82 protein-coding genes are annotated in these 93,243 nt (G+C 70.4%); 49 read left to right on the top strand and 33 right to left on the bottom strand.

Annotated elements, in window-relative coordinates:
• Positions 1-165 precede the first annotated feature (165 nt).
• The 5 genes from AB0G04_RS13620 to AB0G04_RS13600 all read left to right on the top strand — a co-directional run bounded on the left by AB0G04_RS13620 (position 166) and on the right by AB0G04_RS13600 (position 5,262).
• Positions 166-534 carry a helix-turn-helix domain-containing protein gene (locus AB0G04_RS13620; RefSeq protein ID WP_360981706.1) on the top strand — a complete coding sequence of 123 codons (369 nt, stop codon included), beginning with the start codon at positions 166-168 and terminating at the stop codon, positions 532-534.
• A gap of 12 nt (positions 535-546) precedes the next feature.
• Positions 547-897, top strand: a complete 351-nt coding sequence (locus AB0G04_RS13615) for a UBP-type zinc finger domain-containing protein (protein WP_360981704.1) — start codon at positions 547-549, stop codon at positions 895-897.
• Positions 898-984: 87 nt separating this feature from the next.
• Complete coding sequence (locus AB0G04_RS13610) at positions 985-2,544, top strand: methyl-accepting chemotaxis protein (protein ID WP_360981702.1); 1,560 nt, start codon at positions 985-987, stop codon at positions 2,542-2,544.
• Between the two features lie 94 nt (positions 2,545-2,638).
• Complete coding sequence (locus AB0G04_RS13605) at positions 2,639-3,694, top strand: GGDEF domain-containing protein (RefSeq protein WP_360981700.1); 1,056 nt, start codon at positions 2,639-2,641, stop codon at positions 3,692-3,694.
• A 212-nt stretch (positions 3,695-3,906) separates the two neighbouring features.
• Positions 3,907-5,262 carry a cellulase family glycosylhydrolase gene (locus AB0G04_RS13600; protein ID WP_360981698.1) on the top strand — a complete coding sequence of 452 codons (1,356 nt, stop codon included), beginning with the start codon at positions 3,907-3,909 and terminating at the stop codon, positions 5,260-5,262.
• A 233-nt stretch (positions 5,263-5,495) separates the two neighbouring features.
• On the opposite strand, the gene AB0G04_RS13595 is transcribed toward AB0G04_RS13600, so the two are convergent.
• Both AB0G04_RS13595 and AB0G04_RS13590 read right to left on the bottom strand, forming a co-directional pair.
• A complete protein-coding gene (locus tag AB0G04_RS13595; RefSeq protein ID WP_360981696.1) occupies positions 5,496-6,596 on the bottom strand; it encodes a CaiB/BaiF CoA-transferase family protein in 1,101 nt (366 codons plus the stop codon).
• Positions 6,586-7,749, bottom strand: a complete 1,164-nt coding sequence (locus AB0G04_RS13590) for an acyl-CoA dehydrogenase family protein (RefSeq protein ID WP_360981694.1) — start codon at positions 7,747-7,749, stop codon at positions 6,586-6,588. Before AB0G04_RS13590 ends, AB0G04_RS13595 begins: the two co-directional genes overlap by 11 nt.
• Before the next feature lie 140 nt (positions 7,750-7,889).
• Here AB0G04_RS13590 and AB0G04_RS13585 point away from each other — a divergent pair, with 140 nt between their 5' ends.
• Positions 7,890-8,495, top strand: a complete 606-nt coding sequence (locus AB0G04_RS13585; protein WP_360981691.1) for a TetR/AcrR family transcriptional regulator — start codon at positions 7,890-7,892, stop codon at positions 8,493-8,495.
• 205 nt (positions 8,496-8,700) lie between these two features.
• Here the strand turns inward: AB0G04_RS13585 and AB0G04_RS13580 are convergent, their stop codons facing one another.
• Complete coding sequence (locus tag AB0G04_RS13580) at positions 8,701-8,955, bottom strand: hypothetical protein (protein ID WP_360981688.1); 255 nt, start codon at positions 8,953-8,955, stop codon at positions 8,701-8,703.
• A gap of 310 nt (positions 8,956-9,265) precedes the next feature.
• Complete coding sequence (locus AB0G04_RS13575) at positions 9,266-9,613, bottom strand: hypothetical protein (RefSeq protein ID WP_360981685.1); 348 nt, start codon at positions 9,611-9,613, stop codon at positions 9,266-9,268.
• A 1,036-nt stretch (positions 9,614-10,649) separates the two neighbouring features.
• Between AB0G04_RS13575 and AB0G04_RS13570 the strand changes: the two genes are divergently transcribed.
• Both AB0G04_RS13570 and AB0G04_RS13565 read left to right on the top strand, forming a co-directional pair.
• Complete coding sequence (locus AB0G04_RS13570; protein ID WP_360981682.1) at positions 10,650-12,521, top strand: propionyl-CoA synthetase; 1,872 nt, start codon at positions 10,650-10,652, stop codon at positions 12,519-12,521.
• 157 nt (positions 12,522-12,678) lie between these two features.
• Positions 12,679-13,311: a hypothetical protein gene (locus AB0G04_RS13565; RefSeq protein WP_360981678.1), complete on the top strand. Its 633-nt coding sequence runs from the start codon at positions 12,679-12,681 to the stop codon at positions 13,309-13,311.
• Between the two features lie 57 nt (positions 13,312-13,368).
• Here AB0G04_RS13565 and AB0G04_RS13560 read toward each other — a convergent pair whose 3' ends face one another.
• On the bottom strand, positions 13,369-15,258 hold the full coding sequence (locus AB0G04_RS13560) for a sulfatase-like hydrolase/transferase (RefSeq protein ID WP_360981675.1): 1,890 nt from the start codon (positions 15,256-15,258) through the stop codon (positions 13,369-13,371).
• Between the two features lie 128 nt (positions 15,259-15,386).
• Here AB0G04_RS13560 and AB0G04_RS13555 point away from each other — a divergent pair, with 128 nt between their 5' ends.
• From AB0G04_RS13555 to AB0G04_RS13500, 12 genes are all read left to right on the top strand, one after another.
• Entirely contained in the window at positions 15,387-17,033 is a 1,647-nt protein-coding gene (locus AB0G04_RS13555) for an ABC transporter substrate-binding protein (protein WP_360981671.1), read from the top strand.
• Positions 17,030-17,944 (top strand): ABC transporter permease, encoded by a 915-nt coding sequence (locus AB0G04_RS13550; protein WP_360981668.1) that lies wholly within the window; start codon positions 17,030-17,032, stop codon positions 17,942-17,944. The genes AB0G04_RS13555 and AB0G04_RS13550 overlap by 4 nt, the downstream gene beginning before the upstream one ends.
• 3 nt (positions 17,945-17,947) lie before the next feature.
• Entirely contained in the window at positions 17,948-18,796 is an 849-nt protein-coding gene (locus AB0G04_RS13545; protein WP_360981665.1) for an ABC transporter permease, read from the top strand.
• Positions 18,793-20,322, top strand: coding sequence for an ABC transporter ATP-binding protein (locus AB0G04_RS13540; RefSeq protein ID WP_360981662.1), 1,530 nt, complete (start codon positions 18,793-18,795; stop codon positions 20,320-20,322). Before AB0G04_RS13545 ends, AB0G04_RS13540 begins: the two co-directional genes overlap by 4 nt.
• Positions 20,319-21,269, top strand: coding sequence for an LLM class flavin-dependent oxidoreductase (locus AB0G04_RS13535; protein ID WP_360981659.1), 951 nt, complete (start codon positions 20,319-20,321; stop codon positions 21,267-21,269). The genes AB0G04_RS13540 and AB0G04_RS13535 overlap by 4 nt, the downstream gene beginning before the upstream one ends.
• Positions 21,262-22,530, top strand: coding sequence for an LLM class flavin-dependent oxidoreductase (locus AB0G04_RS13530; protein ID WP_360981656.1), 1,269 nt, complete (start codon positions 21,262-21,264; stop codon positions 22,528-22,530). Before AB0G04_RS13535 ends, AB0G04_RS13530 begins: the two co-directional genes overlap by 8 nt.
• Positions 22,527-23,030, top strand: a complete 504-nt coding sequence (locus AB0G04_RS13525) for an LLM class flavin-dependent oxidoreductase (protein ID WP_360981653.1) — start codon at positions 22,527-22,529, stop codon at positions 23,028-23,030. Before AB0G04_RS13530 ends, AB0G04_RS13525 begins: the two co-directional genes overlap by 4 nt.
• 112 nt (positions 23,031-23,142) lie before the next feature.
• Entirely contained in the window at positions 23,143-24,246 is a 1,104-nt protein-coding gene (locus AB0G04_RS13520) for an LLM class flavin-dependent oxidoreductase (RefSeq protein ID WP_360981650.1), read from the top strand.
• A gap of 124 nt (positions 24,247-24,370) precedes the next feature.
• A complete protein-coding gene (locus tag AB0G04_RS13515) occupies positions 24,371-25,570 on the top strand; it encodes an MFS transporter (protein WP_360981647.1) in 1,200 nt (399 codons plus the stop codon).
• 65 nt (positions 25,571-25,635) lie between these two features.
• On the top strand, positions 25,636-26,622 hold the full coding sequence (locus tag AB0G04_RS13510; protein WP_360981644.1) for an SMP-30/gluconolactonase/LRE family protein: 987 nt from the start codon (positions 25,636-25,638) through the stop codon (positions 26,620-26,622).
• A 100-nt stretch (positions 26,623-26,722) separates the two neighbouring features.
• Positions 26,723-26,905: a hypothetical protein gene (locus tag AB0G04_RS13505; protein ID WP_360981642.1), complete on the top strand. Its 183-nt coding sequence runs from the start codon at positions 26,723-26,725 to the stop codon at positions 26,903-26,905.
• A 1,694-nt stretch (positions 26,906-28,599) separates the two neighbouring features.
• Positions 28,600-29,577, top strand: coding sequence for a LysR family transcriptional regulator (locus AB0G04_RS13500; RefSeq protein WP_360981639.1), 978 nt, complete (start codon positions 28,600-28,602; stop codon positions 29,575-29,577).
• On the opposite strand, the gene AB0G04_RS13495 is transcribed toward AB0G04_RS13500, so the two are convergent.
• The 4 genes from AB0G04_RS13495 to AB0G04_RS13480 are packed head-to-tail and all read right to left on the bottom strand — an operon-like array spanning position 29,555 to position 32,906.
• Positions 29,555-30,250 (bottom strand): GNAT family N-acetyltransferase, encoded by a 696-nt coding sequence (locus AB0G04_RS13495; RefSeq protein WP_360981636.1) that lies wholly within the window; start codon positions 30,248-30,250, stop codon positions 29,555-29,557. The genes AB0G04_RS13500 and AB0G04_RS13495 overlap by 23 nt on opposite strands.
• Entirely contained in the window at positions 30,247-31,218 is a 972-nt protein-coding gene (locus AB0G04_RS13490) for an ABC transporter substrate-binding protein (protein WP_360981632.1), read from the bottom strand. The genes AB0G04_RS13495 and AB0G04_RS13490 overlap by 4 nt, the downstream gene beginning before the upstream one ends.
• A 24-nt stretch (positions 31,219-31,242) precedes the next feature.
• Positions 31,243-31,998 (bottom strand): amino acid ABC transporter ATP-binding protein, encoded by a 756-nt coding sequence (locus AB0G04_RS13485; RefSeq protein ID WP_360981629.1) that lies wholly within the window; start codon positions 31,996-31,998, stop codon positions 31,243-31,245.
• Complete coding sequence (locus AB0G04_RS13480) at positions 31,995-32,906, bottom strand: amino acid ABC transporter permease (protein WP_360981626.1); 912 nt, start codon at positions 32,904-32,906, stop codon at positions 31,995-31,997. Before AB0G04_RS13480 ends, AB0G04_RS13485 begins: the two co-directional genes overlap by 4 nt.
• Before the next feature lie 155 nt (positions 32,907-33,061).
• Between AB0G04_RS13480 and AB0G04_RS13475 the strand changes: the two genes are divergently transcribed.
• The 3 genes from AB0G04_RS13475 to AB0G04_RS13465 are packed head-to-tail and all read left to right on the top strand — an operon-like array spanning position 33,062 to position 35,694.
• On the top strand, positions 33,062-33,910 hold the full coding sequence (locus tag AB0G04_RS13475; RefSeq protein WP_360981623.1) for an ABC transporter permease: 849 nt from the start codon (positions 33,062-33,064) through the stop codon (positions 33,908-33,910).
• A gap of 16 nt (positions 33,911-33,926) precedes the next feature.
• On the top strand, positions 33,927-34,949 hold the full coding sequence (locus tag AB0G04_RS13470; RefSeq protein WP_360981620.1) for an ABC transporter substrate-binding protein: 1,023 nt from the start codon (positions 33,927-33,929) through the stop codon (positions 34,947-34,949).
• Entirely contained in the window at positions 34,936-35,694 is a 759-nt protein-coding gene (locus AB0G04_RS13465; protein WP_360981617.1) for an ABC transporter ATP-binding protein, read from the top strand. The genes AB0G04_RS13470 and AB0G04_RS13465 overlap by 14 nt, the downstream gene beginning before the upstream one ends.
• 86 nt (positions 35,695-35,780) lie before the next feature.
• On the opposite strand, the gene AB0G04_RS13460 is transcribed toward AB0G04_RS13465, so the two are convergent.
• The gene (locus AB0G04_RS13460) at positions 35,781-36,794 is read right to left on the bottom strand and encodes a hypothetical protein (RefSeq protein ID WP_360981614.1); all 1,014 of its coding nucleotides are present in this window, start codon (positions 36,792-36,794) and stop codon (positions 35,781-35,783) included.
• Positions 36,795-37,029: 235 nt separating this feature from the next.
• On the opposite strand from AB0G04_RS13460, the gene AB0G04_RS13455 reads away from it, so the two are divergent.
• Positions 37,030-37,833: an SAM-dependent methyltransferase gene (locus tag AB0G04_RS13455; protein WP_360981611.1), complete on the top strand. Its 804-nt coding sequence runs from the start codon at positions 37,030-37,032 to the stop codon at positions 37,831-37,833.
• Between the two features lie 21 nt (positions 37,834-37,854).
• Here the strand turns inward: AB0G04_RS13455 and AB0G04_RS13450 are convergent, their stop codons facing one another.
• The 4 genes from AB0G04_RS13450 to AB0G04_RS13435 form a co-directional block, all read right to left on the bottom strand.
• Positions 37,855-39,798, bottom strand: coding sequence for a bifunctional diguanylate cyclase/phosphodiesterase (locus AB0G04_RS13450; protein WP_360981608.1), 1,944 nt, complete (start codon positions 39,796-39,798; stop codon positions 37,855-37,857).
• 243 nt (positions 39,799-40,041) lie between these two features.
• A complete protein-coding gene (locus AB0G04_RS13445) occupies positions 40,042-41,721 on the bottom strand; it encodes a glycoside hydrolase family 13 protein (protein ID WP_360981605.1) in 1,680 nt (559 codons plus the stop codon).
• Positions 41,722-41,803: 82 nt separating this feature from the next.
• Positions 41,804-42,850 carry a LacI family DNA-binding transcriptional regulator gene (locus AB0G04_RS13440; RefSeq protein WP_360981602.1) on the bottom strand — a complete coding sequence of 349 codons (1,047 nt, stop codon included), beginning with the start codon at positions 42,848-42,850 and terminating at the stop codon, positions 41,804-41,806.
• 23 nt (positions 42,851-42,873) lie between these two features.
• Complete coding sequence (locus AB0G04_RS13435; RefSeq protein WP_360981599.1) at positions 42,874-44,082, bottom strand: sulfite oxidase; 1,209 nt, start codon at positions 44,080-44,082, stop codon at positions 42,874-42,876.
• A 49-nt stretch (positions 44,083-44,131) separates the two neighbouring features.
• Between AB0G04_RS13435 and AB0G04_RS13430 the strand changes: the two genes are divergently transcribed.
• A complete protein-coding gene (locus AB0G04_RS13430) occupies positions 44,132-45,247 on the top strand; it encodes an LLM class flavin-dependent oxidoreductase (RefSeq protein WP_360981596.1) in 1,116 nt (371 codons plus the stop codon).
• Positions 45,248-45,333: 86 nt separating this feature from the next.
• Here the strand turns inward: AB0G04_RS13430 and AB0G04_RS13425 are convergent, their stop codons facing one another.
• On the bottom strand, positions 45,334-47,400 hold the full coding sequence (locus AB0G04_RS13425) for an MMPL family transporter (protein WP_360981593.1): 2,067 nt from the start codon (positions 47,398-47,400) through the stop codon (positions 45,334-45,336).
• A gap of 98 nt (positions 47,401-47,498) precedes the next feature.
• Here AB0G04_RS13425 and AB0G04_RS13420 point away from each other — a divergent pair, with 98 nt between their 5' ends.
• Both AB0G04_RS13420 and AB0G04_RS13415 read left to right on the top strand, forming a co-directional pair.
• On the top strand, positions 47,499-47,978 hold the full coding sequence (locus tag AB0G04_RS13420) for a MarR family transcriptional regulator (protein WP_360981590.1): 480 nt from the start codon (positions 47,499-47,501) through the stop codon (positions 47,976-47,978).
• Between the two features lie 114 nt (positions 47,979-48,092).
• Positions 48,093-48,935, top strand: coding sequence for a UDP-N-acetylglucosamine-peptide N-acetylglucosaminyltransferase (locus AB0G04_RS13415; RefSeq protein WP_360981587.1), 843 nt, complete (start codon positions 48,093-48,095; stop codon positions 48,933-48,935).
• Between the two features lie 43 nt (positions 48,936-48,978).
• Here the strand turns inward: AB0G04_RS13415 and AB0G04_RS13410 are convergent, their stop codons facing one another.
• A complete protein-coding gene (locus tag AB0G04_RS13410; RefSeq protein ID WP_360981719.1) occupies positions 48,979-49,398 on the bottom strand; it encodes a MarR family transcriptional regulator in 420 nt (139 codons plus the stop codon).
• 116 nt (positions 49,399-49,514) lie between these two features.
• Here AB0G04_RS13410 and AB0G04_RS13405 point away from each other — a divergent pair, with 116 nt between their 5' ends.
• Complete coding sequence (locus AB0G04_RS13405) at positions 49,515-51,296, top strand: ABC transporter ATP-binding protein (RefSeq protein ID WP_360981584.1); 1,782 nt, start codon at positions 49,515-49,517, stop codon at positions 51,294-51,296.
• A 78-nt stretch (positions 51,297-51,374) separates the two neighbouring features.
• Here AB0G04_RS13405 and AB0G04_RS13400 read toward each other — a convergent pair whose 3' ends face one another.
• From AB0G04_RS13400 to AB0G04_RS13385, 4 genes are all read right to left on the bottom strand, one after another.
• The gene (locus AB0G04_RS13400; RefSeq protein WP_360981581.1) at positions 51,375-52,604 is read right to left on the bottom strand and encodes a hypothetical protein; all 1,230 of its coding nucleotides are present in this window, start codon (positions 52,602-52,604) and stop codon (positions 51,375-51,377) included.
• Between the two features lie 238 nt (positions 52,605-52,842).
• Positions 52,843-53,472 carry a nitroreductase family protein gene (locus tag AB0G04_RS13395; RefSeq protein WP_360981578.1) on the bottom strand — a complete coding sequence of 210 codons (630 nt, stop codon included), beginning with the start codon at positions 53,470-53,472 and terminating at the stop codon, positions 52,843-52,845.
• Positions 53,469-54,275 (bottom strand): alpha/beta hydrolase, encoded by an 807-nt coding sequence (locus AB0G04_RS13390; RefSeq protein ID WP_360981575.1) that lies wholly within the window; start codon positions 54,273-54,275, stop codon positions 53,469-53,471. The genes AB0G04_RS13395 and AB0G04_RS13390 overlap by 4 nt, the downstream gene beginning before the upstream one ends.
• Positions 54,276-54,279: 4 nt before the next feature.
• Positions 54,280-55,047: a 3-hydroxybutyrate dehydrogenase gene (locus AB0G04_RS13385; protein ID WP_360981572.1), complete on the bottom strand. Its 768-nt coding sequence runs from the start codon at positions 55,045-55,047 to the stop codon at positions 54,280-54,282.
• 122 nt (positions 55,048-55,169) lie between these two features.
• Between AB0G04_RS13385 and AB0G04_RS13380 the strand changes: the two genes are divergently transcribed.
• The 5 genes from AB0G04_RS13380 to AB0G04_RS13360 are packed head-to-tail and all read left to right on the top strand — an operon-like array spanning position 55,170 to position 59,676.
• Positions 55,170-56,327: a substrate-binding domain-containing protein gene (locus AB0G04_RS13380; protein ID WP_360981569.1), complete on the top strand. Its 1,158-nt coding sequence runs from the start codon at positions 55,170-55,172 to the stop codon at positions 56,325-56,327.
• A 5-nt stretch (positions 56,328-56,332) separates the two neighbouring features.
• Positions 56,333-57,079 carry an ABC transporter ATP-binding protein gene (locus AB0G04_RS13375; protein WP_360981566.1) on the top strand — a complete coding sequence of 249 codons (747 nt, stop codon included), beginning with the start codon at positions 56,333-56,335 and terminating at the stop codon, positions 57,077-57,079.
• Positions 57,076-57,780: an ATP-binding cassette domain-containing protein gene (locus AB0G04_RS13370; protein ID WP_360981563.1), complete on the top strand. Its 705-nt coding sequence runs from the start codon at positions 57,076-57,078 to the stop codon at positions 57,778-57,780. Before AB0G04_RS13375 ends, AB0G04_RS13370 begins: the two co-directional genes overlap by 4 nt.
• 1 nt (position 57,781) lies before the next feature.
• Complete coding sequence (locus AB0G04_RS13365) at positions 57,782-58,648, top strand: branched-chain amino acid ABC transporter permease (protein ID WP_360981560.1); 867 nt, start codon at positions 57,782-57,784, stop codon at positions 58,646-58,648.
• On the top strand, positions 58,645-59,676 hold the full coding sequence (locus AB0G04_RS13360) for a branched-chain amino acid ABC transporter permease (protein ID WP_360981557.1): 1,032 nt from the start codon (positions 58,645-58,647) through the stop codon (positions 59,674-59,676). The genes AB0G04_RS13365 and AB0G04_RS13360 overlap by 4 nt, the downstream gene beginning before the upstream one ends.
• Positions 59,677-59,754: 78 nt before the next feature.
• On the opposite strand, the gene AB0G04_RS13355 is transcribed toward AB0G04_RS13360, so the two are convergent.
• Positions 59,755-61,011 carry a citrate synthase gene (locus tag AB0G04_RS13355; RefSeq protein ID WP_360981554.1) on the bottom strand — a complete coding sequence of 419 codons (1,257 nt, stop codon included), beginning with the start codon at positions 61,009-61,011 and terminating at the stop codon, positions 59,755-59,757.
• Positions 61,012-61,078: 67 nt separating this feature from the next.
• On the opposite strand from AB0G04_RS13355, the gene AB0G04_RS13350 reads away from it, so the two are divergent.
• From AB0G04_RS13350 to AB0G04_RS13340, 3 genes are all read left to right on the top strand, one after another.
• Positions 61,079-62,269, top strand: coding sequence for a citrate synthase 2 (locus tag AB0G04_RS13350; RefSeq protein ID WP_360981551.1), 1,191 nt, complete (start codon positions 61,079-61,081; stop codon positions 62,267-62,269).
• Between the two features lie 153 nt (positions 62,270-62,422).
• The gene (locus AB0G04_RS13345; protein WP_360981548.1) at positions 62,423-63,214 is read left to right on the top strand and encodes a PRC and DUF2382 domain-containing protein; all 792 of its coding nucleotides are present in this window, start codon (positions 62,423-62,425) and stop codon (positions 63,212-63,214) included.
• 230 nt (positions 63,215-63,444) lie between these two features.
• Positions 63,445-64,431: a hypothetical protein gene (locus AB0G04_RS13340; RefSeq protein ID WP_360981545.1), complete on the top strand. Its 987-nt coding sequence runs from the start codon at positions 63,445-63,447 to the stop codon at positions 64,429-64,431.
• A gap of 76 nt (positions 64,432-64,507) precedes the next feature.
• On the opposite strand, the gene AB0G04_RS13335 is transcribed toward AB0G04_RS13340, so the two are convergent.
• The 5 genes from AB0G04_RS13335 to AB0G04_RS13315 are packed head-to-tail and all read right to left on the bottom strand — an operon-like array spanning position 64,508 to position 68,804.
• Positions 64,508-65,320 carry an alpha/beta fold hydrolase gene (locus tag AB0G04_RS13335; protein WP_360981542.1) on the bottom strand — a complete coding sequence of 271 codons (813 nt, stop codon included), beginning with the start codon at positions 65,318-65,320 and terminating at the stop codon, positions 64,508-64,510.
• Positions 65,321-65,346: 26 nt separating this feature from the next.
• Positions 65,347-66,222, bottom strand: a complete 876-nt coding sequence (locus AB0G04_RS13330) for an SDR family NAD(P)-dependent oxidoreductase (protein ID WP_360981539.1) — start codon at positions 66,220-66,222, stop codon at positions 65,347-65,349.
• The gene (locus AB0G04_RS13325; RefSeq protein ID WP_360981536.1) at positions 66,219-67,703 is read right to left on the bottom strand and encodes an NAD(P)/FAD-dependent oxidoreductase; all 1,485 of its coding nucleotides are present in this window, start codon (positions 67,701-67,703) and stop codon (positions 66,219-66,221) included. Before AB0G04_RS13325 ends, AB0G04_RS13330 begins: the two co-directional genes overlap by 4 nt.
• Positions 67,696-68,097 carry a DUF4873 domain-containing protein gene (locus tag AB0G04_RS13320; protein WP_360981533.1) on the bottom strand — a complete coding sequence of 134 codons (402 nt, stop codon included), beginning with the start codon at positions 68,095-68,097 and terminating at the stop codon, positions 67,696-67,698. Before AB0G04_RS13320 ends, AB0G04_RS13325 begins: the two co-directional genes overlap by 8 nt.
• Positions 68,094-68,804: a TetR/AcrR family transcriptional regulator gene (locus AB0G04_RS13315; RefSeq protein ID WP_360981530.1), complete on the bottom strand. Its 711-nt coding sequence runs from the start codon at positions 68,802-68,804 to the stop codon at positions 68,094-68,096. The genes AB0G04_RS13320 and AB0G04_RS13315 overlap by 4 nt, the downstream gene beginning before the upstream one ends.
• 82 nt (positions 68,805-68,886) lie before the next feature.
• Here AB0G04_RS13315 and AB0G04_RS13310 point away from each other — a divergent pair, with 82 nt between their 5' ends.
• Both AB0G04_RS13310 and AB0G04_RS13305 read left to right on the top strand, forming a co-directional pair.
• Positions 68,887-69,795, top strand: a complete 909-nt coding sequence (locus AB0G04_RS13310; RefSeq protein ID WP_360981527.1) for a diiron oxygenase — start codon at positions 68,887-68,889, stop codon at positions 69,793-69,795.
• A 107-nt stretch (positions 69,796-69,902) separates the two neighbouring features.
• Positions 69,903-71,129 carry an AI-2E family transporter gene (locus AB0G04_RS13305; RefSeq protein ID WP_360981524.1) on the top strand — a complete coding sequence of 409 codons (1,227 nt, stop codon included), beginning with the start codon at positions 69,903-69,905 and terminating at the stop codon, positions 71,127-71,129.
• Between the two features lie 255 nt (positions 71,130-71,384).
• On the opposite strand, the gene AB0G04_RS13300 is transcribed toward AB0G04_RS13305, so the two are convergent.
• Positions 71,385-71,750: a hypothetical protein gene (locus AB0G04_RS13300; protein WP_360981521.1), complete on the bottom strand. Its 366-nt coding sequence runs from the start codon at positions 71,748-71,750 to the stop codon at positions 71,385-71,387.
• A 336-nt stretch (positions 71,751-72,086) separates the two neighbouring features.
• Between AB0G04_RS13300 and AB0G04_RS13295 the strand changes: the two genes are divergently transcribed.
• The 8 genes from AB0G04_RS13295 (at position 72,087) to AB0G04_RS13260 (ending at position 81,561) form a co-directional block, all read left to right on the top strand.
• Complete coding sequence (locus AB0G04_RS13295; protein ID WP_360981518.1) at positions 72,087-72,359, top strand: hypothetical protein; 273 nt, start codon at positions 72,087-72,089, stop codon at positions 72,357-72,359.
• 163 nt (positions 72,360-72,522) lie between these two features.
• Positions 72,523-73,623 (top strand): uroporphyrinogen-III synthase, encoded by a 1,101-nt coding sequence (locus AB0G04_RS13290; protein WP_360981515.1) that lies wholly within the window; start codon positions 72,523-72,525, stop codon positions 73,621-73,623.
• Between the two features lie 139 nt (positions 73,624-73,762).
• Positions 73,763-74,464 (top strand): CbiX/SirB N-terminal domain-containing protein, encoded by a 702-nt coding sequence (locus AB0G04_RS13285; protein WP_360981512.1) that lies wholly within the window; start codon positions 73,763-73,765, stop codon positions 74,462-74,464.
• 95 nt (positions 74,465-74,559) lie between these two features.
• On the top strand, positions 74,560-76,662 hold the full coding sequence (locus tag AB0G04_RS13280; protein WP_360981509.1) for a molybdopterin oxidoreductase family protein: 2,103 nt from the start codon (positions 74,560-74,562) through the stop codon (positions 76,660-76,662).
• Positions 76,662-79,124 carry a nitrite reductase large subunit NirB gene (gene nirB / locus AB0G04_RS13275; protein WP_360981506.1) on the top strand — a complete coding sequence of 821 codons (2,463 nt, stop codon included), beginning with the start codon at positions 76,662-76,664 and terminating at the stop codon, positions 79,122-79,124. Before AB0G04_RS13280 ends, nirB begins: the two co-directional genes overlap by 1 nt.
• Positions 79,121-79,438, top strand: coding sequence for a Rieske 2Fe-2S domain-containing protein (locus AB0G04_RS13270; RefSeq protein ID WP_360981502.1), 318 nt, complete (start codon positions 79,121-79,123; stop codon positions 79,436-79,438). The genes nirB and AB0G04_RS13270 overlap by 4 nt, the downstream gene beginning before the upstream one ends.
• 2 nt (positions 79,439-79,440) lie before the next feature.
• On the top strand, positions 79,441-80,790 hold the full coding sequence (locus AB0G04_RS13265) for a nitrate/nitrite transporter (RefSeq protein ID WP_360981498.1): 1,350 nt from the start codon (positions 79,441-79,443) through the stop codon (positions 80,788-80,790).
• 222 nt (positions 80,791-81,012) lie between these two features.
• A complete protein-coding gene (locus tag AB0G04_RS13260) occupies positions 81,013-81,561 on the top strand; it encodes a hypothetical protein (protein ID WP_360981495.1) in 549 nt (182 codons plus the stop codon).
• A 221-nt stretch (positions 81,562-81,782) separates the two neighbouring features.
• Here AB0G04_RS13260 and AB0G04_RS13255 read toward each other — a convergent pair whose 3' ends face one another.
• Both AB0G04_RS13255 and AB0G04_RS13250 read right to left on the bottom strand, forming a co-directional pair.
• Positions 81,783-83,642, bottom strand: coding sequence for a hypothetical protein (locus tag AB0G04_RS13255; protein ID WP_360981492.1), 1,860 nt, complete (start codon positions 83,640-83,642; stop codon positions 81,783-81,785).
• The gene (locus AB0G04_RS13250; RefSeq protein ID WP_360981717.1) at positions 83,639-84,406 is read right to left on the bottom strand and encodes an ABC transporter ATP-binding protein; all 768 of its coding nucleotides are present in this window, start codon (positions 84,404-84,406) and stop codon (positions 83,639-83,641) included. The genes AB0G04_RS13255 and AB0G04_RS13250 overlap by 4 nt, the downstream gene beginning before the upstream one ends.
• A gap of 94 nt (positions 84,407-84,500) precedes the next feature.
• Between AB0G04_RS13250 and AB0G04_RS13245 the strand changes: the two genes are divergently transcribed.
• Positions 84,501-86,375: a hypothetical protein gene (locus AB0G04_RS13245; protein WP_360981489.1), complete on the top strand. Its 1,875-nt coding sequence runs from the start codon at positions 84,501-84,503 to the stop codon at positions 86,373-86,375.
• A 152-nt stretch (positions 86,376-86,527) separates the two neighbouring features.
• On the opposite strand, the gene AB0G04_RS13240 is transcribed toward AB0G04_RS13245, so the two are convergent.
• Positions 86,528-86,896 (bottom strand): MerR family transcriptional regulator, encoded by a 369-nt coding sequence (locus AB0G04_RS13240; RefSeq protein WP_360981486.1) that lies wholly within the window; start codon positions 86,894-86,896, stop codon positions 86,528-86,530.
• 62 nt (positions 86,897-86,958) lie between these two features.
• On the opposite strand from AB0G04_RS13240, the gene AB0G04_RS13235 reads away from it, so the two are divergent.
• Positions 86,959-87,645 carry an NAD(P)H-dependent oxidoreductase gene (locus AB0G04_RS13235; RefSeq protein ID WP_360981483.1) on the top strand — a complete coding sequence of 229 codons (687 nt, stop codon included), beginning with the start codon at positions 86,959-86,961 and terminating at the stop codon, positions 87,643-87,645.
• Positions 87,642-89,276 (top strand): DHA2 family efflux MFS transporter permease subunit, encoded by a 1,635-nt coding sequence (locus tag AB0G04_RS13230; protein WP_360981480.1) that lies wholly within the window; start codon positions 87,642-87,644, stop codon positions 89,274-89,276. The genes AB0G04_RS13235 and AB0G04_RS13230 overlap by 4 nt, the downstream gene beginning before the upstream one ends.
• An 88-nt stretch (positions 89,277-89,364) precedes the next feature.
• Here AB0G04_RS13230 and AB0G04_RS13225 read toward each other — a convergent pair whose 3' ends face one another.
• From AB0G04_RS13225 to AB0G04_RS13215, 3 genes are all read right to left on the bottom strand, one after another.
• Positions 89,365-90,285, bottom strand: coding sequence for a carbohydrate ABC transporter permease (locus AB0G04_RS13225; protein ID WP_360981477.1), 921 nt, complete (start codon positions 90,283-90,285; stop codon positions 89,365-89,367).
• Positions 90,285-91,262: a sugar ABC transporter permease gene (locus AB0G04_RS13220; RefSeq protein WP_360981474.1), complete on the bottom strand. Its 978-nt coding sequence runs from the start codon at positions 91,260-91,262 to the stop codon at positions 90,285-90,287. Before AB0G04_RS13220 ends, AB0G04_RS13225 begins: the two co-directional genes overlap by 1 nt.
• A gap of 138 nt (positions 91,263-91,400) precedes the next feature.
• Positions 91,401-92,771: an ABC transporter substrate-binding protein gene (locus tag AB0G04_RS13215; protein WP_360981471.1), complete on the bottom strand. Its 1,371-nt coding sequence runs from the start codon at positions 92,769-92,771 to the stop codon at positions 91,401-91,403.
• Positions 92,772-93,243: the final 472 nt, after the last annotated feature.

Genomic DNA, 93,243 nt, shown 5'->3' with positions numbered 1-93,243 from the left:
TTGGTTTTCTAGGGTCCGTGTTCCCCTCGGGGTGGCGCGTCCGGTTTTTGTGGTACGTGGCTTGCCAGCGGTACGCGACAGCCGATGCTCTTTGGCGGTGACCAGAAGAATGGCACTAACTTTTCGAAAGCGCAAACCTTGGGTAAGTGCTGGTATTCTCGCCGCGTGGACGACGACCTGATCCCCAGCGTGTTCGCGCGGGACTGCGCCTCGCGCGGCGTTCTCGCGAACGTCACCGGGCGGTGGGGCGCACTGGCGCTCGCCGCGCTGCACGAGGGATCGTTCCGCTTCAACGCGCTGCGCCGCCGGGTCGACGGCGTGAGCGAGAAGATGCTGGCCCAGACGTTGCAGGCGCTCGAGCGCGACGGCCTGGTCCGCCGCGAGGTGCAGGCCACCATCCCGCCGCGGGTGGAGTACAGCCTCACCGAGTTCGGCGCCAGGGCCGCGGCCAAACTCGTCGAGCTGATCGAGCTGGTCGAGGGCGAGATCGGCACGGCCCGCGAGGCGCAGGAGGCGTACGACCGGGTGCATTGATAGTTTTCCGGCGTGAGCAGCGACGACCCGATCCAGACCGAAGTACCGCCCTCCGGCCCCGGCTGTGCCGAGTGCCTCGACAGCTCGGGCTGGTGGTTCCACCTGCGCCGGTGCGCCCGGTGCGGGCACGTGGGCTGCTGCGACAGCTCGCCCTCGCAGCACGCCACCGCGCACTGGAAGGCGACCGGACATCCGGTGATCCAGAGCTATGAGCCCGGCGAGGACTGGTTCTGGAACTACGCCACCGAGCAGGGACTCTCCGGCCCGCCGCTTGCGCCGCCCGTCAGCCACCCGGCCGACCAGCCGGCGCCCGGCCCGGCAGGCGCCGTCCCGTCCGACTGGACCCGTCGCCTGAACCGCTGAAACGTCCGACCGTCCCGCGTTCATGGCCTTCCTCAGGTGATGCCCGACACGTCCGATGGTGGGGGCGTCGGATGCTAAGGAGGGCAGATGCGCGGAGTTCAGAACATCGGCACGGCCAAACGGCTGGGGGTCATCGTCGCGACGGGCGCCGTGGCTCTCGGCGCCCTGGCGGCCATCACGTTGACGAGCCAGTCGACATTGAGGACCCAGGCCGAGGAGATGCGCAGCCTCGAGGCCTGCCTCGCCGCGATCAACCACCTCAACAACCGGCAGAGCGAATTGAAGGTGGACGCGTACCGGTCCGCGCTCGGTCATGACGTGAGCGAGGATGTGGCCGACGACGTCGTGTCCTCGACCGAAGCCGCTGACAAGGTCGAGGCCTGCGGCCTGCCGCCCGCGCTGTTCACCGAGTTCCAGGGCTACCGGCCCGACTTCACCGACTTCAACACGTTCATCACCGACTTCGTCACGGCCGGTGTCGCGAACCCGAAGGCCGTGATCAAGCGTACCGACGAGATCTCCGAGCGGAACAACAAGACCGACGACGAGCTCGACGCCCTCAACGAGAAGGTGGAGGCCGCGGTCGCCGCACAGAAGGCCGAGATGGCCGAGGCCGTCGCCAGCACCCGCAACATCGCGATCATCGTGGCCGGCATCGGCCTGGCGCTGACGATCGGCATGGCCGTCCCGATGGTGCGCTCCATCCTCGGCCCGATCCGCAAGCTCGGCCTCGTCATCGACGCCCTCGACCGGGGCGACCTCACCGTGCGCAGTGGGATCACCAGCCGTGACGAGTTCGGGGTGATGGCCGCCGGTCTGGACCGCTCCCTCGACAAGCTGCGCGACTCGATGCGGACCATCGCCGGCGACGCCGACAGCCTCGCCGCCGCCTCGACCGAACTGGCCGCCGTCTCCGGTGAGATCGCCGCCGCCGTCGACAACACCGACCGGCAGAGCAGCTCGGCCTCCGCCGAGGCCGACGAGATCTCGCGCAACGTGCAGACCGTCGCCGCCGGTTCCGAGGAGATGGGCCTCTCCATCCGGGAGATCTCCCGCAACACCAGCGAGGCCGTTCAGATTGCCGCGGTCGCGGTGACCGAGGCCGCCCGCGCCACCGACACCATCCGCCAGCTCGGCGAGTCGTCCGCCGAGATCGGTAACGTCATCAAGCTGATCACCTCGATCGCCGAGCAGACCAACCTGCTGGCCCTCAACGCCACCATCGAGGCTGCCCGGGCCGGGGACGCCGGCAAGGGCTTCGCGGTCGTCGCCAGCGAGGTCAAGGACCTCGCCCAGGAGACCGCCCGCGCCACCGAGGACATCCACACCCGGGTCAACGCCATCCAGCAGGACACCGGCGGCGCGGTCGAGGTCATCAACCGCATCTCCGAGGTCATCGCGCAGATCAACGACTTCCAGACCACCATCGCCTCGGCGGTGGAGGAGCAGACCGCCACCACCGGCGAGATGAGCCGCAGCATCGCCGAGGTCGCCGCCGGTTCCCAGCGGATCGCCACCAACATCAGCGATGTCTCCTCGGCCAGCGCCGCGACCGTCGGCGGTGTCAACCAGACGCTCGAGGCCAGCACCGAGGTCTCGCGCACCGCCGAGGAGCTGCGCACTCTGGTCGGCGCGTTCAAGTTCTGAGCAGGTCACCGCGTGGGGCCGGCCGCCTGAGGGCGACCGGCCCCACGTCGCGCTGTTCTCTCAGACACCGGGAAGGGCTGCCGATGGAGTGCTCATGCGTACGCTGAAGCCACGCTCGGCAGTGCCCGTCGACGACGACGCGCTGCTCAAGCGGCGGCGAACCATCGAGGTCGCGGCGCTGGTGGCGCGTACCTTCGGGATGGTCTCCACCGCCCTGGCCGCGGCCGGTGCCGTTTCCGCGTCGGCCGCGGTGTACACCGCCGACGTGCGGACCGCCTGCTGGGTGGGCGTCGGCGCGATGGCGGTGACGAACATCCTGTCGTACCTCGGCCTGCGTCGCCCCGGTTCGAACTGGTACCAGCGGTTCAGTGCCATGCAGTCGGTACTCGACACGGCGACGATCGTGGCCGTCGTGGTCCTCGTCTCGCGGCAGAGCGACATGGTCACCTGGCCGGTGCTCGCCCCGGCCATCGCGGTCGCGGCGACGCGGCACCAGCTGCTCGGCGCCCTGCTCGTCTTCGCGGCGACCTCCCTCGGCTTCGCCCTGCTGGTGCCCGGTTCGCCCGAGCTGTTCTTCGTGGTCGTCGTCGGCTTCATGATCGCGGTGATCACCGGGACCCAGGCGTCGGCGCTGCAGCGGCAACTCACCGCCCTGAACGAGACCCGGCGGGCGCTGCAGCACCAGGCGAGCCACGACGCGCTGACCGGGCTGCCGAACCGGGGCCGGCTGGCCGCCTACGCCGACGAGTTCGCGGGCCGGCCGCTTGCCGTACTGCTGCTCGATCTCAATGGGTTCAAGCAGGTCAACGACACCTACGGGCACGCCGCCGGCGACCTGCTGCTGCATGAGGTCGGCACCCGGCTGACCGCGGCGCTCGGCCCGGACGGGATGGCCGGGCGGCTCGGCGGCGACGAGTTCCTGGTGCTGCTGCCCGAGGCGGACGCGGCCCGGGCGGCCCGCGCGCTGGCCCGGATCCGGGAGGCGATCCGGCAGCCGATCGGTATCGGTGACGGCCGTACCGTCACGGTCGGGGTCAGCGCCGGGATGTCCCTGCGCCCGGCCGGCGGCAGCGCGAGCCTGGACGCGCTGTCCGGCGAGGCCGACGCCGCGATGTACCGCGACAAGCGCGGCCGGACCGTCGCCGCCTGACCGCCCGCGGGGCCTCCACCGGCCCGGGCGCGGTGGCCATGTACCGGGAGAAGCACCACCGTCCGAGAGTCGCCTGACATCGATCCGTTGCGATGCCTGGTACGGGCGGGTAGCGTGCCGTTCACACGTCGGTGACGATGTGGCAGGGGCTGCCCGGGGCGGGGTGGAACGCGTCGAGAGAACGCTGTCCATTCCCTCCCGAGAGGCAGGTCATGAAGAGAAGACTGGCCACGATCGCCGCCGTCCTCGTCACCCTCACCGCATCCGTGCTGATGTTCGTGCCGCCCGCCCACGCCGCCACCGGCCTGCACGTCAGCGGCCGGAACATCGTCGAGGCCAACGGCTCCACGTTCGTCATGCGGGGCATCAACCACATGCACACCTGGTACGCCGACCGGACCGGCTCGTTCGCCGACATCAAAGCGACCGGCGCCAACACGGTCCGGGTCGTGCTCAGCGGCGGCCGGTGGACGGCCAACACCGCCGCCGACGTCACCAACGTGATCAATCTGTGCAAGGCCAACCGGCTGATCTGCGTACTGGAGAACCACGACACCACGGGGTACGGCGAAGACACTGCCGCGTACACCCTCGACCAGGCCGTCGACTACTGGATCGGGCTCAAGAGCGTGCTCGTGGGCCAGGAGAACCACGTCGTCATCAACATCGGCAACGAGCCGATCGGTAACACCAACCCCGGCCAGTGGACCGCGGCGACCGTCGCCGCGATCCAGAAGATGCGCACCAACGGGTTCGAGCACCTGCTCATGATCGACGCCCCGAACTGGGGACAGGACTCGCAGTACGTGATGCGCGACAACGCGCAGACGGTCCTGGACGCCGACACCCGCGACAACACGGTGCTGTCCATCCACATGTACGCCGTGTTCAACACCGCCACGTCGATCCGCAACTACCTCGACGTGTTCCAGAACAACAACTGGCCGCTGGTCATCGGCGAGTTCGGCTGGCAGTTCGACTCCGGCCAGGTCGACGACCAGACCCTGATCGCCGAGGCGCAGGCCCGTGGCATCGGCTATCTCGGCTGGTCGTGGGCCGGCAACACCGACCCGATCCTGGACATGACGAACAACTTCGACGCCGCGTCGCTGACCACGTGGGGCCGGCGGATCATCGACGGGCCCAACGGCATCAGGGCCACCAGCAGGGAGGCCACCATTTTCGGCGGGGCCGAGCCCAGCTCGCCGGCTCCGAGTTCACCGTCGCCGAGCAGCCCGTCCCCGTCGCCGTCGCCGTCGGTCCCGGCCGGCGCGTGCACCGCCACCTATGCGGTCACCGGTCAGTGGCCGGGCGGTTTCCAGGGCGACGTCAAGGTGACCGCCGGCAGCGCGGCGATCAAGAGCTGGACGGTGACCTGGACGTACGCCGACGGCCAGACCGTATCCAACGCCTGGGGTGCCACCGTGGCCGTCAGCGGCTCCACGGTGACCGCCCGCAACGCCGGCTGGAACGGCAGCCTGTCCGCGGGTGCGAGCACCAGTTTCGGCTTCCTGGGCTCGTGGCACGGCAGCAACACCGCGCCCGTCCCCACCTGCACCGCGGGCTGATTCGCGGGCGGACGTGGGGGTGGCCCCGTAGTTGCTCTGGGAGCGCTCCCATGTCAGGATGTCGGGTGACGCGCCCGCCCCGGCGCGAATCCCCGCTCCTGTCGATGTAGTCACCGACCGGCCCGGCTGCTCTCTTGCGTGGGGCGAGAGAGCAGTCCCGGGTGCCGGCCGGCTCGCGTGCTGTCCCCACGTGGGGTGAGGCAGCGCCGCGAGCCGGCCGGCTTCGTCTCGGGTCAGGTCCAGGAGGTGAGGATCTCCGGGACCGTTGCGCTCCGCAGGGGAGCGGGGATGCCCGGTGGGGTACGCGCGAAACGCGGCGCCGGCGCCGGCTGCGTGACGCCGTCCACCTCGACGAAAGCGTTCCGGGCCCGGTTGTGCGGGTGTGCGGGTGCCTCGGTCAGGGAGAGGACCGGGCTGACACAGGCGTCCAGCGGTGCGAAGATCGCGGCCCACTCGTCGCGGGTCCGCGTCCGGAAGCGTTCGGTGAAGCGGCGGCGCAGTTCCGGCCAGCCCTTGACGTCGAACTGGCCGGGCAGGTCCGCTTCGGCGTCGAGTTCCAGGCCTTTGAGCAGGGCGGCGTAGAACTGCGGCTCGAGGGAGCCGACCGCCAGGTATCCACCGTCGGACGCCTCGTACGTGTCGTAGAACGGGGCCCCGCCGTCGAGCACGTTCCGGCCCCGGCCGCCGGGCCACCTGCCGTCGGCCAGGAAGCCGTGCAGGAACGTCATGAGCAGGGACGACCCGTCCACCATCGCCGCGTCGACGACCTGGCCGCGGCCGGAGCCGGCCCGTTCCAGCAGGGCGGACAGGATGCCGACAGCCAGCAGCATGCCGCCGCCGGCGAAGTCGCCGAGCAGGTTGATCGGGGCGTGCGGGCGTTCGCCGGGGCGGCCCAGCGGCTCGAGGGCGCCGGAGATCGCGATGTAGTCGATGTCGTGGCCGGCCGCGCGGGCCAGCGGACCGTCCTGCCCCCAGCCGGTCATCCGCGCGTACACGAGCCTGAGGTTGATCTTCTCGCACTCGGCCGGGCCGAAGCCCAGGCGCTCGGCGACGCCGGGACGGTAGCCCTCGACCAGGACGTCGGCCTTCGCGATCAGGCCGAGCAGCCCGGCCCTGCCCTCGTCGGACTTGAGGTCGAGGGTGACCAGGCGGCGGCCACGCTGCAGGGGGCCGGCCGGTCCGGTGCCGCCGGGCCGGTCGACGAGGACCACGTCGGCGCCGAGGTCGGCCAGGATCATGCAGCCGAACGGGGCCGGCGCAAGGCCGGCCAGTTCGACGACCCGGACGCCGTGCAACGGGCCCCGCCCTGAGGAGGCGCCCCGGTCAAAGGACACGGGAGATCAGCTCCTTCATGATCTCGTTGGTGCCACCGTAGATCTTCTGGACCCGGGCGTCCGCGTACATCTTCGAGATCGGGTACTCGGTGGTGTACCCGTAGCCGCCGAAGATCTGCAGGCAGCGGTCGACGACCTCGCACTGTCCCTCGGTGAGATGGAGCTTGGCCATCGCGGCGGTCGCCACGTCGAGTTCGCCCCGGGCGTGCCGCTGGATGCAGTCGTCGAGGAAGGTCCGCGACACCCGGGTCCGGGTGGCGACGTCGGCCAGCACCATCCGGGTGTTCTGGTGACCGAGCAGCGGCTTGCCGAAGGCGGTGCGTTCCTTGGCGTACGCGGTCGCCATCTCGACGGCCCGTTGCATGGCGGCGACCGCGCCGACGCCGATGACCAGCCGTTCCTGGGGCAGCTGCTGCATCATCTGGATGAAGCCGGACCCCTCGGTCCCCAGGAGGTTGGCGGCGGGAACCCGGAAGTCGTCGAAGAACAACTCGGCCGTGTCGTTGGAGTGCAGGCCGATCTTCTCGATGTTGCGGCCGCGGCGGAAGCCGGCCGGGTCGCCGGTCAGTTCGCAGACCAGCAGCGAGATGCCGTGCGCGCGTGCGGACGTGTCGGTCTTCACGGCGAGGACCAGCAGGTCCGCAAGGATTCCGTTGGTGATGAACGTCTTCGAACCGTTCACCACATAGTCGTCGCCGTCCCGGATCGCCTTCGTGCGGATGGCCTGTACGTCCGAGCCACCGTCCGGCTCGGTCATCCCGATCGCGCCGACCAGCTCACCACTGACGAGCCCCGGCAGCCAGCGCTGTTTCTGCTCGTCGGTGCCGTAGTCGTTGATGTAGCCGGTGACGATGCCGCTGTGCACGGCGATGCCCAGGCTACCTTCACCGGTCAGGGCCTGTTCGTGCAACAGCACGGCCTCGTGGGTGAAGTCGCCGCCTCCGCCGCCGTACTCCTCCGGCATCGAGAGGCCGAGAAGTCCCAGCTCGCCGGCCCGGCGGTAATGCTCCCGATCCGGGTGGCCCTGCCGCTCCAGCCGTCCGGCGTGCGGCAGCACCTCCTTGGTGAAGAAGGCGCGGGCGAGCTCGGCCAGGTCGTCGTGTTCCGGCTTGCGCCACGGTTCGACGTAACCGTCCATTCCGGGAGTCGGCATCGACCTACCATCGAGCACTATTGGCGATGTGTCAACAAGGGTGATGTGAATTGCCGCGATTCATCTGTCCCGCCGATGGAAACATAGATGAACCGGGCATCTCGGACCGGGATGAATCGACGTGCCGTAAGGTCGGCCGGGTGAGTGTCGAGGCGATGCGCCGGCGCCGGCTGGAACCGGACGCCCGGCGCGAACAGATCCTTTCGGTGGCGATCCGCCTGTTCGGGTCGAAGCCCTACGCCGACGTCTCCACCACCGACGTCGCCCGGGAGGCAGGCGTCGCCCGGGGTCTGGTCAACCACTATTTCGGTACGAAGAAGGACCTCTACCTCGAGGTCGTACGGGTGATGCTCACCGTCCCCGAAACGGCGCTGGAGCTGCTTCCCGGGGGCGAACTTCCCGAACGGGCTGATTCCATCGTCAGCTGGTTCCTGGACGTGGTGTCCCGGCACAGCACCTCGTGGCTCGCGGCGACCGGGGCCGGCGGCATGGCCGGTGATGCCGACGTGGACGACGTGATCGCCGAGGCGGTCGACGTCGCGGCGGACGGCGTCTTGCGGGCGGTAGGTATGGGGCAGGAGCCCACTGCCGCGCTGCGGGGGATGGCGCGGTCGTACGTGGGGCTGGCGATCTATACGGCGCAGGAGTGGCTGCAGCGGGGTGTGCTGACTCGTGACCAGGTGCACCTGCTGCTGGCGACCAACCTGGTGACCATGGTGGAACGGGTGTTCCCGCACGCTCGTTGACGGACCGGACAGTCCAGTACGGGCTGGGGCTGCCGAGGTTGGGATCGCTGAGCACCGGTGCGCGGGCCTGCAGCACCGCCGGATCAAGGTCGTCGCCGTGTTCGAGAAGCACCGCAGGTCGCCGGAGACGTTCGCGGGCACTCGCGCCATGGCGGGCTACTCGTCGGCCAGGAGGCGGGCCAGGCCCTCCTCCTGGGTGAGCCCCTTACGGAGTGCCGTTGATGACTGCGATCTGCCACTCGGCTTTCCCGCTGACGGTGACGACACCCGCCTCGTCCGGATCGTCCGCGATGACGACATGCCTATTCGGCACACCGTCGCACGGCCAAGTGTTCGGCTTCCTGTCGTTCATGCGAACGGAGACTGAGCCACCGCCCACACATTTGAGGTAGATGGTGTATTCAGGGGCGTCGTGGCTGAATCGGGGAAGCTTGGCATCCGCGGAACCGGTCATCGGCATGACGAGGACCTGCCGATTCGCTGGCAAAGGCAGGCCTGGCATACCCGACGCCCCAGCGGACGCGGCCGTCGACGGCGATGGTGCCGCGGTTGATGACGAGGGAGAAGCCAGGGGGAGCGTGGCAGTTTTTGGTTCTGTCTCTGTGCAGCCCGCGGTAGTAAGCATGAGCATCACGCTCGAGGCTGCGATGCTACAAGACCGAATCATGAACTTCTGCACGTAAGTCCTATCGAGGTTTCAACAAATTAGTGTCGTGAGGTGTGCGGCGGGCGGACAGGGCTCTCCCTGTCCGCCCGCAGATTAGGAAGCTCTAGTAGAAGATCTTCCATCTCTTTTCGTACGGCGCCCACGCGGTACCGGACTGGTTCTTCGTCGTGCTGCAATTGGTGCGCATGTAGTAGCTCTTCCATGCGACGTTCTCGCGCCAGATACCGTACTGCACACGCAGGGTTTTATGGGGATCGACGTTGACCTCGACGGTGGAACCGTAGGCGGTCGTCATGCTTTTCGAGACATTGCCGTTGATGGAACCCTTGATCTTCGCGAAGATGCCGGCGGACAGCTCTTCCTCAACGGTTATCGACAAGCCGTACGTGGTTGTGCCGGACTCGTCGGCCCGGACCGTGTACTTGACATCCTTGTTGCTGTTGTTCTCCACGGACGTATTGAACTTGACGTCGTAGGTGTTCTTGAGGCTGTTCGTGACCGTGTACACGTAACCGGAGTCGCAAACCGGACCAGTGCATTGATGTCATCAGCGCTGGCACCAGTCGGTTCGCCGATTCCGGGGGCGCCTACCGGCGGCTGCACGTCCGCCTCGGACGCCCAGATCGGTGACCCGTCGCTGGCCGTTCCAACTGGAGGCTTCGGGTCGGCGAACGCCGCGGTGGCACCGCTCCCCAGAATGACTCCTACCGCTCCGGCAATGACAAACAATCGCCGCTTGTAACTAGTGGACAAGCCTTCCCCCATTTTCAGTTATCGCCCTAATAGTCATGAAGTCCTTGCGGCGCGCAACAATGACTTTGCAATCAGCCAAAGTTCTTGTGGGCTGAGCATAAAGATGCTCAAATTCTGCGGCGCCCAGCGATGATACGCATCGATGCGAAGCAGGGTCTATCCTCAGGTGACATTCACCACTGATAATTTGTGTAAGGTAGCTGATCAGCGCCTGCGCAAGATGAAAGCTCGACCGTTTCAAGCCATTTCGGGGGTGGCGCCGCCTGGAGCGGTGGCAACGGCATGGATGCCCACCTATACGACAACCTGCGCGCCGACGACGCCCGTACCGGCACCGCTGGCCGCGACCCGCCGAGCCGCTCAGGAGGGCGGCGGCAGGCCTCGGGCCGCAGATCGCCGCGTAGCCGTGCCAGCTTCACCGCGTGCCGCCATCTGCATCGCTCGCGGGCTTCGTCGACGATGATCTCCGCGACTACTCGGGGTCGTACCGGCACATAGTCGTGGGGATCGCGCCGGTCCAGCCTCCCGGACCATGAAGCGGGTAACGGCCGGGTCCACTGATGCGGATCTTCAGCAGCAGTAAGTACCTCGCGCAGTTCGGCGCGCTGCTCGGCGGTAAGCGGCACGGCACGACCTACGTACCGCAACCGGCCGCTCGCGGACGCTACGGTCCATCTTGAGCCTAGCCTCCTAGGATTCTGGACAAGTGGTGGTGGGCGGCGCAGCGTCGGGACATGGGTGCCTATCGCGAGGCGTACGAGCGCAGCATCACCGACCCGGCCGGCTTCTGGCGGGACGCGGCCGCGGACATCGAGTGGATCGAACCCCCGGACCGGATCCTCGACGCCACCGAGGCACCGATCTTCCGCTGGTTCCCCGGCGCCACCCTGAACACCTGCCACAACGCCCTCGACCGGCACGTCCTCAGTGGGCGCGGCGACCAGCCGGCCCTGATCCACGACAGCCCGGTGACCTCGGTGGTGCGCACATACACCTACCGGGAACTGCGCGACGAGGTGGCATTGTTCGCCGGGGCACTACGCCGGCTCGGCGTCGACCGCGGCGACCGGGTGATCATCTACATGGCGATGGTGCCGGAGGCCGTCGTCGCGATGCTCGCCTGCGCCCGGCTCGGCGCCGTCCACTCCGTCGTCTTCGGCGGTTTCGGTGCCCACGAACTGGCCGCCCGCATCGACGACGCGCAGCCCCGCGTCGTGGTGGCCACCTCGTGCGGGATCGAGGCCGGCCGGGTCGTGCCGTACCAGCCGATGCTCGAGGCGGCGCTTGCCGAAAGCGATCACACTCCGGCGCATTGCGTGATCCTGCAGCGGCCCGAGGCGCCCTTCACGCTGACCGCCGGCCGCGACCTGACCTGGGCCGGCGCCCTGGCCGGCGCGGAACCGGCGGAGTGCGTGCCGGTGCGGGCCACCGATCCGCTGTACATCCTCTACACCTCCGGGACGACCGGGAGGCCCAAGGGCGTGGTCCGGGACAACGGCGGGCATGCGGTCGCCTTGCGGTGGTCGATGGAGAACATCCTCGGCGTACGGCCGGGCGAGGTCTTCTGGGCCGCGTCGGACGTCGGGTGGGTCGTGGGGCATTCGTACATCGTGTACGGTCCGCTGCTGCTCGGGGCGACCACGATCCTGTACGAGGGCAAGCCGGTCGGCACTCCCGACGCCGGCGCTTTCTGGCGGGTCGTCGAACAGCACCGGGTGGCGGCGATGTTCACCGCGCCGACCGCGATCCGGGCCGTCCGCAAGGAGGACCCGGAGGGCAAACTGCTGGCCGGCCGGGACGTCCGCAGTCTCCGGGCGTTGTTCCTGGCGGGGGAGCGGCTCGACACCCGGACGTACGTGTGGGCCGGTGATCTCCTCGGTGTCCCGGTGATCGACAACTGGTGGCAGACCGAGACGGGATGGCCGATCGCGGCGAGCCCGCGCGGTCTGGAGGAGCTGCCGACCCGGCCCGGTTCGCCGTCGGTGCCGATGCCCGGCTACCGGATCCGGATCGTCGGCGCGAGCGGCGCGGACGTGGCCGTGGGCGAGGAGGGTTCGATCGTCCTCGAGCTGCCGCTGCCGCCCGGCTGCCTGCCGACCCTGTGGCGTGACGACGAGCGGTACGTGCGGTCCTACCTGAGTACCTTCCAGGGCAACTACCTGACCGGCGACGGGGGAGCCTTCGACGCCGACGGCTATCTGTACGTGCTGGGCCGTACCGACGATGTGATCAATGTGGCCGGTCACCGCCTGTCGACGGGTGCGATGGAGGAGGCGTTGTCGGCGCACCCGGCGGTCGCCGAGTGCGCCGTGATCGGGGTGGCCGACGAGCTGAAGGGCCAGGTGCCACACGGTCTGGTGGTGTTGCGCGACGGCGTGGCGGCAGCACCGGCGGAGTTGGTGGCATGGGTGCGGGAGCGTCTGGGCCCGGTGGCGGCGCTGCGCCGTATCGACGTGGTCGCGGGCCTGCCGAAGACCCGTTCTGGCAAGATCCTGCGCGGCACGATGCGCGGTATCGCCGACGGCCGTGACGAGCCGGTCCCCGCCACCATCGAGAACCCGGCCGTCCTGGACGCGCTGCGCCCGGTGCTGCGTCACGGCGGCTGACCGGCGGCATCGCGACCCGCCCGGGATCGCTGCCGCTGCCGAGCCGCTGGGCCGTTCCGGCGGTTCGCGTTGCCGATTCGTGACCGCCGGTGGAGAACCCGGCCGGCCCCAGGCGCATCGCATGTGAGGACAGCGAAAACGGGGGAGAGGTAACGAGATGCGCCGGACGATCGTGGTTCTTGCCGGGGTTCTGATGGTCTCCGGGTGCACCGGTGGCCCGCAGCGACTGGACGGTGAGGCCGCACCGGCGGGCGCCGTCCCGCCGACGCCGCAAGCCGCCTCTGCCTCGTCGGCGGCACCGCGCCCGGTGCCGTCGTCGAAGTCCCCGTCACCTCCTGCGCCGAAGCGTTCCCGTACGACTACGGCGGATGCGGCGCCCACCCGGTTCAGCCGGGACGGGCTCGGGAAGCTGAAGCTGGGGATGACCGAGAAGCAGGCGCTGGCGACCGGGCTGGTGGCGAACCGGAGCGGTGATGATCGGTGCTCCACGTTCGAGCTGGTGCCGGCGAACTGGGACGGTGTGGCGGTCGTCTACTCCGAGGTTCACGGCGTGGTGGCGATCCCCGGTTACGGTTCGATCAGCACCCCGGAGGGCATCCGGATCGGGAGCACCCTGGCCGAGGTCAGAGCCGCCTATCCGGACCTGGACGAGCGGCTGCTGGACGTGAACGGCAAGGTCTTCGCGAAACGCACGGACGGGGACGGATCTCACTACGAGTTCGTCTTCGACGACTCGAGGAGGAAGACGGTCGACTTCCTGTCGGTCGGGGTCGACGAGCCGGACTGCTGACGCGGGCGGTGTGCGGCGCCTGGAGTGACCGGGACCGGCGCCGCACACCGGGCTCTTTCAGTGGTTGGTGCCGTTCGGGCCGTACGCGGCGAAGAAGCGGTCGCGGAAGGCGTTCATCGGCCAGACCGGGGCGTCGGTGGCCGGCTTGAGGCCGTCGGTCCAGTTCCAGGTGTTGATGCGGTCGAGGACGGCCGGGTCCTTGGCGACGATGGTGATCGGCACGTCGTGGCTGGCGTTGTCACCGGTGACCACACTGGACGGCTGGTGGTCGCCGAGGAAGACCAGGACCAGGTTGTCGTCGCCGTACTTGGCGATCCAGTCGATCAGGGTGGTGAGGGTGTAGCGGATCGACTTGCCGTACTCGCGGCGGACCTTGCCGGCGCTGGTCCAGATGTCGGCCCTGTCGGCGCCGCCGGCGGCGATCGAGTTGTAGACCGAGCCGTCGCCGACCTTCTCCCAGTCCATGAACTCCGGGATCGGGGCCCACGGGGTGTGGCTGGAGATGAGCGGCATCTCGACCATCAGGGGCTGCCGGCCGGGCTTGGCGTACTCGAACTCGTTGAACTTCTTGAGGGTGTACTGGTCGGGCATCTGCGCCCAGCTGAACTTGGGTCCCTGGTACTCGAGGTTGCGGGAGTCCCAGACCCGGTTGTAGCCGTAGAACGAGCCTTCCGGCCAAGCCCTGGTGGCGCCCGGCATGACGCTGACGGTGTCCCAGCCGGCTTTGCGCATGGCGCTCGTGACGGTGAGGCGGTCGCTGGCGGTCAGGTTGCGGTACCGGGACTGGTTGTTGATCCACAGCCCGGACAGCAGGGTCGAGTGGGCCAGCCAGCTGTTGCCGCCGAACGTCGGTGAGGTGAGCCAGCCGCTGCGGGAGGCGAATCCCGCGGCCTTGAGCTTGGCGTCGCCGTCGGTCAGGACGGCGGTGGTGCCGGCCGTGAGGCTGGGCGCCTCGACGGCGTTGCGGCCGTAGCTCTCCACGAAGGTGAAGATGACGTCCTTGCCGCGCAGGGCGGTGAGCAACCGGTCGGCGGGGACGTCGGCGTACGGGTCGGCCTTGACCTCGCCGGCGAAGGCGGCCTCGTTGGCGATGCCGGTCCTGGCCTGCTGGGCGCGGTCCCAGGCGTACGTGACCGAGGTGCGGGCGGCGATGGGGACGCCGGGGACGAGCTGGACGCCGAGCGCCAGGGTCAGCATCCAGGCCGACGCGATGCCGGTGGCGGTGAAGGCGGCGCGGCGGCGGTGCCGGCTCATCAGGGCGGCGAGCCGCAGGACAGCCCAGATGACCACGGCGACGGCGCCGGCGGCGGCGAGGACGCCACCGGCTGCGGCACCGTAGGCGCCGGCCGCGCCGTACGAGTCGCGGATGAAGTTAAACGTGTCGTCGAACAGTTCCCAGTCGAGGACGACGTCGAACGGGCGGGCCAGCGTCTTGAACCAGCCCATGTCGAGGCTCTTCTGGATGAGGAGCCAGCCGAGCCCGGCGCCGAGGATCGTGCCGGCCACGATGCGCGGGCGGCGGGGCAGCACGACCAGCAGCAGGATGCCGACGGCGGCCTCGATCGGGATGCGGGCGAAGTTGCCGAGGGTGAGGCGTCGCATCACGTTGGGGTAGAGCAGGGCGACGAAGATGATCACGCCGGCCAGGACGTTCAGTCCGCGTGCCGTCCAGGGGGAGCGCAGAAGTTGCCGTACCCGGCCCGGGGGCTTGTCGTCCGGCGTGCCGGGGACCGGCTCAGCGACCTCGCCGGGCGTCTCGGCGACGGATGCGGCGGCCGCGGCCGGCGTTTCGGCCGCGTCCTCGGTCTTCGGGGCAGCGTCCTCGGTCGTCCCGGCCGTGTCCTCCACCGCGGGCGGTGTGGTCTCGGGGGTCTTCTCCTCCGTCTTCTCGGAGTTCTTCTCCGAGTCCGGGTTCTGCGGCGGGTCGGCGAGATCTGTCGGCTGCACGTCATGGTGAACGGAAGGCGTGCCGGGATGGTTCAGCCGACGGGCGCCAAGTTGTGGTGTCCGGGATCATAGGCTCTTGCCAATTTCCTATTAAGGCTATAGGAAAGGTGGTAGAGGAGGAACCGCCCATGCGTCCTGTCCGGCTCGCCGCTGCCGTCACCACCCTCGCCGTCACTCTTGCCCTCGCCGCCGCCTGTTCCCCCGGCTCCTCCGGGTCTCCCGCGGAGGCCGAGGCCGGCCGGCCGGTCAGCGGCGGGTCGCTGACCTGGGCCGTCGAGACCGAGCCGATCACCTTCAACCCGCACCAGTACGCCCAGGCCAAGGCACGGCTGCTGGTCTGGAACACCTTCGAGGCCCTGCTCACCCACGACAGTCAGGGCGGTCACCTGCCGTGGCTGTCGACCGGCCACGAGGTCTCGGCGGACGGCAAGACCTACACCTTCGAACTGCGTACGGACGTGAGCTTCGCCGACGGCACGAAATTCGACGCCACGGCCGTGAAGGCGAACATCGACCAGTTCCTCGTCGAGGGCTACAACCCGGCCGTGCGCGCCGTCCAGTTGCGCCACCTCGATCGCGTGGAGGTCGTCGATCCGGCGACGGTCGCCTTCCACCTCGAGCAGCCCGACGTGCTGCTGCTCGACTTCCTGTCCTCGCCGCAGGGCGCCCAGGTGTCACCGAAGTCGCTGAAGGAGGCCAGGAACCTCAAGGCCGGCGGCCCGGAACTGGCCGGGACCGGACCGTTCATCCTGGACGGGTACATCGCCGGGCAGGAAGTGCACTTCACCCGGAACCCGGCGTACAACTGGGCACCGGCCAACGCCGGACACACCGGGCCCGCCTATCTCGACGAGATCACCTACCGGTTCCTCAAGGAGTCGTCGGTACGCGTCGGTGCCCTCACCTCCGGCCAGGTCCAGGTGATCGAGGGCGTGCCGGCCACCGACGAGCCGCTGATCACCGCGAACCGGCAGCTCTCGCTGCAGCGCGGGCTCAACTCCGGGTCGGCGTACTCGTACTACCTCAACACCGCGCACGCCCCGTTCGACGACCTCCGGGTGCGGCAGGCGTTCCGGGAGGCCGTCGACGTCGACGCGGTGCTCACCGGGGTCTACCGCGGCAGCGCCACCCGCGCGTGGAGTGTGATCGGGCCGACCAGCCCGTTCTACGACAAGAGCCTCGAGAAGACGTACGGCGGTGACACCGCGAAGGCGAACCGGCTGCTCGACGAGGCCGGCTGGACGGCGCGCGACGCGGAGGGCTTCCGGACCAGGGACGGAAAACGCCTGACCGTACGGCTCGTGCAGTCGGCGCCGTTCGTCCGGGACCGCCGCGACGTGCTGGCGCAGGCTGTGCAGGCCGCGGTCAAGCAGAGCGCCGGCATCGATCTGAACGTGGCCCTCGTCGACCAGGGCACCGCCACCAAGGCGCTGGCCGACGGGGAGTACGAGGTGTTCGACAACTCCCGCGCCGACACCGACGCCGGCGCCGCCCTCAACCTGCTGCTGCACTCCGGCGGCGCGATCAACCGCACCGGCCTCGACGATCCACGACTGGACAAGCTGCTGGAGGAGGGGCAGGCCAGCTCCGACCGGGCGAAACGAGTGGCCGCCTACCAGCAGGTGCAGAAGCTGACCATCACCGATCAGGCGCTGATCCTGCCGCTGTACGCCCCGGCCGACCAGATCGCCTCCGCCACCACGGTCGGCGGCCTGAACTTCGAACCGGTCGCGGGCGTGCCGGGCAGCGCCTACAACGTCTGGCTGAGCAAGTGATCACGGCGATCGCCCGGCGGGTCGCCAGCGGGGCGATCGTGCTGTGGGCAGCGGCCACGGCGGCGTACCTCGCGCTGCTGGCCGCCCCCGGCGACATCGTCGACGCCATCGTCGGCGACGGTGCCGACACCCCGCAGATCCGCAGCCAGATCATCGCGGAGTGGAACCTGGACCGACCGGCGGTCGTGCAGTACCTCGACTACCTGCTACGGGCCGCCCAAGGCGACCTGGGCCGCTCCTACCTGCTGCAACGCCCGGTCCGTGACGTCATCGGCGAGCAGATCCCGCCGACCCTGCAACTGGCCGCCGCGGCAGCCGTCTTCGGAATGGTGCTGGCCCTGATCCTGGCGGTCACCACCCGGCACCGGTGGGTACGCCGGGTCAGCTCGACGGCCGAGCTGATCATCGTGTCCACGCCGCCGTTCCTGATCGGGATCGTGCTGCTCAGTGTCTTCTCGTTCCGGCTCGGCCTGTTCCCGGTCTCCGGGGACCGCGGCTGGGCGGCGCTGGTGCTCCCGGCCGTCACCCTCGGCCTGCCTATCGCCGGAGTCCTGGCCCAGGTGCTGCGCGACGGCCTGGACCGGGCGCTCGACGAGCCGTTCGCGGTCACCGCCCGCGCCCGCGGATTGACGGAACGAGCGGTCCTGACACGGCACGCGCTGCGCCATGCCCTCATGCCGGCCGTCACCCTGCTTGGCTGGCTGTCGGGCGTGCTGATCGGCGGCTCGGTGATCATCGAGCAGGTGTTCGGCCGCCCCGGACTCGGCCAGGTCACCCTCCAGGCCGTCAGCAACGGTGACATGCCGGTGGTGCTCGCCGTCGTCGTGCTCGCGGCCGCCGCCTTCGTCGTGATCAACACGGCGGCCGATCTCGCGTACCTCGCCATCGATCCGCGGCTGCGAAGGAGCTGAGCGATGTCTCTGGCGCTGCCCCGCCCGGCGAGCCGCCGGTGGTCGCCGCGGCTCCCACGACCCGGCCTGACCCTCGCCGGAATCGTCCTCGGCCTGGCCGCCGCCGCGGTGCTCTGGCCGTCGGTGTTCGCCGGTGACCCGCTCGCCGCCGACCCGCTGCACGTGCTGGAGGGCCCGTCGGCGGCGCACTGGTTCGGCACCGACCAGCTCGGCCGCGACGTCTTCGGCCGGGTCGTGCACGGCGCCCGGCACAGCTTGAGCATCGGAGTGGCCGCCACCGCCATCGCGGCCGGCGCCGGGATCCTGCTCGGTCTGCTCGCCGGCCTCACCCACCGGGTCGCCGACGAGGCGCTCAGCCGCGGCTTCGACGCGCTGGCCGCGTTTCCGCTGGTCCTGCTCGCGCTGCTCTTCATCGCGATCGCCGGCACCGGAACGACAAGCCTCATCGTGGCGATCGGCATCGCCACCACACCGCACTACGCCCGGGTGGTGCGTGCCCAGACCCTCGTCGTGCGGCGGGCGCCGTACGTCACCCACGCCGTCGCGTTCGGGACGTCGCGCACCCGCCTGGTGCTGCGGCACGTACTGCCCAATGTGCTCGGCCCGATCCCGGTCCTGGCGATGATCGGGCTCGGTGAGGCCGTCCTCATCGCGGCCGGTCTGAGCTTCCTCGGCCTCGGACCGCAGCCGCCGTCACCGGAATGGGGCGCGATGCTCTCCGAGGGCCGCGGATACCTGCACCTCGCCTGGTGGGCGTCGGTGCTGCCGGGATGCGCCGTCACCGCCACCGTCATCTCTCTCACCGTGACCGGCCGCCATCTGCAGAACCGGTTCGAAGGGCGAAACCAGTGATCGAAGTCGAGAACCTGCGGGTCACCTTCACGGGCCGGCACCGCGTCGAGGCGGTCCGCGGGGTGAGCCTCACGATCGGCGAGGGCGAATGCGTCGCCATCGTCGGCGAGAGCGGGTCCGGCAAGAGCGTCACCGCCCGCAGCCTGGTCGGACTGGCCGGTCCGCATGCACGCGTCGAGGCCGGCACGTTCACCGTCGACGGCCGGGACGTACGCGGTTTCGCGGCCCGTGACTGGCGGCGGTTGCGCGGCCGGTTCGCCGGGCTCATCCTGCAGGACGCCCTCGTCTCGCTCGATCCGCTGCGCACCGTCGGCGCCGAGATCGGCGAGGTGCTGCAGGCCCACGGCATCGGCGACCGGCGCGACCGGCCGCAGCGCGTGCACCGGCTGCTCACCGACGTGCACGTGCCCGAACCGGAACGGCGGGCCCGGCAGTACCCGCACCAGCTCTCCGGCGGGCTGCGGCAGCGGGCGCTGATCGCGTCGGCGATCGCCGGTGCGCCGCGGTTGCTGATCGCCGACGAACCCACCACCGCGCTCGACGCCACCGTGCAGGCACAGATCCTGAAACTGCTCGCCGAACGCCGCGCCGGCGGGGAGACCCTGCTGCTGATCAGCCACGACCTGGCGGTGGTGTCGAAACTCGCCGACCGGGTGCTGGTCATGAAGGACGGCCGGATCGTCGAGGGCGGCGGCACCCGCACGATCCTGGCCGGCGCGGCTCACCCGTACACGAAAGAACTGGTGGCGGCCGCGAGGGGCCGCAGACGCGGGACCACCGCAGAACCGGGCGGCGTCGTCGCCGAGGCCACCGCGCTGCGCAAGGTGTACGGCGACCGGACCGTGGTGCGCGACGTCGACCTCACCATCCGCCGCGGCGAGATCGTCGGGCTCGTCGGTGAGTCCGGCTCCGGCAAGACGACCGTGGCGCAGCTGCTTTTCGGGCTGACCGAGCCGACCTCCGGACGGGTCCGGTTCGAGGGCGCCGACTTCAGCGGGGTGCCGGAACGCGCCCGCCGGCCGATCCGCCGCCGCCTGCAGCTGATCGCGCAGGACCCGCTGTCGGCGTTCGACCCCCGCTGGACCGTACGCCGCATCGTCGGCGAGGCCCTGCCGCGTGGTGAGAACCCGGAACCGGTCCTGCAACGGGTCGGTCTCGGCGCCGACGTGCTCGACCGGTACCCCCGGCAGCTGTCCGGCGGGCAGCGGCAGCGCGTCGCCGTGGCCCGGGCCGTCGCGCCGAGACCGAGTCTGATCATCTGCGACGAGCCGGTGTCGGCGCTCGACGTCTCGGTGCAGGCGCAGGTGCTCGACCTGCTCGCGCAGATCCGCGAAGACGACGGGACCGCACTGCTGTTCATCTCGCACGACCTCGGCGTGATCCGAGACCTGGCCGATCGGGTGCTGGTCATGCACGACGGCCGGGTCGTCGAGCAGGGGCCGGTCAAGGCCGTCCTCGACCACGCCGGCCACGAGTACACCCGGGCGCTGCTCGACGCGGTGCCCACATTGGAGGTCTCCCTATGACACTGCATCTCGGGGTCGCGCTGACCGGGGACTCGTTCGCCGCCGAGGACTGGATCTCGCAGGTCCGGCAGGCCGACGACGCCGGCATCGACTTCGTCACGTTCGAGGACACGTTCGGCCGGCACGGGCCGGACGCCGTCCTGGTCGCCTCCCGGGTCGCGCCGCTCACCCGGCACGTCGGCCTGATCCCGGTCGCCACCACCACCCACACCGAGCCGTTCCACCTGTCCACCGCCCTGGCCACCCTCGACTGGGTGAGCCGCGGCCGGGCCGGCTGGCAGGTGCGGGTGTCCGCCGACCCGGCGGAGGCGGCGCTGCTCGGCCGCCGCGCGCCGCTGCCGGCCGACGAGCTGATCGCCGAGGCCGCCGACGCCATCGAGGTGGTTCGGCGGCTCTGGGACAGCTGGGAGGACGACGCGATCATCAAGGACGCGGCGACCGGCCGGTACATCGACCGGGACAGGCTGCACTACATCGACTTCGCCGGCGAGCACTTCTCGGTCAAGGGTCCGTCGATCGTGCCGCGGCCGCCGCAGGGACAGCCGGTGGTGGCGGCGCTCGCGCACGGGCCGCAGGTGTGGGACGCCCTCGACGCCGACGTCTTCTTCGTGACGCCGGCCGCCGCCGACGACGCGGCCCGCAAGGTCCGCAGGATCCTGCCGGAGAAGAAGATCTTCGCGGACCTCACGGTCGGAGGTCATGTCCCGGCCGACGCCGTGACCTTCAACGGTACGCCGCAGCAGCTCGCCGACCTGATCCAGAACTGGTGGGCCGCCTCCGGTCTCGACGGCTTCCGGCTCCGGGTGTCCGACATCGCCGAGATAGCGGACCTGGTGATCGAGCTGCGCCGGCGTGGCCTCTTCCAGCCGTCCGGCCACCGCACACTCCGCGACCGTCTGGGCCTGCCGGTCGCGGTCAACCGTTACCAGGAGGCCGGCCGTGCCTAAGCAGATCATCCTCGCCGCGCACTTCCCCGGCGTGAACAACACGACCGTCTGGAGCGACCCGCGCGCCGGCAGCCAGATCGACTTCGACTCCTTCGAATACCTGGCGAGGACCGCCGAACGCGGGAAGTTCGACTTCTTCTTCCTGGCCGAGGGACTGCGGCTGCGCGAACAGCGCGGCCTCATCCACGACCTGGACGTCGTCGGCCGGCCGGACACGCTCACCGTGCTGACCGCCCTGGCCGCCGTCACCACCCACCTCGGGCTGGCCGGGACGCTCAACGCCACCTACCACGAGCCGTACGAACTGGCCCGCCAGCTGGCCACCCTCGACCACCTGTCCGGCGGGCGGGCCGCGTGGAACGTGGTCACGTCGCCCGGTGCGTTCTTCGGCGAGAACTTCCGGCGCGGCGGGTTCCTGGACCATGCGGACCGATACGTCCGCGCCGGCGAGTTCATCGAGACGGCCCGGGCTCTCTGGGACAGCGACGGCGGCGAGTTCGCGATCAGGAACAGCCAGTTCGACATCAAAGGCCGGTTCGGGGCGCCGCGCAGCCCGCAGGGCCACCCGGTCATCCTGCAGGCCGGCGACTCCGACGGCGGGCGGGAGCTGGCCGCGAAGCATTCCGACGCGATCTTCTCCCGGCACCATCAGATCGACGACGCCCGGACCTTCTACCGCGACGTCAAGGACCGGCTCGCGAAGTACGGCCGGGCCGAGGACAGCCTGAAGATCATCCCGGGGGTGTCCTATGTGCTCGGCGACAGCGATGCCGACGCACAGGAGAAGGCACACCACATCCGGCGTCAGCAGGTCAGCCCGCGGACCGCGATCCTGCTGCTGGAACAGTTGTGGAACACCGACCTGTCCGGCTACGACGCCGAGGGCCCGTTGCCGGACAGCGACCCGGTCCTCGACGAGGACGACACGATCATCAAGGGCCGCGCCGGCATGTACCCGGACCGGCTGGCCACCGCCCGTGACTGGCGGGCCCGGGCCGAGGCCAAGAATCTGTCGATCCGGGACCTGATCATCGAGGTGACCGGGCGGCAGAACTTCATCGGCACCGCCGCGCGAATCGCGGAGCAGCTGAACGAGTACGTCCAGACCGACGCGTGCGACGGCTTCATCCTCGTCTCGCACCTCACCCCGGCCGGGCTCGACGACTTCGTGGACCAGGTGGTCCCGCTGCTGCAGGAACGCGGCGTCTTCCGGACCGACTATTCCGGGACCACCCTGCGCGACAACCTGCGACTGTCATGAAGTTCCTGCTGCTCAGCCTGATCACGTACATCGACCGGTCCAAGACGGTCGAACAGCGGCTGCGGGAGGTCGTCGACGCGGCCGTGCTCGGTGAGGAACTCGGCTTCGACGGTTTCGCCGTGGGGGAGCGGCACGAGCGGCCGTTCCTGTCCTCGTCCCCGCCGGTCGTGCTCAGTCACATCGCCGCCCGCACCAGCCGCATCGAGCTGTGGACCGGCGTGACCACACTCAGCCTGCCCGACCCGGTGCGCGCGTTCGAGGACTACGCCACCCTCGACAACCTGTCCGGCGGCCGGCTGCAACTGATCATCGGCAAGGGCAACGGGCCCGCCCAGGCGCAACTGTTCCACGTGACCGCCGACGACCAGTGGGACCGGCTGCGGGAGAGCTACGACCTGTTCCGGCGACGGTGGCGCGAGGAGAAGGTGACGTCACCAACCCCATCGAGCCGTACGCCGAACTCATCGACCACTACCGCGAACGCTTCGGTCACGAGGTGACCCACCTCAGCGCCGACACCGAAGGCATCGGGGAGAAGGCGATCCGGCGCAGCCCGGAACTCTTCGCCGCCGAGATCGCACCCGTGTTACGCCAGCTGAAAGGGCGGTAGCCATGCCCGTACCCCTCTCCGTCCTCGACCTCGCCCCGCTCGTCTCCGGCGGTGACTTGCCGGACGCCCTGCGCCGCACCCTCGATCTGGCCCGCAGCGCCGAACAGTTCGGCTACCACCGTTACTGGGTGGCCGAACACCATTTCACCCCCGGTGTCGCCAGCTCCCAGCCGGCGCTGCTGCTCGGCCAGATCGCCGCGGTCACCGACCACATCCGGCTCGGTTCCGGTGCCGTCCAGACCGGCTTCCAGACCGGGCTGTCCATCGTGGAGCAGTTCGGTCTTCTCGACGCCCTCCACCCGGGCCGCTTCGACCTCGGGCTGGGGCGCTCCGGGCAGGCCCGCGCCCAGAAGGCCGACGAGGCGCCGCAGGAGGAACGCGTCGTGGACGGGCTGCTCATCCCGAAGCCGTTCTCCTGGGCGCCGATCTTCGCCTCCAGGCGGACCGCCCTGGCAAGCAGTTTCCTGACCCAGCCCGGTGCCCGGCCGCTCGGGCTGAACGAGGTCCTCGATCAGATCTTCGCCCTGCTCGCCGGGCCGATCGTCGACGACGAGGGCAACGAGGTGACCGCCACCCCCGGTGCCGGCGCCGATCTGGAGGTGTGGCTGCTCGGCAGCTCCGGCGGTGAGAGCGCCCGTACCGCCGGTGCCCGTGGCCTGCCGTTCGCCGCCAACTACCACGTCGCGCCGGCCAAGGTGCTCGAGGCCGCTGAGGCGTACCGGGAATCGTTCGTCCCCTCCGCAACCCGCAGCCGGCCGCACCTCATGGTGTCGGCCGACGTCATGGTCGCCGAGGACGACGAGACCGCCCGCCAGCTCGCCGGACCGTTCGCCCTCTGGGTCCGCAGCATCCGCACGGGCCTCGGTGCCGTCCCGTTCCCCAGCATCGAGGAAGCCGCCGCTTTCGACTGGACCGACCGGGATCGCGCTCTGGTCGCCGACCGGGTCGCCACCCAGTTCGTCGGCTCGCCGCAGACCGTCGCCGGGAAGCTGCGCACCCTGCAGCGGGTCACCGGTGCCGACGAGCTGCTCATCACCACGATCGCCCACGATCACACCGATCGCGTACGCTCGTACGAGCTGCTCGCCAAGGAATGGCCGGCCTAGCCGGACATTGCTCGTGGACGGACATCGCGCCCGGCCACACCGTCGGCGGGGAGCCGGTTCCATCGTCAGCCGTCTATGGCAGACTTCTGGCATGGATAGCGGGCCATCGTCGATCAGCCGTCCGATGCGTAACCTCCTCGCGGGGTTCTACACATCGCTGCTCGGTACGCAGATGGTTCCGGTTGCGCTCGCCTTCGCGGTCCTCGCCAGCGGGTACGGCGTCTCCGGCCTCGGCCTGGTCCTCGGCGCGAGCCGCCTGCCGACCGTCGTGTTCATCCTGGTCGGCGGTGTGCTGGCCGACCGGCTGTCACGCCGCAGCCTGCTGCTGATGAGCGACGGGGTCCGGGCCGTCAGCCAGGCGGCGCTGGCGATCTGGTGGTTCACCGGCCACGTACCGCTCGCCGCTCTGATGTTCTTTGCCGCCGTCGACGGCCTCGGCAACGCCTTCTTCCGGCCGGCGCTCAGCGGCCTCATCCCGTCGCTCAACGAAGCGGCCACCCTGCAGCGGGCCAACGCGCTCATCGCGTTCGGCCGCTCCATCAGCAGTCTCGCCGGACCGGCGATCGGCGGTGTGCTGGTGGCCGCGTTCAACCCCGGCACGGTGTTCGCCATCGACGCGGTGTCGTACGTGATCGGTGTCCTGTTCCTGCTCGCCGTCCCACGCGACGCCGCCGCACCACGCGCCGTCCGGACGCGCGTGCTGGCCGACCTGCGGGAGGGCTGGACCGAGTTCCGGTCCCGGCGCTGGCTGTGGGCGGGTGTCCTGGAGAGCAGCGTGATGCACCTCTTCGGGCTCTCCGCCTATCTGGTGCTCGGCCCGCAGATCGCCGCCGACAGTCTCGGCGGACCCCGGGCCTGGGGCTTCACCCTCGCCGGCTTCGGTGCCGGCGCGGCCGTCGGCGGCCTGCTGATGGTGCGGTTCACCGCGCGACGGCCGCTGGTGACGGCCATGATCGGGTCGCTCGGCTTCGCGGCGGCGCTGCTGCCGCTCGCCCTGTCGGCCCCACTGCCGGCCGTCGTGGCGGGCGCGTTCGTCGCGGGTTCCGGCCTGGGCGTCTACAGCACCCTGTGGGAGACCACGCTGCAGAGCCAGATCCCGCGCGACGTGCTGTCCCGGGTGAGCGCCTACGACTGGTTCGGATCCCTGGTGACCCTGCCGCTCGGCTACGTCCTGGTCGGATTCGCCGCACCCGTCGTCGGCGCTGACACCTTCCTGATGGTCGGTGCCGCCATGGCGGTCATCGCCAGTACGGCCGTATTGTCACTGCCTGATGTACGCGGCCTGACCAGTGACCACCCGGCGGCCCGCCACACCGTGTCCTGACCGCCGCGACCGGAGGTTCTGATGGCCCGTCGATGGATCCGCCCGTGCCGTGACCGGAGGTTGTGATGGCCCGTCGATGGATCCGCCCGCGCCGGTGGTCGCCGCCCGTCCTCACCGCCGGGGCACCGGCAGCGCCGCTGCGCGTGCTGTACACCCTGCCGACCGGCGGGCACGGTCCCGAAGACGTGGTGTTCGACGCGGACGGCCGGGTGATCGCCGGGCTCGCCGACGGGCGGATCATCCGCATCGACCCGGCTGACGGCGCCCGGACGGTGCTCGCCGACACCGGCGGCCGGCCCCTCGGCCTGTACCCGCGCGCCGACGGCGGGGTGCTGGTGTGCGACCACGACCGCGGACTGCTGCTCGTCGGCCCGGACGGCGGCGTGGACGTCCTGGTGGACACCGTGGACGGCGAGCCGCTCACGTTCGCCAGCAACGTCGTCGAGGGACCGGACGGGACGATCTGGTTCACCTCCTCGACCACCCGCTGGAACCTGGACGACCACCTCGGCGACGTGTTCGAACACTCCTGCACCGGACGACTGCTGCGCCGCGACCCGTCCGGCGCCGTCACGGTGCTGCTCGACGGGTTGAAGTTCGCCAACGGGCTCGTGCTCAGTCCCGACGGGTCGAGCCTGCTGTTCGCGGAGACGGCCGGCTACCGGATCCGGCGGTACCTTCTCGGCGGGCCACGAGCCGGCACCACCGAGACGCTCGTGGAGAACCTGCCCGGCTTCCCCGACAACCTGTCGGTGGGCAGCGACGGTCTGATCTGGGCCGGGATCGCGGCACCCCGCGACCGGCTGCTCGACCGGTTGCTGCCACTCCCCGGCTTCCTGCGGCTGGTGTTGTGGAACCTGCCTGTGGCGTTCCGCCCCGGAGCCGTACCGATCGCCTGGGTGATGGCCTTTGACGCCGACGGCCGGGTGGTGCACGATTTGCGGGCCGCGGACGGTTCGTACGGCTTCGTCACGTCGGCAGCCGAACACGACGGCACGATCATCGCGGGAAGCCTCACCCGCGACGACATCGCCGTCCTGGCCACCCCCTGACGCCAACGCCCGCCCCTGACGCCAACCCGCCCCTGACGCCAACGCCCATCCCTGACACCAACGCGCTCCGTTGCGGCGCCATGATCGCGGTCCAGCCGCGGTGGTTGTCGTCGTGGGCCTCGGTCTCGACTGCGAGATCCACGACCAGAACGCCGTCAAACAGCGCTACGCCATCAACTTCCAGGTTCGCTGGGATGTCGCCGAGCCTCGGTGCACCGCCTCGTCCTGGCACTTCTCCTGGCTGGTCTTGGCGCCGGGCGCGGGGAGCACCTCCTGGTTGTAGCGGCGCGGGGAGCACCTCCTAGTCGTAGCGGGCGCGGGGAGCACCTTCTCGTCCTGACCGCGGGACAACTTCCCGGCCGGCAGGAGAAGAGCCCGGAAACTGGCGGCGACCTGCGCGACGGAGACACATTGCTACATCTGTTCAATGGCAAACTTCTCACAAAACCATTTTCGCGGTGGACTCCAGCCCGGACGGCCGATGACGCCATTGCTGCGATCCGTAATTTCCTCGGCGGAGAAAAAAGAATCACCGCTGGCCGCCTCTGGATTTCCCCGAAGGGTGCGTCTGCGCTCGAAATCATCCGGCGGCACGGCCGCAGCCGCCATTATTTGTCGCCCGCTCCCGCTCCTCACAGTCCCGTAGCGCTCCGGACCGGACAGTGGCCGAAATGATGGTCCGGCCAGCGGTGCAGCGAGCCACTTCCCCCGCAATTGCCGGCACGATGCGAGCCGTGTGATCGGATGCGACGTCTTCGGCGGTATTGCTTTCCGCATCCGCAGCTCGGTGGGGCAGGGTGTGACCGGAGTCGCCACCTCCGGCCGACGGATCCCCGCCGGACAGTGCGCCGGACCCTGTGCCGACGTATTCCGCGCGGCCGATGCCGGCATCGGCCGCTGTGCTGGTTGATCTGGCCACTGTGGTGTCCGAAGCGGCCGCTGTGCTGTTCGGGGCGGCTTCGCCGGCCCCGATTCACCCGGTGATGGCGGCGCGGAAGGCGGTGTTGACGCGGCGAATTCTCCGGCTGCTGCCGTGGCGGACCCTTTGGCTGCTGCCACGGCGGGCTCTTCGGGTGTTGACGCGGCGGGCTCTTCGGCTGCTGCCGTGGCGGTCCTTCCAGGTGCCGACCGGAACTCGACGGGGCGGCCGTTGACGGGCATCTCCCGGCCGAGCGCGGCGAAATGGGCTTGCCCACTCCCGTCCTGGGACCCGCAATCGGTCAGGCGGGCTCGGCGGAGTTTCTCGGCATGGCGTCTCTGCAACCCCCAGAAACGGCGGCGCGCGTGTTCACGACGGAAATCTTCGCGGCTCTTGGGATTGTTCCGTGCCGCGGTCCGGTCGCGCATGGCGGCTATTTCCGCTCGGCTGAACAAAGACCCCTGCTGCACGCGTATTATCATCCCGGATCTCGATCCGAAACTGTAAGCAAATGATCATGCCAAAATCGATCCTTTCGAGGACCGGAGTATCGCTCCTGCATAGTGGACGAGCGTCACAGCACGAAAGGCGGAGGCCCGGGAGGGACTCGCCGCCCGCAGAGATCATCGCCGCGGACGGCGATGTAATCGGCAACCGTGCCGAGGAGGCCGGCTGCGTCGATCGGCTTCCGACCTTGTCGTCGAGGGCCTGAACCGGCACGACATCAAGGCGTGGCGGTTCGGGGCTGGGTGTCTTAACCGGGGCACTGGACTGAGCCGGCGGGACATCAAGGCATAGCGGTTCCGGCCGGGCGTTTCACCGAGGCCCAGACGGAGGGTATCCCTATGGCCTCTGTGAAGCGGCGGGCGATTTGTTCAGCCAGTCTGTGCTGGTAGAGATTGCGGAGCATCTCAAGCCGCCAGGGAGGCTGCGGCTCACGGGGCCGGGTCGGGCAGCCGGGCCTCACCCCATGAACCGGGACGCGTACGCCGTACCCGATCCGGGTGAATTTGATCTTTGCCGGTGTGGGGGACCGGAGTGCTGATCACCATCGGGAGGTGGAGATCCGGCAGCTCAGCTACGTCGAGGCGGTGGCCCGGTACGGCGGGTTCACCCGCGCGGCCGAGCGGCTGCACGTGGCGCAGTCGGCCGTTTCGTCGCAGGTGCGGGCGCTCGAGGTGGAGCTCGGGGTGACGCTGTTCGCCCGGACCACGCGGAAGGTGGCGCTGACCCCGGCGGGGGAGATGTTCGTGGCGCGGGCGCGGCGGATCCTGGCCGAGCTCGACGGTGCCCGCAGCGAGATGACCGAGATCACCGCGGTGGTCAGCGGCCGGGTGCTGGTCGGCGCGACCGCCGGGCTGGGACCGTACGACCTGGCCGGCGCGCTGGCGAGGTTCCGGGACCGGCATCCGCAGATCGCGGTCCGGCTGCGGTCGGGACGGATCACCGGGCTGCTCGGTGCGTGCGACAACGGCGAGCTGGATCTGGTGGTCGGGCCGGCGTACGCCGATCTGCCGCCCCGGTTCGACGCGGTGCCGCTCGCCGACGAGCGACTGATTCTGGCTCTGCCGCCGGGCCACGCGCAGGCACACGGGGGCCGTCTGACTCTGGGGGAGGTACGCGATGAGCCGTTCGTCAGCATGCCGCCCGGCAGCGGGCTGCGCTGGATCCTGGAGGACGCGGCCCGGTCGGCCGGTTTCCTGCCACGGGTGTACTTCGAGACGCACAGCCCGGCCGGGGTCCGTGAGCTGGTGGCGGCCGGTCTCGGGGTGGGGCTGCTGCCCCGGACGGTGGCCGAGACGTACGGCGGGCCGATGATCGCGGTCCGGCAGCTGCATCCGCCGCCGGCGCATCCGCCGATCGGTGTCATGCATCAGCGGAACCGGCCGTTGAGTGTCGCGGCCCAGTCGCTGCGCCACCATCTGGTCGAGGTCGCCGGCCGTGACCTGCCCGTTCCGGGGAATCAGCAGCCCCCGGCCGGCCTCGAGCCGGCCGCCGGCGAGGAGCCGGAGGTCATGTCCGCCGGTACGCCGTGAAGTCGGTCCGCCTCCGCAGCAGGAATCCGATCGACTCGTAGAGCCGGATGGCGTGCACGTTGCCGGCCGACGTGTGCAGGAACGGCGTCTCCCCGCGTTGCCGGATGCCGGCCGCGACGGCCCGGACCAGATACGTGGCCAGGCCTTTCCGTCGATGTGCGGGATCGGTGCAGACGGCGCTGATCTCGGTCCAGCCGGCCGGGTGCAGCCGCTCGCCGGCCATCGCGATCAGCCGGCCGTCCGGCGAACGCAGACCCAGGTAGCTGCCGAGCTCGACGGTCCGGCGGAGGAACGGGCCGGGCCGAGTGCGGTCGATCAGGTCGAGGATCTCCGGTACGTCGGCCGCGCCGAGCCGGATCGCGTCCGGTGCCGGTGCCGGACGCAGCGCGACGTCGACCAGCTGGACGCCGGCGACGCTGCGGTCGACCTGCCAGCCGGGATGGGCGACCGTGCCCGCCCCGGCGATCGTCACCGCGGTGCCGGGCTCGACCAGTTCGGTCAGGTCGGCCCAGGCCCGCGGATCGGCCGGGTCGGCGAGGGCGTGGAACGGGGCGACGTCGTGGTCGTACCGTGCCGCCTGGCCGTTGACGACCGCGAACCCCGAGTGCGCACCGGTGAGCGAGCTCCACACCGGGTTGTCCAGGACCGCGGCCGCGGCGAGGACGCGGGTCATCTGCCCTCGATCGGCAGGCCCGGCGGGTTGACCTCGGCCTTGGTCACGGCCTCGCCGGCGAGGTTCCAGCGCTCGAGGATGCGGGCGTAGTCACCGGAGGCGATCAGCTTGTCGAGGGCCGCCGCGTACGCCTGGACGAGGCCGTTGTCCTTCTTGGTGGTGAGTGCGATCAGTCCCTGAAGTTCTTTGCCGGCGCCGGAGTAGGTGCCGACGATCTCGGTCTGCCCGGTCGTCGCGACGTGGTAGGTGGCCGACGGGTTCGGGCCGAGGTGCAGATCGATCTGGCCCGAGCCGAGCGCCAGGTAGACGGCCTGGTTGGTCTGGTAGTACTTGATGACGACCGCGGGCAGGCCGGCCTTCTTCACCTCTTCGGCCCACTCGACCAGGATCTTCTCCTGGTTGGTGCCGGAGCTGACCGAGACCCTCTTGCCGGCGATGTCGGCGGGTTTGGTGACGGTCAGGCCGGAGCCCTTCTTCGCCAGCCAGCCCAGGTTGTCCAGGCGGTAGGTGACGAAGTCGTACTTGAGCTTGCGTTCCTCGGTGACGGTGATGTTCGAGGCGCCGAGCTGGAACTTGCCGCTGTCCAGGCCGATGAACAGGTTCTCCCAGGACGTGTTCTCCAGGACCGGTTCGAGGCCCAGGGTGCTCGCGATGGCGACGGCGATGTCCGGCTCGTTGCCGATCAGCGTCTTGTTGTCGGTGGCGGCGAAGGCGAGCGGCGGGAAGCCGGAGCCGGCCGCTCCGACCCCGATGAGCAGCTTGCCGGACGCCTTGACGTCGGCCGGCAGCAGCGCGGCGGCGGCCTCGTCCCTCGGCGGGACGATCCGTTTCTGGTCGGGGCCGGTGTTGAGGGCCGGCGCGGCCGACGCCGCCGGCCCGGCGGCCTCGGCCGGTTTCTCCTCGGGCGCGGCGCAGGCGCTCAGGCTCAGCGTCACTGCGGCAAGGGCGACGATCCATCCGGTACGCATGGGAGCTCCGATTCGAAGGAGGAACTAGACGAGGACTTTGGAGAGGAAGGCGCGGGTACGTTCGTGCCGGGGGTGGTCGAGCACCTCGTCGGGACGGCCCTGTTCGACGATGCGGCCGGAGTCCATGAAGACGACCGTGTCGGCGGCCTCCCGGGCGAATCCGATCTCGTGCGTGACGACGATCATGGTGGTGCCGCGGGCGGCCAGAGCACGCAGCACGTCGAGGACCTCGCCGACGAGTTCCGGGTCCAGGGCGGAGGTGGGCTCGTCGAACAGGATGAGTTTCGGGTCCAGGGCCAGGGCGCGTGCGATCGCCACGCGCTGCTGCTGACCGCCGGAGAGCTGGCGGGGGTAGGCGCCGGCACGGTCCCAGACGTCCACGAGTTCCAGTAGTTCGTGGGCTTTCTCGTACGCCGCGCTCGCGGTTCGCCCGAGTGCCGAGATCTGCGCCTCCGCGACGTTCTGCAGGGCGGTGAGATGGGGGAACAGGTTGAAGTTCTGGAAGACGAAGCCGATCCTGGCGCGCTGCCGGAGGATCTGCCGCTCGCTGAGCTCGTGCAGCCGGTTGCCGTTCTGCCGGTAGCCGATCAATTCGCCGTCGACCCGTACCGTGCCGCTGTCGGCCTTTTCCAGGCGGTTGATGCAGCGCAGCAGGGTGGACTTGCCGGAGCCGGACGGGCCCAGGATCACGGTGACCGTGCCGGCCTTCGCCGACAGGTCGACGCCGCGCAGCACCTCGGTGCCACCGAACGACTTGCGCACGCCGGTGAGCTGGATCATCGCTTGATCGCCGCCTTCAGTCGCTGGAACGGGGTGGGCGGCAGCGTCCGGACGGCGCCGCGGGCGAAGTGCCGCTCGGTGTAGTACTGCAGGACCGACAGCAGCGCGGTGAGGATCACGTACCAGACCGTCGCGACCATCAGCAGCGGCACGACCCGCCCGTTGCGGCCATAGATCACCTGTACCTGGTAGAACAGCTCACCGATTGCCAGGATGTACACGACGGACGTGCTTTTGAGCAGGTTGACCAGCAGGTTCGCGGCGTTCGGCAGGATCGCGCGCATCGCCTGGGGCAGCACGATCCGCGTGAACTGCCGCCACTTCGGGATGCCGAGCGCGGCTGCCGCCTCGTGCTGGCCGGAGTCGACCGAGAGCAGACCGGCCCGGATGATCTCGCCCGCGTACGCGGCCTCGTGCAGCGCCAGGCCGAGGACCGCCGCTCCGAACGAGCTGATCAGGTTGACGGTCGGGAACGAGACACCCGGCCCGAACGGGATGCCGACCTGCAGCGTTTCGTAGAGGTAGCCGAGGTTGGCCCAGAACAGCAGCTGCACCAGCAGCGGCACGGACCGGAACACCCAGATGTAGGTCCAGCTGACCACGGACAGCACCGGGTCGGACGACAGCCGCATGGCGGCGAGCGGGATGCCGCCGAGGAAGCCGAGGACCGCACCGGCGAGGGTCAGCTCGAGGGTGAGCAGCAACGACTCGACGACCGTCTTCTCCAGGAAGTACCCGGCGAACGTCCCCCAGTCCCAGCCGGGGTTGGTGACCAGGCCGTGCCCGAACTGCGCGAGCAGCACCAGCACGAGCGCGGTCGCGGCCCACCGCCAGGGATGTCTGGCGGGGACGACGACGAGATCGTCGCCGGCGGCGGTCCGCTGCCGGGGCGGGGTGAGGACGCTCATGCCGACGACGCTAGGCAGCGGCCCGCATCTCCCTCAAGTCCTATCAGCTATATATGTTTAACGAGGTTGTTGCGCGTGGGACGGGTATTGCCTGTAAGCCCATAGATGCGATAGGAATACCGGGCATTCCCGAGCTCCCCTGCCAGGAGAATCCCGTGACCACCACCCTTGCCTCCGCACCACCCGCTCCGCCGGTGGAGAGAGCGGCGCTCGCGCCCGGCGGCGGCCTCCGTCGCCGGCTCACGCTGCGCCTCCTCGCTCTGGTCGCGCTCTACCTGCTGTGGGAGCTGACGGCGCGGGTCATGAACAACCCGACCTTCATCCCCTCACCCGGTGCGGTGTGGGACCAGCTCATCACCACCTCGACGACCCATGACGGCGTACGGGGATACAGCGGCCACCTGCTCATCGAGCACCTCGGCGTCTCGCTGCGGCGCATCGTCATCGGCTCGGCCATCGGCGTGGCCGGTGGCCTGCTGCTCGGCGTACTCCTCGGCACCGTCGGCTGGCTGCGGGTGGTCGCCGAACCGGTCGTCACGTTCGTTCGCGCACTGCCCCCGCTGGCCTACTTCAGCCTGTTCATCATCTGGTTCGGCATCGACGAGACCCCGAAGCTGTGGCTGCTGTCGATCGCCGCCCTGCCGCCCGTCGCGGTGGCCACCGCCGCCGCTGTCCACGGTGCACCGACCGGCCTGGTCGAGGCGGCCCGCGCGCTCGGGGCCGGCCGCTGGCAGACCATCCGCGACGTGGTGCTGCCGAACGCGCTGCCGGAGATCTTCACCGGCATCCGGCTGGCGGTCGGGGTGGCGTACTCCTCGGTGGTCGCCGCCGAGACCATCAACGGCGTACCCGGCATCGGCGGCATGATCCGCGACGCCCAGCGCTACTCCCAGACCGACGTGGTCGTCCTCGGCCTCTTCGCCATCGGCCTCTCCGGCCTGCTCATCGACGCTCTGCTGCGGATCAGCGAAGAACGGCTGATCCCGTGGCGGGGCCGCGCATAGATAGGGAATCGTTCCAGTGAAGAAGTTCCTCGCCGCCGCAACCGCCGTCCTGCTGCTGGCCGGCTGTGGCAACGGGGCCGCCAGCGGCGGAAACAACCCCGAAGAGAAGTCGATCCGGATCGCGTACCAGGCGTTCCCGAGTGGTGACCTGATCGTCAAGAACCAGGGGCTCCTGGAGAAGGCGCTGCCCGACTACAAGATCACCTGGACGAAGTTCGACTCCGGGGCCAGCATCAACACCGCGTTCGTCGCCAAGAGCGTCGACATCGCGGCGATCGGCTCCAGCCCGGTGGCCCGCGGCCTGTCCGCCCCGCTGAACATTCCCTACCAGGTCGCGTTCGTCCTCGACGTGGCCGGTGACAACGAGGCGCTGGTGGCCCGCAACGGTTCCGGCGTCGACGACGTGGCCGGGCTGCGCGGCAAGAAGGTCGCCACCCCGTTCGCCTCCACCGCCCACTACAGCCTGCTCGCGGCACTCGACTCCGCCGGGGTCAAGGAGTCCGAGCTGACCATCGTGGACCTCGAGCCGCAGGACATCCTGGCCGCCTGGACCCGCGGTGACATCGACGCCGCGTACAGCTGGCTGCCGTCGCTCGACGCGCTGAAGAAGAACGGCAAGGTCCTGATCACCAGCCGTGAACTGGCCGCCGGCGGCAAGCCCACGCTCGACCTGGGTGTCGTGTCCACCGCGTTCGCCACCGCGCACCCGGCAGCCGTCGACGCGTGGCGCAAGGCCGAGGCACAGGCCCTCGACATCATCGCGACGGACCCGGACGCGGCCGCCAAGGCCGTCGGTACCGAGCTGAACCTGCCGGCCGCCGACGCCAAGGCCCAGCTGTCCCAGGGCGTCTTCCTCAAGCCGGCCGACCTGTCCTCGCCGGAGTGGCTGGGCACCGAGGGCGCGCCCGGCAAGCTCGCCGACAACCTGGTCAGCGCCGCCGAGTTCCTCAAGTCGCAGCAGAAGATCGACGCCGTGCCGTCGCTTGCCGACGTGCAGAAGGCGATCTACGTCAAGGGACTGCCCGGTGTCCTCAGCTGACGCGATCGTCATCGACGGCCTCTCCCATTCCTATGGGGACGTCACGGCGGTCGGCCCGATCGACCTGACCGTCCCGGCGGGGGAGTTCCTGGTCCTGGTCGGCGCGTCCGGCTGCGGCAAGAGCACGCTGCTGCGCCTGATCGCCGGTTTCGAGCAGCCCACGAGCGGGACCGTGCTGACCGACGGCACGGCACCCGTTCCGGGGCGCGGAGCCGGGCTGGTCTTCCAGCAGCCGCGGCTGTTCCCGTGGAAGACCGTCGGCGGCAACGTCGCGCTGGCGCTCAAGTACGCCGGTCAGCCCGCCGGGGCCGGCCGGGTCGACGAACTGCTCGCCCGGGTCGGTCTGCACGACGTCGCCAAGCGGCGTACCTGGCAGATCTCCGGCGGCCAGCAGCAGCGCGTCGCCATCGCCCGGGCGCTGGCCGTCGACAACCCCCTGCTGCTGCTGGACGAGCCGTTCGCGGCCCTGGACGCGCTCACCCGGGAGAAACTCCAGGACGATCTGCGGCAGGTGAGTGTCGAGACCGGGCGCACCAGCGTCTTCGTCACGCACAGCGTCGACGAGGCGGTGTTCCTCGGCAGCCGGGTGGTGGTCCTCACCCCGCGGCCCGGCCGGATCGCCCTGGATCTGCGGATCGACCTGCCGCGTACCGGCATCGCCGCCGACGAGCTGCGCGGCCTCCCCGAGTTCGCGGCCCTGCGAGCCGAGATCGGCCACGCCATCCGCGACCGCGTGACCGCCTGACCCACGGCCTCGCGTGGTGACCCGCGCTCCGGGGCGCGGGTCACCACGCGGGGTGGGGCGTGTCACGCGCTCCACCCCCGCGGCGGTCACGCCTTCTTCGTCACGACCTTCTTGCCGGACGCCTTCACCGTGTAGGCGGCCGACTTCTTCGTCCACGGGTTGGTGGCGTACACCCGTACGCCCGCCGTGATGTTCTTGACCTTGACCATCGCCACCCCGGCGGATCTGTTGGCCGCGGCCGCCTTCCGGCCGACGAGCGTGCGCAGCGTCGCCACCTTGACCGTGCCGCCCTTGGCCGCCTTGCGGGTGTCGGCGGCACCGCCGGTCGCGGCGGACTTCACGGTGCCGGCCATGCCGAGGTACGCGACCCCGGCGGCCAGCGTCTTCGCGTCGATCGTCTCGCCGGCGGCGGGCACCGCGACGTCCTGCTCGCCGTAGGTGTAGCCGATCGCCATCGACACGGTCAGCCCGTCGTCGGACAGGTCGGACTCGGCCGAGGTCAGCACCGACGACACATCGGTGTGCAGGGTCACGTCGCCCACCGTCGGCTCGCTGAACCGGTAGTCGATCGTGCCGTCCTCGTGCACCGTCCGGGTCCCGGCGCCGACCGTCGGCGCGGCCAGTTCCACCGGGCCGGGTGCCGCCTTGTCCAGGGTCACCGACGGGTCGGCCTCGAAGACGTACCGGACCGCGGGCCGTCCCATCATCTTCAGCGCCGAGCGGCCCATGCCGTCGGCGACCGGGTCGTAGACGCCGGCGCCCTGCTTGAGGACCGACCGGGACTCGGCCTGCCCACTGAGCGCGAACGTGGAGTCGGCCGCCCACCGGACCCGGTCGATCCGGAGCCGCTGCCAGCCGGTGAGGCTGTTGCCGCCGGCCGAGATGCTGAAGTCGGCCCGCGCCGCCCAGCCCGTGGCGCCGGCCGCCTCGGTCGCCTCGGCGACGGCCGCCACCGCGGCCTTCATCTCGGCGGCGCTGAGCTCGGTCGCCGTTTCGGCGGTGGTGCCGGCCCCGGCGTGGGCGGCGCCCGGCGCGACAAGGAGCCCGGCCGCGACCGATGCGGCGGCGAGGAGGATCGCGGGGCGGGACAGAACTGGCATGGGTTGACCTCGGAGATCGTGGGACAGTGGCGACGCGAATGATCGGCCGGCGGTCCCGCGGTATGAGATGTTCCCGGCTGTCGCGTACCGCTGTCTCACACGCGCTGAGACAGCGGCACACGACAGCCGGGTTGACGGGGATGCCGCTGCCGTGGCGGTCACCGTCCGGTGTGGACCACTTCGGGGGTCGGCGTATGCTCGTCGCCGACAGTGACGCCCGCCGACGGGAGCCGCCATGACCGACCGTGACGCCGCCAAACTGGACACCAGCGTGCCGCACTCGGCACGGGTGTGGAACTACTGGCTGGGCGGCAAGGACAACTTCCCGGTGGACCGGGCGGTCGGCGACGATTTCGCGGACCTCTACCCGGACATCACCGTGGTGGCACGCCACTCACGGGCGTTCCTCAAGCGGGCCGTCACCTTTCTGGTGAAAGAGGCCGGCATCCGGCAGTTCCTGGACATCGGCACCGGCATGCCGACGGCGGAGAACACCCACCAGGTGGCGCAGGCCGCGGCCGGAGACGCGCGGATCGTCTACGTGGACAACGACCCACTGGTGCTGGCACACGCGCGTGCGCTGCTGACCAGCACGCCCGAGGGCCGCACCGAGTACATCGATGCGAACCTGCACGAGCCCGCGAAGATCATCGCGGCGGCGCGTGGCACGCTCGACCTGGACCAGCCGGTCGGCTTGATCCTGATGAACATTCTCGGTCACGTGCCCGACATCGAGCAGGCGATCGCCATCGTCCGGGAGTTGCTGGCGGCGCTGCCGCCGGGCAGCTTCCTCATCACCGCCGACGGCACCAACGTGCTCGACGGGCCGGCCTTCGAGGAGGCGATCGGCGTGTGGAACGCGAACGCCCCGCTCAGCTACCACCTGCGCCACCCCGACCAGATCGCCCGGTTCCTCGACGGCCTCGAGGTGCTGGAGCCCGGCCTGGTGCCGTGCTCGAGGTGGCGTCCCGCACCCGACGCCGCCGGCGAGGACCTGCGCGAGGTCGACGAGTACGGCGCGGTCGCCCGCAAACCCTGAGACCTGTCGCTCACCGCTGTCTCAGCGCAGCTGGGACAGCGGTGGCGTGCAGCCGCCAAGATCGAGGTCGGCGGCCGGCACCGGGCGGGCGAAGTGGTAACCCTGGGCGGTGTCACAGCCCAGCCCGCTCAGCGCCACCGCGGTCGGGACGTCCTCGACGCCCTCGGCCACCACGGTGAGACCCAGGTTGTGGGCCAGGTCCACGGCCGAGGCCACGAGCGCGTGGCTGGAGGAGTCGGCGACCATGTCGGCCACGAACGAGCGGTCGATCTTCAACTCGTCGACGGGCAGCAACTTGAGGTACGTCAACGACGAGTAGCCCGTGCCGAAGTCGTCGATCGACGTCTTCACGCCCAGTTCACGGACCTGGCGCAGCGCCTCGATGGTGGTCGTCGGGTCGGACAGCACGGTGTGCTCGGTGATCTCGATGCACAGCAGCTCCCCGGGCACCCCGGTGGACGCCAGCAGTGCGGCCACCCGCCCCGGGAACGACTCCTCGAGCAGGCTGCGGGTGGACACGTTCACCGCGACCGGCACCCGGTGCCCGGCGTCCAGCCAGGTGCGGGCCTGCTGCAGGGCGATGGTGAGGACCCGCTCGGTGAAGGGGTGGATGAGGCTGGTGGTTTCCAGCACCGGCACGAACTGTCCCGGCGGCACCGGCCCCCGGGTCGGGTGGTACCAGCGGGCCAGCGCCTCCACCCCGGACAGTGAACCGTCGATGAGGGACACCTTCGGCTGGTAGTGCAGGGTGAACTGGGAGTCGTCGGTGAGCCCGCGCCGCAGATCGCCGAGCAGGGTGAGCCGGTCGGCACTGTCCTGCCCGCTGCCGCCACTGAACCGGCGGAAACTGCCGTGCTGCTGTTTCGCGTCGTGCATGGCGCTGTCCGCGTGCCCGAGCAGGGTGGTCACGTCGTCGTCCGGTGCGGCGGCCGCCGCCCCGATACTGATCTCCAGGTCGACGGTGATGTCGTCGAGCTGGAACGACTGGTCGAACGCCTCCCGCAGCCGGGCCGCGACCACATCGGTGCGGGCCGGGTCCAGGTCGCGCAGCAGGATCGCGAACTCGTCGCCGCCGGTCCGCGCGACCAGGTCACTGTCCCGGACCGCCTCGGACAGCCGCCATCCGGCCTCGGCCAGCAGCCGGTCGCCGACGTGCGGGCCGAGCTGGTCGTTGACATGCCGGAAGCCGTCGATGTTGACGGTCAGCACGGTGATACCGGGATTGAACGGGTCCGGCCGGGTCGCGGCCAGCGCCTTCTGCAGACCGTTGGTGAAGGCGGCCCGGTTCGGCAGCCCGGTCAGCATGTCGGTGGCGGCGAGCGCCTCGACCTGCCGGCGGTGCGCGCGGGTGTGCCAGCCGAACAGCCCCACCACGAGCAGGCTCAGCGCGAACGTGACGCCACCGCCCCAGACCAGCCGGTGCGAGTCCTGCCGGGCGGTCTCCTGATGCCGTGCGTAGCTCTGCTGGGAGCGGTCGCGCAGCCGCAGCAGCCGGTCGGTGTTGCGCCGGTAGGTGGGCGCGATGACGGTCTCCAGCGTGTCCCGTGCCTTCGCCGTCTCGCCGCGGTCGAGCAGCGACAGATACCAGATGATCACCTGACGGAGGTTGACCTGCCGCCGCGCGATGGTGCCGGCCTCGGTCACGTCCGCGCGGTCCTCGGCGACCGCGGCGATCGCCAGGGTCGCCCGGTACGTCTCGTCGTCCACGGTCAGCACCCGCTGCCGGGCGGCCCCGGCCGGGTCGTCGGCGGCCGCCTGGATCAGCGACATCTCGTACGCCGACAGATAGGCGGCCTGCTGGTAGGCGGCCACCCGCTCGGCGTCCCGGACCAGGTCCTCGACGATGGCGGCGTGTCGCCGGTCGTCCACCAGCGAGAACCCGGACAGCAGTGCCAGCGAGACGATGAACGACGAGATCACCCACCGGCGGGTACGGCGCAGACCGTCCCGTCCACGGCGCATCATCCGCCCACGACCCCGTCGCGGGCGGCCGCCGCGACAGCCCCGAGCGGCTGGCGGTGTACAGCCGGGGTGCGGTCGCCGTCGTGGAGCGGCTCTTCGGCACGGTCATCGATCACGCGCTGCCGATCGGCCCCCGGTGACCCGCCTTGAGCCTTGCTCCCGCTCTGCCACCGACTCCGCACCGGGTGCGCCGTACTGGCAGAGGTCCGGCCATCCCCGCCGACGGCGGGGATGGCCGGACGTCTCTCACCGGGGGATGGACCACCAGACGGTGGTGTCCGGCGGCAGGACGAGGTTGTCGGCGGTGCCCTCGACCGGGCCGCTGGCCAGCAGAAGCTCGCCGGGCCGCCCGACCGCGACCGGCTCGTCGCTCATGTTGACCGTGCAGCGGAAGACCGGGGCGCCCTCGACCTCGCGTTCGAAGGCGAGTACGCCGGCCGGCGCCGCGATCCAGCGCAGGTTGTCCGTCGGTGCCAGCGCCGGTTCGGTCTTGCGGATGGCCAGGGCCGAGCGGTAGAGCTCGAGGGTGGAGCCGGGGACGCCGGCCTGCGCGGCCACGCTGAGTGCCGCCCACGCCTCCGGCTGCGGCAGCCAGCTGCCGCCGCCGTCCGGGCCGAAGCCGTACGGTGCCCGGTCGCCGCTCCACGGGATCGGCACCCGGCAGCCGTCGCGATAGCCGTCCTGACCTGCCGCGCGGTGGAAGGCGGGGTCCTGACGTGCCTCCGGCGGCAGGTCGATGACCTCGGGCAGCCCGAGTTCCTCGCCCTGGTAGAGGTAGGCCGAACCGGGCAGTGCCAGCATCAGCGCGGACGCCGCGCGGCCACGGCGCAGACCGGCCTCGTCGTCCACCTCGGTGGGTTTGCGGCCGGCCGCCTCGCCGTCGATCTTCTGCATCAGGCGGGTGGTGTGCCGGACCACGTCGTGGTTGGAGAGGGTCCAGGTGGTCGGGGCGCCTACGACACGCATGGCGGCGAGCGACTCGTCGATCATCTGCTGCTGCTCGTGCACGTTCCAGGCGGTGCCGAGGTAGCTGAAGTTGAACGCCTGGTGCAGCTCGTCGTCACGGACGTAGTTGGAGACGCGGGCCAGCGTCGGCGCCCACGCCTCGGCGACGGCGATGCGCTCGCCGGGGTACTCGTCGAGGATCCGGCGCCAGTCGCGGTAGATCTCGTGCACGCCCTCGCGGTCGAAGAACGGGCTCTCGCCGGCGCCGAGCAGGTGCCATTCGCCGACGTCGCCGAGGTCGGGCAGGCCGTCCTCCTTGACCATGCCGTGTGCCACGTCGACCCGGAAACCGTCGACGCCCAGGTCGAGCCAGAACCGCAGGATGGTCTTGAACTCGTCGCGTACGGCCGGGTGGTCCCAGTTGAAGTCGGGCTGCTCGGGGGCGAACAGGTGCAGGTACCACTCGCCGTCGTCGACGCGGGTCCAGGCCGGGCCGCCGAAGATCGACGGCCAGTCGTTCGGCGGCAGTTCACCGTTCTCGCCCTTGCCGGGGCGGAAGTGGTAGCGCTCGCGGAACGGCGAGCCGGGCCCGTCGGCGAGCGCGCGCTTGAACCATTCGTGCTGGTCGGAGGAGTGGTTCGGAACCAGGTCGACGATGACCCGCAGGCCGAGGGCGTGGGCGCCGGAGATCAGCCGTTCGGCGTCGGCGACGGTGCCGAAGATCGGGTCGACGGTGCGGTAGTCGGAGACGTCGTAACCCGCGTCCGCCTGGGGCGAGGCGTAGAAGGGCGAGAGCCACACCGCGTCCACGCCCAGGTCCCGCAGGTACGGCAGCCGGCTGTGGATGCCGGGCAGGTCACCGATGCCGTCGCCGTTGGAGTCGGCGAAGCTGCGCGGGTAGATCTGGTAGATGACCGCGTTGCGCCACCACGATGCGGGGGGCGCCTCCACGGTGGGCGGTGCGATCAGTTGGTCCGTCATGGCGACGAACGCTAGCAGCTTACTAACACGTGTTACATAGGTTGGGCGCTGCTTTCTTGCAGCAAGTTCTTGCAGCGCGCCGTTATGCCGGTTTCGCGGTGGATTCCCGGACGATCAGTGAGGTGCCGAGAGTGTGGTGCGGGTGCTGTTCCTCACCCCTGATTGCCGAGATCAGGAACTCGGCGGCCATCCGTCCCTTGGTCACGATCGGCTGTCGCACGGTGGTGAGCCGGGGCCGGAACCAGGAGGACTCCGCAAGGTCGTCGAACCCCGTCACGGACACCTCTGCGGGCACTTTGATTGCAAGTTCTTGCAGGGCATCCACGGCCCCGTACGCCAGCACGTCCGACAATGCCAGCACGGCCGTCGGCGGCTCCCCGCCGGACATCGGATCGCCGGACATCAGAGCGATCGTGGCGCGGTAGCCCTCGGCCCTGGTCACCGGAACCTCGGCCAGCCGTACGTCGGCCATCGTCAGCCCGAACTCGGCGAGCGCATCCGCGATACCGGCCATCCGCCGCGCCAGCGGACCGCGATAGCCGCGCACCGGCACCTCGGCGCCCGGGTCGATGGAGAGCACGGCCAGTCGGCGATGCCCGAGTTCGAGCAGGTAACGGGCCACCTCCCGGGCGCCGCCCCGGTCGTCGACCTCGACGCTCGGCGCGCCTTCCAGCCGGTCGCTGTCGATCAGCACGAACGGGATGCCGCGGCGGGTCAGCTCGGCCACCTCGCCCCGGTCGGCCTCCAGCCCGCACACCACGAAGCCGTCCACCGCGGCGTACGGGATCGCCCTGAGCACCGAATCCTGCAGCGGCGGCGTCAGCAGCAGGGTGTATCCCTCCTGGTCGCACACCTGCCCGGCGCCCATCAGGAAGCGGGAGTAGTACGGGTTCTCCAGGATCCGCCCCAGCCCCTGCGGCAGCAGCACCCCGATCGAGTTGGTGGTGCCGGCCTGAAGCATCCGGCCCAGAGTGCTCGGCGCGTAGCCCAGCGCCTCGGCGGCGGCCAGGATCCGTTCCCTGGTCGCCACCGAGATCCGCTGAGGGTTGTTGAACGCGAACGACACCGCCGAACGGGAGACGCCCGCGGCCGCCGCGACGTCGCTGGACGTGGCCTTTCCCGACGGCATGGGCGGCACACTATCCCAGGGTGTTACCCCGCGGTCACCGGCACGCGGACGGCCGCGTCGAAGAGGTAACCGAGGGTGTTGAACTCGGCGACCTCCGGCTGGGTGTTGCCGCGTACGTCGGTGGCCCGGGCCAGCAGCACGTGCTCCCCGGCCGCCGGCGTCCAGTCGTACTCCCAGCGCTGCCAGACCCCGCCCGGCGTCGAGCCGTACGGCCGCGCGCGCCGCCACGTCGTACCGCCGTCGGTGCTGACCTCGACCTTGCGGATCGGGCCGTCCGCCGACCACGAGCGACCGGTGAGCCGGGTCCGCACGCCGGCCGGGAACGTCGCGCCCGGGTCCAGTTCGAAGGCGCTCTTGACGACCTGTCGATCGAACGGCGCGCCCTCGGCCGGGAACTGCGGCCCGAACAGCCGGTAGAACTGGGTGTTCCAGGGGGAGAAGAGCGGTTCGGCGGAGACCTCGATCCGCCCGACCCACTTGATCGAGGAGATCCCGATCCACTCCGGGACGACCACCCGTACCGGGAAGCCGTGGTCCGGCGGGAGCGGCTCGTCGTTCAGTTCGTAGGCGAGCAGCACATCGTCGAACGCCTTGCGGATCGGGAACGGCCGGCGGACCGGGCCGAGGTCCACGCCGCCGCTGACGAAGTTCGGGTCGAGGCCGATCGGCTGGACGTCGACGGCGCTCTTCCTGATCCCGGCCTTGCGCAGCACCGTGGAGAGCCGGACGCCGGTCCACTTGCCGACGCCGATGGCGCCGAGCCGCCACGCGGTGCCGGCGACGGTCTGGCCCTGCTGGGTGGTGAAGTAGCCCCGGCCGTTGCCGGCGCACTCGATCGCCACCGGCCGGGTCACGCTCGGCAGGCGCTTGAGGTCGTCGAGCGTGAAGTGGGCGGTCCTGGTACCCGAGCCGGAGATCTCCAGACTCCACGTCGACGCGTCGATCGCCGGGGTGACCGTGTGGTTGCGGACGAAGAAGCGATCCACGGGCACGTAGTAGCCCTGGCCCTTGAGTGCTGACCAGAGTGTCTCGGCGTTGGTGCCGAGACTGCGGAACAGGTCGGCCGGCAGCGGTTTGACGATCGGCCCGGCGGCGTGTGCGGGGCTACCCGGCAGGGCCGCGCCGACACCTGCGGCGGCGGTCAGCGCGAGCAGGGTCCGCCGGGAGAAACCGCTGGTCCGCCCGGCCATGAAGTCGCGCAGTCGGCGCTCGTCGTATACACCCTCGTTCATGGCGACACATCCTATCGATTCCATAGGAGTTGTAGATAGTGTTGGCCGCATGGACTTCCACTGGTTTCTCCCCACCAACGGCGACAGCCGCGACATCGTGGCCACCGCCGACGGCGTGCGCCCCCTGACGATCGGCTACCTCGGGCAGATCGCCCGCAGCGCCGAGCAGCTCGGCTTCGTCGGCGCGCTCACCCCGACGGGAGCCTGGTGCGAGGACGCCTGGTTGTCCACCGCGATGCTCACCGAGGTCACCGAGCGGCTGAAGTTCCTGGTCGCCTTCCGGCCCGGCCTCATCTCACCGACGCTCGCGGCGCAGATGGCGTCGACCTTCCAGCGCCTCTCCGGCGACCGCCTGATGCTCAACGTGGTCACCGGCGGCGAATCGCACGAGCAGCGCCAGTTCGGTGACTTCCTCGACAAGGACTCGCGCTACGCGCGGACCGGCGAATTCCTCACGGTGGTCAACGGGTTGCTGAGGGGCGAGACCATCTCGTACGCGGGTTCGTTCATCCAGGTCGAGGAGGCTCGCCTGGCCCGTGTCCCCGCGCAGCGTCCGGCGATCTACTTCGGCGGGTCGTCGAAAGCGGCCGGCCCGGTCGCCGCGGCACATGCCGACGTCTACCTGACCTGGGGTGAACCGCCCGCGCAGGTGGCCGGGAAGCTGGCCTGGATCCGCACGCTCAAGCCGGACATGCGCTTCGGTATCCGCCTGCACGTGATCACGCGTGACACCGCCGAGGCGGCCTGGGCCGAGGCCGAACGCCTGCTGCGCAACGTGTCCCCGGCCGACATCGAGGCCGTGCAGGCAGGCCTGGCCCGCAGCGAGTCGGTGGGGCAGCAGCGGATGCGTGAGCTGCACGGCGGCGACCGCGACGGCCTGGTCGTCGCGCCGAACCTGTGGGCCGGTGTCGGACTGGTCCGGGGCGGCGCCGGCACCGCCCTGGTCGGCAGTCACACCGAGGTCGCCGACCGGATCGAGGAGTACGCGGCCCTCGGCATCGACGAGTTCATCCTCTCCGGCTACCCGCACCTGGAGGAGGCGTACCAGTTCGGCGAGGGCGTGCTGCCCGAGTTGCGCCGCCGTGGCGTGTGGCGGCACCCGGCCGGGGACACCGGTCCGGCACCGGCGGCGATCCCGTTCGCCGGCATGCCCCTGACCCGCTGACCCGTCCTTGAACGCCGGCTGGCCCTCACCGCTGCCTCAACGTGCCTGAGACAGCGGTGCAGGTCAGCCGGTTTTGTTTGCGGGTCTCAGCGGTTCGTGTCCCCGGCGGACTCGGCGATCTGCGTGCGGTTCACCGTGTCCCAGTCCGGCCGCGGCTTGGTCTGGTCCGCGTCGCCGCCGGCGGGTGCCGCGGCCGCCTGCGGGCGTCCCGGCCACCAGAAGCGGTCCCCGGTGAGGGTGGCGAGGGCAGGCACCAGCACGGTACGGACGAGCAGCGTGTCCAGCAGCACCCCGATACCGACGATCACGCCGATCTGGGTCAGGGTGACCACCGGGAGCACGCCGAGGACCGCGAACACCGCCGCCAGCAGGATGCCGGCGCTGGTGATGACCGCACCGGTGACGGCCAGCGCGTGCACCATGCCGTCCTTCGTGCCCCGGGTGGCCGCCTCCTCCTTGGCCCGGGTGACCAGGAAGATGTTGTAGTCGACACCGAGCGCGACCAGGAACAGGAACGAGAACAGCGGTACCGAGTTGTCCAGTGCCGGGTAGTCGAACACGTTCCGGAACAGCCACGAACCGGCGCCGAGCGAGGCCACGAAGCTCACCACCACGGTGATCATCAGCAGTACCGGTGCCACGATCGCCCGCAGCAGCGCGACCAGCACCAGGAACACCACGGCCAGGATCACCGGGACGATGACGCCGAGGTCGCGGCGGGCGGCGTCGCGGGTGTCCAGGGCGGTCGCCACCGTACCGCCGACCAGCGCCTCGCCGTCCAGATTCGCCCGCAGGTCACGGATCGTGCGGAACGCCTCGGCGGTGTCCGGTGCGGCCTCCAGCACGGCGCTGATGCTGACCTGGGAGGCGGTCTGCTCGGCGATGCGGGCCTGGGCGACGCCCCCGGTGCCGGAGACGGTCGCCAGCACCTGCTCCGCCTTGGCGGGTTCGGTCAGGATCACCGCGGGACCGGCGGCACCGGCCGGGAAGTATTTGCTGAGCGTCTCCAGGCCCTGCACCGATTCGGCCTCGACCCGGAACTGCTCGGCCTGCGACAGGCCCACCTTGGTGCCGAGCCCACCGAGCGACAGCAGCCCGAGCACGATCGCCGACAGGAGGGTGACGGCGACGGGGCGGCGGACCACGCCACGGCCCACCTTCGCCCACAGGCCCTTGCCGTCCTCCGGGCCGGCCTCACTGAACCGGGGGATGAACGGCCAGAACAGGCCGCGGCCGCAGATCACCAGCGCGGCCGGCAGCACGACAAGGGCGAACACGGCGGCGATGGCGACGCCGGCGGCCGCGGTGATGCCCAGTGCGACATTGCTCTTGAGGCTGGCCAGGATCAGCGTGAGCAGGGCGAGGATGACGGTGCCGGCACTGGCGGCGATGGCCGGGCCGGCCCCGCGCAGCGCCTTGGCCATGGCTTCGAAGCGGCTCTCGTACCGGTGCAGCTCCTCCCGGTAGCGGGAGATCAGCAGCAGCGCGTAGTCGGTGCCGGCACCGAACACGAGCACCGTGACGATGCCGGTGGTCGATCCGTTCACGGCCAGGTCGGTGTGCTGCGACAGCAGCGCGATCACCTTGGCGGCCAGCTGGTCGGCGAACCCGACGACGAACAGCGGCACGACCCACAGGATCGGGCTGCGGTACGTGACGAGCAGCAGGATCGTGACGACCACGACCGTGACGATGAGCAGCTTGGTGTTGGCGCCGCTGAAACTGTCCGACAGGTCGGCGCTGAACCCGGCGCCGCCGGTGACCTGCGCGGTGACTCCGGCCGGCAGGCCGTCGGAGACCTTGGCACGCAGCTCCTTGACGGCCTGGATGGTGGCGTCGGCGTCACCGGTGGCCGGCATCGTCACGGTCACCAGGGCGGCCTTGCGGTCCCCGGAGAAGATCGGCTGCCCGAGGCCCTGCACGGTGACCAGGTCGGCGTCGGTGAGTGCCTGCCCGCCCTTGGCGACGACGATCAGCGCCGGGTTGGTCCGTCCGGACGGCAGCTGCTTCTGCAGTTCGGCGACCCGCGTCGAGTCCGCCGAGGACGGCAGTGAGGACGTCGGATCGTTGTCGGTCTCGGTCGTCCCGGCAAACCCGAACACCAGTCCGCCGAGCACCAAGGCCAGGAGAAGCGTCGCCCATGCCCTTCTCATCGCAGGTGCCCCCTAGAGCATGTCTTCAAGACTGAGAATCTTTACAATCGAGATTGTTCATCACCGGCGACGTATCTGCAACACTTACCCCCGTGGAAGTGAACGAGACTGCGGAACGCGCCAGGTTGCGCAGGGACCTCGTCGACCTGTTGAACACCTACAGCAGCGAGGCGCAGCACATCGGGCACGCCTTCGCCGGCCAGCACCGCCTGCACGCGACCGACATGCACGCGCTGCTCGCCGTCATGCACGCCGAACGCCGCGGGACGCCGCTCACCCCCGGCAAGCTCGGTGAGGCGATCGGCCTGACGTCCGGGGCGACCACCGCGCTGATCGACCGCCTGGAACGCGGTGGCCACCTGCGCCGCTGCCGGGAGAGCGCCGACCGCCGGGTAGTGCACCTGCGCTACGCCGACGCCGGCATGGCCCTCGCCGTGTCGTTCTTCGCGCCGCTGGCCCCGCGTACCGACCAGGTGATGGCCCAGTTCGGCGTCGACGAGCTCCAGGTCATCGAGAAGTTCCTGCAGGGCATGAACGAGGCGCTGGTCTCCTACCGCGACGAGCTCCGCAAGCCCTGAACCTGCCGGTGCCGGAGACCTTTTTGAGGTACGGCCGGCGGGCGCGGGCTTTGCAACGGACGTGCACCGGGGCGCGGGTGCAAGCGGGGCGGGCGGCTGCCGATCAATGGCGGCGTGCGAACCGAGCCCCTACTCGCCGAGGCCGATGCCCTGCTCGCCCGCGGCCGTGCCCACAATGCCGAACTGCTGCTCGCGCCCTTCGTCGGGCGTGAGCCCGAGAACGTCGGTGCCTGGCATCGGATGGCCCGTGCCCGGCTCGCCCTCGACGACCTGACCGGCGCGCTGCTCGCCGCGCAGGCCGCGTGGCACTTCGATCCGTACGACGTCGAGTCGCTCTTCTGGCTCAGCCACGCCCGGTCCCGGCTCGCCGACCACGCCGAGGCCATCGCCGCCGCGGCCGCCGCCTGCCGGGAGGACCCCGGCAACCCGCGCCTGCACAACCGGCTCGCCGAGGCACAGCTCGCGGCCGGCCTGCCGACCGACGCGGCGGAGGGTCTGCGGTGCGTCGCCGATCTGGCCGGGTACGACGCCGACCTGCAGGTCACCTACGGACTGGCGCTGTTCGCCATCGGGCGGCCGCTGAGCGCGCGGGAGGCGGTCGGCCGGGCGCTGGCGATCGACTTCGGACACGCCGGGGCTCGGGCTGCGCTCAAGGCGTTCGAGAAGGCGATGAACTCGGCGATCGACGCGGCGTCGCTGGCGCTGGCGGCCGACGAGTTCGCCGAGTCGCTGCGTGTCCACCCGGGCCGGACCGCCCGGCGGCGGACCGGGGCCGGCCGTGACGCGCTCGGGCACGTGGCGCGGGTGGCGCTGGTCTGGTTCCTCGCGGCGCTCGCCGGCGTCGGCACCCTCGAGGCGTCCGGGCTGCTCGTCGCGCCGTCCGGGCTCTACCTCTCGCTGCTGTGCGCGGCCGGCACCGCGGGCTGCGTCTCCGCCCTGGCGCGCCCGGCCACCTGATCCGGTTCGTCCTGCCGCGCCCGGCCGGTGCGCGCGGGCGGGGTCAGGGTGCGTCGCGCAACTGGCGCAGGATCCGGGCCAGCTCGGCCCGGTCGGCCGCGTTGAGGACGGTGAACAGGCGCTCGGCCTCGGCGGCGCGGGCCTCGTCGATGGCGTGTGCCGTGGTGATGCCCTGCCCGGTCAGCGCGACCAGGGTGGCGCGCCGGTCCGACGGGTCGGGGCGGCGTTCGACCAGGCCGCGTTCCTGCAGGTCGTCGATGACCTCGGTGGCTGATCGCGGCGCGATGCGCAGGTGCTCGGCCACGGCGCTGAGCCGCATCTCGCCGTGCCGGGAGAGCACGCCCAGTGCCCGGGACTGCGACGGCGAGACGTGCCACGGCTGCAGAGCGTTGCGGGTGTGCAGGCGCAGGCGTCGCGTCACCGCCCAGAACGACTCGGCCAGGGTCTCCTCCACGGGAACAATCTAACAGTGGCTACCGTTGTAACCTCATGTTGAGGTAACCTCAGCTTTAACCCTGGCGCCCGTGGATCGCACCGAACGGCCCACGGAGCGTGCAGCCGTACAGAAAAGGATCGCTCTTGGCAGAAGGCAAAGGCCGCGGCGCGGCACGCACCCTGACCCCCGCGGAGAAGGCGCAGGCCCGCGCCGTTCCGCTGCGCCGCATCGGCGCGCTGTTCGTCGGTCACCGCCGGCATCTCGCCGTCGTCGTGGCCGTCATCGTCGTCTCGTCCGTCATCTCGATGGGTTCGCCGTTCCTGCTGCGCGAAATCATCGACGTCGCTCTTCCGCAGTCCGACCTGCGGCTGCTGATCCTGCTGGTCGCCGGCATGGTCGGCATCGCGGCGGCCACCTCCGCGCTCGGCGTCGTGCAGACCTGGATCGCGACCACGGTCGGCCAGCGCGTCATGCACCGGCTGCGCACCCGGGTGTTCGCGCACCTGCAGCGCCAGTCCGTCGGCTTCTTCACCCGCACCCGCACCGGCGAGGTGCAGTCCCGCATCACCAACGACATCGGCGGCATGCAGCAGGTCGTCACGTCGACCGCCACCTCCGTAGCGGCCAACCTGACCACCGTCATCGCCACGCTGGTCGCGATGACCGCGCTCTCCTGGCAGCTCACGCTGGTGTCGCTGATCGCGCTGCCCCCGGCGATCTACTGGACCCGCCGCGTCGCCCGGATGCGCCAGGCCATCACCGCGCAGCGGCAGCGCGAGCTCGCCGACCTCAACGTGATCATCGACGAGGGCCTGTCGATCAGCGGTGTCCAGCTGGCCAAGACCATGGGTGCGAGCGGCGCGCTGACCGAGCGGTTCACCGCCTCCTCGGCCCGCCTCATCGACCTGGAGCTGCGCTCCGAGCTGGCCGGCCGCTGGCGGATGGCCACCATGAACGTGGTGTTCGCGATCATCCCGGCAGTCATCTACCTGGCCGCCGGCCTGCCGTTCGCGGCCGGCGCGATGAGCATCGGCACGCTCGTCGCGTTCACCGGTCTGCAGGCGGGCCTGTTCCGGCCGCTGATGAGCCTGCTCGACGTCGGCGTCACGCTCACCGCCTCGCTCGCGCTGTTCCACCGCATCTTCGAGTACCTCGACCTGCCGATCGAGATCGGCGAACCGGCGACCCCCGTCCGGCTCACCGAGGTGCGGGGCCACCTGCGGTTCGAGGACGTGACTTTCGTGTACGACGGAAGCCCCACCGCCGCACTGGCCGGAGTGAGTCTGGACGTCCCGGCCGGCACGTCGCTCGCCCTCGTCGGTGAGACCGGCTCGGGCAAGAGCACCATCGCCGGCCTGATCGCCCGCCTGCACGACCCGACGTCGGGCCGCGTCACGATCGACGGCGTCGACCTGCGCGACCTGGCCCTCGACGACCTGGCCGGCATCGTCGGCGTCGTCAGCCAGGAGACCTATCTGCTGCACACCACGATCCGGGAGAACCTGCGGTACGCGAAACCGGACGCCACGGACGCCGACATCGAGCGGGCCGCCCGAGCCGCACAGATCCACGACCTGATCACGGCCCTGCCGGACGGTTACGACACGATGGTCGGCTCCCGCGGCCACCGGTTCTCCGGCGGGGAGAAGCAGCGCATCGCGATCGCCCGCACCCTGCTGCGCGACCCGCGCATCCTCGTCCTCGACGAGGCGACCAGCGCACTCGACAACGAGACCGAGCGGGCCGTGCAGCGTGCCTTCGACGAACTGTCCCGCGGCCGCACCACGGTGACCATCGCGCACCGGCTGTCCACGGTCCGTGACGCCGACCAGATCGCGGTGATCGATCACGGCCGCATCCTCGAGTCGGGCACGCACGACGCGTTGCTGCGGGCCGAGGGCCGCTACGCGGCCCTGGCCCGCTGATCCGCCGCCCCTCACCGCCCGCCGCCGTTTAGCCGCCCGCCCGCTGACCCGCCGCCCGCCGGGCGGCGGTGGGTTCGGTCAGGTGGGGGTGCCCTGATTTTCGGGGGCGGCGGCATCGCTCAGGATGCGGTGCATCAGGGGGATCGGCAGGTTCGGGCTGGCGGCTGCGGGGCCGGCGGTTTCCGGGTCCTCGAACAGTTCCAGCAGACGATCGAGCGGCAACCGCGGATCGTCGGCGGCCCGGCCCCGTACCAGCGGGTCGGGGTCACGGCTGAGCCGTTCGACCAGTTCCGGGCCGGCGTCCGGGTCGCGGACCGCCAAGGCTCGGGCCTGCGGGTCCGGATGGCCGGCCAGCCGGGCCAGTCCGCTGGCGAGCAGGCTGGGATGCTGCAGCAGCCGGCCACGGGTCATCGTCGTGGCCTCCAGGAACGTGGTCAGCACCGTGTCCGGCGGGACGTCGAGGTGCCGTTCGCAGAGCAGCAGACGGACCGCGAAGTCGTCGTCCCCGGCCAGCATCGCGATCAGGCCGGCGGACAGGTGAGGGTTGCAGGCGACGCTGCGGCGCAGGCCGATGTGAGCCGAGCGCGCACAGCGGGCCTGCTCGGCCGGATCCCGGGTCTCGACCGCCCAGTCGGCCGGCGTGATCCGGTCGTCACGGCCGACGTGGTAGTCGATGGCGGCCCGCTGCTCCTCGGTCAGCTCAGGGCGCATCGAGACGGCCAGCCGGACACGCGGCGACGGGTCGCCGGCCAGCCGCGCCACGGTCCCGGCGGACAGCGCCGCCTCGGCCGCGGCGCACGACCGCGTCCACTCGTTGTCGCTCGCGGCCTGTTCCTCGGCCTCCTCTCGGCTCACCGGCGGCTTCTCGGCGGCCGGTGCCGTATCGACACCCAGGCGTTCCTGCAGCTCCACCGGCACGAACGGGTTGACGGTCAGGTGCAGTGCCAGTTTCGGCGACCGCTCGTACAGCCGCCAGTAGGCCCTGTCAGGTAGCGGTGTCGGCCGGGGCTTGAACGCCCAGACGAAGAAGTAGTCCGGCCCCTCGGCCAGGACCCTCAGGACCGTCAGGTCGGGGTCCTCGACAAGGACCGCCCGCTGCTCGGCGGTGATGTACAGCGCCTCGGCCAGCGCCGCGCGCACCTTGCTGAGAGGGTGACCGGCCAGCGCAGCGAACTGCTCGCCGGTCCATTCCTTACGGTACGGGATGGTGCGTGCGGCCTCCTTCGGCTGTTCGTGGGCCAGCCGGGCCAGCAGATCGGCGGGGATTCGGGGATTGCGGGCGAGACCACGAAGCCGGGACCGGAGCACATCGTTGTCGTACAGCGGGACCTCCAGGGTCGGTCGTCACGAACCGGCGAGGAGCCACATTAGGCAGAGTTCCGGCAGCTCCACAGGGGTCGATCGACCGAGTGACCGGGCGCCGGTCCGGGCCTTAGACTGGAGTCGGTCAATACTCCGCAGGTCCGGTCCCCGGCGGGACAGCCGGCGTGAGTTCCACGCCGGCACCGGGGACCGCCGCGGGAGCGGTGACGCGCGCCGTCCGAGATCAGGCGGTGGTGAACTTCTCGAAGTGGACGACCTCGTCCAGGGGGCGCCGTTTCGGCTGGGACCAGCGGCCCTTCGCCGGGTGACCGAGCGGGATCAGCGCCATGGTGAGGGCGTCGTCGGGCAGGCCCAGGAGCCGGCGGACGTCCTCCTCGTGGCCGACGTGCAGGGTGGTGAGGGTGGCGCCGAGGCCGTGCGCGCGGGCCGCGAGGATCAGCTGCTGGACGGCGCCGTAGATCGACGAGCCGAGCCGCGGGTTGGTGGACTTCGCGGCGCCGAGCAGGACCGGGAAGATCCAGACCGGGGCGTGCTCGAGGTGGCTGGCCAGGTGGTCGGCCGCCAGGAAGCTGGCCTTGCTCATCGGGCCGCCGTCGGGGGAGCCGAGGATCTGCTCGCGGCGGGAGCCGTAGTGGCGTTCCCAGCCCTCCCGGTACCACCCGGCGATCTGCTTCTTGGTGTCCGGGTCGCGGACCACGATCCAGGCCCAGAACTGCCCGTTGCCGGCGGACGGGCCGCGGATCGCGGCGTCCAGGATGTCGCGGATCACGTCGTCGGCGATCGGCTCGGTGGACAGGTAACGGCGCGCCGGCGTGGAGTGCAGCGCCTCCATCAGGGAGAGCTCGGTGGTCATGTGGCGAGACTAGCGATCCGGCCGGCGACCCGCCGAGCTCCGGGCCCGTCCAGGATCGTGTAGTGGTTGACGTCCGGCACGAGCTCGGCGTCGACTCCGGTGAGCTGGTCGGCGCGGTAGAGGCCCGGTTCCTCGTCCATCAGCCCGCGTGGCGCCCAGAGCAGCGGGAACGGGGCCGGCGGCGGTGCCGTGAGCATGTCGGTGGCGTCGCCGCGGACGGCGTCGATGTTGCAGGAGGAGCCGCTGCCGGTGAAGTCGCGCAGCAGGTATGCCTCCAGCATCGGTGACCAGTGACGGCCGAGGGCCGGGTTCTTCCGGAAGTAGGCGAGGTACTCCCGCGGGGAGCCGAACGTCATCGACAGCCGGGCCATGGCCGGGCCGATGACCGCGTGCAGCACCGCGTCGACGTCGAAGCCCGGAGGCACCGGGAGCGCCACACCGCCGTCGACCATCAACACCGGCCCGACCCGGTCGGGATGCAGCGCGGCGGTGGCGGCGACCACGAAGGCGCCCATCGAATGGCCGACCAGAACCGGACGTGACGCGCCGACGTGGGATGCCACCGCGATCAGGTCGGCGGCGTGCGCGGCCATGCCGAACGGTCCGGGCAGCGACGCGCTCCCGGCCCGTCCACGCAGATCAGGAGCCACCAGGTGTACGCGCCCGCGCAGTGCCGCCGCCACGCCGGCCCAGGCCAGCGCATTCGCGGTGATCCCGTGTGCCGCGATCACGACCGGACCGTCGCCGGGCCAGCTCAGCGCCCGCAACAACCCGCCGGCCACCGGGATGTCGATCTCCTGCATCACGTCAGTGTGCCGTCCAGCCGCAGTCGATGGTGAGGGAGGATCCGGTGATCAGCCGGGCCGGTGGCGAGCACAGGTAGGCGAGCAGTTCGGCCACCTCGGCCGGTTCGACCAGCTCCTTGATCGCGGCCCGGTCCAGCAGGATCTTCCCGATCACCTCGGACTCGGCGATGCCGTGCACCGCTGCCTGATCGGCGATCTGCTTGTCCACCAGCGGCGTCCGTACGAAACCCGGGTTGATGCAGTTGGACGTGACGCCGTGCGCGGCGCCCTCGAGGGCGGCCACCTTGGACAGGCCCTGAACCGCGTGTTTGGCGCTCACGTAGGCCGCTTTGAACGGTGATGCCACCAGCCCGTGCACCGACGATATGTTGACGATCCGGCCCCAGCCGCGCTCGTACATGTGGGGAAGCACCAGCCTGATGAGCCGGAACGGCGCCTCGGCCATCACCCGGTGGAGGAGCGCGAACTTCTCCGGCGGGAACTCGGTCAGCGGCGCCACCACCTGCAGCCCGGCATTGTTGACCAGCACGTCCACCTCGGCCGGGAGGGCGTCCACGGCGTCCAGGTCGGACAGGTCGGCGGCGACCGCGCGGCCGCCCGTCGCATCGGCCACCTCCTTCGCGGCCCGCTCGTCGATGTCCACCACCACCACGTGGGCGCCGGCCGCGGCCAGCCGTTCGGCGCATGCACGCCCGATACCGCTGCCCGCGCCGGTCACCAGCGCGGTCCGGCCCGTCAGATCAAGGTCGACCACCTGTGCCGTCGTCATGGCCGGAAACGTACGGGCCGCGCGCCCGCCGCTGGTATGTGTCCGGCCCACACAACCGATCCGCATCCCATGTGATCGATGCCGGTGGTTTTGCTGCGGCAGTGTTTCTAGCGTGTGGCCGCATGAAGTACTTGCGCATTCCCGCCGCCGTCGCGGCGGTAGCACTTTTGACGACCGCATGCGGAAGCCCGCAGGCCGCCACCACCGACGGCGCGATCCGCGTCGGCATCGTCTACTCCCAGTCCGGCCCGCTCGCCACCTACGGCGCCCAGTACGCGGAGGGTTTCAAAGCGGGCCTGTCGTACGCGACCGGCGGCACCGGCAAGGTCGGCGACCGGGCCGTCGAGGTCACCTGGACCGACGACGCCGGCGACCCGGTCAAGGCGGTCGCCGCCGCCAAGGACCTGATCGGCAAGGGCTACAAGGTGCTCGGCGGTTCCACGTCGTCGGGTGTGGCGCTGCAGGTCGCCCCGCTCGCCGCCGAGAACAAGGTGCTGTTCGTCTCCGGCCCGGCCGCCTCCGACGCGATCACCGGCGCCAACAGGTACACGTTCCGGTCCGGCCGTCAGTCGTACCAGGATGTTCTGACCGCGAAGTCGTACCTCGGTGACGGTAAGAAGGTCCTGGTCTTCGCCCCCGACTCGGCGTTCGGCAAGTCGAACGTCGACGCTGTCACCGCGGTCCTCGGCGGAGCCGGAGCGACCGTCACCAGCATCGCCGTGCCGGCCAACGCCACCGACTTCACCCCGTTCGCCAGCCAGATCAAGGCCGCGGCTCCCGACCTGGTGTTCGTGGCCTGGGCCGGCACCACGGCCGGGGCCATGTGGCAGGCACTCGACCAGCAGGGCGTCCTCTCCTCGACGAAGGTCGTCACCGGTCTGGACATCCGCGCCTCCTGGGCCGGATTCGGCGCGGGCGCAACGAAGCTGAACCTGCTCGCCCACTACTTCGACGGAGCTGTCGACAACGCCGCCTACCAGGCGTTGAAGGCCGCCGTACCGGACGGGCGGACCGACCTGTTCCACCCGGACGGCTTCGCCGCCGCGCAGATGATCGTGCACGCGCTGCAGAGCAGCCCCGACGACGCCGACAAGATGGTCGCGGCGCTCGAGGGCCACAGCTTCGACTCGGTCAAGGGCAAGCTCACCGTCCGGCCGGAGGACCACGCCCTGCTCCAGCCGATGTTCCAGGCCCGGCTCACCGGCCCCGACGCGGTCACCGCGGCCGGCACCGTCACCGCCGGGGACGCCACCCCACCGGCCGCGACGATGAAGGGTTGAGCACCATGGCGACCGTCGCGGTCGACGGCGTGACCTGGCGGATCGGTGCCGTGCCGATAGTCGACGACGTGACGCTGCACCTCGAGCCGGGCGAGTTCATGGCCCTCATCGGCCCCAACGGCGCCGGCAAGACCTCGCTGTTCAACCTGATCAGTGGCCTGCGCCGGCCCACTTCGGGACGGATCCTGCTGAACGGCGACGACGTCACCGGGCTCGCCCCGCACCGTCGCGCCCGGCTCGGCCTGGGCCGCACCTTCCAGACCTCGGCCGTCTTCGGCTCGCTCACCGTCGCCGAGAACGTCGCCCTGGCGGTGCAGGCCCGCCGGGGCGGCGCGACGCTGGCATGGCGCCGCCGGCGCGACCGCGACATCGCGGTCCGCGTCTCCGAGATCCTCACCGAGGTACGGCTGACCGAGCGCGCCGGGGGCCTCGCCGGTTCGCTCGCGCACGGCGAGAAGAGAAAGCTGGAGATCGCGTTGCTGCTCGCCGTGGAACCGCGGGTGCTGCTGCTCGACGAGCCGATGGCCGGGGTCAGCGCCGAGGAGGTGCCGGCGCTCGTGTCGGTGATCCGCGGCCTGACCGCGGACGGCGGCCGCAGCGTGCTCATGGTGGAACACCACATGGACGTGGTGCTCGACGTCGCCGACCGGGTCGCCGTCCTGCACCACGGCGCGCTGCTGGCCTGCGACGCACCGGACGCGGTGATGGCCGACGCCTTCGTGCAGGAGGCGTACCTGGGGGAGCAGCTGTGATCCTGCGCGTGAACGATCTGTCCGTCCGGCTCGGCGGCTCGCGCATCCTGCAGGGCGTCACCTTCGACGTCGCCGGGACCGGAGTGACCGCACTGCTCGGCCGTAACGGCGTCGGCAAGACCACGACCCTGCGTGCCGTGCTCGGCGAGGTGCCGGCGTCCGGCACGGTCGAGTACGACGGCCGGCCGGTGCTCGGCCGGGCCACCCACAAGCTGGTGCGCGACGGGCTCGCCTATGTGCCGGAGGACCGGTGCGTGTTCGCGGGACTGACCGTCGCCGAGAACCTGCGCCTCGCCGAACGCGTCCCCGACCCCGACTACGACCTGGTGCACGAGCTGTTCCCGGAACTGAAGACGCGGGCCGCGCAACGGGCCGGCACCCTGTCCGGCGGGCAGCAGCAGATGGTCTCCATCGCCCGGGTGCTGCTCAACCCCAACCGGTTGCTGCTCGTCGACGAACCCACCAAGGGCCTGGCCCCGGCCGTCGTCACGGCCGTCGCGGTGGTGCTGGCGCGGGTCGCGGAGCGCGTCCCCGTACTGCTTGTCGAACAGAACCTCGCGGTGGTCCGCCGCCTCGCCACCGACGCCGTCGTGCTCGAAGCCGGACGCACCGCCTGGCAGGGCCGCGCCGCGGACCTGCTCGGAGACGCCGAGGCGACGAGGTCGCTGCTCGGCGTCGGATCCACCGCAGGGAGGCACTGACATGTCCACCGTGGTCCTGCTGACCCTCACCGGGCTCGGCCTGGCGGCCCTCTACTTCCTGATCGCCTCCGGCCTGTCCCTGGTCTTCGGGCTGGCCGGGGTGCTCAACTTCGCGCACGGACTGTTCCTGTCCGTCGGCGCCTACGCCACCTGGTCGGTCGCCGGCAGCTGGGGCCTGCTGCCGGCGATGCTGCTCGGCGTGGCGGCGGCCGCCGCCACCGGGGCACTCGTCGAGCTGGTGCTGATCCGGCCCCTCTACACCCGGCACACCGAACAGGTGCTGGTCACCGTCGGCCTGTCGCTGGCCGGGGTGGCACTGCTGCAGTCGGTCTGGGGCGCCGACGCCCGGGTCTTCCCGCGGCCGGCGTGGGCGTCCGAGGTCATCGGCGTCGCCGGCGCCCAGGTGCCCGCCGACCGGTTCCTGCTGATCGGGGCGGCCGTGCTCGTGCTGCTCGGGCTGCTCGCGTTCCTGCGGTACACCCGCTACGGCCTGGTCATCCGCGCCGGTGTCGAGAACCGGGCCATGGTCAGTGCGCTCGGCATCGACGTGCGCAACGCGTTCACGCTGGTCTTCGCGATCGGCGGCGCGCTGGCCGGGCTCGCCGGGATCCTCGGCGGCATGTACTTCAGCGCCATCTCACCCGGTCAGGGCGCCTCCCTGCTGATCTTCGCGTTCATCGTGGTGGTCATCGGCGGGCTCGGCTCGGTGGCCGGCGCGGCTGCCGCGGCCGTCGCGGTCGGGCTGCTCCAGCAGTTCGTCAACTACTACGGCACGGCCGGCGCCGGGGACGTGAGCGTGGTCGTCCTGCTCTCCGCCGTCCTGCTGCTCCGTCCGGCCGGCCTCGCCGGAAAGGTGGCCACCGCGTGAAACGCCTGACGCCTCTGGTTCTGCTCGTCGTCGCGGTCGCTCTGCCCTGGTCGACGCTGCATCTGCCCGGTCTGTTCGACGGGCCGCTCAACTCACCGGGCACCCTGCAACTGCTCGCCCTGTGCCTGGTGTTCGGCGGATTGGCACTCGGCTACGACCTGCTGTTCGGCCGGTCCGGGCTGCTGTCGTTCGGTCACGCCCTCTACATCGCGGCCGGCGCCTACGGCGTCGACATCCTGATCAGCCACTACGGCTGGCCGCTGTGGCAGGCGGCGCTGGTCACCGTGCTCGCCGCGGCGGTGCTGGCCGCGCTGCTCGGATCCGTCGCGCTGCAGACCTCCGGCATCGCGTTCTCCATGGTGACGCTCGCGTTCGCGCAGGTCGGGCACATCGTGATCAGCCGCGATCCGGGCGGCCTGACCGGTGGCGAGGAAGGACTGCCGCTTGCCAGCGCCGGTCTTCCCGCGGCACTCGTCGGGGTGACCAACACCGTCAACCTGTACTGGGTGGCGCTCGCCTTCCTGACCGTCGTCGTCCTGGTGGTGCACACCGTCGACCGTTCACCACTGGGCCGGACCCTGACCGGGCTCCGTGACGACGAGCGCCGGATCGCCGTGCTGGGGCTTTCCCCGTACCGGCTGAAGCTCCTGGTCTTCGTTCTGGCCGGGGCTCTGGCCGGCCTCGGCGGGGTGACGTATGCGCTGGTGGTCGGCGGTGCGTCGCCGCACGTGGCGTCCTCCGAACTGACGCTTTCGCTGATCGTGATGGCGGTGCTCGGAGGCGCCGGCACCCGGTGGGGCGCGGTACTCGGCGGCGTGCTGTACGCCTACCTCGACCAGCGCCTGGCGCGCCTCGGCGGTGCGCTGCCGGGCCCGTTCGGGGAGCCGCTGTTCGTGCTCGGGACGCTGTTCATCCTGGCGGTCTACTTCGTGCCGGGCGGGCTGGCCGGACTCGGCGGCCGCTTCGAGCCGTTGCGGCGGGCACTGCGCCCGCGAACGCGGACCTCAGCCGCGGCCGAATCCGCCTGAGCACGGCACGCCGCGGGTGACGGGGCGATGCCCTCCGCCCGCGGCGATTCGTGTTCGCGGGCCTGTTCATGCGAGGGCTCAGACGGGCTGGCTGCCGGCGTAGGTGCCGGACGGGCGGAACCGGAGCGGACGGTCGCCGTACTCCTCGAGGGCGTGCGCGAGCCAGCCGGCGGTGCGGGCCACCGCGAAGATCGCCTCACCGGCGTCCGCCGGCATGCCGAAGTGCAGGGCGAGTGCGGCGAGTGCGAGGTCGACGTTGGCCGGGGACCCCGATCGGGTACGCAGATTGGCGTCGAGCCGCAGTGCGGTCTCCTTCGCGGGCCCGTCGTCGAGCAGATCGAACAGCGTGGTGGCGCGCGGATCGCCGTCCGGGTAGAGCGGATGCCCGAACCCGGGGATCGGCAGCCCCGCACGCAGCCGCTCGGAGACGGTGGCCATCGGACCGGAATCGGACACCGACTCCGCGAGCAGTGTGTAGGCGAGACCACTCGCCGCACCGTGCAGCGGGCCGTCGAGGGCGGCCAGTCCGGCGCCGACCACCGCATAGGGGTGTGCCCGCGTGGACGCGGCCACCCTGGCGGCGAGTGTGGACGCGGCGATGTCGTGGTCGGCGAGCAGCACCAGAGCGGCGTTGAGCAGGTGCAGTCCCGCATCGGTGGGCTCCTCGGCGGTGAGCCGTGACCACAGTGCCTCGGCGAACGACAGCCGCCGGGCCGGGGTCGTCTGCCTCGGCGGCAGACCCTCGACCATCGTGGCGAGCAGTTGCCGGCCGGTGGCCACGACAGCCGCGGGGGTGGTGTCGAAGCGGAGCGGATCGGCGGCGGCCGCGGCGGCGACGGTGACACGCAGGTGGTCGGTGAGCCGGGCGGTCGGCGGCAGCAGGCGGGTCACGTCGCGGGCCAGGTCTCGAAGATCGTGGTTGATGGCGAGACCGATGCCGTCCGGGTCGTCGTCACCCGGGAGCCCGGTGTCGCTCTCCGCGTGCCGTCCGGGCCGGTGGCCGTCGCTGAGATCGCCGGTCCCCTCACCGGTCCAGAGGAAGGCCGCCACTGCTTCATAGGTGCTGGTGCGGGCGAGCACGGTGGCGTCGCGGCCGCGGAAGTAGAGCTTGCCGTCCCGGATCAGGGTGATGCCGGTCTGGATGCCGGGGGTGGTCGTGCGTCGCCGGCTCGCCAGGAAGTTGTCGACGTCGGCCTTGGTGAACAGGCTGTTCTTACCGTCCGCGTTACGTCGGCTGGTGAGCAGGCCACGGCTGACGTAGGCGTAGACCGTGGCGGGTTTGACGCCCAGCAGGATAGCGACTTCCTCGGTGGTCAGCAGTGGTTGTGCGGCCATGTCACCATCCTCTCATATTGACTGAATCAATATTGACATCAACATGTCCGGAATCCACATTGAGGGCATGTTGACTGTCAATCCAGGTCTTGCCGGTGTCGTCGCGTTCGACACCGAGATCGCCGAACCCGACCGGGACGGCGGGGCGCTGCGGTACCGCGGCGTCGACATCGACTCGCTCGCCGGGGTGGCGTCGTTCGGGGACGTGTGGGGACTGCTCGTCGACGGCGACGTCACCCGCGGGCTGCCGGCGGCCGGGACGCTCGCGCCGGTGCAGAACTCCGGGGACATCCGGGCCGACCTGCAGGCCGCGGTGGCTCTGCTGGCCCCGCGATGGGGGCTCGGTCAGCTGATCGACATCCCGGACTCCCAGGCGCGTGACGACCTGGCGAGGGTTTCGGCGGCCATCCTGTCCTACACGGCTCAGGCCGCCCGGGCCGAGTTCCCGCCGCCGGCCCGCCACGCACCCGCGGCCGGGCCTTCCGGTGCGTCACCGGCAGCCGGAAGCCGGGCGGCGGAGGTGCCGCGGAGCCTCGTCGAGGCCGGGCGAACAGCGACCGAACGGTTCATGATCGCCTGGCAGGGCGAACCCGACCCCCGGCACGTCGCCGCGATCGACCGCTACTGGATCTGCGCGGCCGAGCACGGCATGAACGCCTCCACGTTCACCGGCCGGGTCGTCGCCAGCACCGGGGCCGACGCTCCGGCCTGCCTGTCCGCGGCGATCGCGGCGCTGTCCGGGCCACTGCACGGCGGGGCGCCGGCGCGGGCACTCGGCATGATCGAGGCCGTCGAGAAGGGCATCGGTGCCCGGCGCTACGTCAAACAGGTGCTCGACAGCGGGCAGCGGCTGATGGGATTCGGTCACGCCGTCTACCGCGCCGAGGACCCGCGGGCCCGGATCCTGCGGGAGGCCGCCCGCGAACTGTGCGCACCTCGTTACGAGGTGGCCCGCGAACTGGAACTGGCCGCCCTGGCCGAGCTGCGCGAACGCAAACCGGACCGGGTTCTGGAGACCAATGTCGAGTTCTGGGCCGCGGTGATCCTGGACTTCGCCGGCGTGCCCGCGGAGATGTTCGCGGCCATGTTCACGTGCGCCCGGACGGCCGGCTGGAGCGCCCACGTCCTGGAGCAGAAGCGCCTCGGGAAGATCATCCGCCCGTCGGCTGACTACGTCGGCCCGCCGTCGCGCGAGGCCGACGAGGTCCCCGGATGGTCCGGCCTGCTTGCCCGCGGCCGCGGAGGCGGCATCGCCTGACACCGTTCCGGCTCCCGCCGAGATCGCCTCCGCGGTGTTCCGGTCGTCCGGGGCCGGTCGGAATCCGAATAGTGGCTTTTGTGTCGACTATCCGATGACTTGCCGGGTACTGGACGGGTGTCGGAGCAAGTGCAGCCAAAGGGGGAAATCAAGATGATCACGGCGGAGAAGGTGTACGCGCTCTACGGCCGCGAGGTCTACGGCCGGGACGGCGACAAGATCGGTACGGTCGAGACGGTCTGGCGCGACGGCGTCGGGCAGCCGAGCTGGGCCAGTGTCCGGACCGGGCTGTTCGGCATGAAGGAGTCGCTGATCCCGCTGCAGGACGCCGATCTGCGTGACGAGGGTGTCATCGTCCCGTTCGACAAGGCCACGGTGAAGGACGCACCGAACGTCGACGCGTCGGAAGAGGAGCCGCTGGGTCAGGACGAGGTCGATGTCCTGTACCGGCATTACGGGATGAACTGGCACGACACCTATGACGCCTACCAGGCCGGCGCCGCCTCGTACGCCGGGGCCGACATGTCGGAGTCCCGTGGGGCGGGTGGCATCAGCTCCGGCGAGGACGACGCGATGACGCGCTCCGAGGAGCGGCTCAGCGTCGGCACCACCCGCGAGCAGGTCGGCCGGGCGCGGCTGCGCAAGTACGTGGTCACCAAGCAGGAGCAGATCACCGTACCGGTGAGTCATGAGGAGGTCCGGCTGGAGCGTGAGCCGATCACCGAGGCGAACCGCGCGGCCGCCTACGCCGGCCCGGACATCACCGAGTCGGAGCACGAGGTCACCCTGCACGCCGAACGGCCGGTGGTGCAGACGGAAACCGTGCCCGTCGAGCGGGTGCGCCTGGCCACCGAGACCGTTACCGAGCAGGAGACGGTGTCCGGCACGGTCCGCGAGGAGCACATCGAGGCCGATCTTCCGGACGGCCGCCGCGAACTGGGCTGACGCCCGGCCGGACCGGTCGGGGGGAGTGGCCGCCCTCCGGCGCTTCTCGCAGTCCGAACACCGGCTCGCGCCATAGCGCGCGGGCCGGTGAGGGCTGCGTCATAAAGGGACACTACGGACAACCGCATCCAAATCGGAGTTCGCTGGGTTATCGGGTCGGAGACGCCGCCGAGCACGGCGTTCCGGCCGGCGGAACACCCGCGGCCTGTCGATCATGCGGAAGGCGTTCGATGGTTGTCACCTCCCGGGAGTCCGAACCCGGCAGCCCGCACCGGAAGCCCTCACGACCCGCGGAGCCCGCACCGGGCCGGTCATGGCGGCGCGGCGAGTTCCCCGACCCCGCGGCACTGGACGTGCGGGCCACCATGCTCTCGCTCCGGGCGACGACGCCACGGCACCGGTTGACGGTGCTGGGACTGCGTGCGGCGGCGATGGGACTCCGCGTGGTAGCGGTGGGCCGTTCGCCCGTCGCCCTCGGACGGATGGTGCGGAAACCGTCGGTGGTGGGAGTCGCGATCGCTGCGGCGAGCCTGGGCGGGGTGGTCGTGTGGACCGCGGGTTCGAGTGCGGAGACGCCGGAGTTCCGGCCGCCGGCTGCCGTCACCGTGCCGCCCGCCGTCACACCGTCCGCCACCGCCACGGCGAAAACCGGCCTGGCACCGTACGTGCCGCCCGCCGCGACCGGGAACCGCCTCGTGCCCGGCCCGCGGGCGTCGATGCCCGGTGCCCGGACCGGGTCGCGGTCGTCGGCACCGGCGACCACGAGCCGTGCCCGGAAGGTTCTGCCCGGTACGAGGAGCCGTCCGGCGGGCACCGCCCCGGCGCGTCCGGTGAAGCGGTCCACCGCCAGGTTGCGCGGCGCCGGCATGCCGGAGAAGGCCGCGACGATCAGCATCGGCCAGCCCGGTGACGGTGAGACCGTCAGCTCGTCCGCCACGGTGACCGGCACCGTCGACATGCCCGACGGCCACCAGGTGTGGCTGCTCCGGCGGCAAGGTGCCGGCGGTGCCCACCACGTCGTCGGTGTGTGCCGCGGAGCACGGAGCTTCGTCTGCGGGCCGGCCGGCCTGGAGAGCGGCGGGGACGAGACGTTCCAGCTCACGGTCATCGTCGTCGACCCGGCGACCGCGGCAGCGCTGACCGCCGGCACGACCCGCGACAGCCTCCCCGCCAACGTGGCCCGCAGTGAGGTGACCGTCCGCCGGGCAGCCGCGTAGAGCGCCGCCGTGCACCGGACCGGTCCGGGCGGTGACCCCTCGCCACGCCGCCCGGACCGTGCCCCCTCGGTGATGTCTACGGGACGGCCACCCCTGCCAGCATCGGGCGCACCAGGCCGGCGAACTCGTCCGGACATTCGATCTGCGGCATGTGTCCGCAACGCGGGAACAGGTGCGACTGCGCGTGCGGGAACGCGGCCCGCGCCGCGGCGAGATGCTTGCTCGGCAGGATGAGATCGCGCTCGCCCCAGATCAGCATGGTCGGTTTCGCCGACGCCGCGATGCCGGCCAGGAGTTCGGTCCGCCAGGCGGCGGCGACACCGCGGAGGCCGCCGAGCTCCTTGGCGATCTCCAGGTAGACGGGGACGAAGTCCGGCTGCCGGGCGATCCTGATGGCCATCTCGATGCGCTCGGGGGTCACCAGGGTGCGGTCGGCGAAGATCATGCGCTCCATCCGGGGCGCGGTGAGCCTGTCGATGCGGCGCAGCATCTGCCGGCCGATACCCGGTACGGCCAGCAGCCGCAGGGCGACCGTCACCTCCTTGCCGAATCCGGCACTGTTGACGAGCGTCAACGTCGACACCCGGTCGGGTGCCGCGGCGAGCATCGCCATCGACACGGCACCGCCGAGCGAGTTGCCCATCAGATGGACGGGCCGGGTCTCTCCGAGCGTGTCGAGGGTCGCCCACACGCCGTCGGCGAGTACCGCGAGGGTGGTCGGCGACGGCATCCGCCGGGACAGGCCGAACCCGGGCATGTCGATGCTGATGACGCGATAGTCGCCGTCCAGCAGTGGATGCTGCAGCGCCCAGTCCTCCAGGCTGCGGCCGATGCCGTGCAGCAGCAGCACCGGCGGGGTGGCCGGATCGCCGCTTTCGTGCAAGCGCACGCGCGTGCCCCGTACATCAAGGAACTTCATTTCCGGACCACCGCCGTCGCCGGACGCGCGCCGCGGGTGGAGGCGACGGTGGCGGCGCGGACGATCCGGGCATGGCCGACCGGCAGGAGCCGGGCGAGGAGATCCGGCGCCTTGGCGCTGGTGGCGATGAGCAGCCGGGCCTTCCGCTTCGCGACGGCCCGCAGGATCTGTGCCGCGGCCTTCTGCGGGGGATAGCTGAGCAGGGCGGCGAAGAGTTTGCGGTTCGGTTCGATTTCTTCCTCGGGTACGTGTGCGCCGACCAGCGCGGACTCGGCGATCCGGGTCTTGATACCGCCCGGGTGCACCGTGGTGACGCCGACGCCGTTGTCGATGAGTTCGCTGCGCAGTGACTCGCTGAGCCCGCGCAACGCGAACTTGCGGGCGCAGTAGGCACTCTGCCCCGGCGGCGCGATCAGGCCGAACAGGCTCGACACGTTGACCAGGTGTCCGCCGGGTGTCGCGGTCAGCGCCGGCAGCAGGGCGTGGGTGAGCAGCATCGGCGCGCGGAAGTTCACGTTCATGACCTGCTCGAACTGGTCGATCGACACCTGGTCGAACCGGCCGCCGAGCGCGATGCCGGCGTTGTTGACGAGCAGGCCGATCGCCGGATGCTCGGCCAGCACCCGCGTGGCGATCGCCTCCACCGCCGTACGGTCGGAGAGGTCGGCGACGATCGTCCGCACGGTGAGGCCGGGGTGTGCGGTGCGGATCCGCCGGCCGACCGTTTCCAGCCGGTCCTCGTCGACGTCGATCAGGACCAGATCACTGCCGTGGTGGGCCAGGCCGTAGGCCATGTGTTCGCCGATGCCGCTGGCCGCGCCGGTGAGGACGGCGATGCGGCCGGCGAATCGGTACTCGGGAAGCCGGTTCATGAAACCACCTCTGGGGAACGGGACGCGGAAGGGCGGACGGGAGCGGGACGGCGGGTGAACTCCATGTCGCGGGTGACGTCGGCGCGCGGTGTGGCGAACACGTCACGCAGGTAGTTCTGCCGGACGAGCCACGGGTCGCGGTCGCCCTGGCGCGGGAAGATGTCGAGGGCGCGCTGCACGTATCCGGACTTCAGGTCGAGCAGCGGGCGCCCGGTGCCACCGGGACGGGTCGGCGCCGCGGCCGCGTATCCGTGGCGTTCCATGTGGTCGAGCAGCTTCAGCAGGTAGCGGTGGGACAGGTCGGCGCGCAGCGTCCACGACGCGTTGACGTAGCCGATGCAGTAGGCGAAGTTCGGCACGCCGCTGAGCATCAGGCCGCGGTAGGCCGCCGACCGGCCGACGTCGACCTGCTCGCCGTCGACGCTCAGCCGTACGCCGCCGAGCGGCAGCAGCGACAGGCCGGTCGCCGAGACGACCACGTCGGCGTTCAGGACGGTTCCCGACCTCAGCCGGATGCCGTCCGGAAGGAACGTGTCGATGTGGTCGGTGACCACCGAGGCGCGGCCCTCGGCGATGGAGCGGTACAGGTCCCCGGACGGGATCACGCAGAGCCGCTGGTCCCACGGGTCGTAGTGCGGCTTGAAGTGTTCGTCCACGTACCCCGGATCCTTGAGGAAGTGGACGGCGACGTTGCGCAGCGCCTTGCGGACCAGCTTCGGGCGGCGCTTCGCGAGCTGATAGAAGCCCTGCGTGAGCAGGATGTTCTTGGCCCGGGCGACCCGGTTCGCCGCCTTGGGCGGCAGGACGCGCCGGGCGGCGTCGGCGATCAGGTCCCGCCCCGGAAGCGGAGTGACGTACGTGGGGGAGCGCTGCAGCATCGTCACGTGTGCCGCGTCGGCGGCCATCGCCGGGACCAGTGTGACCGCGGTGGCCCCGCTGCCGATGACGACGACGCGTTTGCCGGACCAGTCCAGATCGTCCGGCCAGAACTGTGGATGGACGAACCGCCCCGCGAAGTCGCCGAGTCCCGGGAAGTCCGGCCGGTACCCGTGCCCGTAGTCGTAGTAGCCGGCGCATCCGTAGAGGAAGGAGCAGGTCAGCGTGGTCCCGTCAGCCGTGTGGACGGTCCAGCGGGCGTCGGCGGAGGACCACTCGGCGCCGGTGACCCGGGTGCCGAAGCGGATGTGCCGGGTGATGCCGGCCTCGTCCGCGGTCTCCTCGATGTAGCGGCGGATCTTGTCGCCGGACGCGAGTGCCTCGGGTTCGCGCCACGGCCGGAACGGGTAGCTCAGGGTGAACATGTCGGAGTCGGAACGCACGCCGGGGTAGCGGAACAGGTCCCAGGTCCCGCCGATGGCATCGCGGGCCTCGAGGATGGCGTAGGTGTCCCGGGGACGCTGCTTCTGCAGACGCCAGGCGGCGCCGATCCCGGACAGGCCGGCTCCGATGATCAGGACGTCGAAGTGCTGCTCGTCAGGCATTCCGGACCTCCGTGCCGGCTTCGGCTGTGCTCGTGCTTGTCGACGCGGTGGCCCGGAACCAGGGCGGCGTGCCCGTTCCGGAGATGCGGATGCCGCCCCACGGGTCCGGGTCGCTCAGCTTGACGGTGGTCTCCGGCGATCCGGGGACCACGATCGTCGCCTTCCGCAAGCCGCCGCCGACGCGTTCCCGGAGCGCCGCGTGCGGCCCGGTGCGGCCCGCCCACCGGAAGCGCCCCTCGGTCGGCTCGAAGTACGCGGACATCCGGATCTCGACCGGGACCGGGCCGTCGTCCAGGCACAACGTGGCCGGCCCGCGGTATTCCTCGTCGTTCCCGGAGTCGTCGTTCCCGGGATCCTCGTTCCCGGGGTCCTCGTTCACGGAGTCGGTGCTCACTGATCTCTCGCCCACCCTTCATGTGCGGCAAGTCCACCCGGGATGTCGGCGGCGCGGCGCATGCCGGCGATACCGCTCCAGAGGAACGTCGTCAGGTAGTCGCCGAGCGCCTCCCGGCTGATCGGCTGCTGCTGGCGCAGCCACCAGTCGCCCACCGACTGGACGTAGCCGACGACGCCGTACGCCCACGGCAACGCCGCCCCGGAGTCGAGGCCGCGGGCCCGCAGCCGGTCGCCGAAGATCCGGGCCAGGCCGCTGGCCACGGTGTCCATCACGTCGGCGACCACGTTGCGGTGCCGGGCGACGTCGGGCTGGTGCACGACGAACCGGTACAGGTTCAGGTCGGCCTCGATGTGGGCCAGGTAGACGTCGATGGCCGCCGCGACGACGGCGCGTTCCTCCCGGACGGCGGCGACCGCCGGGATCATCGCCTCGAGCAGGGTCGCGCCCGCCTGCTGACCGACGGCGAGCCACAGCTCGGACTTGTCGGCGAAGTACCGGTAGAGGACCGGTTTGCTGACGCCGGCGTGCGCGGCGATGGCCTCCATGCCGACGTCCGGGCCGTGCATCCGGATCGCTTCGATCGCGGCGACGGTCAGTTCCGCCCGGCGCTGTTCTCGATGACCGTCCCAGCGGCCGCGGCGGCCGTCGGAACGATGCGAGCCGCTTTGCGGGCCGGGATTGACGGGCGGAGTGGCCGAGTTCATAGTACTAGAAGTAACTGTTACCGCCGGTAACGTCAAGTAGATCAGCAACGTCAAGCAAATCAGCAGGGCCAAGGAGGCATGGATGACGACCACTCCCGTCGAGCGGGACCGCACCGCCACCCGGCTGCTCCGCTCGTCCGCCGAGCACTCGTACGACCCGCAGGTCGAAATCGACTGGGAGGCGCCGCTGGTCCCCGGCAAGTACTTCGTGCCCCCGCACCGCTCCAGCCTCTACGGCACCGCACTGTGGCACCGGATGACCGAGGACCAGCGCATCGAACTCACCAAGCACGAGGTCGCCAGCATCGCCGGCCTGGGTGTCTGGTTCGAGACGATCCTGATGCAGCTGCTCATCCGGGAGTACTTCAAACAGGACCCGACCGCCCCGCACGCCCAGTACGCGCTCACCGAGATCGCCGACGAGTGCCGCCACTCCGTCATGTTCGGCCGCATGATCGCCCGCCTCGGCACCCCGCTCTACCAGCCCACCGGCGTCAACCAGTGGCTGGGCAAGTGGATCGCCCACACCGGCGTGGGCCCGCGCATGTACGCGGCGATCCTGATCGCCGAGGAGCTCCTCGACACCCTGCAGCGCGAGGCGATGACCGACGAGAACGTGCAGCCCCTGGTCCGGATGGTGTCCCGCATCCACGTCGTCGAGGAGGCCCGGCACGTCCGCTACGCCCGCGAGGAACTGGCCCGGCAGATCCGGGCGGCCGGGAAGGGGCGGCTGGCCTTCGACAGGCTGGTGATCGGCCGGGCCGCGTACCTCACCGGAACCCGCCTGATCGACCCGCGCGTCTACCGGGCCGTCGGCATCGACCCGGAGGAGGGCCGGCGGGCCGCGCGTGCCAACCCGCATCACCGCGAGACGATGCGCTGGGCGGGGGAGCGGGTGGTCGCCTTCCTCGCCGGCCTCGACCTGATCGGCGGTCCGGGCACCGCGCTCTGGCACGCCTCGGGCCTGCTCCCGCGTACGCGGCCCGTCTGAGCCGGGCCGTCGCGCCGTTCACGCCGCTCGAGAATAGTGACGATGCTGAGCGTTTTCCCTGGTCAAGCCCGGGTATGCGGGTCGGCATGGGGGAAACGAGAGACGGCGTGACCGCGCGCCGCACGATGATCGTTCTAGGGCTCCTGCTTGCGACGGCCGTGGTGCTGTTCGTGGGGTACGAGGCCCGGCGGGTGCTCACCTGGATCGTCATCGCGGCGTTCTTCGCCGTGGCGCTGAACCCGGCGGTCGGCTGGATGACCCGGCACGTGACGGCCTGCCGGCGATGGTTGGCCACCCTGCTGGTCTTCGTGGGGGCGTTCGCGCTGCTGGGCGGAGTCGTCACGCTCTTCGTGCTGCCGCTGGCCCGTGAGGGCGGGCAGGTCGTCGCGAACTTCCCCGCGATCGTCGACGACCTGCGCAACGGCCGTGGCCCGGCCGGGCAGCTGATCGAGCGGTTCAACCTGATGGAGTACGCCGAGAACAACGCCGACCGGATCCGCCAGTACGCGTCGGGCCTGGGCGCGCCGACGCTGGCGTTCCTCCGTTCGGTCGCCACCGGGGTGGCCGGCGGGGCGACGATCTTCGTGCTGTCCTACCTCATGGTCCTGGAGGCCCCGAAGATCACCCACGGGTTCCTCGCCCTGTTCCCGCCGGCCCGGGCCGAGCGCATCCGCCGGGTGAGCCACGACTGCGCGAAGACGATCACGGGCTACCTCACCGGCAATCTGCTGATCAGCCTCATCTGCGGCTCGCTGACCTACCTGGTGCTCCGGGTGATGGACGTGCCGTACGCGGGCCTGATCGCTCTGTTCGTCGGTCTTGCCGACCTGATTCCGCTGGTCGGGGCCACCCTCGGCGCCATCGTCGCCACTGCCGCCGGGTTCGTCACGTCGACCACCGCGGGAATCGTGGTCCTCGTCTTCTTCGTGGTCTACCAGCAGCTGGAGAACCACCTGCTCCAGCCGATGATCTTCGCTCGCACCGTGAAGCTCAACCCGCTCGCCGTCCTCGTCGCGATCCTGATCGCCGTGGAACTGGCCGGCATCCTCGGCGCGTTGCTTGCCATCCCGGTGGCCGGCATCCTGCAGATCCTCGCCCGCGACATCTGGGACACGCACCGTGGCGGCCTCAAAGCCGAGCCGACCGTCGGTGCGGACCGTACGCCGGTCCCGCTCACCGGCGATGCCGGCGAGCGGGACCTCGCGGTCGCCGCCGGCCGGGCCGACACCCGCTCCGCCTACGCCACGAGCAGCCCCGCCTACGCCACGAGCATTGCGAGAGCCGCCGGCAAACCGGACGCTCCCAGCCCGGTCGGTCCGGCGTCGATGTCCTGACGGGGCGCCCGGCCGTCCCGCTCGGCGGTGCGCGCCGCCGTGAACCGGTGCTCGGCCTTCTCCTCGGCGACCGTGCCGCGCTCGCCTTCACCGAGGCGGACCTGCGCGGCCTCGGCGTCGACCCGGTGCCGCCGGACACCGGTGACTACGAGCTCTACATGGACTGACCGGGTCGTGATGCCGGTGGGCCTGCTGGCGGCCGTCGTCGCCGGTGTCACCGGCCGCTGAGACCGCGACGACGGTGGGGGTCTGCGGTCAGCGGCCGTATCGCAGGACCGGGCCGCCGAGGACGTCGACAAACGTGTCCGAGCGCTCCCAGGGGACGGTCAGCGGCTCGTCGGGCTCCGCGTCCCGGAAAACGGGTTCGCCACGGATGCACAGGCCGTACAGGACGGTCCGGTCACACGACCGGCACCGCAGATAGTGCCGCAGGGTGTAACGGGTCTCCGCCTCGAGAATCTTGCCGGTCTGCTCCAGCGGGCAGTCGGCGCGCTGCAGGACCATGGTGCCGGTACGCGTGTGGCCGAGCAGCCGGACGGTGGTGGCATCCACATCGATCATCAGTCTGTCGCCGTACTGCCGCTGCACCGGCAGCGTCGCGCAGGCGCACCGATCCGGCACGTCCGCCTCCCGGAGGGTGTAGGAGAAGTCGTCCCGGAGACTAGCGGCGCTCCGGCCGGCATTCCCCGGCGGGTGGTGTCGTGACCGTGCCGGCGTACCGCTCCGGAGCGGGCCCGGGTGATCACGTAATCACGCGCGGTGGCGGCGCTGAGCTGCGGTGATGCATGTCGCACGGGGTGCCGGACGGTTTCGGCGAGGTTGCCGGTGTCCTACCACCGGCCGGACGTGCCACGACGGGCGGACGGCTGTCCGGTTCGGGACGGTCGGCCGGTGGGCCGCGGCTTCACGGTGTGCGAAATTGTCGCGACGTTCCGCGCCGGACACGGTGGCGCGGAGGTGACAGACGCGGGACGGCGCGGTGTGCCGGCGATCCGCCGGGAAGAGGACGAGATGGACGACGCTCTGGTGGCCTACAACGCCGGGCGGGTGGACGGCGCGGCCGGCTACCGGGACCCGCAGATCGCTGAGGACGGCGAAGTCGGTGCCGATTACCGGATCGGTCTCCTGGACGGCCGGATCGCGGCGTTCCACCTGATCATGGAGGTGCGGAAGATCCTCGGCGTCGACGGATCGATGTTCGAGCGGCCGGACGACGTGCCGGGAGTGTGACGACCGCCTCGTGAACCGCCGTCACCGGAGCATGATCAACAGCTCACAACGGCGGCCGGCAATCAAGTGACCGGCCGTTATTCTGGCGGAAACACTTACTTGCCGGTCCCGAAACCGGGCCTTAGGACTCTTGCACCGGACGGCGGCACAGGATGGGGACCGGATGATCGAGGGTGCACTGGCCGGCTTCACCGTGGCGGTGACCGCGGAGAGACGCCGGAACGAGATGGCTGCTCTGCTGGAAAGACGCGGGGCACGGGTGATCAGCGCGGCCGCGATCACCATCATCCCACTGATCGACGACGATGCCCTGCACGCGGCTACGGCGGCCTGCATCGGGCTCGAACCGCATCTGGTCATCGCGACGACCGGGTTCGGGTTCCGCGGCTGGCTGGAAGCAGCCGAGGGCTGGGGCCTGGGCGAGTCGCTGCGCGACGTGCTGCGTAACGCCCGGATCATCGCCCGCGGCCCGAAACCGTGCGGGGCGATCCGCGCGGCCGGGCTCACCGAGGACTGGGCGGCCAAGACCGAGGGCTCCGAGGAGGTGCTCGAGCGGCTGCTCGCCGAAGGCGTCGCCGGGCTGCGGATCGTCGTGCAGGAGCATGGCGAGCCGCAGGTCGAGTTCGTGAACGCTCTGCGTACGGCCGGTGCGGCCGTCGTGGAGGTACCGGTCTACCGGTGGGCGTTGCCGCCCGACGTGGCGCCGGTGCGGCGACTCGTCGACCAGGTGGCGGCCGGGCAGATCGACGCGGTGACGTTCACCAGTGCACCGGCGGTCAAGGCTTTCCTGCAGATCGCCGAGGAGGCCGAAGCGGACGTGGCGGCAGCCTTCGCATGCCGGACGCTCGCCGCATGCGTCGGCCCGGTCACGGCGGCACCCCTGGCCGAGCGCGGCATCCCGTTCGTGATGCCGGAACGCTACCGGCTGGGCGCGCTGATCAAGACGGTCACCGACGAGCTGCCGCGGCGCGCGGTCCGGCTTCAGGTCGCCGGGACGACCCTGGAGGTACGCGGCCACGCCGTCCTGATCGACGATGTGCCGCACGCGCTCGCCCCCGCGGCGATGTCGATCCTCTCCGCGCTGGCCCGCAAGCCCGGTGCCGTCGTCTCGAAGGACCAGCTGGCAGCATCTCTGCCCCGCGGCAACGACGGCCACGCCGTCGACGTGGCGGTGGCCCGGTTGCGGGCGGCGCTCGGCTCCGGCAAGCACATCGAGACAGTGATCAAGCGCGGCTACCGCCTGCGTATCGACGAGGTCGCCTGAGCACGCGCTCCGTCCGCTCCCACTGCTCGATCCCGGCGACGACGCCGTATCGCACCGCACCACATCGCACCACATCGCACCGCGAGCCTGATGCCATGCCGGGCCGCTCCCCACCGCCACAGCCTTGAGGAGATGCCCCATGAGTGAGAACACCACCCTGATCGCCGTCGCCCACGGCACCCGCTCGCCCGCGGGCCGCCGGCAGATCCAGGAACTGGCCGCCGCGGTGGCCCGCCGCCGGCCCGGCCTGGACGTCCGCCTCTGCTACGTCGACGTGCAGGAGCCCAAGGTCACCGATGTCGTTGCCGATGTCGTCGCCGGGGTGCCCGCCGAGCGCTACGGGCGTCCGGGGGCCGTCGTCGTACCGCTACTGCTGTCGGCCGGTTACCACGTCCGGGTCGACATCGCCGAGGCGGTCGCCGGGACCGGTTTCCCGGTGTCGGCTCCCCTCGGCCCGGACGACGTCTTCCTGGAGAGTCTCCGGCGCGACATCCCGGCCGGCGCCGACGCGATCGTGCTGGCCTCGGCCGGCTCGTCGGATCCGCTGTGGGTGCGCGGTATCCGGGAGGTGGCGGCCGAGCTGCCCGGCCGGGTCGAGCTCGGTTACACGTCGGGCAGCGGCCCGCGGGTCGCCGACGTGGTGGCGCGGCTGCGGGCCGAGGGCGCCGGGAACGTCGCCGTCGCCGCCTATCTGCTTGCCGAAGGCCTGTTCTACCGCACCCTGCACAACGCCGGCGCCGACTCCGTGACCCCGCCGCTGTGCCATGACCCGGCGGTCGCCGATCTGGTCCTGCGTCGGTTCGATAGCCAGATCCTCACAACCGTCGGTAGCGGTTTGTAGTCACAACCGCGGCGGAGCGGTTGTGGGGATTACTGAACAACAGCGTCACCGCAAGGCGTCCCAAGGGTTAACGGCAGGCCTGAAACATCTGCGGTGTGACGGCGACCCAGACGCATTGCCCGTACTGCGCCCTGCAGTGCGGGATGACGCTGACGCCCGAGCTTCCCACGCGACTGGGGATGCCGGGTGTCCGGCTCGAACCGGCCGAGTTCCCGGTCAACCGGGGCGGCCTGTGCGCCAAGGGCTTCACCGCGGCGGACCTGCTGGACCACACGGACCGGCTGCTGACGCCGCTGGTCCGGAAGGAGCCCGGCAACCGGGAGTCTCCTTTGCGGGAGGCGTCCTGGGAGGAGGCGTACGAGCGGATCGTGACCGCGATCCGTGCCAGCCAGGAGAAGTTCGGCCCGGACAGTGTCGGCGCCTTCGGCGGCGGCGGGCTGACGAACGAGAAGGCGTACGCGCTCGGCAAGTTCGTGCGGGTGGCGCTCCGGTCGTCGGCGATCGACTACAACGGCCGGTTCTGCATGTCGAGTGCGGCGACCGCGGCGAACCGGGCGCTCGGCATCGACCGCGGCCTGCCGTTCCCGCTCGCCGATGTGGCGGAGGCCAGGACGGTGCTGCTGGTCGGCGCCAACCCGGCGGACGCGATGCCCCCGTCCATGCAGTACCTGGATACGGGCCGGGCCGCCGGCGCCAAGCACATCGTGATCGACCCGCGGCGCACGAACACGGCCAACGGCGCGCACCTGCACCTCGCTCCGCTGCCGGGCACCGACCTGGCGCTGGCGAACGGGATGCTGCACATCGCGATCCGCGAAGGCTGGATCGACGAGGACTACATCGCCCAGCGGACCGAGGGATTCGCGGCCGTCCGGGCGGCGACGAACTCGTACTGGCCGGAGCGGGTCGAGCGGATGACCGGTGTCCCGGAGCGGCAGCTGCGCGAGACGGTACGCCTGCTCGCCACCGAGGGCCCCAGCATGATCCTCACCGCACGCGGCGCCGAGCAGCACAGCAACGGCACCGACACCGCGCAGGCGTGGCTCAACCTGGCGCTCGCGCTCGGACTGGTCGGCAAACCCTTCTCCGGGTACGGCACGATCACCGGCCAGGGCAACGGGCAGGGCGGCCGCGAGCACGGGCAGAAGGCCGACCAGCTGCCGGGTTACCGCAAGCTCGACGACCCGGCGGCGCGCGCCCACGTGGCCGCGGTGTGGGGCATCGACCCTGATGAGCTCCCACGGCCGGGGCTTTCCGCGTACGAGATGATCGATCGTCTCGGCGCCGAAGGCGGTGTCAAGGTTCTGTGGGTCCTGGCCAGCAACATCGTCGTCTCGGCCCCGCACAGCAACAACGTCGTCGACAAGCTGCGGAACCTCGACTTCCTGGTCGTCTCGGACATCTTCCGCTCGGAGACCGCCGACCTCGCCGATGTCGTCCTCCCGACCGCCCAGTGGGCCGAGGAGGAAGGCACGATGACCAACCTCGAAGGCCGCGTGATCCGCCGCAAGATGGCGCTGCCGCCTCCGCCGCTGGTCAAGTCGGACCTCACGGTGCTGGCCGAGCTGGCCGGGCACCTGGGCCGCGGCAAGTTCTTCAGCGACGAGCCGCGTGAGGTGTTCGACGAGCTGCGCCGCGCCAGTGCCGGCGGGATCGCCGACTACGCCGGCATCACCTACGAGCGCATCGGGGACGAGCAGGGTGTGTTCTGGCCCTGCCCGGACGAGGAACACCCGGGCACGCCGCGGCTGTTCGCGGAGTCCTTTCCGACGGCCTCCGGCCGGGCCCGGTTCGTCCGGGTCGATCACCGCGATCCGGCCGAGACTCCCGATTCCTCGTTCCCGTACGTGCTGACGACCGGCCGCAACATGCAGCAGTACCAGAGCGGCAACCAGACCCGGCGGGTGCGGGCGCTCAATGTGGCGCTGCCCGAACCGCGTGCCGAGATCCACCCCGACCTGGCCCGCCGCCACGGCATCGCCGACGGCGACCTGGTCCAGCTCCGAAGCCGCCGAGGCGTAGCGACGTTGCGCGCCCGGCTCACCGACGGCATCCGGCCGGACACGGTGTTCGCGCCGTTCCACTGGCCCGGAGCCAACGCCCTGACCAACCCGGCACTGGATCCCCACTCACGGATGCCCGCTTTCAAGGCGTGCGCGATCTCCATCGAGCGCGCGCCGGACAGTTTGGAGAACTGATGACCCAGAAGCTAGTCGTCATCGGCAACGGCATGGCGGGCGCCCGCACGGTTGAGGAGATCCTCGCCCGCAACGGCGACTTCACCATCACGATGTTCGGTGACGAGCCGTACGGCAACTACAACCGGATCATGCTGTCCAACCTGCTCGCCGGGGTGGAGGACGAGGCCGGGATCTACCTCAACGACCTGAGCTGGTACGCCGACAACGGCATCACCCTCAACGCCGGGGTACGGATCGAGCGGATCGACCGGTTCGCCAAGAAGGTGTACGCCACGGACGGGACGGCCACCCCGTACGACAAGCTGATCATCGCGACCGGCTCCAGTTCGTGGACGCCGCCGATCAAGAACATCCACAACCCGAAGCGTGGCTTCCACCAGGGCGTCTTCGCCTTCCGGACGCTCGACGACACCCGCGGCATGATCCGTTACGCCCGGGACCACGAGCGCGCCGTCGTCATCGGCGGTGGCCTGCTCGGTCTCGAGGCGGCCCGCGGCCTGCAGAACCACCTGAGCGACGTGACGCTGCTGCACGCCATGGGCCACCTGATGGAGCGCCAGCTCGACGAGAAGGCCGGCCACATGCTGCAGGCCAGCGTCGAGAACAAGCTCGGCATCAAGGTCATCACCAACGCGATGACGACCGAGATCCTCGGCAAGGACCGGGTCACCGGCGTCAAGCTGGCCGACGGCACGGTGATCCCGTGCGACGTCGTGGTGATCGCCGCCGGTATCCGGCCGAACACCCAGGTCGCCGCGGACAGCGGGCTGACCGTCGAGCGCGGCATCGTGGTCGACGACCAGATGCGGGTGCAGGACGAGGACGACATCTACTCGGTCGGTGAGTGCGCGCAGCACCGCGGCAACCTCTACGGCCTGGTCGCGCCGCTGTGGGACCAGGCGAAGGTGCTCGCCGACCACATCACCGGCCGGGACGTCGAGGCCGCGTACACCGGCTCGAAGCTCTCCACCAAGCTCAAGGTCGCCGGCATCGACGTCGCCTCGATGGGCCTGATCGCCCCGGAGACCGACGACGACGAGGTGATCATCTACAACGAGCCGAAGAAGGGCGTCTACAAGCAGCTGATCATCCGGGACGGCGCGCTCGCCGGTGCGATCCTGGTCGGCGACAACAGCAAGGCCGCCGGCCTGATCCAGGCTTTCGACCGGGCGCAGGCCCTGCCGGAGGAACGGGCCGAGCTGCTGTTCGACATCGGCGGCCCGGCCGGCGAGGTCAAGCCCGAGGACATGCCGGACGACGCGCAGGTCTGCAACTGCAACGGCGTCAGCAAGGGCGCCATCTGCGGCGTCGTCAACGCCGGCTGCAAGACGGTCTCCGGCGTCATGGACAAGACCCGGGCCGGCAAGGGCTGCGGCACCTGCAAGCCGCTGGTGCAGCGGATCGTCGAGTGGGCCGCCGGCGGCGAGGCCGAGGAGGACCCGGCCGCGAGCTGGTACGTCCCGGGCGTGCCGATGCCGAAGCCGGAGCTGATGGAGGCGATCCGCAAGTACGAGCTGAAGAGCGTCTCCTCGGTCTTCGAGAAGCTGGTACCGGGCGGCGAGCACGACGCGAAGAGCAAGATGGGCCTGGCCTCGCTGCTCAAGATGATGTGGGCCGACCAGTACGTCGACGAGCGCGACGCCCGCTTCATCAACGACCGGGTGCACGCCAACATCCAGCGTGACGGCACCTTCTCGGTGGTCCCGCAGATGAAGGGCGGCGTCACCACCCCGGCCCAGCTCAAGAAGATCGCCGAGGTCGCCGAGAAGCACCAGGTGCCGATGGTGAAGCTCACCGGCGGCCAGCGCATCGACCTGCTCGGCATCCCCAAGGAGAAACTGCCGGAGATCTGGGCGGACCTGGACATGCCGTCCGGGTACGCCTACGGCAAGAGCTTCCGCACGGTGAAGACCTGTGTCGGCTCCGACTTCTGCCGATTCGGTGTGGGTGACTCCACGGCGCTCGGCATCGCCATCGAAGAGCGGTACCAGGGCCTCGAGGGTCCCGGGAAGATGAAGCTCGCGGTGACCGGCTGCCCGCGCAACTGCGCCGAGGCGTACGTCAAGGACCTCGGTGTCGTGGCGATCGACGGCGGCAAGTGGGAGATCTACGTCGGCGGTGCCGCGGGTGCCCACATCCGCAAGGGTGACCTGCTCTGCACGCTCGACTCGGCGGAGGAGGTCATCCGGATGACCGGCCGCTTCCTGCAGTACTACCGCGAGAACGCGAACTGGCTCGAGCGCACCTACTCGTTCGTGCCCCGGGTCGGCATCGAGCGGATCCGCGAGATCGTCGTCGAGGACACCGACGGCATCGCCTCCCAGCTGGACGCGGCGGTCGAAGAGGCCGTCCAGTCCTACAAGGACCCCTGGAAGGAGCGGGCCGTCCCGGCCACGCCCGGCCAGTTCCGTACCTCGCTTCCCCTGACCGTTCTCCCCCAGGTTCCGGTGCGCTCATGACCATTGCCCCCATTGAGAAGACCGTCCTCGGCCCCGTCGAGGAGATCCCGTTCGGTGAAGGACGTACCTACGCCGTCGGGCCCGACATGATCGCAGTCTTCCGCCTCCGCGACGGCTCCCTTCGCGCGGTGTCCGCGGTCTGCCCCCACAAGGGCGGCCCGCTCGCGGACGGACAGATCGACAACAAGGTTGTCGTCTGCCCCTTGCACCTGTACGCATGGGACCTCTCCACCGGGTGTTCCCAGTCCGGCCAGCCTTCGATCAGCGTCTACCCGGTCCGGGAAGACGACGGTCACATCATTCTGGGAGACTGAAGATGACTGCGACCCTTCCCACCATTTCGCCGGAGAGACCCGCCGCCAAGTCGCTGAAGGGCCACTGGATCGACGACTGGCGGCCCGAGGACCCGGCGTTCTGGGACAACGGCGGCAAGCAGATCGCCAAGCGGAACCTGATTTTCTCGATCTTCTCGGAGCACATCGGCTTCTCGGTGTGGTCGCTCTGGTCCGTGATGGTGCTCTTCCTCGGCCCGCAGTACGGCTTCGACCCGGCCCAGAAGTTCCTGCTCACGGCCGTTCCCACGCTTGTCGGTGCGGCGCTGCGGATCCCGTACACCTTCGCGGTGGCCCGGTTCGGCGGCCGTAACTGGACCATCATCAGCGCGTCCCTGCTGCTCGTCCCGTCGGTCCTGATGTCCTTCATGATCCAGCCGGGCGTCGAGTACAGCACCCTGCTGATCCTGGCCGCGATCGCCGGCGTCGGCGGCGGCAACTTCGCCTCCTCCATGGCGAACATCAACGCGTTCTACCCGGACCGGCTCAAGGGCTGGGCGCTCGGCATCAACGCCGGCGGCGGCAACATCGGCGTCCCGGCGGTGCAGCTGGTCGGGCTCTTCGTGCTCGCGACCTTCGGCGCCGGCAGCCCCGGCATCGTGGCGGGCATCTACATCCCGCTGATCGTGATCGCCGCGGTCGGCTCGGCGTTCTACATGGACAACCTGGCCCAGGCCCGCAACGAGAAGCGCGGCATGCGGGACGCCGCCAAGGAGTCGCACACCTGGGTCATGTCGGTGCTCTACATCGGCACCTTCGGGTCGTTCATCGGCTTCGGGTTCGCCTTCGGGCAGGTGCTCCAGGTGCAGTTCGCCGAGACCTTCAACACGCCGATCAAGGCGGCCTACCTGACCTTCCTCGGCCCGCTGCTGGGTTCGCTCATCCGCCCGTTCGGCGGCGCGCTGGCCGACAAGCTGGGCGGCGCGAAGGTCACCTTCGTCAACTTCATCGCGATGGCGCTGGGCGCGTCGATCGTGCTGGTCGCGTCGCAGCAGCGGTCACTGCCGCTCTACCTGGTCGGGTTCATCACGCTGTTCATCCTGAGCGGTCTCGGCAACGGCTCGACCTACAAGATGATCCCGGCGATCTTCAAGCAGAAGTACGCCGGTGACGAGCACCAGGCCCGGCGGATCTCCGGTGCGGTCATCGGCATCGCCGGCGCGATCGGCGCGGTCGGCGGTGTGCTGGTCAACCTGGCCTTCCGCCAGTCGTTCCTGACCTACAAGGACGCGGACGCCGCGTACATCGGGTTCATCGGCTTCTACGCGCTGTGCGTGCTGATCACCTGGGCGGTGTACCTGCGCCCCGCGGCCCGCACCAGGATCGCCGTCTGACCAACCCGTGATCCACTTTCCAGTGGATCAGGGTGCCGCCCTTCAGTGGATCACCGGCCCACCCTTCAGTGGATCACCGGCCTGACTGAAAGTATGAACTCCCGCAGCTGAGCTGCGGGAGTTCACTCTTTTGGGGTGCGCGTTTCCAAGGTCACGGAGCCGATTGCCTCATACGATCCATCTTGTCCAGAAATTACCCATTCTTACGGAATCGGTGATCGCATGAACAAGATGACCCGTGCCATCGTCATGTCCGGCGCCGCTGTCGCCGCCGGCATCACCATGGCCGCCGGCCCGGCCGCGGCGTCCCCGGCCACCACCTCGGCGCCGTCCGCCTCCCAGGCCGACGTCAAGGTGCAGCAGCAGGACGTCAAGCGTCGTGACCGGATCTTCGGCTTCTACAACAGCCCGCGGACCTGCCACAAGATCGGCAAGCTCGGTCAGTGGAAGAACCAGTGGCAGCGGTACACCTGCTTCAAGGTCTACCGCGGTTTCCACAGCGGTGACTGGGCCCTGAAGGTCTACTACGGCTGGAACTACAACCATGGTGGCAAGCACTGGACCAAGGGTCCGGGCAACCACCACTACGGCCCCGGTAAGGGCGACTACGGCCAGGGCGGCAACTACGGCCAGGGCGGCAACTACGGCCAGGGCGGCAACTACGGCCAGGGCAAGGGCGACTACGGCCAGGGCGGCGACTACGGCCAGGGCGGCGACTACGGCCAGGGTGGCGGCAGCTACGGCGACAAGGGTCCGTGGAACAAGAACTGAGTTCACGCTCGATCGGCCGAGGGCCGCACCCTTTCCCGGGTGCGGCCCTCGGCCGTTGCGTTCCGTCTGATCGGGGCGGGGTCACCTGTCTGCTGGTCGCGTTGCCTGCGGCAACGTCGTGGTCCCAATAGGGTTGACAGCGCCGGTACACGTTCATGCGCCGGCCGGGACATGTTTCAGGGGCTGCTGGGGCCGGCTTCAGGCGCCGGCCGGGACAGGCTTCAGGCGCCGGGCGGGGTGGGCTGCGGGCGTCGGCCCCACAGGATCAGGCCGGTGAGCAGCATCGCACCGCCCAGGGCGACCATCGCGACCGCGACACCGGTGCGCGCCGTGCCGGCGAAGTGCGAGGCGACGATCCAGCCGCCACCGATGTCGAAGACCAGCACCATCAGGCCCTGCGGGATCACCGGGATCCAGCCGGCCATCAGCAGGACCAGCGCCCACGCGGTGGCCCGGTTCTCGCGGTACCAGTCCGGATCCCACGTCAGCGGGATCGGGGTCTCCGGCGCCCGGGTTCGCCGGCCCGCCGCGGTCATCACCTCGGCGCCACGGTTGGCGAGCCGGTCGTCGGCCAGCCACGCGCCGCCCGACCAGGCGGCGGCGCCGGCCGCCAGACCGAGCACCGGCGCGAGCCAGCGCAGCTCGTCCGGGCCCCAGATCAGCAGCGCGAGTGGGACCGCGGCGGCGAGCAGCCCGGCGCCGGAGGCGACGAGCACGCTGATGATGTCGGTCGGGTTGTCGGCCGACGTCGGATGCCGCGGGTCGGGTACCGGTCGCACCCGCAGGAGCGAGACCCACACGGGTACGGTCGTGCCCGCCCCCAGCACCGCCGGCAGCACCGCGAGCGCGGGCAGCGGGTCGACCGCCGGCGCGACGACGATGCCGGCCACCGTGAGCAGCACCGCGATCGGTGTCACGAGCAGCAGCCAAGCCAGCGCACGCCCGCGCACCTCGGCCCGTTCGCCGCCCGGGGTGGTGAACGGCAGCCACAGCGCGGTGCCGTCGAGGCCGACCAGTCCGGCGGACATGGCGGCCGCCCACAGCGCGGTCAGGACACCGGCCCACGGTACGAGCACCCGGGCGTCCGCCAGCATCGGCAGCCCGGCGAGCAGCACCCCGTAGACGACGGCGAACGCCAGGTACTGCAGCCGCAGCGGGTGCCGGATCCAGGTACGCAGTTCCCGCCCGACGACCGCCCACACCGGACCGGGCCCCCACCGGCCGCCGGGCACCCTCCGCACCGGGGCGTCGGAGAACCCGGAGCCCGCGCCGGAGGACGGAACAGCGCCGGTGGAGGGAACAGCTCCCGAGGAGCGGCGTGGCCGCCACGACGAACCGGTCACCAGGGTGCGGCGGACCAGCGAGAAGTACGCGACAGTGAACACACCCACCAGCGCGACGAGACCGCCGATCATCCAGAGCCCACGTCCCGCCGGTCCGGCGGCGGCCGACAGCGGCCAGCTCCCGGGGAACCAGGGCAGCCACCGGACAATGTGTCCCGGTGTCCCGGACAGCAGCAGCGTGATCCACGGAGCGACCGCCCACACCGACCCGAACACGCCCATCACGGTGCCGGTGAACACCCCGGTCACGATCGCGCCGACGGGACCTCCGGCGTGCCCGATGGCCTCCAGCGCGAACGCCGACCCGATGAGTCCGGCCAGCCACAGCAGCAGCGCTCCGGCGCCGGCGACGACGACCTCGCCCGGGCCGTACCTGGCCGCGTGCACCGGCAGCGACGCGAGCGCGACCAGGGACACGACCGGTCCGATCCCGACGGCCGAAGCGGCGAGCAGACCGATGGCCGCCGGCACGCTGCCGACCGGCTCCAGCCGCAGGTGCGACGGGCGGACCCGGCCGCGCCCGCCACCGAGCATCAGCGGCAGCACGATCCAGCCGAGCACCCAGGTCCCGGCCAGGATGGAAAGTGTGTGCCGGTCCCCGTACCACCCGTATCTGATCAGCCAGGCGGCCGCGAGCAGACCGCAGAGGCCGGCCACCGCCGGGCCGGGATGTTCGCGCAGCGAGCGCCGGAACATGCTCGCGCGCATCAGCGTGGGAGTGAGGATCACCGTGCTCATTGGACCAGCCAGGTCAAGCCGTCGGTGCCGCTGGTCTCGGCGCCGACGAGCTCGACGAACCGGTCCTCGAGCGGGATGCCGCCGGCGACCTCGCCGACCGTACCGGCGGCCACGACGCGGCCCTGGTGGATGACGGTCACGTCGTCGCAGGACTGCTCGACAAGCATCATCGAGTGGGTCGACAGCACGACGGTGCCGCCGCTGTCGACGAACCGGCGCAGCACCCGCCGGATGCTCGCCGCCGACACCGGGTCTACCGCCTCGAACGGCTCGTCGAGCACCAGCAGGCGCGGTGCATGCAGCAGCGCCTGGGCGAGGCCGACCTTCTTGCGGTTGCCGGTGGAGCAGTCGGCCAGCGGCGTGGCGGCGGCCTTGGCCAGACCGAGCACCTCGATGAGTTCGGTGACGCGTTCGGCGGCCGCGGTCCGGGACAGGCCGCGCAGCCCGGCGCTGTAGCGCAGCAGTTCCGCGCCGGTGAGGCGTTCCGGCAGGTCGAGGCCGTCGGGGAGGACCCCGGTGACGGCCCGTGCCGCCGCCCGGTCGCGGACCGCGTCGTGGCCGAGAATGGTGATCTCACCGGCGTCCGGGACGACCAGGCCGACGGCCATGCCGATGGTGGTCGACTTGCCGGCGCCGTTGGGGCCGACGATGCCGTGGAAGGTGCCGGCGCGGACCGTCAGATCTATCCCGTCCACCGCCCGGAACGTTCCGAAAGTCTTGCGGAGTCCCCGTATTCGCAATGCTGGCGCTGGCATGGCCGTCAGGATAATCAATGGGTGTCCGGCGGGGGTTCCCATCGGCTGGTGTTGATGGCAGCGTGTCCACATGGGTTGGAGAAGATCTTTCACCGTGGGACTCGTGGCGGTCCTCGTCGGCGCGTCGGTGGGACCCGCCGGCTCGGCCGCGGCCGCCGGCTCGTACGGCTATCTCAAGCCGGGCGGCCAGCCGCGGCTCGTCGAGAAGGTGCCGGTCAACGTGGTGTTCGTCGGCTACGAGCCGGATCAGGTCGCCAAGAGCGCGTTCCTGGGCGAGCTGGCGAGCGGGTACGAACCGGTGGTCCGGTCCCGCCTCTGGTACGGCGTGACCGAGAAGCTCGGCATCAGCTACAAGTACGACTACAAGCTCACGTACGCCGACAAGCGCTATGAGGACAAGTTCTTCAAGCAGCTCGGCAAACTTGCCAAACCGGCCGCGCTGACGACGTTCCAGCAGGCCTACAACGACCAGAAGAACAACATCCTGGACGTGGCCGGCAACCACGAGATCGACGCGCCGAGCGTGGAGAAGTGGCTCGCCTACAACGCGCCGTCCGGTGTGGACACGCGGCGCAACACCGTCTTCTTCATCAACTGGTACGGCCGGTCCGACTTCAAGCACCACGTCTACACCAAGACCGGTGAGCCGGACCCGGACACCGGTTACGACTTCGGTGTCCAGCGGGCCAGCCGCAAGATCATCGCGTGGGGCGGCACGACCGCGAACGACGAGGAGACCGGTCTCGGCAGCACCCGCCGCATCTGGTTCCACGACCTGTCGGCCGGTCCCGAGTCGTGGACCAGCAACTACGACGTCGACAACCGTGACCTCGACGGTGACGGCGTCGAGGACTACCGGATGCCCCCGACCTGGGAGTACGCCACGGGCGGCTACCGCGCCCCGTCGGCCCTGGCCGGCGACCTCGGCAAGATCACCCGGTACGTGGCGCTCAACCTGCTCTTCACCACGTCGCCGCTGTACCCGGTCGAGCTGCCCACGCCGGAGCCGCCGCGCACCCTCAACATCGACGACAACACCTACGAGGGCTGGGCCGGCGTCAACGCGTCCGAGCAGTACACCACGCCGCAGCTGCTGAAAGCGGAGCTCTCCGAGCTGCGCTGGCGCAACCGGTTCTCGTACGACTCGCAGGATCTGCCCTACGACGCGAAGGCCGAGCAGTGCTACCTCGGTCAGGTCGTCACCGCCGAGCCGTGCTACCCGGAGACCGACTTCCCGGCGAGCGCCAACCTGTACCTCTACAACCGGGAGAATTTGGACCGGGCCCTCGACGACCAGGGCAAGGTCGACTACGAGATCCCGCTGTTCAACTACGCGGTCGGCGAGGGCATCCCGACGCCCGGCCTCGGTTACGCCGACGACAACTACGTCGACGGCACCCAGAGCTACGTGTTCTCGTTCATCTCCCCGGAGATCGTGGAGGCCGGCTACGGCCTGACCACCACGCAGATCCACGAGGTCGGCCACCACCTGGGCATGAGTCACCCGCACGACGGCTACGACAGCGCCACCGGTGTCGACTACGGTCCGGGCAACGAGTTCTACTTCGTCAACGCCGGCGACGAGAACAACTCGATGATGAGCTACATCGACGTGAACTGGGACTTCAGCCAGTTCGACCGCGACAACAGCGACCGGTTCCTGACCGCCGCCTACTGGGAGGCCGCGAACCGGCTCGCCGCGACCGTCCCGGCCGGCAAGGGCAAGCTCCAGCTGAAGGTCGCCGACAAGCTGCTCGGTGGCGCGTCGAAGGCGTTCGCCGCCCACGACTACCGCGCCGCGTACGCCCTCGCCGACAAGGCGTACGGCACCGTCGCCGCCATCCCCGGCGTCGACAAGGCGGGCGTCGCCGCGACCTTCAAGGCCGAAGCCGATGCCGCTCGCGGCAGCAGCAAGGTCCACCAGCCGCACGAGTTCATCGACACCCTGGCCCCGGACAGCCCCCGCAGCCAGCCGTAAATTCCGATCACCGTCATCCCGCCGGCTCCGGCTCATCCCGGGGCCGGCGGTCCTTTTTTGCTCGTACGGCTAAGCGTCCCCGATCCACGATTTCACCGGCCGGCCGTTCTCGATGTGTGCGTACAGCGGCCGTGCGTCCGTGGTCGGGGCGCTCACAACTCGCACAGGCGGGAGCCGGATCGCATCGCGTCGAGGTGCGCGCGCAGCGCCGCGGTGCGCTCCTCCGCCTCCCGGATGAGCGTCTCGGCGACCCGTCCCCAGTCCGCCGGCTGCGGATCGCGCGGCAACTCGTCGAAGATGCCGGCGATCTCGCGCACGGTGAGCCCGACCCGCTGGGCGACTTTCGCGACCCGGATCCGGCAGGCCGCGCTGTCGTCGAAGCGGCGCTGGTCGCCGGAGGTGCGTTCGGCGTGGACGACGCCGTGCTGCTCGTAGAACCGCACCGCCGAGGTGGCGACGCCGGCCGCGGCGGCTACCTCGCCGACGGTCAAGGTGTAAGTGCTGAGAGCCTCTGCGGTCATGACCCCATGGTGCGCCGCGCCGCTCTTGACTTCAACATATGTTGAACGCCGAGCCTGTGGGCATGACGGAGACCTCATACGCCGGCCTGCCCACCACTCCCCGCGACGGGGGCGGCCCGCCGGACGAGCCACTACGGATCGCGGTGATCGCCGCAAGTGTCCGCGACCAGCGGATGGGCCGCGCCATCGCCGAATGGGCCGCCTTCCGAGCGGTCACCATCGGTACCGCCCGGAACAGCACTGATCAGAGCAGCACTGATCAGAACAGCGCTGATCAGAACAGCGCCGTGACCGACGTGGATCTGCTCGACTGCGCCGAGTGCGACCTGCCCGATGACGGTCTGCTGCGCCCCGGTGCCGGCGCCGGAACTGCGGTCTCGGCCCGCATCGACGCCGCGGACGCCTTCGTGTTCGTCACTCCCGAGTACAACCACAGCTACCCGGCGAGCCTGAAGCGGCTCATCGACTGGCAGTACCGCGAGTGGATGTTCAAGCCCGCAACGGTCCTGTCCTACGGTGTGCAGGGCGGCCTGCTCGCCACCGAGCACCTGCGCGGTGTCCTCGCCGAACTGCACGTTGTCACCACCCGCCGGGTCGTCGGCCTGTCCCGTCCGTGGACCGATCTGAGCCCGTCCGGATACGCCCCGCCCGCCGACGTCGCCGAGGCGTTCGACGCGGCCCTGCACGAGCTGACCTGGTGGGCGGCCCTGCTGCGAACGGCACGGCACGAGCGCCCCTACGCCCGATGAGCCGCGCATCCCGGCTCGCGCGAGCCGAGCCGGACCCCGGCCGGTCGCCGCTCGACCCGCGGGTCCGTGCGATCGGGCTGGCGCTCGCGATCGGCGGCCTCATGGTCGTGATCGACACGACCGTCACGGCGGTGGCCGTGCCGGCCATCGTCTCCGGCCTGGACGCCACGCTCGCGGGCGCGCAGTGGGCCACCGCTGGCTACCTGCTCGGCCTGGTCGCCGTGATCCCGCTGGCCGGCCGGCTGTCGGAACGGTACGGCGCCCGGCGGGTCTACCTGGTGGCCCTGGCCGTGTTCACCGTCTTCTCCGCCCTGGCCGGGCTGGCCTGGGACGTGACGTCGCTGGCCGTCTTCCGGGTGCTCCAGGGCCTGGGCGGCGGCCTGCTGAACCCGGTGGGGCAGGCGATCGGGTTGCGGGCCGCACCCCGGGACGCACGCGGCCGCGTGATGAGCCTGCTGGTGCTTCCGCTGATCATCGGCCCGCTGATCGGACCGGTGCTGGCCGGCTGGCTGATCGACACCGCGTCCTGGCGCTGGATCTTCCTGCTCAACATCCCGATAGGCGTGCTGGCCGTCCTGATCTGCGCCCGTGTCCTGCCGCACGACCGTGGCCTCCGGGACGCCGGAGTTCCGGGCGCGGCCTCAGGCACCCGGCGAGGGATGGACTGGGCGGGGCTGGTGCTGCTGTCCGGCGGGGCGGTGCTGGTGGTGCTCGGCGCGACCGCGATGGACCGGCCGGCGGACCCCGGGCCGATGGACTCGGGCTCAGGGGCGGAGCCGGGCGGCTTCACCGTGGCGGTCGGGGTGATCGCCGCCGGTCTCGGGATGCTCGCCGGCTTCGTGTGGCGCGCCCGGCGGATCGACGACCCGGTGGTGGACCTGCGGTTGCTGCGGCACCGGCAGGTACGGGCCGGGGCGGGCGTGCTGGTGTGCTTCGCGGCCGCGTACTTCGGGTCGATGTCGGTGCTGCCGCTGTTCGTGCAGGGGGTACGGGGCGATCCGGCGAGCTTCGTCGGGCTGCTCGGTCTGCCACAGGCGATCACCGTGGGCATCGTGGCGCAGGTGGCGACCCGCCTCGTCGACCGGATCCCGGCGCGGCGGATCGTGCTCACCGGCACCGCCGTCGGTACGGCCGGTGGTGTGGCGCTGCTCGCGGCCACCGTCACCGACGCCGGCTACCCGTGGATCGCGGCGGCGTCCGTCCTGCTCAGCGCAGGCTCGGGGGCGACGCTGATGCCGACCATGACGATCGCGTTGCGGGACCTCGACCACACCGAGACACCGCGCGGCACCACACTGCTGGGACTGGCGACGCAGCTGTCGAACGCTGTCGCGGGCGCCGTCGTCGCGGTCACCATCAGTGCGCTGGTCTCTCTGCGGATGCCGGAACCGGGCGGGGGAGTGGCCGGGATGCTCGATCTCGATCCCGCGGCACGGGCGGCCCTGCGTCCGGATCTGGCGGTGGCCGTCGGCGCGGTCTACCTGCTGCCGGTCGTTCTGCTGGCGGCGAGCTGCGTGATCGCCTGCCGATCGCTGCGCCCGCCGCAAAGGCAGCGCTCGTCGGGGGAGCCGCGCCCGCTGGGGGAGCCGCGCCCGCCGGGGGAACCGCGCTCGTCCGGACGTACCGGCTGAGGGGTCCACCGGAAGATCGCGGCCCGGAGCGCGGGAAAGGCCGCACCCTCCGCGGAGGATGCGGCCTTTCGCCGGTGCAACCGGTGGGTCAGCCCTTGACGCTGCCCGCGAGCAGGCCGCGGACGAAGTAGCGCTGGAGCAGCAGGAACACCGTGACCGGCACGAGGATCGAGATGAACGCACCGGCGGACAGCAGGTACCAGGCGGTGCCCCGCGTGCCGCTGAGGTTGGACAGCTGCACGGTCAGCGGTGAGATCTCCGGGGCCCCGGCGAACGTCAGCGAGACCAGCAGGTCGTTCCACACCCACAGGAACTGGAAGATGCCGAACGCCGCCAGTGCCGGGGTGAGCAGCGGCAGCAGCACCCGGAAGAAGATCGACACGTGGCCCGCACCGTCGATCCGGGCCGCCTCAATGAGGCTGGACGGCACTTCCTTGATGAAGTTGTGCAACAGATAGACCGCCAGTGGCAGCGCGAACGTCGAGTGTGACAACCACACCGTCCAGAACGTGCCGTCGATGTCCCACGAGACGAACAGCTGGAGCAGCGGCAGAAGGGTCACCTGGAGCGGAACGATCTGCAACGCGAAGATCCCGATGAACAGAATGTTCTTGCCGGGGAAGTTCATCCAGGCGAACGCGTACGCCGCGAGCGACGCCAGGCAGATCGGGATGAGCACCGACGGGATCGTCATGACCAGCGAGTTGACGAACGACGACGGCAGGTTCGCGCCGGCCTCGTTCGGGTCGAGGACCGCCTCGTAGTTCTGGAAGGTCACCAGCGGGTTGGTGAAGAACGTCCACCAGCCGGTGCGCTTGATCGCGTCCTCCGGGCGGAACGACGAGATCAGCAGGCCGAACGTCGGGATGGTCCAGAGCACGGCGATGACGACCGCGGCCAGCGACGCCCACGGTGAGGTGAGCTTCTTCTTCGCTGTGGCCGCCGCGGACAGCTTCTTGCCCTCGGTCTTCGACACCGGCGTGGTGGTGAGCGGTGCTGCGGTGGTCATCACGCCTCCGATCGGCGAAGCTGGCGGATGTTGTACGCGACGATCGGGATGACGAGGATGAACAGGACCACCGCCAGCGCCGCGCCGAAGCCGCGGTTGTCGCTGCGGAACGTCTGGCTGTAGAACTCGTTCGCGATGACGCTCGTCTCGAATCGGCCACCGGTCATGGTCTGGACGATGTCGAAGACCTTGAGGGTTCCGATGGCGATGGTGGTCAGGACGACCACGACCGCCGGGCGGATCGCCGGCAGGGTCACGAACCGGAACATGCCGAGCGGGCCGACGCCGTCGAGGCGGGCCGCCTCGATGATGTCGTCCGGGATCGCCTTGATGGCCGCCGACAGCACGGTCATCGCGAAGCCGGCCTGGATCCAGACCATCACGGCGATCAGCAGGAACGTGTTCAGCGGCGACTCGATGAGCAGCTGGATCGGCTTCCCGCCCAGCCAGACGATGATCTGGTTGATCAGGCCGATCTGCTTGATCGTCCCCTGGTCGGGCCGGTACTCGTACATGAACTTCCAGATGACGCCGGCCGCGACGAACGAGATCGACATGGGCAGGAAGATCAGCGCCTTGGCGAACGACTCCATCCGCGCCTTGTCGACCAGGATCGCGTAGACCAGGCCGATGGCGGTGGCGAGGAACGGGGTGGCCAGCACCCAGAAGGCGGTGTTCCGCAGGACCGTCAACTGCTCGGCGTCGGTGAGGATGGCCGTGTAGTTGTCGAACCCGATGAAGTTCTTCAGCGACGCGTCGAAGAACGACTGGTAGATGGTCCGCAGACCGGGGTAGAGCAGCCCGACGCTCAGCATCAGCACGGTCGGGGCGAGGTAGAGCGCGGCGATGGCGCGATCGCGTTTGCCGGTGAAGCGGCTGGCGATGTAGAGGATCAGGCCGATGACGGCGACGAACAGAAGGATCGCCGCGAACATCTGCAGGATCTTCTGCGATGTGGTGGTGGCGGTGGTGAACACGCGGCCCGTTCCTCCTCAAGACGTTCGGAGGGGTGTGAGATCGGAGGGGGTGAGAGAGGTTAAGTGAAGAACAAAAGTGATCAGACTGCCAGGGCCGGTCGGAGGAAGATTCCGACCGGCCCTGGTGCAGTTATCTGGTCACTTGGGCCAGGCGTTCTCGATGTTGTCGAGGGTGGTCTTGGTGTCCTGACCGGTGATCCAGCTGGTGCCCTGCTTCCAGAAGGCGTTGGAGCCGACGGCGGCGGGCATCAGGTCGGAGGCGTCGAAGCGGAACGTCGCCTTCGGGTCCTGCAGGATCTTGGCGGAGAGCTGGTCGATCGGGTTCACCAGGTTCTCGAGCTTGAGCTGCTTGTTGGCGCTGACCCAACCCGACGAGACCTTGGCCTTGTTGTTGGCCCAGGTGGAGCTGGACAGGTAGGTCTGGAACGCCTTGACCTCGGGACGGTCCGCGAAGGCGAGAACGAACTCGCCACCGCCGAGGACCGGCTTGTTGTCGGCGCTCTCACCCGGCAGGTAGAAGGCGTAGACGTCGCCGTCCTCGGCCACCTTGGTGCTCTTGTCGAAGTTGGCGGCGTAGAAGCTCGCCTGGCGGTGCAGCGAGCAGTCACCGTCGAGGATCGGCAGGCCGCCGTCCTTCTGCTCGGTGCCGGCGATGCTCTTCACGTCGCCGAGGCCGCCGTTGACGTACTTGTCGTTCTTCAGGTACTCACCGACGCCGTCGAGGGCCTTGGTCGCCTCGGGGCCGTTGAAGGGGATCTCGTGCTTGATCCACTTGTCGTAGGCCTCGGGGCCGTTGAGCCGGAGGAAGAAGTCCTCCATCCAGTCGGTGAGCGGCCAGCCGGTCGCCTCACCCGACGCGATACCCGCGCACCACGGCTTCTTGCCGGTCGCGGCGATCTTGTCGCTCAGGGTCTTGAGTTCGGCGAGCGTCTGGGGGACCTGGTAGCCGTTGTCCTTGAACTCCTTGGGGGAGTACCAGACCAGCGACTTCACGTTCGCACCCAGCGGCGCGGCGTAGAACTTGCCGTCGACCGTGCCGTACGCCTTCCAGTCGACGCCGAAGTCCTTGTCGACGTTCGCGGCGACCTCGGCCGGGGCCTCGACGGCCTTGCCGGTGGCGACGAGGCGCTGCAGCAGGCCGGGCTGCGGCACGTACGCGAGGTCCGGCGGGTTGCCGGCCTCGGCGCGGATCAGCACCTGGGTCTCGAAGGACTTGTCACCCTCGTACTTGATGGTGATGCCGGTGCACTGCTCGAAAGGCTTGTAGGACTCCTTCTGCGGGGTGTCCTCCGGGGTCACGATGCCCGTGTAGATCGAGACTTGCTTGCCCTTCAGATCACCGAACGCGGTGTAGGGCGCACAGTCGATAGCTGCAAGCGACGAGGCCGGGGCAGTGCCGGCGCTCGGCTCCTTGTCGTCCGCGCAGGCGCTCAGGCTGAGAACCAGACCTGCGCTGAGGGCACCGGCGAGTGCGATCCGCGATCGCGAACTCCCACGTTGAACGAACATACCGCTCCCTATGTCATAGCGCTTCCGGCGTCTCTCGACACCGCCGTCCGAAGCGCCTCTTGACCAACAGTCAAGAGGTAACCGGCACGTTGCGCAATGATTTCAGCGCGATCGAGTCGGTAACGATATCGCTGCGACACATCGGCCCATTAACCGGTTAAGGAGATTGGGGTGGAGCGTACCGCCTGTCGCTGTGGCCTGCAGGTTTTTGTCCTTATTTATCCGAACTAAACGGCACGTCGCCTACGATGTGAGTCGGTTTTGTTGAAGTTCGGGGAACGGCCCGGCGGACGCCCGGACGGCCCCGTCGCCGAATCCGCAAAAAGAACCGTCGTGGGGGGGGGGGGGGGGCCCCCCCCGGGGGGGGGGGGGGGGGGGGGGGGGGGGGGGGGGGGGGGGGGGGGGGGGGGGGCTGGAGGGGCTGCATGGGGGTGGGGGGGGGGGCGAGGGGGGGGTGGGGCGGGGGGGCCGC

Source organism: Actinoplanes sp. NPDC023801 (assembly GCF_040639655.1).
Taxonomy (GTDB): Bacteria; Actinomycetota; Actinomycetes; order Mycobacteriales; family Micromonosporaceae; genus Actinoplanes.
The sequence above is the reverse complement of the archived record's forward strand: the minus strand, read 5'-3'. Positions and strand labels throughout refer to the sequence as shown.

What these genes read in the sequence shown, in the direction of transcription:
- AB0G04_RS13610 (WP_360981702.1), top strand. Translation starts at nt 985, where the DNA reads ATGCGCGGAGTTCAGAACATCGGCACGGCCAAACGGCTGGGGGTCATC.
- AB0G04_RS13605 (WP_360981700.1), top strand. Translation starts at nt 2,639, where the DNA reads ATGCGTACGCTGAAGCCACGCTCGGCAGTGCCCGTCGACGACGACGCG.
- AB0G04_RS13600 (WP_360981698.1), top strand. Translation starts at nt 3,907, where the DNA reads ATGAAGAGAAGACTGGCCACGATCGCCGCCGTCCTCGTCACCCTCACC.
- AB0G04_RS13590 (WP_360981694.1), bottom strand. Translation starts at nt 7,749, where the DNA reads ATGCCGACTCCCGGAATGGACGGTTACGTCGAACCGTGGCGCAAGCCG.
- AB0G04_RS13580 (WP_360981688.1), bottom strand. Translation starts at nt 8,955, where the DNA reads ATGCCGATGACCGGTTCCGCGGATGCCAAGCTTCCCCGATTCAGCCAC.
- AB0G04_RS13570 (WP_360981682.1), top strand. Translation starts at nt 10,650, where the DNA reads ATGGGTGCCTATCGCGAGGCGTACGAGCGCAGCATCACCGACCCGGCC.
- AB0G04_RS13565 (WP_360981678.1), top strand. Translation starts at nt 12,679, where the DNA reads ATGCGCCGGACGATCGTGGTTCTTGCCGGGGTTCTGATGGTCTCCGGG.
- AB0G04_RS13555 (WP_360981671.1), top strand. Translation starts at nt 15,387, where the DNA reads ATGCGTCCTGTCCGGCTCGCCGCTGCCGTCACCACCCTCGCCGTCACT.
- AB0G04_RS13545 (WP_360981665.1), top strand. Translation starts at nt 17,948, where the DNA reads ATGTCTCTGGCGCTGCCCCGCCCGGCGAGCCGCCGGTGGTCGCCGCGG.
- AB0G04_RS13535 (WP_360981659.1), top strand. Translation starts at nt 20,319, where the DNA reads ATGACACTGCATCTCGGGGTCGCGCTGACCGGGGACTCGTTCGCCGCC.
- AB0G04_RS13525 (WP_360981653.1), top strand. Translation starts at nt 22,527, where the DNA reads ATGAAGTTCCTGCTGCTCAGCCTGATCACGTACATCGACCGGTCCAAG.
- AB0G04_RS13520 (WP_360981650.1), top strand. Translation starts at nt 23,143, where the DNA reads ATGCCCGTACCCCTCTCCGTCCTCGACCTCGCCCCGCTCGTCTCCGGC.
- AB0G04_RS13515 (WP_360981647.1), top strand. Translation starts at nt 24,371, where the DNA reads ATGCGTAACCTCCTCGCGGGGTTCTACACATCGCTGCTCGGTACGCAG.
- AB0G04_RS13510 (WP_360981644.1), top strand. Translation starts at nt 25,636, where the DNA reads ATGGCCCGTCGATGGATCCGCCCGCGCCGGTGGTCGCCGCCCGTCCTC.
- AB0G04_RS13495 (WP_360981636.1), bottom strand. Translation starts at nt 30,250, where the DNA reads ATGACCCGCGTCCTCGCCGCGGCCGCGGTCCTGGACAACCCGGTGTGG.
- AB0G04_RS13490 (WP_360981632.1), bottom strand. Translation starts at nt 31,218, where the DNA reads ATGCGTACCGGATGGATCGTCGCCCTTGCCGCAGTGACGCTGAGCCTG.
- AB0G04_RS13485 (WP_360981629.1), bottom strand. Translation starts at nt 31,998, where the DNA reads ATGATCCAGCTCACCGGCGTGCGCAAGTCGTTCGGTGGCACCGAGGTG.
- AB0G04_RS13480 (WP_360981626.1), bottom strand. Translation starts at nt 32,906, where the DNA reads ATGAGCGTCCTCACCCCGCCCCGGCAGCGGACCGCCGCCGGCGACGAT.
- AB0G04_RS13460 (WP_360981614.1), bottom strand. Translation starts at nt 36,794, where the DNA reads ATGCCAGTTCTGTCCCGCCCCGCGATCCTCCTCGCCGCCGCATCGGTC.
- AB0G04_RS13455 (WP_360981611.1), top strand. Translation starts at nt 37,030, where the DNA reads ATGACCGACCGTGACGCCGCCAAACTGGACACCAGCGTGCCGCACTCG.
- AB0G04_RS13450 (WP_360981608.1), bottom strand. Translation starts at nt 39,798, where the DNA reads ATGATGCGCCGTGGACGGGACGGTCTGCGCCGTACCCGCCGGTGGGTG.
- AB0G04_RS13445 (WP_360981605.1), bottom strand. Translation starts at nt 41,721, where the DNA reads ATGACGGACCAACTGATCGCACCGCCCACCGTGGAGGCGCCCCCCGCA.
- AB0G04_RS13440 (WP_360981602.1), bottom strand. Translation starts at nt 42,850, where the DNA reads ATGCCGTCGGGAAAGGCCACGTCCAGCGACGTCGCGGCGGCCGCGGGC.
- AB0G04_RS13435 (WP_360981599.1), bottom strand. Translation starts at nt 44,082, where the DNA reads ATGAACGAGGGTGTATACGACGAGCGCCGACTGCGCGACTTCATGGCC.
- AB0G04_RS13430 (WP_360981596.1), top strand. Translation starts at nt 44,132, where the DNA reads ATGGACTTCCACTGGTTTCTCCCCACCAACGGCGACAGCCGCGACATC.
- AB0G04_RS13425 (WP_360981593.1), bottom strand. Translation starts at nt 47,400, where the DNA reads ATGAGAAGGGCATGGGCGACGCTTCTCCTGGCCTTGGTGCTCGGCGGA.
- AB0G04_RS13395 (WP_360981578.1), bottom strand. Translation starts at nt 53,472, where the DNA reads ATGACCACCGAGCTCTCCCTGATGGAGGCGCTGCACTCCACGCCGGCG.
- AB0G04_RS13390 (WP_360981575.1), bottom strand. Translation starts at nt 54,275, where the DNA reads ATGCAGGAGATCGACATCCCGGTGGCCGGCGGGTTGTTGCGGGCGCTG.
- AB0G04_RS13385 (WP_360981572.1), bottom strand. Translation starts at nt 55,047, where the DNA reads ATGACGACGGCACAGGTGGTCGACCTTGATCTGACGGGCCGGACCGCG.
- AB0G04_RS13380 (WP_360981569.1), top strand. Translation starts at nt 55,170, where the DNA reads ATGAAGTACTTGCGCATTCCCGCCGCCGTCGCGGCGGTAGCACTTTTG.
- AB0G04_RS13375 (WP_360981566.1), top strand. Translation starts at nt 56,333, where the DNA reads ATGGCGACCGTCGCGGTCGACGGCGTGACCTGGCGGATCGGTGCCGTG.
- AB0G04_RS13365 (WP_360981560.1), top strand. Translation starts at nt 57,782, where the DNA reads ATGTCCACCGTGGTCCTGCTGACCCTCACCGGGCTCGGCCTGGCGGCC.
- AB0G04_RS13355 (WP_360981554.1), bottom strand. Translation starts at nt 61,011, where the DNA reads ATGGCCGCACAACCACTGCTGACCACCGAGGAAGTCGCTATCCTGCTG.
- AB0G04_RS13350 (WP_360981551.1), top strand. Translation starts at nt 61,079, where the DNA reads ATGTTGACTGTCAATCCAGGTCTTGCCGGTGTCGTCGCGTTCGACACC.
- AB0G04_RS13345 (WP_360981548.1), top strand. Translation starts at nt 62,423, where the DNA reads ATGATCACGGCGGAGAAGGTGTACGCGCTCTACGGCCGCGAGGTCTAC.
- AB0G04_RS13340 (WP_360981545.1), top strand. Translation starts at nt 63,445, where the DNA reads ATGGTTGTCACCTCCCGGGAGTCCGAACCCGGCAGCCCGCACCGGAAG.
- AB0G04_RS13330 (WP_360981539.1), bottom strand. Translation starts at nt 66,222, where the DNA reads ATGAACCGGCTTCCCGAGTACCGATTCGCCGGCCGCATCGCCGTCCTC.
- AB0G04_RS13325 (WP_360981536.1), bottom strand. Translation starts at nt 67,703, where the DNA reads ATGCCTGACGAGCAGCACTTCGACGTCCTGATCATCGGAGCCGGCCTG.
- AB0G04_RS13315 (WP_360981530.1), bottom strand. Translation starts at nt 68,804, where the DNA reads ATGAACTCGGCCACTCCGCCCGTCAATCCCGGCCCGCAAAGCGGCTCG.
- AB0G04_RS13310 (WP_360981527.1), top strand. Translation starts at nt 68,887, where the DNA reads ATGACGACCACTCCCGTCGAGCGGGACCGCACCGCCACCCGGCTGCTC.
- AB0G04_RS13290 (WP_360981515.1), top strand. Translation starts at nt 72,523, where the DNA reads ATGATCGAGGGTGCACTGGCCGGCTTCACCGTGGCGGTGACCGCGGAG.
- AB0G04_RS13285 (WP_360981512.1), top strand. Translation starts at nt 73,763, where the DNA reads ATGAGTGAGAACACCACCCTGATCGCCGTCGCCCACGGCACCCGCTCG.
- nirB (WP_360981506.1), top strand. Translation starts at nt 76,662, where the DNA reads ATGACCCAGAAGCTAGTCGTCATCGGCAACGGCATGGCGGGCGCCCGC.
- AB0G04_RS13270 (WP_360981502.1), top strand. Translation starts at nt 79,121, where the DNA reads ATGACCATTGCCCCCATTGAGAAGACCGTCCTCGGCCCCGTCGAGGAG.
- AB0G04_RS13265 (WP_360981498.1), top strand. Translation starts at nt 79,441, where the DNA reads ATGACTGCGACCCTTCCCACCATTTCGCCGGAGAGACCCGCCGCCAAG.
- AB0G04_RS13260 (WP_360981495.1), top strand. Translation starts at nt 81,013, where the DNA reads ATGAACAAGATGACCCGTGCCATCGTCATGTCCGGCGCCGCTGTCGCC.
- AB0G04_RS13255 (WP_360981492.1), bottom strand. Translation starts at nt 83,642, where the DNA reads ATGAGCACGGTGATCCTCACTCCCACGCTGATGCGCGCGAGCATGTTC.
- AB0G04_RS13240 (WP_360981486.1), bottom strand. Translation starts at nt 86,896, where the DNA reads ATGACCGCAGAGGCTCTCAGCACTTACACCTTGACCGTCGGCGAGGTA.
- AB0G04_RS13235 (WP_360981483.1), top strand. Translation starts at nt 86,959, where the DNA reads ATGACGGAGACCTCATACGCCGGCCTGCCCACCACTCCCCGCGACGGG.
- AB0G04_RS13230 (WP_360981480.1), top strand. Translation starts at nt 87,642, where the DNA reads ATGAGCCGCGCATCCCGGCTCGCGCGAGCCGAGCCGGACCCCGGCCGG.
- AB0G04_RS13225 (WP_360981477.1), bottom strand. Translation starts at nt 90,285, where the DNA reads ATGACCACCGCAGCACCGCTCACCACCACGCCGGTGTCGAAGACCGAG.
- AB0G04_RS13215 (WP_360981471.1), bottom strand. Translation starts at nt 92,771, where the DNA reads ATGTTCGTTCAACGTGGGAGTTCGCGATCGCGGATCGCACTCGCCGGT.